The 112,244-nt window shown below is 64.2% G+C and carries 103 protein-coding genes, 3 tRNA genes, 1 pseudogene and 1 riboswitch; of the genes and pseudogenes, 34 read left to right on the top strand and 73 right to left on the bottom strand.

The window, feature by feature from the left end:
* The first annotated feature begins 43 nt into the window (after positions 1 to 43).
* Positions 44 to 1,198, top strand: a complete 1,155-nt coding sequence (locus EN786_RS19555; RefSeq protein ID WP_127285231.1) for a ceramide glucosyltransferase — start codon at positions 44 to 46, stop codon at positions 1,196 to 1,198.
* Between the two features lie 21 nt (positions 1,199 to 1,219).
* Here the strand turns inward: EN786_RS19555 and EN786_RS19550 are convergent, their stop codons facing one another.
* The gene (locus tag EN786_RS19550; protein ID WP_127285230.1) at positions 1,220 to 2,407 is read right to left on the bottom strand and encodes an O-succinylhomoserine sulfhydrylase; all 1,188 of its coding nucleotides are present in this window, start codon (positions 2,405 to 2,407) and stop codon (positions 1,220 to 1,222) included.
* A gap of 58 nt (positions 2,408 to 2,465) precedes the next feature.
* Positions 2,466 to 2,543, bottom strand: a riboswitch (SAM riboswitch).
* Between the two features lie 78 nt (positions 2,544 to 2,621).
* Between EN786_RS19550 and EN786_RS19545 the strand changes: the two genes are divergently transcribed.
* Together EN786_RS19545 and EN786_RS19540 are read left to right on the top strand one after the other, a co-directional pair.
* Entirely contained in the window at positions 2,622 to 3,716 is a 1,095-nt protein-coding gene (locus EN786_RS19545) for a 2'-deoxycytidine 5'-triphosphate deaminase (RefSeq protein ID WP_127285229.1), read from the top strand.
* 91 nt (positions 3,717 to 3,807) lie between these two features.
* Positions 3,808 to 4,581 (top strand): ABC transporter substrate-binding protein, encoded by a 774-nt coding sequence (locus EN786_RS19540; protein ID WP_127309986.1) that lies wholly within the window; start codon positions 3,808 to 3,810, stop codon positions 4,579 to 4,581.
* 198 nt (positions 4,582 to 4,779) lie between these two features.
* Here the strand turns inward: EN786_RS19540 and araD1 are convergent, their stop codons facing one another.
* The 4 genes from araD1 to chvE all read right to left on the bottom strand — a co-directional run bounded on the left by araD1 (position 4,780) and on the right by chvE (position 10,067).
* Positions 4,780 to 5,772 (bottom strand): AraD1 family protein, encoded by a 993-nt coding sequence (gene araD1 / locus EN786_RS19535; RefSeq protein WP_127287257.1) that lies wholly within the window; start codon positions 5,770 to 5,772, stop codon positions 4,780 to 4,782.
* Positions 5,773 to 6,072: 300 nt separating this feature from the next.
* Positions 6,073 to 7,365 (bottom strand): multiple monosaccharide ABC transporter permease, encoded by a 1,293-nt coding sequence (gene mmsB, locus EN786_RS19530; RefSeq protein ID WP_127309987.1) that lies wholly within the window; start codon positions 7,363 to 7,365, stop codon positions 6,073 to 6,075.
* Positions 7,362 to 8,897 (bottom strand): multiple monosaccharide ABC transporter ATP-binding protein, encoded by a 1,536-nt coding sequence (gene mmsA / locus EN786_RS19525; protein ID WP_127286059.1) that lies wholly within the window; start codon positions 8,895 to 8,897, stop codon positions 7,362 to 7,364. Before mmsA ends, mmsB begins: the two co-directional genes overlap by 4 nt.
* Positions 8,898 to 8,999: 102 nt before the next feature.
* A complete protein-coding gene (chvE, locus tag EN786_RS19520) occupies positions 9,000 to 10,067 on the bottom strand; it encodes a multiple monosaccharide ABC transporter substrate-binding protein (RefSeq protein ID WP_127286060.1) in 1,068 nt (355 codons plus the stop codon).
* A 293-nt stretch (positions 10,068 to 10,360) separates the two neighbouring features.
* Here chvE and EN786_RS19515 point away from each other — a divergent pair, with 293 nt between their 5' ends.
* From EN786_RS19515 to EN786_RS19505, 3 genes are all read left to right on the top strand, one after another.
* The gene (locus tag EN786_RS19515) at positions 10,361 to 11,350 is read left to right on the top strand and encodes a LysR family transcriptional regulator (protein ID WP_127286061.1); all 990 of its coding nucleotides are present in this window, start codon (positions 10,361 to 10,363) and stop codon (positions 11,348 to 11,350) included.
* Positions 11,351 to 11,503: 153 nt separating this feature from the next.
* Complete coding sequence (locus tag EN786_RS19510) at positions 11,504 to 12,091, top strand: CatB-related O-acetyltransferase (RefSeq protein WP_127286062.1); 588 nt, start codon at positions 11,504 to 11,506, stop codon at positions 12,089 to 12,091.
* Between the two features lie 133 nt (positions 12,092 to 12,224).
* A complete protein-coding gene (locus EN786_RS19505; RefSeq protein ID WP_127286063.1) occupies positions 12,225 to 12,725 on the top strand; it encodes a hypothetical protein in 501 nt (166 codons plus the stop codon).
* An 11-nt stretch (positions 12,726 to 12,736) separates the two neighbouring features.
* Here EN786_RS19505 and EN786_RS19500 read toward each other — a convergent pair.
* A tRNA-Gly gene (locus tag EN786_RS19500) sits at positions 12,737 to 12,810 on the bottom strand.
* A gap of 111 nt (positions 12,811 to 12,921) precedes the next feature.
* On the opposite strand from EN786_RS19500, the gene EN786_RS19495 reads away from it, so the two are divergent.
* From EN786_RS19495 to EN786_RS19485, 3 genes are all read left to right on the top strand, one after another.
* On the top strand, positions 12,922 to 13,935 hold the full coding sequence (locus EN786_RS19495) for a hypothetical protein (protein ID WP_127286064.1): 1,014 nt from the start codon (positions 12,922 to 12,924) through the stop codon (positions 13,933 to 13,935).
* 13 nt (positions 13,936 to 13,948) lie between these two features.
* A complete protein-coding gene (locus EN786_RS19490; protein WP_127286065.1) occupies positions 13,949 to 14,701 on the top strand; it encodes a glycosyltransferase in 753 nt (250 codons plus the stop codon).
* Between the two features lie 104 nt (positions 14,702 to 14,805).
* Positions 14,806 to 15,069, top strand: coding sequence for a DUF6460 domain-containing protein (locus tag EN786_RS19485; protein WP_127286066.1), 264 nt, complete (start codon positions 14,806 to 14,808; stop codon positions 15,067 to 15,069).
* A gap of 2 nt (positions 15,070 to 15,071) precedes the next feature.
* Here the strand turns inward: EN786_RS19485 and EN786_RS19480 are convergent, their stop codons facing one another.
* The gene (locus EN786_RS19480) at positions 15,072 to 15,974 is read right to left on the bottom strand and encodes a histone deacetylase (protein ID WP_135908739.1); all 903 of its coding nucleotides are present in this window, start codon (positions 15,972 to 15,974) and stop codon (positions 15,072 to 15,074) included.
* 103 nt (positions 15,975 to 16,077) lie between these two features.
* Between EN786_RS19480 and EN786_RS19475 the strand changes: the two genes are divergently transcribed.
* Positions 16,078 to 17,415, top strand: coding sequence for an MATE family efflux transporter (locus EN786_RS19475; RefSeq protein ID WP_189524296.1), 1,338 nt, complete (start codon positions 16,078 to 16,080; stop codon positions 17,413 to 17,415).
* A 19-nt stretch (positions 17,416 to 17,434) separates the two neighbouring features.
* Here the strand turns inward: EN786_RS19475 and EN786_RS19470 are convergent, their stop codons facing one another.
* Positions 17,435 to 17,869, bottom strand: a complete 435-nt coding sequence (locus EN786_RS19470) for a MarR family transcriptional regulator (RefSeq protein WP_348627131.1) — start codon at positions 17,867 to 17,869, stop codon at positions 17,435 to 17,437.
* A 189-nt stretch (positions 17,870 to 18,058) separates the two neighbouring features.
* On the opposite strand from EN786_RS19470, the gene EN786_RS19465 reads away from it, so the two are divergent.
* Positions 18,059 to 18,457, top strand: a complete 399-nt coding sequence (locus EN786_RS19465; protein WP_126056576.1) for a VOC family protein — start codon at positions 18,059 to 18,061, stop codon at positions 18,455 to 18,457.
* Positions 18,458 to 18,523: 66 nt separating this feature from the next.
* Here EN786_RS19465 and EN786_RS19460 read toward each other — a convergent pair whose 3' ends face one another.
* Positions 18,524 to 19,600, bottom strand: a complete 1,077-nt coding sequence (locus EN786_RS19460) for a quinone-dependent dihydroorotate dehydrogenase (RefSeq protein WP_135908737.1) — start codon at positions 19,598 to 19,600, stop codon at positions 18,524 to 18,526.
* Entirely contained in the window at positions 19,597 to 19,947 is a 351-nt protein-coding gene (locus tag EN786_RS19455; RefSeq protein WP_127311761.1) for a DUF952 domain-containing protein, read from the bottom strand. Before EN786_RS19455 ends, EN786_RS19460 begins: the two co-directional genes overlap by 4 nt.
* 168 nt (positions 19,948 to 20,115) lie before the next feature.
* On the opposite strand from EN786_RS19455, the gene EN786_RS19450 reads away from it, so the two are divergent.
* Positions 20,116 to 20,553 carry a hypothetical protein gene (locus EN786_RS19450; RefSeq protein WP_127282418.1) on the top strand — a complete coding sequence of 146 codons (438 nt, stop codon included), beginning with the start codon at positions 20,116 to 20,118 and terminating at the stop codon, positions 20,551 to 20,553.
* Between the two features lie 421 nt (positions 20,554 to 20,974).
* Here the strand turns inward: EN786_RS19450 and EN786_RS19445 are convergent, their stop codons facing one another.
* Both EN786_RS19445 and EN786_RS39310 read right to left on the bottom strand, forming a co-directional pair.
* Positions 20,975 to 21,205, bottom strand: a complete 231-nt coding sequence (locus EN786_RS19445; protein ID WP_135857499.1) for a hypothetical protein — start codon at positions 21,203 to 21,205, stop codon at positions 20,975 to 20,977.
* A 2-nt stretch (positions 21,206 to 21,207) separates the two neighbouring features.
* The gene (locus tag EN786_RS39310; RefSeq protein WP_281035916.1) at positions 21,208 to 21,330 is read right to left on the bottom strand and encodes a hypothetical protein; all 123 of its coding nucleotides are present in this window, start codon (positions 21,328 to 21,330) and stop codon (positions 21,208 to 21,210) included.
* 89 nt (positions 21,331 to 21,419) lie between these two features.
* Here EN786_RS39310 and EN786_RS19440 point away from each other — a divergent pair, with 89 nt between their 5' ends.
* Positions 21,420 to 23,093, top strand: coding sequence for a winged helix-turn-helix domain-containing protein (locus tag EN786_RS19440; RefSeq protein ID WP_135908735.1), 1,674 nt, complete (start codon positions 21,420 to 21,422; stop codon positions 23,091 to 23,093).
* Positions 23,094 to 23,309: 216 nt separating this feature from the next.
* Entirely contained in the window at positions 23,310 to 23,969 is a 660-nt protein-coding gene (locus EN786_RS19435) for a response regulator transcription factor (RefSeq protein WP_127393032.1), read from the top strand.
* A 52-nt stretch (positions 23,970 to 24,021) separates the two neighbouring features.
* On the opposite strand, the gene EN786_RS19430 is transcribed toward EN786_RS19435, so the two are convergent.
* Positions 24,022 to 24,678 (bottom strand): O-methyltransferase, encoded by a 657-nt coding sequence (locus EN786_RS19430; RefSeq protein WP_127282422.1) that lies wholly within the window; start codon positions 24,676 to 24,678, stop codon positions 24,022 to 24,024.
* A 93-nt stretch (positions 24,679 to 24,771) separates the two neighbouring features.
* Between EN786_RS19430 and EN786_RS19425 the strand changes: the two genes are divergently transcribed.
* A complete protein-coding gene (locus EN786_RS19425; protein ID WP_127310960.1) occupies positions 24,772 to 25,404 on the top strand; it encodes a TetR family transcriptional regulator in 633 nt (210 codons plus the stop codon).
* Between the two features lie 34 nt (positions 25,405 to 25,438).
* On the opposite strand, the gene EN786_RS19420 is transcribed toward EN786_RS19425, so the two are convergent.
* Positions 25,439 to 28,924 (bottom strand): PAS domain-containing hybrid sensor histidine kinase/response regulator, encoded by a 3,486-nt coding sequence (locus EN786_RS19420; RefSeq protein ID WP_127310958.1) that lies wholly within the window; start codon positions 28,922 to 28,924, stop codon positions 25,439 to 25,441.
* A 245-nt stretch (positions 28,925 to 29,169) separates the two neighbouring features.
* Here EN786_RS19420 and mscL point away from each other — a divergent pair, with 245 nt between their 5' ends.
* Together mscL and EN786_RS19410 are read left to right on the top strand one after the other, a co-directional pair.
* Positions 29,170 to 29,592, top strand: a complete 423-nt coding sequence (mscL, locus tag EN786_RS19415; RefSeq protein WP_127310957.1) for a large conductance mechanosensitive channel protein MscL — start codon at positions 29,170 to 29,172, stop codon at positions 29,590 to 29,592.
* A gap of 107 nt (positions 29,593 to 29,699) precedes the next feature.
* Positions 29,700 to 30,866, top strand: coding sequence for a pyridoxal phosphate-dependent aminotransferase (locus EN786_RS19410; RefSeq protein ID WP_127310956.1), 1,167 nt, complete (start codon positions 29,700 to 29,702; stop codon positions 30,864 to 30,866).
* A 45-nt stretch (positions 30,867 to 30,911) separates the two neighbouring features.
* On the opposite strand, the gene hemA is transcribed toward EN786_RS19410, so the two are convergent.
* A complete protein-coding gene (gene hemA, locus EN786_RS19405; RefSeq protein ID WP_127310959.1) occupies positions 30,912 to 32,189 on the bottom strand; it encodes a 5-aminolevulinate synthase in 1,278 nt (425 codons plus the stop codon).
* Positions 32,190 to 32,463: 274 nt separating this feature from the next.
* Between hemA and galE the strand changes: the two genes are divergently transcribed.
* The 3 genes from galE to EN786_RS19385 all read left to right on the top strand — a co-directional run bounded on the left by galE (position 32,464) and on the right by EN786_RS19385 (position 36,884).
* Entirely contained in the window at positions 32,464 to 33,459 is a 996-nt protein-coding gene (galE, locus tag EN786_RS19400) for a UDP-glucose 4-epimerase GalE (protein WP_127282426.1), read from the top strand.
* Between the two features lie 345 nt (positions 33,460 to 33,804).
* Positions 33,805 to 35,055, top strand: a complete 1,251-nt coding sequence (locus EN786_RS19390; protein WP_127312178.1) for a D-amino acid dehydrogenase — start codon at positions 33,805 to 33,807, stop codon at positions 35,053 to 35,055.
* A gap of 2 nt (positions 35,056 to 35,057) precedes the next feature.
* The gene (locus EN786_RS19385; RefSeq protein ID WP_135908733.1) at positions 35,058 to 36,884 is read left to right on the top strand and encodes an alanine racemase; all 1,827 of its coding nucleotides are present in this window, start codon (positions 35,058 to 35,060) and stop codon (positions 36,882 to 36,884) included.
* 454 nt (positions 36,885 to 37,338) lie between these two features.
* Here the strand turns inward: EN786_RS19385 and EN786_RS19380 are convergent, their stop codons facing one another.
* The 7 genes from EN786_RS19380 to EN786_RS19350 form a co-directional block, all read right to left on the bottom strand.
* Entirely contained in the window at positions 37,339 to 38,712 is a 1,374-nt protein-coding gene (locus tag EN786_RS19380) for an FGGY-family carbohydrate kinase (protein ID WP_127309840.1), read from the bottom strand.
* Between the two features lie 65 nt (positions 38,713 to 38,777).
* Positions 38,778 to 39,092, bottom strand: a complete 315-nt coding sequence (gene rhaM / locus EN786_RS19375; RefSeq protein WP_187331374.1) for an L-rhamnose mutarotase — start codon at positions 39,090 to 39,092, stop codon at positions 38,778 to 38,780.
* Positions 39,092 to 40,093 (bottom strand): ABC transporter permease, encoded by a 1,002-nt coding sequence (locus tag EN786_RS19370; protein WP_127309841.1) that lies wholly within the window; start codon positions 40,091 to 40,093, stop codon positions 39,092 to 39,094. The genes rhaM and EN786_RS19370 overlap by 1 nt, the downstream gene beginning before the upstream one ends.
* Positions 40,090 to 41,067 carry an ABC transporter permease gene (locus EN786_RS19365; RefSeq protein ID WP_127309842.1) on the bottom strand — a complete coding sequence of 326 codons (978 nt, stop codon included), beginning with the start codon at positions 41,065 to 41,067 and terminating at the stop codon, positions 40,090 to 40,092. Before EN786_RS19365 ends, EN786_RS19370 begins: the two co-directional genes overlap by 4 nt.
* Positions 41,064 to 42,620, bottom strand: a complete 1,557-nt coding sequence (locus EN786_RS19360; protein ID WP_127309843.1) for a sugar ABC transporter ATP-binding protein — start codon at positions 42,618 to 42,620, stop codon at positions 41,064 to 41,066. The genes EN786_RS19365 and EN786_RS19360 overlap by 4 nt, the downstream gene beginning before the upstream one ends.
* A gap of 84 nt (positions 42,621 to 42,704) precedes the next feature.
* Positions 42,705 to 43,700 (bottom strand): rhamnose ABC transporter substrate-binding protein, encoded by a 996-nt coding sequence (gene rhaS, locus EN786_RS19355; RefSeq protein WP_126056558.1) that lies wholly within the window; start codon positions 43,698 to 43,700, stop codon positions 42,705 to 42,707.
* Positions 43,701 to 43,748: 48 nt separating this feature from the next.
* Positions 43,749 to 44,552 carry a DeoR/GlpR family DNA-binding transcription regulator gene (locus EN786_RS19350; protein WP_127282435.1) on the bottom strand — a complete coding sequence of 268 codons (804 nt, stop codon included), beginning with the start codon at positions 44,550 to 44,552 and terminating at the stop codon, positions 43,749 to 43,751.
* Between the two features lie 186 nt (positions 44,553 to 44,738).
* Here EN786_RS19350 and EN786_RS19345 point away from each other — a divergent pair, with 186 nt between their 5' ends.
* The 3 genes from EN786_RS19345 to ggt all read left to right on the top strand — a co-directional run bounded on the left by EN786_RS19345 (position 44,739) and on the right by ggt (position 50,335).
* Entirely contained in the window at positions 44,739 to 46,841 is a 2,103-nt protein-coding gene (locus EN786_RS19345) for a bifunctional rhamnulose-1-phosphate aldolase/short-chain dehydrogenase (protein ID WP_135908730.1), read from the top strand.
* Positions 46,842 to 46,932: 91 nt separating this feature from the next.
* Positions 46,933 to 48,225 carry an L-rhamnose catabolism isomerase gene (gene rhaI, locus EN786_RS19340; protein ID WP_245518499.1) on the top strand — a complete coding sequence of 431 codons (1,293 nt, stop codon included), beginning with the start codon at positions 46,933 to 46,935 and terminating at the stop codon, positions 48,223 to 48,225.
* Positions 48,226 to 48,595: 370 nt separating this feature from the next.
* The gene (ggt, locus tag EN786_RS19335) at positions 48,596 to 50,335 is read left to right on the top strand and encodes a gamma-glutamyltransferase (protein ID WP_127310106.1); all 1,740 of its coding nucleotides are present in this window, start codon (positions 48,596 to 48,598) and stop codon (positions 50,333 to 50,335) included.
* Between the two features lie 136 nt (positions 50,336 to 50,471).
* On the opposite strand, the gene EN786_RS19330 is transcribed toward ggt, so the two are convergent.
* From EN786_RS19330 to EN786_RS19320, 3 genes are all read right to left on the bottom strand, one after another.
* Entirely contained in the window at positions 50,472 to 50,816 is a 345-nt protein-coding gene (locus EN786_RS19330) for a hypothetical protein (RefSeq protein ID WP_127310107.1), read from the bottom strand.
* A gap of 171 nt (positions 50,817 to 50,987) precedes the next feature.
* Positions 50,988 to 52,343: a sigma-54 dependent transcriptional regulator gene (locus EN786_RS19325; protein WP_127310108.1), complete on the bottom strand. Its 1,356-nt coding sequence runs from the start codon at positions 52,341 to 52,343 to the stop codon at positions 50,988 to 50,990.
* Position 52,344: 1 nt separating this feature from the next.
* Complete coding sequence (locus EN786_RS19320; protein ID WP_127310110.1) at positions 52,345 to 54,216, bottom strand: sensor histidine kinase; 1,872 nt, start codon at positions 54,214 to 54,216, stop codon at positions 52,345 to 52,347.
* A 234-nt stretch (positions 54,217 to 54,450) separates the two neighbouring features.
* Here EN786_RS19320 and EN786_RS19315 point away from each other — a divergent pair, with 234 nt between their 5' ends.
* Both EN786_RS19315 and EN786_RS19310 read left to right on the top strand, forming a co-directional pair.
* Complete coding sequence (locus tag EN786_RS19315; protein ID WP_135857467.1) at positions 54,451 to 55,785, top strand: dicarboxylate/amino acid:cation symporter; 1,335 nt, start codon at positions 54,451 to 54,453, stop codon at positions 55,783 to 55,785.
* A gap of 134 nt (positions 55,786 to 55,919) precedes the next feature.
* Positions 55,920 to 56,501 (top strand): histidine phosphatase family protein, encoded by a 582-nt coding sequence (locus tag EN786_RS19310; protein ID WP_127311538.1) that lies wholly within the window; start codon positions 55,920 to 55,922, stop codon positions 56,499 to 56,501.
* 258 nt (positions 56,502 to 56,759) lie between these two features.
* Here the strand turns inward: EN786_RS19310 and EN786_RS19305 are convergent, their stop codons facing one another.
* The 12 genes and pseudogenes from EN786_RS19305 to EN786_RS37755 all read right to left on the bottom strand — a co-directional run bounded on the left by EN786_RS19305 (position 56,760) and on the right by EN786_RS37755 (position 64,471).
* Positions 56,760 to 57,512 carry a pseudouridine synthase gene (locus tag EN786_RS19305; RefSeq protein ID WP_127311537.1) on the bottom strand — a complete coding sequence of 251 codons (753 nt, stop codon included), beginning with the start codon at positions 57,510 to 57,512 and terminating at the stop codon, positions 56,760 to 56,762.
* 135 nt (positions 57,513 to 57,647) lie between these two features.
* Positions 57,648 to 58,133 (bottom strand): hypothetical protein, encoded by a 486-nt coding sequence (locus EN786_RS19300; protein ID WP_135860504.1) that lies wholly within the window; start codon positions 58,131 to 58,133, stop codon positions 57,648 to 57,650.
* Between the two features lie 182 nt (positions 58,134 to 58,315).
* A tRNA-Phe gene (locus EN786_RS19295) sits at positions 58,316 to 58,391 on the bottom strand.
* A gap of 173 nt (positions 58,392 to 58,564) precedes the next feature.
* Positions 58,565 to 58,780 carry a DNA gyrase inhibitor YacG gene (gene yacG, locus EN786_RS38690; RefSeq protein ID WP_281405016.1) on the bottom strand — a complete coding sequence of 72 codons (216 nt, stop codon included), beginning with the start codon at positions 58,778 to 58,780 and terminating at the stop codon, positions 58,565 to 58,567.
* A 6-nt stretch (positions 58,781 to 58,786) separates the two neighbouring features.
* Positions 58,787 to 59,410: pseudogene (locus EN786_RS19290) on the bottom strand (Maf-like protein); the annotation flags it as partial.
* A 19-nt stretch (positions 59,411 to 59,429) separates the two neighbouring features.
* Entirely contained in the window at positions 59,430 to 59,648 is a 219-nt protein-coding gene (infA, locus tag EN786_RS19285) for a translation initiation factor IF-1 (protein ID WP_006200926.1), read from the bottom strand.
* A 196-nt stretch (positions 59,649 to 59,844) separates the two neighbouring features.
* Positions 59,845 to 60,255, bottom strand: coding sequence for a low molecular weight phosphatase family protein (locus EN786_RS19280; protein WP_245478267.1), 411 nt, complete (start codon positions 60,253 to 60,255; stop codon positions 59,845 to 59,847).
* Positions 60,256 to 60,297: 42 nt separating this feature from the next.
* A complete protein-coding gene (locus EN786_RS19275; protein ID WP_127282869.1) occupies positions 60,298 to 60,783 on the bottom strand; it encodes a UPF0262 family protein in 486 nt (161 codons plus the stop codon).
* A 2-nt stretch (positions 60,784 to 60,785) separates the two neighbouring features.
* Positions 60,786 to 62,078: a histidinol dehydrogenase gene (gene hisD, locus EN786_RS19270; RefSeq protein ID WP_127282870.1), complete on the bottom strand. Its 1,293-nt coding sequence runs from the start codon at positions 62,076 to 62,078 to the stop codon at positions 60,786 to 60,788.
* Positions 62,079 to 62,087: 9 nt separating this feature from the next.
* Positions 62,088 to 62,519 (bottom strand): DUF2948 family protein, encoded by a 432-nt coding sequence (locus EN786_RS19265; RefSeq protein ID WP_127282871.1) that lies wholly within the window; start codon positions 62,517 to 62,519, stop codon positions 62,088 to 62,090.
* Between the two features lie 341 nt (positions 62,520 to 62,860).
* Positions 62,861 to 64,153 (bottom strand): UDP-N-acetylglucosamine 1-carboxyvinyltransferase, encoded by a 1,293-nt coding sequence (gene murA / locus EN786_RS19255; RefSeq protein WP_127310339.1) that lies wholly within the window; start codon positions 64,151 to 64,153, stop codon positions 62,861 to 62,863.
* Between the two features lie 141 nt (positions 64,154 to 64,294).
* Positions 64,295 to 64,471 (bottom strand): hypothetical protein, encoded by a 177-nt coding sequence (locus EN786_RS37755; RefSeq protein ID WP_189340506.1) that lies wholly within the window; start codon positions 64,469 to 64,471, stop codon positions 64,295 to 64,297.
* A gap of 214 nt (positions 64,472 to 64,685) precedes the next feature.
* Between EN786_RS37755 and EN786_RS19250 the strand changes: the two genes are divergently transcribed.
* Positions 64,686 to 64,760, top strand: a tRNA-Thr gene (locus EN786_RS19250).
* A gap of 140 nt (positions 64,761 to 64,900) precedes the next feature.
* Here EN786_RS19250 and EN786_RS19245 read toward each other — a convergent pair.
* The 18 genes from EN786_RS19245 to EN786_RS19160 all read right to left on the bottom strand — a co-directional run bounded on the left by EN786_RS19245 (position 64,901) and on the right by EN786_RS19160 (position 84,619).
* Complete coding sequence (locus tag EN786_RS19245; RefSeq protein ID WP_127282873.1) at positions 64,901 to 65,713, bottom strand: NAD(P)-dependent oxidoreductase; 813 nt, start codon at positions 65,711 to 65,713, stop codon at positions 64,901 to 64,903.
* Between the two features lie 3 nt (positions 65,714 to 65,716).
* Positions 65,717 to 66,919, bottom strand: a complete 1,203-nt coding sequence (locus tag EN786_RS19240) for a pyridoxal phosphate-dependent aminotransferase (protein WP_127310338.1) — start codon at positions 66,917 to 66,919, stop codon at positions 65,717 to 65,719.
* Positions 66,919 to 68,535 (bottom strand): hydantoinase B/oxoprolinase family protein, encoded by a 1,617-nt coding sequence (locus EN786_RS19235; RefSeq protein WP_127282875.1) that lies wholly within the window; start codon positions 68,533 to 68,535, stop codon positions 66,919 to 66,921. Before EN786_RS19235 ends, EN786_RS19240 begins: the two co-directional genes overlap by 1 nt.
* Positions 68,532 to 70,628 (bottom strand): hydantoinase/oxoprolinase family protein, encoded by a 2,097-nt coding sequence (locus EN786_RS19230; RefSeq protein ID WP_127282876.1) that lies wholly within the window; start codon positions 70,626 to 70,628, stop codon positions 68,532 to 68,534. Before EN786_RS19230 ends, EN786_RS19235 begins: the two co-directional genes overlap by 4 nt.
* Complete coding sequence (locus EN786_RS19225) at positions 70,625 to 72,295, bottom strand: thiamine pyrophosphate-binding protein (protein WP_127310337.1); 1,671 nt, start codon at positions 72,293 to 72,295, stop codon at positions 70,625 to 70,627. The genes EN786_RS19230 and EN786_RS19225 overlap by 4 nt, the downstream gene beginning before the upstream one ends.
* Before the next feature lie 119 nt (positions 72,296 to 72,414).
* A complete protein-coding gene (locus tag EN786_RS19220; protein WP_127282878.1) occupies positions 72,415 to 73,821 on the bottom strand; it encodes an FAD-binding oxidoreductase in 1,407 nt (468 codons plus the stop codon).
* A gap of 65 nt (positions 73,822 to 73,886) precedes the next feature.
* Positions 73,887 to 74,651, bottom strand: a complete 765-nt coding sequence (locus EN786_RS19215) for an amino acid ABC transporter ATP-binding protein (protein ID WP_127282879.1) — start codon at positions 74,649 to 74,651, stop codon at positions 73,887 to 73,889.
* A gap of 10 nt (positions 74,652 to 74,661) precedes the next feature.
* A complete protein-coding gene (locus EN786_RS19210; protein WP_127282880.1) occupies positions 74,662 to 75,741 on the bottom strand; it encodes an amino acid ABC transporter permease in 1,080 nt (359 codons plus the stop codon).
* Between the two features lie 3 nt (positions 75,742 to 75,744).
* Positions 75,745 to 76,908 carry an ABC transporter permease subunit gene (locus EN786_RS19205; protein ID WP_128275766.1) on the bottom strand — a complete coding sequence of 388 codons (1,164 nt, stop codon included), beginning with the start codon at positions 76,906 to 76,908 and terminating at the stop codon, positions 75,745 to 75,747.
* A 97-nt stretch (positions 76,909 to 77,005) separates the two neighbouring features.
* Complete coding sequence (locus EN786_RS19200; RefSeq protein WP_127282882.1) at positions 77,006 to 78,040, bottom strand: amino acid ABC transporter substrate-binding protein; 1,035 nt, start codon at positions 78,038 to 78,040, stop codon at positions 77,006 to 77,008.
* A gap of 88 nt (positions 78,041 to 78,128) precedes the next feature.
* A complete protein-coding gene (locus tag EN786_RS19195) occupies positions 78,129 to 79,076 on the bottom strand; it encodes a LysR substrate-binding domain-containing protein (RefSeq protein WP_127282883.1) in 948 nt (315 codons plus the stop codon).
* 83 nt (positions 79,077 to 79,159) lie between these two features.
* Complete coding sequence (locus EN786_RS19190; protein WP_127282884.1) at positions 79,160 to 79,909, bottom strand: SDR family oxidoreductase; 750 nt, start codon at positions 79,907 to 79,909, stop codon at positions 79,160 to 79,162.
* A 1-nt stretch (position 79,910) separates the two neighbouring features.
* Complete coding sequence (locus EN786_RS19185) at positions 79,911 to 80,633, bottom strand: SDR family oxidoreductase (RefSeq protein ID WP_127282885.1); 723 nt, start codon at positions 80,631 to 80,633, stop codon at positions 79,911 to 79,913.
* A 279-nt stretch (positions 80,634 to 80,912) separates the two neighbouring features.
* Positions 80,913 to 81,701 carry a FadR/GntR family transcriptional regulator gene (locus EN786_RS19180; RefSeq protein WP_187331365.1) on the bottom strand — a complete coding sequence of 263 codons (789 nt, stop codon included), beginning with the start codon at positions 81,699 to 81,701 and terminating at the stop codon, positions 80,913 to 80,915.
* Positions 81,702 to 81,751: 50 nt separating this feature from the next.
* On the bottom strand, positions 81,752 to 82,099 hold the full coding sequence (locus tag EN786_RS19175) for a RidA family protein (protein ID WP_127282887.1): 348 nt from the start codon (positions 82,097 to 82,099) through the stop codon (positions 81,752 to 81,754).
* A 13-nt stretch (positions 82,100 to 82,112) separates the two neighbouring features.
* Positions 82,113 to 82,919, bottom strand: a complete 807-nt coding sequence (locus tag EN786_RS19170) for an SDR family oxidoreductase (RefSeq protein ID WP_127311662.1) — start codon at positions 82,917 to 82,919, stop codon at positions 82,113 to 82,115.
* Positions 82,912 to 83,724, bottom strand: coding sequence for a shikimate dehydrogenase (locus tag EN786_RS19165; RefSeq protein ID WP_127311661.1), 813 nt, complete (start codon positions 83,722 to 83,724; stop codon positions 82,912 to 82,914). Before EN786_RS19165 ends, EN786_RS19170 begins: the two co-directional genes overlap by 8 nt.
* Before the next feature lie 4 nt (positions 83,725 to 83,728).
* Positions 83,729 to 84,619: a 2-hydroxy-3-oxopropionate reductase gene (locus tag EN786_RS19160; protein WP_135908728.1), complete on the bottom strand. Its 891-nt coding sequence runs from the start codon at positions 84,617 to 84,619 to the stop codon at positions 83,729 to 83,731.
* A gap of 101 nt (positions 84,620 to 84,720) precedes the next feature.
* Here EN786_RS19160 and EN786_RS19155 point away from each other — a divergent pair, with 101 nt between their 5' ends.
* The gene (locus EN786_RS19155) at positions 84,721 to 85,485 is read left to right on the top strand and encodes an aldolase/citrate lyase family protein (RefSeq protein WP_127309407.1); all 765 of its coding nucleotides are present in this window, start codon (positions 84,721 to 84,723) and stop codon (positions 85,483 to 85,485) included.
* Positions 85,486 to 85,493: 8 nt separating this feature from the next.
* Complete coding sequence (locus EN786_RS19150) at positions 85,494 to 86,711, top strand: FAD-dependent oxidoreductase (RefSeq protein WP_127309408.1); 1,218 nt, start codon at positions 85,494 to 85,496, stop codon at positions 86,709 to 86,711.
* A gap of 73 nt (positions 86,712 to 86,784) precedes the next feature.
* Here the strand turns inward: EN786_RS19150 and EN786_RS19145 are convergent, their stop codons facing one another.
* From EN786_RS19145 to EN786_RS19135, 3 genes are all read right to left on the bottom strand, one after another.
* Positions 86,785 to 90,354: a CHASE domain-containing protein gene (locus EN786_RS19145; RefSeq protein ID WP_127309409.1), complete on the bottom strand. Its 3,570-nt coding sequence runs from the start codon at positions 90,352 to 90,354 to the stop codon at positions 86,785 to 86,787.
* A 184-nt stretch (positions 90,355 to 90,538) separates the two neighbouring features.
* Positions 90,539 to 91,285 carry a GGDEF domain-containing protein gene (locus EN786_RS19140; RefSeq protein WP_245478168.1) on the bottom strand — a complete coding sequence of 249 codons (747 nt, stop codon included), beginning with the start codon at positions 91,283 to 91,285 and terminating at the stop codon, positions 90,539 to 90,541.
* A 220-nt stretch (positions 91,286 to 91,505) separates the two neighbouring features.
* Positions 91,506 to 92,210: a thermonuclease family protein gene (locus EN786_RS19135; protein WP_127309410.1), complete on the bottom strand. Its 705-nt coding sequence runs from the start codon at positions 92,208 to 92,210 to the stop codon at positions 91,506 to 91,508.
* Positions 92,211 to 92,444: 234 nt separating this feature from the next.
* On the opposite strand from EN786_RS19135, the gene EN786_RS19130 reads away from it, so the two are divergent.
* Complete coding sequence (locus tag EN786_RS19130; protein WP_135908726.1) at positions 92,445 to 92,981, top strand: hypothetical protein; 537 nt, start codon at positions 92,445 to 92,447, stop codon at positions 92,979 to 92,981.
* 36 nt (positions 92,982 to 93,017) lie between these two features.
* Here EN786_RS19130 and EN786_RS19125 read toward each other — a convergent pair whose 3' ends face one another.
* From EN786_RS19125 to EN786_RS19080, 10 genes are all read right to left on the bottom strand, one after another.
* Positions 93,018 to 93,557, bottom strand: a complete 540-nt coding sequence (locus EN786_RS19125; RefSeq protein WP_245478169.1) for a hypothetical protein — start codon at positions 93,555 to 93,557, stop codon at positions 93,018 to 93,020.
* A gap of 20 nt (positions 93,558 to 93,577) precedes the next feature.
* Positions 93,578 to 94,105, bottom strand: coding sequence for a L,D-transpeptidase (locus EN786_RS19120; RefSeq protein WP_127309412.1), 528 nt, complete (start codon positions 94,103 to 94,105; stop codon positions 93,578 to 93,580).
* 145 nt (positions 94,106 to 94,250) lie between these two features.
* Positions 94,251 to 95,414 (bottom strand): AAA family ATPase, encoded by a 1,164-nt coding sequence (locus EN786_RS19115; RefSeq protein ID WP_127309413.1) that lies wholly within the window; start codon positions 95,412 to 95,414, stop codon positions 94,251 to 94,253.
* A complete protein-coding gene (locus EN786_RS19110) occupies positions 95,411 to 96,046 on the bottom strand; it encodes a TadE/TadG family type IV pilus assembly protein (RefSeq protein ID WP_245478173.1) in 636 nt (211 codons plus the stop codon). Before EN786_RS19110 ends, EN786_RS19115 begins: the two co-directional genes overlap by 4 nt.
* Positions 96,046 to 96,564, bottom strand: coding sequence for a TadE/TadG family type IV pilus assembly protein (locus EN786_RS19105; protein ID WP_127309427.1), 519 nt, complete (start codon positions 96,562 to 96,564; stop codon positions 96,046 to 96,048). Before EN786_RS19105 ends, EN786_RS19110 begins: the two co-directional genes overlap by 1 nt.
* Positions 96,564 to 98,093 carry a pilus assembly protein TadG-related protein gene (locus EN786_RS19100; RefSeq protein ID WP_127309414.1) on the bottom strand — a complete coding sequence of 510 codons (1,530 nt, stop codon included), beginning with the start codon at positions 98,091 to 98,093 and terminating at the stop codon, positions 96,564 to 96,566. The genes EN786_RS19105 and EN786_RS19100 overlap by 1 nt, the downstream gene beginning before the upstream one ends.
* A 63-nt stretch (positions 98,094 to 98,156) precedes the next feature.
* Complete coding sequence (locus tag EN786_RS19095; protein WP_245478170.1) at positions 98,157 to 98,438, bottom strand: hypothetical protein; 282 nt, start codon at positions 98,436 to 98,438, stop codon at positions 98,157 to 98,159.
* 4 nt (positions 98,439 to 98,442) lie between these two features.
* Positions 98,443 to 99,885 (bottom strand): type II and III secretion system protein family protein, encoded by a 1,443-nt coding sequence (locus tag EN786_RS19090; RefSeq protein ID WP_135908724.1) that lies wholly within the window; start codon positions 99,883 to 99,885, stop codon positions 98,443 to 98,445.
* Positions 99,886 to 99,938: 53 nt separating this feature from the next.
* Positions 99,939 to 100,979: a Flp pilus assembly protein CpaB gene (gene cpaB / locus EN786_RS19085; protein ID WP_127309428.1), complete on the bottom strand. Its 1,041-nt coding sequence runs from the start codon at positions 100,977 to 100,979 to the stop codon at positions 99,939 to 99,941.
* A gap of 83 nt (positions 100,980 to 101,062) precedes the next feature.
* Positions 101,063 to 101,275 (bottom strand): Flp family type IVb pilin, encoded by a 213-nt coding sequence (locus tag EN786_RS19080; RefSeq protein WP_127309417.1) that lies wholly within the window; start codon positions 101,273 to 101,275, stop codon positions 101,063 to 101,065.
* Positions 101,276 to 101,795: 520 nt separating this feature from the next.
* Between EN786_RS19080 and EN786_RS19075 the strand changes: the two genes are divergently transcribed.
* The 5 genes from EN786_RS19075 to EN786_RS19055 are packed head-to-tail and all read left to right on the top strand — an operon-like array spanning position 101,796 to position 106,262.
* Positions 101,796 to 103,181 carry a CpaF family protein gene (locus EN786_RS19075; protein ID WP_127309418.1) on the top strand — a complete coding sequence of 462 codons (1,386 nt, stop codon included), beginning with the start codon at positions 101,796 to 101,798 and terminating at the stop codon, positions 103,179 to 103,181.
* Entirely contained in the window at positions 103,181 to 104,152 is a 972-nt protein-coding gene (locus EN786_RS19070) for a type II secretion system F family protein (RefSeq protein WP_127309419.1), read from the top strand. Before EN786_RS19075 ends, EN786_RS19070 begins: the two co-directional genes overlap by 1 nt.
* Positions 104,153 to 104,170: 18 nt before the next feature.
* The gene (locus EN786_RS19065) at positions 104,171 to 105,121 is read left to right on the top strand and encodes a type II secretion system F family protein (protein WP_127309420.1); all 951 of its coding nucleotides are present in this window, start codon (positions 104,171 to 104,173) and stop codon (positions 105,119 to 105,121) included.
* A gap of 56 nt (positions 105,122 to 105,177) precedes the next feature.
* The gene (locus EN786_RS19060; RefSeq protein WP_127309421.1) at positions 105,178 to 105,720 is read left to right on the top strand and encodes a tetratricopeptide repeat protein; all 543 of its coding nucleotides are present in this window, start codon (positions 105,178 to 105,180) and stop codon (positions 105,718 to 105,720) included.
* 2 nt (positions 105,721 to 105,722) lie between these two features.
* The gene (locus tag EN786_RS19055; protein WP_127309422.1) at positions 105,723 to 106,262 is read left to right on the top strand and encodes a prepilin peptidase; all 540 of its coding nucleotides are present in this window, start codon (positions 105,723 to 105,725) and stop codon (positions 106,260 to 106,262) included.
* Positions 106,263 to 106,334: 72 nt separating this feature from the next.
* On the opposite strand, the gene EN786_RS19050 is transcribed toward EN786_RS19055, so the two are convergent.
* The 5 genes from EN786_RS19050 to EN786_RS19030 form a co-directional block, all read right to left on the bottom strand.
* Positions 106,335 to 107,330: a phosphatase PAP2 family protein gene (locus EN786_RS19050; protein ID WP_189340325.1), complete on the bottom strand. Its 996-nt coding sequence runs from the start codon at positions 107,328 to 107,330 to the stop codon at positions 106,335 to 106,337.
* Positions 107,315 to 107,545 carry a hypothetical protein gene (locus EN786_RS19045; RefSeq protein WP_135908722.1) on the bottom strand — a complete coding sequence of 77 codons (231 nt, stop codon included), beginning with the start codon at positions 107,543 to 107,545 and terminating at the stop codon, positions 107,315 to 107,317. Before EN786_RS19045 ends, EN786_RS19050 begins: the two co-directional genes overlap by 16 nt.
* Before the next feature lie 109 nt (positions 107,546 to 107,654).
* Positions 107,655 to 108,944 (bottom strand): ABC transporter substrate-binding protein, encoded by a 1,290-nt coding sequence (locus tag EN786_RS19040; protein WP_246688741.1) that lies wholly within the window; start codon positions 108,942 to 108,944, stop codon positions 107,655 to 107,657.
* A 31-nt stretch (positions 108,945 to 108,975) separates the two neighbouring features.
* Positions 108,976 to 109,344, bottom strand: coding sequence for a hypothetical protein (locus EN786_RS19035; RefSeq protein ID WP_127285480.1), 369 nt, complete (start codon positions 109,342 to 109,344; stop codon positions 108,976 to 108,978).
* A gap of 75 nt (positions 109,345 to 109,419) precedes the next feature.
* Positions 109,420 to 112,244 (bottom strand): Ig-like domain-containing protein (locus EN786_RS19030; protein ID WP_127311570.1); only part of this gene is annotated, 2,825 nt, incomplete at its 5' end.

Here is a 112,244-nt window from a genome sequence, read left to right as displayed (position 1 = left end):
ATGGCCATCTCCTGGCCGGCTTTTCCGGAGTGACCAGATCTCGATGGAACTGATCGCCATGGCCGCCGCCCTGCTTTCCATAGCCCTGCTTCTCTCAAATCTCGCCAGCATCCTGCTTGCTGCGCGCCGGCTGAAGCCGCCGCGCGGCATGGCCGCGCCCGCGGGCAGGACGCCGCCGGTGTCGATCGTCATCCCCTCGCGCGGCATCGAGCCGTTTGCCGAGGAGACGCTGCAGCGCGCCTTCTCGCTCGACGGGCCGCGCTACGAGCTGATCTTCTGCGTCGCCCATGCCGACGATCCGGTGGTCAAGCTGATAAACAGGGCAATTGCCCGGTTTCCCAAGGTGCCGGCCCGGCTGCTGGTCGGCGACGACCGCGTCAGCGCCAATCCGAAGCTGAACAATTGCGTCAAGGGCTGGGAGGCGGCGCGCCACCACTGGGTGATCCTCGCCGATTCCAACGTGCTGATGCCGCGCGACTATATCCATAAGCTGATGGCCGCGTGGAGGTCCGATACCGGCCTCGTCTGCTCGACGCCGGTCGGCTCGCGGCCGGACGGCTTCTGGGCCGAGGTCGAATGCGCCTTCCTCAACACGCTGCAGGCGCGCTGGCAATATGCCGGCGAGGCGCTTGGCCTCGGCTTCGCCCAGGGCAAGAGCATGCTGTGGAACAAGCCCATGCTCGACGCCAATGGCGGCATCCGCGCGCTTGCCGCAGAGATCGCCGAGGACGCCGCGGCGACCAAGCTGGTCAACGGCATCGGCCTTCGCGTCCATCTCGTCGCCTCGCCCTTCGAGCAGCCGCTCGGCGAGCGCAGGCTTGGCGAGATCTGGTCGCGCCAGGCGCGCTGGGCGCGGCTGCGCCGCGTCACCTTCCCGCTGTTCTTCGCGCCCGAAATCCTGACCGGTGCGGCGGTGCCGCTTGTCCTGGCACTGGTAGCGGCGGCCCAATTGGGCATCAGCCTGCCGGCCACAACGCTTTGCGTGCTGGCACTCGCCTACCTGCCGGAATGCGCCCTCGCATGGGCCAACGGCTGGCACCTGTCGCCGCGCACGGTCGCGGCGATGATCGTGCGCGACGCGATGCTGCCGGTGATATGGGCGCGCGGCTGGCTGGGCGGCGCCGTCGACTGGCGCGGCAACGCCATGACCATCGGCACCAAGGTGGCCGAACTGGAAGAGACGCCCTCGAGCGCCTGACCGGGCCTTCGCCCAGGTCCCCTATTTCGCCGCCTTCAGCGCCTGCTCGACATCGGCAAGCAGGTCGTCCGTGTCCTCCAGGCCGACGGAGAGCCTGAGCGTGCCCGGGCCGATGCCGAGCTCGGCGCGCGCCTCGTCGCTGAGGTTCTTGTGCGTGGTCGTCGCCGGATGGGTGATCAGGCTCTTGGCGTCGCCGAGATTGTTGGAGATCAGCACGATGTCGAGCGCGTTCTGGAAGGCGAAGGCCGCCTGCTTGCCGCCCTTGACGTCGAGGCAGATCAGCGTCGAGCCGCCCGACATCTGCTTCCTGACGATCTCGGCCTGCGGATGGTCGGCGCGGCCCGGATAGATGACGCGGGCGATCTCCGGCCGTTCGGCGAGGAAGTCGGCGATCTTGCCGGCGCTCTCCGTCTGCTGGCGCACGCGCAACGGCAGCGTCTCCAGGCCCTTGAGCAGCGTCCAGGCATTGAACGGCGACAGGCTCGGCCCGGTGTGGCGGAAGTAGTCGTGCAGGTTCTCGTCGATCCACTTCTTGTCCGACAGGATGATGCCGCCGAGGCAGCGCCCCTGTCCGTCTATGTGCTTGGTCGCCGAATAGACGACGATGTGGGCGCCGAGCTGCAACGGCTTCTGCTGCAGCGGCGTGGCGAAGACGTTGTCGACGATCAGTCTGGCGCCGATCGAATTGGCGAGCGCGGCGACAGCGGCGATGTCGACCACTTCCAGCGTCGGGTTGGTCGGGCTTTCCAGGAAGAACAGCTTGGTGTTCGGCCGCACCGCCTTTTCCCAGTTGGCGATATCGGTGCCGTCGACCAGCGTCGCCTCGATGCCGTATTTCGGCGCCAGCGTTTCGACCACCCAGCGACAGGAGCCGAACAGCGCGCGCGCCGCCACGATATGGTCGCCCGCCCTGGCGCTGCACAGCAGCGCGGCGCTCACCGCCGCCATGCCGGAGGCCGTGGCGCGAGCGTCCTCGGCGTCTTCCAGGGCGCACATGCGCTTTTCGAACATGTCGACCGTGGGATTGGCGTAGCGCGAGTAGATGAAGCCCGGCTCCTCGCCCTTGAAGCGGGCTTCGGCGGCCTGCGCCGTCTCGTAGACATAGCCCTGGGTGAGATACATCGCTTCTGATGTCTCGCCGAAGCCGGAACGCAGCGTTCCGCCATGCACGAGTGCCGTCTGAGGCTTCCAGTCACGCTTCTTGGTCATCGCTCTACTTCCAGATACAAAAAAACCGGCCGCGAAAAGTCGCAACCGGTCCATACGGCCTTGCGGCCCGACGGTCCTTTAGCGACTTGTTTAACGTGGCTGCAAGCCGACCGGCCAAATCACCACGGGATAACGACCCTTTAGACCCGCGCCGCGCTTGCGTCAATTGCCGGCTTCATTAAGAGGTTTGTACCAGCGGCCTTGGAGCGGAGCCTTGCGGCAGACAGGCATTCTTCCCGATCAGGACATTTCCGCGCTGTTCCAGTCCGGCGCGCTGAAGTCGCCGCGCGTGCTCGATGCCGACCAGATCCAGCCGGCCAGCCTCGACCTCAGGCTGGGCGACAAGGCGTTCCGCGTGCGCGCCTCCTTCCTGCCCGGCCCCGATCATCTGGTGGCCGACAAGCTCGACCGGCTGAAGCTGCACGAGATCAATCTCGTCGACGGTGCTGTGCTGGAGACGGGCTGCGTCTACATCGTGCCGCTGCTGGAAGGCCTGGCATTGCCCTCGAACGTGTCCGCTTCGGCCAATCCGAAGAGCTCGACCGGGCGGCTGGACATCTTCACCCGGGTGATGACCGATCGCGGCCACGAGTTCGACAAGATCGCCGCCGGCTATCATGGCCCGCTCTATCTCGAAGTCAGCCCGCGCACCTTTCCGATTGTCGTGCGCGCCGGCTCGCGCCTGTCGCAGATACGCTTCCGCACCGGCAATGCGCTGCTGTCGGAAAGCGAGTTGCGCGATCTCCACCATGCCGAGATGCTGGTTGCCACCGAGCCGCCCAACATTTCCGGCGGCGGCATCGCGCTGTCGATCGATCTCGATGGCGACAAGGACGGGCTGGTCGGCTATCGCGGCAAGCATCACACCGGCCTCGTCGATGTCGACAAGCGCGCCGCGCAGGACGTCGTCGACTACTGGGAGCCGCTTTACAAGAGCGGCGCCGGCGAGCTGGTGCTCGATCCCGATGAGTTCTACATCCTGGTCAGCCGCGAGGCGGTGCATGTGCCGCCGCTCTACGCCGCCGAGATGACGCCCTTCGATCCGCTGGTCGGCGAATTCCGCGTCCACTATGCCGGCTTCTTCGATCCGGGCTTCGGCCATTCGGCGGCCGGCGGCACCGGCAGCCGGGCGGTGCTCGAAGTGCGCAGCCACGAGGTGCCGTTCATCCTCGATCACGGCCAGATCGTCGGGCGGCTGGTCTACGAGCACATGCTGAAGCGGCCGCAGGCGCTTTACGGCACCGACCTTGGCTCCAACTACCAGGCGCAGGGCTTGAAGCTCTCCAAGCATTTCCGCGCCGCGCGCTGACCCGTCGCCCGCGTCAGACTCCGCTTGCCCGGTCCCGCGCGCCATGCTTGGCTGGCGCCACCGGTCCAGAACCTGACAGAGGGAGACGAAAATGCAGATATCCAGATGGATCCTATCGGCAGCCGCTGCCGCCATGCTGACGCTCGGCGCCGGCGCCTTGTCGGCGCAGGCCGCCGAAAAGATCAAGATCGGCACCGAGGGCGCCTATCCGCCGTTCAACACCATCACGCCCGACGGCAAGGTCGAGGGCTTCGACATCGACATCGCCAATGCGCTGTGCGCGCAGATGAAGGTCGAATGCGAGATCGTCACCCAGGACTGGGATGGCATCATTCCGGCCCTCCAGGCCAAGAAATTCGACGCCATCATCGCCTCGATGAGCATCACCGAGGAACGCAAGAAGCAGGTCGCCTTCACCCACAAATACTATACGACGCCGCTTGCGCTGGTCGCGCCGAAGGACAGCGAACTGACCTCGACCGACCCGGCGGCGCTCGCCGGCAAGACGGTGGGCGCCCAGGCATCGACCACCCAGGCCGACTTCGCCCAGGACGTCTACGGCAAGGCCGGCGCCGAAGCCAAGCTCTATCCGACCCAGGAAGAGGCGATCACCGATCTCCAGAACGGCCGGCTCGATGCCGTCATCTCCGACAAGTTCGTGCTGGTGGACTGGCTGAAGAAGTCGAGCGACGGCTGCTGCAAGCTGGTCGGCGACGTCAAGGGCACCGAGACGGAAGCCGGCATCGCCGTGCGCCTCGAGGACACTGCGCTGCGCGACAAGCTCAACGCGGCGATAGACGCCATCGTCGCCGACGGCACCTACAAGAAGATCCAGGCCAAGTATTTCGACTTCGATATCTATTGAGCGGCTGAAGCTGCCAATCTCCCCCCTTGTGGGGGAGATGCCCGGCAGGGCAGAGGGGGCGCGAAGGATCGCCAACCTCTGCTGTATCCAAGAAGACAGTCCGCAGGCAGAGCCGGTTGGATTGCGAACGCTGGCGGGACAGCGCCCCACTGGCCTGCCGGCCATCTCCCCCACGAGGGGGGAGATCACGCTTTCACCTCAAAGCGCCTTCACCGCCACCTTCACCGGCTTCTCGATTTCCAGCGGGTTGCGCAGCGGCAGGCCGAAATCGCTCGCCTCGATCTCGAAAGTATCGCCCGCCTCGGTCTTGACGCCGTCGGCGAAGGAGAGCGTCGCGGTGCCGAACATGTGCACATGCACGTCGCCCGGCTGGCGGAAGGCCGAGTATTTGAAGTGGTGATGCTCGAGATTGGCGATGGTGTGCGACATGTTCGCCTCGCCCGACAGGAACGGCTTTTCCCAGAGCAGCTTGCCGTCGCGCCAGATGCGCGATGAGCCCCTGATGTCCGCCGGCAGGTCGCCGATCAGGATCTCCGGTCCGAACGAGGCGTTGCGCAGCTTGGAGTGCGCGAGGAACAGGTAGTTCACGCGTTCGGTGACGTGGTCGGAAAATTCGTTCGACAAAGTGAAGCCGACGCGGAACGGCGCGCCGTCGTCGCCGATGACGTAGATGCCGGCGATCTCCGGCTCCTCGCCGGCGTCCTGCGCGAAGGCGGGCGACATCAGCGCGGCGCCCGGCGCCACCGCCATCGTGCCGTTGCCCTTGTAGAACCATTCCGGCTGCACGCCGACCTGGCCTTTCGCCGGCTTGCCGCCTTCCAGTCCCATGCGGAACATCTTCATGGAATCGGTGAGCTGCTCCGCGCCGTCGCTGCTCAGCTTCTTGTGCATGGAATCGCGGGTCGCGGCGGAGCCGAGATGCGTCAGGCCGGTGCCGGTGAGATGCAGATGCGCCGGATCCGGATGATTGATCGGCGACACCACCCGGCCTTTCTTGTAGGCGGCGTCGAGGTCGATGGTTTCGCCAAGACCCTTGCGCTCGATCAGCGCCACGAGGCCGGTGCCGGTGCGCGCCGCCTCCATCGCCAGCGAATAGACGCTGCGAGCGCCGTTGATGATCCGGGTCTTGCCGCCGTTGCGGGCGACGACGCGGATCGTCTCGGCGTCGTCGAGGATCTGGGAGATCAGCATGATGAACCCTCTCTCTTTTGCCTTGGCCCGGCCGCCGATCGGCAGACCTTGACCGTCGCGGCCCGGAACGGTTCCGCGCCACGGTTGAAACTGTTCGTCCGGATTGCGCTCGCGAGCCCCGGTCCTCAGGGACTTCTTGGCGCCGGCGGGTTGCCGGCAGCATCGCGATCTAGACCCGTATGCCTCCTGCCTTCCTCGCCTGGAGCGGTCCGGCCTTGAGCTGCCGACCCGCTCCCAATATTTTGTCTCTGCGCAATCCCGAGGGAAAACCGCTATGCGCTTTTCCCGGAATTGCTCCTGTCAGGCCTTGTTCTTGTTGTAGACGTCGAAGATCACGGCGCCGAGCAGCACCAGGCCCTTGACCACCTGCTGCCAGTCGACATTGACGCCCATGATCGACATGCCGTTGTTCATGACGCCCATGATGAAGCCGCCGACCACGGCGCCGATGACCTGTCCGACGCCACCCATCGCCGAGGCGCCGCCGATGAAGACGGCCGCGATGACGTCGAGCTCGCTGCCGAGGCCGGCGGCGGGCACCGCCTGGCCGAGGCGCGCCGCGATGATCAGGCCGCCGAGCGCCGACAGCACGCCCATGTTGATGAACACCAGCAGCGTCAGCCGCTCGGTGTTGATGCCCGAGAGCTGCGCCGCCTTGGCGTTGCCGCCCATCGCATAGATGCGGCGGCCGATGGTCATGCGCTTGGTGACGAAGACGAACAGCGAGATCAGCACGCCCATCACCAGCAGCACCACCGGCAGGCCCCTGTAGCTCGCGAACTGGACGACCAGGAACAGCGCCAGCGCGCTGCCGACCAGCGTCTTGATGACGAACAGCGGGAAGGGCTCGGCCTCATAGCCGTGGCGCTCACGCTTGCGGCGGGCCCGCAGCCCGAAATAGGCATAGGCGAGCACCGCGATCAGTCCGAGCACGATCGTCGTCATGTGCAGCGTAAGGCCGCTGCCGAGGATGGTCTTGCCGGCGGCATTCACCGTCGGCGGGATCAGCGTCAGCGGGCCGATCACGTCCGGAATGAAGCCCGAGCTCAACGCCTTGAAGCTGTCGGGAAGCGGGCCGACCGAGGAGCCGCCGCCCAGCAGCGCCTGGCAGATGCCGCGGAAGATCAGCATGCCCGCCAGCGTCACGATGAAGCTCGGTATCCGGTGATAGGCGATCCAGTAGCCTTGTGCTGCGCCTATGGCGCCGCCGACGATCAGGCAGACGATTGACACCACCAGCGGATTGCTGAGCGGGCCGAGCGGCCAGATGACCATCATCATCGCCGCCAGCGCCCCGATGAAGCCCGCCACCGAACCGACGCTGAGGTCGATGTGGCCGGACACGATGACCAAGAGCATGCCCAGCGCCATCACGATGATGAACGAGTTCTGCTGCACAAGGTTCGAGAGGTTGACCGGTTTGAACAACGTTCCCGACGTCGTGTACTGGAAGAACAGCATGATGACGATCAGCGCGATGATCAGGCCGTATTCGCGCAGGTTCGTCGTCAGCGCCGAGACGGCGATGCGCGGACCCTGCTTGACGTCTTCGGCTGCGCCGCTCTGCGGCGCCGGAGCGCTTTCTGTGCTCATGATGCTTTTTTTCCTTCTCCGCGAACGATGGCGCGCATGATCTTTTCCTGGCTGGCGTCGCTTGCCGCCATTTCGCCGACCATTCGCCCTTCGTTCATGACATAGATGCGGTCGGTGATGCCGAGCAGCTCCGGCATTTCCGACGAGATGACGATGATCGCCTTACCCTCGGCGGCGAGACGGGCGATGATCGTATAGATTTCGTACTTGGCGCCGACGTCGATGCCGCGCGTCGGCTCGTCGAGGATCAGCAGTTCCGGGTCCGCGAACAGCCATTTCGACAGCACCACCTTCTGCTGGTTGCCGCCCGAAAGATTGCCGGTCAGCTGATAGACGCTGGACGCGCGGATATTGGTCTTCTTGCGATAGTCGTTGGCGACGCTCATTTCGCGCATGTCGTCGATGACGCCGCGGCTCGAGACGCCGCCCAGATTGGCCAAAGTCACATTGTGCTTGATATGGTCGATCAGGTTGAGACCGTAGGTCTTGCGGTCCTCGGTGACATAGGCGATGCGGTTCTCCACCGCCTTGCTCACCGACGAAATGTCGATCGGCTTGCCTTCGAGCAAAACCTCGCCGGTGATGTGCCGGCCATAGGAGCGCCCGAACAGGCTCATCGCGAATTCGGTGCGGCCGGCGCCCATCAGCCCCGCGATGCCGACCACTTCGCCCTTGCGCACATTGAGGTTGACGTTCTTGATCACCTGCCGCTCGGCGTGGATCGGATGGTAGACCGACCAGTCCTTGACCTCGAAGACGACCTCGCCGATCTGCGGCTCGCGCGGCGGATAGCGGTCGTCGAGCGAGCGGCCGACCATCGAGGTGATGATGCGGTCTTCGCTGATGTCTTTCCTGGGCAAGGTCTCGATGGTGCGTCCGTCGCGGATCACCGTGACCTTGTCGGCGACCCGGTTCACCTCGTTCAGCTTGTGAGAGATCAGGATCGAGGTCATGCCCTGGCGCTTGAACTCGAGCAGAAGGTCGAGCAGCGCCTGGCTGTCCTTTTCGCTGAGCGAAGCCGTCGGTTCGTCGAGGATCAGCAACTTCACTTCTTTGCTCAGCGCCTTGGCGATCTCGACCAGCTGCTGCTTGCCGACGCCGATATTTGTGATGAGCGTCTTGGGGTCTTCCTTGAGGCCGACCTTGTCGAGCAGCGCCTTGGTGCGCTTCTCGTTGGCGTTCCAGTCGATGACGCCATAGGTCGCGTGCTCGTTGCCGAGGAAGATGTTCTCCGCGATCGAGAGCATCGGCACCAGGGCGAGCTCCTGGTGGATGATGACGATGCCGATGTGCTCGCTGTCATGGATGCCCTTGAAGTGGCATTCCTGGCCGCGAAAGACGATGTCGCCCTCATAGGTGCCGGACGGATAGACCCCCGACAGCACCTTCATCAAGGTCGATTTGCCGGCGCCGTTCTCGCCGACGATGGCGTGGATCTCTCCTTCCTCGACGCTGAGGTTGACGTTCGACAGCGCCTTCACGCCGGGGAACGTCTTGGTGATGTCGCGCATCTCCAAAATCGTCGAGGTCATCGGGAAATAAACTCCTACCAGGTCGGCAAAAACAATACCGGTCCCGCTGGTTAACGAAAAGGGGCCCTGCGTTGCGCAGGACCCCTGTCTTTGCAACCGAAATTACTTCAGTTCGTCGGCCTTGATGTAGCCGGAATCGACGACCTGCGCCTGGTAGTTCGACTTGTCGACGTCATGCGGCGTCAGCAGGATCGAGGGAACGACCTTGACGTCGTTGTTGTAGGTCTTTTCGTCGAGGCCGTCCGGCTTGCCGCCGGAGAGCACCTTGTCGACCAGCTGCACGGTGGCCTTGGCCAGTTCGCGGGTGTCCTTGAACACGGTCGAGTACTGCTCGCCCGAGATAATCAGCTTGACCGAGGCGGTCTCGGCGTCCTGGCCAGTCACGATCGGCCAGGGCTGAGCGTCGGTGCCGTAGCCGACGGCGCGCAGCGAGGCGGTGATGCCGCGCGACAGGCCGTCATAGGGCGACAGAACGCCATCGACGCGGCTGCCGTCCGAGTAGTTGGCCGAGAGCAGGTTGTCCATGCGCGCCTGGGCGGTGGCGGCGAGCCAGCGCAGCGTGCCGACCTTGTCCATGCCGGTCTGGCCGGACTTGATCTTGATCGAGCCGTCGTCGATCAGCGGCTGCAGGACGGAGATGGCGCCGTTGTAGAAGAAGAAGGCGTTGTTGTCGTCCGGCGAGCCGCCGAACAGCTCGACGTTCCACGGCTTGGTGTTCGGGAAGCGCTCCTTGAGACCCTTGACCAGGGAATTAGCCTGGATCACGCCGACGCCGAAATTGTCGAAGGTGGTGTAGTAGTCGACGTTGGCGGTCTTCTTGATCAGGCGGTCATAGGCGACGACGACGACGCCGGCGTCGTTGGCCTTCTGCAGCGCGTCGGCCATGGTGGTGCCGTCGATCGAGGCGATGATCAGCGCCTTCGGGCCCTTGGTGATTTCGTTTTCCAGCTGGCTGAGCTGGTTCGGAATGTCGTCCTGCGCGTACTGCAGGTCGACGGTGTAGCCGAGAGCCTCGAGCTGCGACTTGACGGCGTCGCCGTCATTGATCCAGCGCTGCGAGGTCTTGGTCGGCATCAGCACGCCGACAAGGCCTTCGCCGGCATGCGCCGGCAGCGTCATGGCCGCGATGCCAAGGGCCGCCACGGCGGCCAGTGTCTTGATGATTTTCACAGTAACTCTCCCTGGTTGATGGACGCGACACCTCGGGGCTTCGCGGGCCGCGCAGGCGAGCAGAAGCGCAAGCTGCGCTGCTGTCGTCTATCGATCTCCGGTATCCTCCCAATCGGCCCCGCGACGCTGATTTCGATCGACACGATCTCCCTCGTCATCGACCGTCATGCCACGGGACGCGCGAAGGGTGTGTCCCTTTGACATAACTGTCAAATGCGATCTTTGATGGTTGCTATACCGAAACTGGTATATAGCGAAAGTCGACGAAGGCGTCGCGGGAGCGGAGACAAAGCATGGCGGCACTGCGCAATCCTGATGGCGTATCAGGCACTTACGACGAACTTCCGGGCGACGGCGAAACGCTTCTGCGCAGCGGGCTCAGCCTGCGCCACATGCGCATGATCGCAGCGCTTGACGATCACGGCCGGGTAAGCGCCGCCGCCCAGGTGATGAACATCTCACAGCCGGCCGCCTCGCGCATGATTTCGGAGATGGAGGCGGTGCTCGACGTCAAGCTTTGCGAGCGGCTGCCGCGCGGCATCACGTTGACGCCTTACGGCAAGGCGCTGGCCAGGCGCGCGCGCTCGATCCTGCTCGAGATGCGCGAGGCCGACCGAGAGATCTCCGAGCTCAAGGCAGGCAAGGGCGGGTCGGTGTTCCTGGGCGCGGTGACGGCGCCGGCGATCGAGCTGGCGGTGCCGGCGATTCGCGAAATCCGCCGCCTCTATCCGCGCATCGAGATCACCATGCAGGTCGAGACCTCGAATGTGCTGGCACGCGAGTTGATCGCGTCGCGCCACGACTTCATCATCGCGCGCATTCCCGACGACCTCAATCCGCGCCTGTTCGAATCGCGCGTCATCGGCGTCGAGAAGGCCTGCCTGATCGTGCGTCGCGGCCACCCGCTGAGCAAGGGCAAGGCGGTGCGGCTCGAGGAGACCGCCGCTTACGACTGGGTCTTCCAGTCCGGCGGCTCGCCGCTGCGCCAGGCGATGGAAAGCAATTTCCTGAACCGCAACATCGCGCTCCCGGACCGCATCCTCAACACCAGCTCGCTGCTGCTCACTCTGGTCATGGTGGCGCAGTCCGACGCCATCGCGCCGGTGTCGATCCAGGTGGCGAAATTCATCCAGAATCCCGACGGGCTGGCCGGCGCCATCGACGTCGTCCAGACCGAGTTCGACATCGAGGTCCGGCCCTACAGCCTGATCACGGCGAAGAACCGCGTGCTGTCGCCGGCAGCCAAGATGCTGCACGATTTCATCCTGCGCGAAGTGGGATGACGGCCGCTGGCGCAGTCGCTACGGCGCTGGGCTGACCCGCCCCGGCCGCCGACGGCGCCATCCTCCCTCGCGCATGTTCAAAACCCAAAATCCACCCTTTACAAGTCGCGGGCCCGGATTCCAACGTTGCGTCGGGGTGGGGGCTCTCCAGCGATGGCTTTCAAGAAACTGCGAATCCTGCTCGGCCTGAAGGCCGACCCAAACGCAATTCCGGCGCATGCCAGGATCGGCCGCCACTCCAAGAGCCTGGACGGGCATTCGTTCTTCAACTGCACCGAACAGTCGCCGGTCGAAATCGGCTCGTTCTGCGCGATCGCTCCCGGCGTCCGCTTCTTCTGCCAGGCCAACCACCCAACGGACACGGCGGCGAACTACGCGCTACAGCACCAGCTGTTCAAGACCAGGTCGACCTTCGAATATCTGCGTACGAACGGCCCGATCAAGCTCGGCCATGATGTCTGGATCGGCACCGACGCCATCGTCCTGTCCGGCGTCACCATCGGCGACGGCGCCGTGATTGCCGCCCGCAGCGTGGTGGCCAGGGACGTTCCGCCCTACGCCATCGTCGGCGGCAATCCGGCAAGGATCATCAAATACCGGTTCCCGGACGAGACGATCGCCGCCATGCAGAAAATCCGCTGGTGGGACTGGCCGACCGAAAGGCTGATGCGGGAGAAGGCGGCCTTCGACCTGCCGGCCGAACAATTCGTCGCGCGCTTCCTGGCGCCTCCCTCGCCGTAGAGCGCCCCTCTCGGGGAACCGTGCTCGCGCGAGTGTAACACACCGATCGGAAGATTGATGAGCGATGCCTAATGTTAACCATCCTGATCTAGCGTAGACGCCCGCGAGACAAACGCGAGAACGAGAACACAGGATGAAAACCGATCTGCCGCCCGTAAAGCCTGGATGGACGTTGAAGACCATGGCGGTTGGGCTCTTCGCCGCCATCCTGGCGGCGTTGCCCGCGAAGGCCGAGACAGTCGGCGACAATCCCGGTGGCCAGATCATAAGCTTCGCGCTGCACGTCGCCGAATTGCGCGCCGCCGACGAGCAGGTGAGCTTTGAAGGGGCCTGCGACAGCGCCTGCACGCTCTATCTGTCGCTGCCCGTCGAGCAGCTTTGCGTAAGCCCGCGTGCCTCCTTCGGCTTCCATCTGCCTTACGGCGTCGGCGGCCGGCAAAATGCGGCCGCCGCCAACTATCTGATCTCGCAATATCCCGACTGGGTCCGGCAATGGATCGAGGAACACGGCGGCCTGTCGCACACCATAGTGCGGATGGAGGCCGACGAGGTGGCAAAGCACCTGCCCCTGTGCGGGGTGCTGGCAAACAGCCAGCGGCCCGCGGCGGGATATGGCAAGTTTCATGCAAGCTGATTGATTTTTGCTGGAGCGGGTAGCGGGAATCGAACCCGCGCGTTCAGCTTGGGAAGCTGACAGGCTACCATTACATCATACCCGCGCGGCGCCCTCGTTACCATGAGGGCCGGGCATCGGGCAATCGCCAAAGCCGCGCCCTGACGACAACAGCGCTTTTGACGCCGGCGCCGCGCGTGCTAGAAGCGCGTGCGCTTTGCGAATCGGCGGCTGTTCACCTGCCATCGCAAGCACGGCGCGAGGGTGGGGACCCGGCTTGGAATTCAGCATACGCAAGAGAAAACGGGCCTCCGGGACCAGGAAGATATTTGCGCCGGAAGATTTCAAATTCCTGCTGCAGCTTCCTGCCTTCGCGATTGTTTCCTGTCTTGTTCCTGAGCGGGGATGGCAAGCGGTTTGCCGGTCCATGGAGCGGCTCGGGAGCGCATCGTTCGCCGCACAGGACAGCGGGGTCCTGCAGACCCTTCGTTCGTTCGGACTGGCCGGCGATGACGATCTGCGCCGCGTCCGCGCGACGCGCCACGAGCATCACATACAGATCATGCGCGAGCGGCTCGGTGGGTGGAACCCGGCCATTGCGCTGCAAGGCATCGAGCATCTCGAAGCCGCGCAAAATGCAGGCCATGGCGCGGTGCTGTGGATCGCGCATTTCAGCTTCAATGCGCTGGCGGCGAAGATCGCCTTCGCCAGGGCCGGGTTCGAGGTGTTTCACGTCAGCCGGCCAGAGCATGGCTTCACCAAGTCGCGTTTCGGCATCCGCTTCCTGAACCCGATCAGGATTGGCGCGGAGCTGAGATACGCCGCCGGCCGCGTCGTCATCGACCGCGCCGACCCAGCTGCCAGCATGAACGAGGCCCGTCGGTTGCTTCGCGCCAACAAGTTCGTTTCAATAACCGCCGGAGCCTGGGAGGGCGAAGTGCTGGTCACGGCGCGAATAGGCGAATCGGGCATCGAAGTGGCCAGCGGTGCGCCCCGGCTGGCCAAGATCGCCGGCGCTCCGCTGTTGCCGGTCTTTGTCGGGCGCGACGACAGCGCCGGCCAACTGCACGTGGTCGTCGAGCGGCCGATCGATCTCGCCCGACATCGGGACAAGGCCGAGATGATCCAAGGCGCCGCGCAGGAGTTTGCAGATCGGCATCTGCCCTATTTGCAAAGCTGGCCGCACCAGTGGCGCGACTGGGAGAAACTGACGGCGTTCACCCCGCGCTGACGATCGAGAGCTCATGCCGCTATTCAGCATTCTCATAACCGACGATCGGAGCGCTGACCTTCCCGAACGGGTCAGCGAGAACATCCGCTCGTTCAAGGCCGCCCATCCGGGCGAGGAGCATGTCCTGTTCGGGGAAGCGGAATTGAGTGAGTTCATCGCGGCGCATTTCGACGCCGAGGTGCTGTCGGCTTTCCGCACCCTGCGTCCCTACACCTACAAGGCAGACCTCGCCAAATACTGCCTGCTCTACGAACGGGGCGGCGTCTACGCCGACCTTTCCTATGAATTCCTGCGCGGCGTTCCGCGCGACCAGGGCCGCCTGTCGGTGTTTCGCGACTTCCTGAGCTCGACGCCATGGGACACCAGCCTCGGCGTGGTCGCCGCCCCTATGCGCCACAGGGCCATGGCCAAGGCCATCGAGCTGGTCTGCGCCAATGTCAAACGCGAATATTACGGCCCGACCGCCTTGTGCCCGACCGGCCCGACGCTGTTCGGCAAGGCCATCGCCATGACCTGCGATCCGGAGGACCTCATCGTCGGAGAAGCGGTCAAGTTGACGCTGCCGCCAGGCCAAGCCGGGCAGAAGCCGAGCCATTGCCTTCGGCACGGCAAGGAACTGGTGGCGATCAAGCGCAAGCGGGGTGGCGGGCCGGTGTCGGAGCTCGGCATCGGCGGCGGCAACCGCTACAACCGGCTCTGGCGCTACCGGGAAGTCTATCGCGAACGGCCGCCATGGGCCCGCATCTTGCGCTGGCGGTTTTGGTGAGCGTGGCCGTTGCCGGCATCCGGCCGGCTTGATGCCGGGCGGGCAAGTGCGTATTTCTGGGATCGACCCCCCGAATCGGGGCGGCCGAAACGTGGAGACGGAACTTGTCCGCACTGACGCGCTTTCTCGGTGACTCACCGCTCCGGGTGCTGATCAAGCTGCTTGTGGTCTCGTTCCTCGTCGGCCTTGTGATGCACGCCTTCGGCTGGTCGCCGATGGACGTCTACTACGGCATCCGCCAGTTCTTCCTCGACCTGTGGAATCTCGGCTTCCATGCCATCGACCGTTTCCTCGGCTACATCCTCTTGGGCGCGGCGATCGTCGTGCCGGTCTTCATCCTGCTGAGGATAGCCAGCTACAGGAAGTGATCTCAGGCGAAGCCTGACGCCACCTCGAACAGGATGGCGTGGCGAGCGGCAAGCGCCGGCACGTCCGTCGAATAGCCGCCGCCGATGACACCGCAGATCGGCATGCCGAGCCGGCGAAAATGGCGGATCACCATCGTATCGCGGGCTCGCAGGCCGTCATCGCTGAGCGACAGCCGGCCCAGCCTGTCCTCGGCGTGGACGTCGACGCCGGCATTGTAGAAGACGATGTCCCAGCGCGCTCTCGCCGACAGTTCCGGCAGGATGCCGCCGAGCCTGTCGAGATAGGCCGCGTCGCCGGTGCAGTCGGGCAGCGCGACGTCGAGATCGGAAGCGATCTTGCGCACCGGATAGTTGCGCTCGCCATGCATGGAAAAGGTGAACGCGCGAGGTTCATCCTTAAGGATATCGGCCGTGCCGTCGCCCTGATGCACGTCGAGATCGACGATCAGGATGTTTCTCGCGGCACCTTCGGCGAGCAGCACCAGCGAGGCGACGGCGACGTCGTTGAAGGTGCAGAAGCCGGCGCCCTGCGCGCGCCGCGCATGGTGGCTGCCGCCGGCGGCGTTGCAGGCGATGCCATGCCTCAGCGCCAGCCGCGCCACCAGCACCGTGCCGCCGGCGGCAAGCTGCGCCCTGAGCGAAACCCGCGGACCGACCGGAAAGCCGATCTCGCGCTCGATCCTTTCCGGCACCTGGCAGGCCAGGACCTGGTCTACATAGTCGGCCGTGTGCGCCAGCTTCAGCCACGATGCCGGCGCCGGCTCGGGCATGGCGAGCGCGTCGCGGCTCGCCAGTCCGCGCGCCTCCAGCGCCTGCATCAGCAGCGGGTACTTGCTCATCGGGAAGCGGTGGTTGACGGCGAAACCGGCGTCATAGCCGGGGTGGTGGACGATCTGCAGCGGCATGCCAGCTCCGGGATTCGGTTGGCCGACGCCGGATCGTGATTGCGCGGCACCGGCAAACTGGGGCACATCGGTCGTCCGATCAAGCCGCCCTGAGGACCAGGTCCTGGATCAGCTATCGACATCGGCCGGCGGCCGGTCTTTCGCCGTAACCAACCGCTCGGTGCTTGCCATCGCCGTGCCGATGACGCTCGCCTATCTGACGACGCCGCTGCTCGGCATCGTCGATACGGCGGTGGTCGGCCAGTTCGGCGACGCCGCCCTGCTCGGCGGCCTGGCGGCGGGCGCGCTTGCCTTCGATGTCGTCTTCACCACCTTCAATTTCCTGCGCTCCGGCACCACCGGCCTCGTCGCCCAGGCGTTCGGGCGCGGCGACGCACTGGAAGAGCAGGCGGTGCTCTGGCGCGCCGTGCTGATCGCTATCGTCGCCGGCATCGTGCTCGCCGCGCTTGCGCCGGTGATCGCCATTGGCGGGCAAAAGTTCATGGGCGCCGAACCGCGCGTCAGCGAAGCGATGGCCGTTTATGTCCATATCAGGCTGCTCGCCGCGCCCTTCTCGCTGATCAACTACGCCATCCTCGGCTACGTGCTCGGGCGCGGCGAGGGCGGGCTGGGGCTGATGCTGCAGGCGGTGCTGAACGGCATCAACATCGCGCTTTGCTTCCTGCTCGGCCTGAAGCTCGGCTGGGGCGTGGCCGGTGTTGCCTGGGCGACCGTCACCGGCGAGTTCCTTGCCATGCTGCTCGGCCTCGCCATCGTCCTGCGTCGTTTCCGGAGGTTGGAGCGCCCCTCGCGCCAGCGCATCCTCGACCTGCCGGCCTACCGGCGCATGCTGTCGCTCAACCGCGACATCATGATCCGCTCCTTCTCGCTGCTCGCCGCCTTCGCGCTGTTCACCCGCCAGGGCGCGCAGTTCGGCACGGTGACGCTGGCTGCCAACGCGGTGCTGATGAACTTCTTCCTCATCGCCGGCTACTTCCTCGACGGCTTCGCCACCGCCGCCGAGCAGCTCGCCGGCCGCGCCATCGGCGCGGGCGCCGAAACGCCCTTCCGGCAAGCAGTGCGGCTGACCCTGTTTTGGGGTTTCGGCCTGTCGGGCGTCGCCACCATCGTGCTGCTGGTGGCCGGTGTCGATCTGGTTGGCCTGATCACGACATCGCCCGAGGTCCGCTCGGTTGCCGATACCTATCTGCCCTGGGCGGCGTTCACCGCGCTCAGCGGCGTGCTGGCGTTCCAGATGGATGGCGTCTTCATCGGCGCTACCTGGTCGCGCGACATGCGCAACATGATGCTCTTGTCGTTCCTCGCCTTCAGCGCCGCGCTGCTCACCCTGGCGCCGACCTTCGGCAACAATGGCCTGTGGGCGGCGCTGCATGTCTTCCTGCTGGTGCGCGGCGTGAGCCTGCTTATGGTTCTGCGGGTGCGGGCGCGGACTGCGTTTTAGGTAGTGCCGCCGCTCGGGATCAGGATCCGTTGACGCCGGGAGAGGTGACTGGTGGCGAGGACAACGTACCTAGAGGCCAGTGAGCAATTTCTTGAGCAGGGCGTTGAGAGTCTCCTGCTCCGACGGCGTCAGCACGGAGATCAATTGCTCTTCTAGCGGCCACCATTGGACCAATCAAATCGTCTATCGCACGCTTGCCACCAGTCGTTAGGGCAATTTGCTTGCCGCGCCGGTCCTTGGGATCGGGGCGTCGTTCAACCAGCCCGGCGCACTCCAGTCGATCCAGGCGGTTGGTCATGCCGCCCGACGAGATCATCGCCGATTCGTAAAGCTGCGTTGGCGAAAGCCTATAGGGTTCGCCGGAGCGCCTGAGCGGCGTCAGCACATCAAACTCACCTACATTCAGGCCTGATTCCGAAAGCAGCGGGTTCAGGTGATCGCGCGCGGCGGGCATCGAGCAGACGACCTACCATTTCAGGCAACACCGGAAGGTCGGGGCGCTCGCGAGCCCATTGCTTAGCCACGGCCTCGGCACGACCCATTCGAATATTCTCTCAACAAAATGTATCTTGACATCGAGATACATTGTATCTACTAACTTTACATCAAGACAATAGCGCAGGGCGCGGCGATGGAGAAAGCGATGTCCAGAATGATTTTCGTGAACCTGCCTGTGCGCGACCTGGCGGCGTCGACGGCGTTCTACGTGGCTCTAGGTGGGACCGTAAACCCGCAGTTTTCGGGCGAGAAATCTACCTCGCTCATGTTCTCGGACGCGATCGGGGTGATGCTGCTGAGCCATGACCACTATCGCGAATTCACCAAGCGCCCTATCGGCGACGCGCGGCGTGACAGTCAGGCAATGATCGCCCTCACGGTCGACGACCGCGCCGCCGTCGATGCAACGCTGACCAGCGCGGTTGCGGCGGGCGGTCGCGCCGATCCCAACCCGGCACAGGATCTTGGCTTCATGTATAACCGCCACATTGAAGACCCAGATGGCTATGTTTGGGAGATCGTATGGATGAATCCGGCAGCCTGAACGCGGAAGGGCAACGCGATGAGAGATGACATAAAGGTGTGGGCGCACGGGTAGCGCCATGGCCTTCTAATAAGCCTTGACGGCCCAATGATCCAGGCGGCTGTCGCGCAACTCGCGCAGCGAACTCAGTCCTTCGCGCTCCACAAACCGCGCCATGCCGGCAACGATGCGCCCCGGCAGTGAAGGCCCGGCATAGATCATGCCGGTATAGAGCTGCACCAGATCGGCGCCGGCGCGGATCTTTTCCAGCGCTGTCTCCGTGGAATCGACGCCCCCGACGCCGATGATCGCCATCTCGGGACCGACGAGCTTGCGCATGCGTGCAAGGACAGCGGTCGAGCGCTCGAACAGCGGCTTGCCGGACAGCCCGCCGGCCTCGCCGGCGACGGTCGCGCTCCGCAGTCCCGCCCGCGCCAGCGTGGTGTTCGAGACGATGACGCCGTCGATCCGCTTCTCGGTGACCTCGGCGGCGATGTCTTCCAGTTCCGCTTCGACCAGATCCGGCGCGATCTTGAGGAAGACCGGCGGCGTTGCCGCAGCCGACGCCCGCGCCGCCATCACGCGCGACAGAAGCTCGCCGAGCTGCTCGCGCGCCTGCATGTTGCGCAGGCCCGGCGTGTTCGGCGAGGAGATGTTGACCGTGAGATATGTGGCATGGGGCGCGAAGCGGGCGACGCCGCGCTCATAGTCACCGATGCGGTCGGCGCTGTCCTTGTTGGCGCCGATGTTGACGCCGACGATGCCAGGGCGACCCTTGCGGGCTGCAAGGCGCTTCTCGGCCGCCTCGTGGCCCTCATTGTTGAAGCCCAGCCGGTTGATCACCGCTTCGTCGGCCGTCAGCCGGAAGATGCGCGGCTTCGGATTGCCCGTCTGCGCCAGCGGCGTGACGGTGCCGACCTCGGCGAAGCCGAAGCCGAGGTTAAGCAGCGCGTCCGGCACTTCGGCATTCTTGTCGTAGCCCGCCGCCATGCCGAGCGGGTTCGGGAAATCGAGGCCTGCGACGCGCAGCTTCAGCCGCTCGTCGCGCGGCGGGCGCGAGGTGACCGGCAGGCCACATCTCAACGCGGCGATCGACAGGCCATGCGCCGTTTCCGGATCGAGCGTGAACAGAACCTTTTGGCCGATCCGGTCGAGCACGCTCATTCGGCCTCCAGCGCGGGAAACTCGTGCCGGCCGTCGGCACCGAGCGGCAAGGGGCGGACCCAAAGCACTGCCGAGAGATCGAGCGGCGCATAGAGATGCGGGAACAGCGCGCCGCCGCGCGACACCTCGTATTTCAGCGCTTGGCCGAGGCGCGCGCCGTCGATGGCGACAAGCAGCAGGCCGGTCTGGCCGGCAAAATGCTTCGCCGCCGTCTCCCGCACCTGATCGGCGGTCGAGAAATGGATGAAGCCGTCGGCGATGTCGATTGGCGCGCCGGTGAAGCGGCCGCTGCTCTCGGCCTCGCGCCAGAGCGCTTCGGGCGCGATCTTGTAGATAAACTGAGACATGGCTGCGCTATAGTCCGAACGAACCGCGCGGGAAAGGGTGCAGGCAAGGTCCGGAAAGATGTTGCACGGCTTTTCCGGCGGGAGCCTGCGTCGAGGCAAGGAACCACTCTTCCCCACTTCCGGCGCAAACCTATGGTAGAGTGCGCCTACTGGCTCATGGAGGACAACATGCGTCCGCAGCATATACTGATCCCCGCGGCACTTTTCTCGCTGGTCGCCGCGTCGGCCTTTTCCGAGGAAACCGACCGCTACCGGCTGGAAAAGTCGGCCAACGGCTATGTCCGCATGGACACCCAGACCGGCGCCATGTCGATCTGCGAGGAGCGCTCAGGCCAGCTCGTCTGCAAGACGGCCGCCGACGAACGCGCCGCCTACCAGGACGAGATCGACAAGTTGCAGGCCTCGGTCAAGGCGTTGGACGAGCGTGTCGCCAAGCTTGAGAACTCGCTTTCCGCCCGGCTCGAATCGCAACTGCCGAGCGAAGAGGATTTCAACAAGACGATGGGCTACATGGAGCAGTTCTTCCGGACGTTCAAGGACATCGTCAAGGACATGGACAAGGAGAGCGGCGACGACGGCGCCAGGCTCAACCAGCAAAAGACCTGAACTCCAAAGCGCTTCGCCTGAATCCGTTTCAGCGACGCGCCTTGTGTCCGCAAAAGGATGATTTGCAGACCTTCGACTGAATGGCCCCTACGCGTGGCGCCTCTCAAGGCTGGCGTCATCAGCCCGAGGGCGCACGGGTGAGAATGGAAGCATGCAGGTCGGTTCGACCTGAAATCTGGATCCGGCGCTAGGGTTGGGCATCTCAGGATGGTTCGCGTGTGTCGCGACGAACGACTGGGACGAAGAGCTACTTCACGATACGTTCCTGCATCAACAATAGCGCTTGGTCGTGTCCATACCGTGGAGCGGCCGGTCGGGTGCAGAGATAGAACTCGTCGCTCGTAGTCCGCATGACGCCGGGGTCGCCTTCATAGACATACTCCTTGCGGCTGGCGATGTATTAACCGCCGGGCTTGCGACGTCACTTAGCTTCGTACACAGAAGCGATTGCCATATATTTCCTCTCACAAATGTAAGCGGTTGAAAGATATTTAAGACCAACAGGAGGAGTGGAAAATTCATATTGGCGTTTCAGGTATTTGCACTCGTCCTCTGAAACTAACACCTTGGGCGGGAAACCATTTTCATGATTGCCGACTACTACAGTGCCGTCAAAATTTAACAGAAGGGTAATTAAAAGAAACCGTTCCATCGCTATCTCCTAATCTCCCTGACATGGTCAGGGCTGCAGAATTTCGCGATGCGGGAATCCGCTTTTGCAGCCGTTTGCGCTGCCAAAAGAAGAGCGAGCGCGATGATGAGCTTGGTGCGATCCATGTCGCTCTCCGTCCCATCCGGTGCTGCTGGGATCGCTTGGAAGCGACGGTCGAATGGGCTAGGGTTAGGAAGCGCGCCAGGTGGGTGAAATGTCCCGAAAGGCCCCTGAAATTGACCCGAAACTTGCCGAAACGATCACGTTTGGCGGTTTTGTTTTCCTGACCAGAAACAGCGAACTCCGAACGGTCGAAGGCAAAGCGGTCGATCTCCGCAGCCAGTCCGCCGAGGTGCTCTCCGTGCTCGCGGCGCGACCGGGCGAGATCGTGTCCAAGGATGCGCTGATGCAGGCGATTTGGCCCGATACCTTCGTGACCGACGACAGCCTTATCCAATGCATTGCCGATATCCGCCGCGCATTGGCGGACGACGCGCATGCGATCGTGGAAACCCTCCCCAGGAGAGGCTACCGGCTGAATGCCCATCCGTCGGATGCAACCGACCTAGACGCCGCGGCCGTCAAGGAGCGAGCCAAGACACGTCTTTCGCGACGCGGGGTCATCCATGCTGCGATCGTTCTCGTCGCGGCGGCGATCGGCGCATACTACGGCGCGGAAGCATGGCGAGCCGCTCCGGTTCGATCGAGCGACATGCCGAGAATTGCGATCCTTCCCTTCGACGACTTCAGTGCCGGAGCGGACAAGGGATATCTCAGCGATGCCGTCGCCGAGGGGATCATCACCGAACTTGCGCGGAGCAAGACCTATGCCGTCATCGCCCGGAACTCGAGTTTCAGGTACCGAGGGAAGCCCACCGACACCAGGCAGATTGGCGATGAACTCGGCGTCGACTACCTGCTGGAAGGGAGCCAGCAGAAGATCGGAGACCGGCTGAAAGTGGCCGCCCAGTTGTTGGATGCGCATGACGGATCGCTTGTCTGGGCCAACACCTACAACGGGGAGATTGGCGATCTTTTCGTCGTCCAGGAGAAGATCATCCGCACGCTTGCGGATCGGGTCGGACGGAGGATCGAGCGCCCCCTGCCACAGAGCGGTGCCGCCAAGGTCAGCGCGCTGCACTATCACCTGATGGGGATTGCCAAGATCCGAGAGGATTTCTCGGCCGCGAGGAACGAACTGTATCGGCAACTGAACCTCAAGGCGATCGAAGAGGATCCGAACTCGCAGTTCGGCTATATCGGGCTGGCCTGGTCCTATCGCAACGATGCGATGTTCGGCTGGAACGAACAGGACCGTGACGAGGCGTTGAAGCGCGCGGCCGAATACGCCGACAAGGCCATCCTGCTCGCCCCTGATGACGCTGAAGCGCATAATATCCGAGCCAGCATCCATACCGAAGCCGGCGAGGTCGAGCAGGCCCTTGCCCGGTACGATCAGGCAATCGCCCTGAACCCCAGCAATTCGGATATCCTGGTCCGCAGCACGGATCTGCTGCTCTATGTTGGCCATACAGACGAAGCGATCGATCGGATCAAGCAGGCCATGGGCATCGATCCCTTCTACCCGGACGATTTCAACTGGCAGATGGGCTGGGCGCTCTGGGAAAAGAACGATTGCGGGGCCGCGCTGGCGGCGATGCGGAAAATGTCCAGAATCCCGAGCGGCGCACACCGAATGCTTGCGGGCATCCACGCTTGTCTGGGAAACAAGCGAGAGGCAAAGGAAGCGCTTGCGGTTTTCCTCCAGAACACTCCCGACGAATCCATCAGTAAGGAGCGCAGGGAGTGGGAGAAGATATGGACCGCCCCCGGAAGCCTCGACCGCTGGATCGGACAGATGCGACTCGCGGGCTTGCCGGAGGAGTGATGGCTGACCGTACGCGGCCTGGCCGGGCGGCCGAGCAATGTCCAGGAAAACTCGGATCGCGACCTTGGCTGCGCCAACGCAAATGTGTTTCCGTCAAAACTGAACCGCCGTGGGAAAAACCCGCGCGCGGCCTTTGCCGCTTGAAAACGGCCAATATCGCCGCATAATCGGCCAGATCCCGTAAAAACAGACAAGCATGGGATTGGGGAGGACTATTTGCCGTCGGGTTACACCTTCGTCATCGCCGACGATCATCCGCTTTTTCGCGGCGCGCTGAAAGCGGCGCTTGTCGGCGTCGGTGACGTCGCCGCTATCCACGAGGCTGGGGATTTCGAAAGCGCCAAGGCGCTGGTCGTGGCCAATGAAGACATCGATCTGGTGCTGCTCGACCTGTCGATGCCGGGCGCCAGCGGCCTGTCCGGCCTGATCTCGCTGCGCGGCGTTCATCCGGCCGTGCCGCTGATCGTGGTCTCGGCGCATGACGATCCGGTGACGATCCGCCGCGCACTCGACCTCGGCGCCTCCGGCTTCATCTCCAAATCGGCCAGCATGGAGGAAATCCGCCGTGCCGTGCAGGCGGTGCTGGCCGGCGATATCGCCGCGCCCGTCGGCATCGATCTCGGCGTCGAGCGCGATCCCGAGATTTCTGACCTGATCAAGCGCCTGCAGGCGTTGACGCCGCAGCAGACGCGTGTGCTCGGCATGCTGGCCGAAGGCCTGCTCAACAAGCAGATCGCCTATGAGCTCGGCGTCTCCGAGGCGACGATCAAGGCGCATGTCTCGGCCATCCTGCAGAAGCTCGGCGTCGACAGCCGCACCCAGGCGGTGATCCAGCTTTCCCGGATCGGCGGCGACCCGCTGCAGCCCGCGAGCTGATTGGCGGGCGCCTGCCGTCGAAGCAGCATCAGCTGCTTGTAGCGAGGCTTGTTCAACTGAGCCGCACGGACAGCTCGACATCGTCGCCGAAGGGGGTGGAGATGTAGCCCGATGCCGGCGAGCGCACGCGCTCCAGATATTCGGGAGAGAGGTCGGCATTGTCGGCGATGACCAGCGCGCCCGGTTTCAACCGACTCTCGACCAGGCTCAAGATTTCCGGATAGAGCGCCTTGGCGCCATCCAGCAATAGAAGGTCTATCGCGTCGGGCAGGTCGGCGCTCAGCGTCTGCAACGCATCGCCCTCGCGGATTTCCACCAGGTCGATGAGGCCGCCTTCCGTCAGATTGGCCTTGGCGCGGACCACCTTGGACGGCTCGAACTCGGTGGTGATCAGGCGGCCGCCGCCATTGTCCCTGAGCGCCGCGGCAAGATAGAGCGTCGAGATGCCGAACGAGGTGCCGAACTCGATGATGACGCGCGCGCCGCTGCTGCGTGCCAGCATATAAAGCAGCGTGCCGGTTTCCGGCGAAACAGCGAGCCACAAATCCCTCAGCCGCCCGTAGAGATCGACATACTCGGTCTTGCTGCGCAGCAGGCGTTCCCGCTCGTCGTGCGAGATGCCGGCCATTGCCGGGCTGGTTGCGGTCTCGGCTTCCTTGAACAGGCGGGCGAGCAGGGGTGCAAGCGGGGCGTTTGTGAGCGTGATCATCGAAGTCTCCAATCGAAAATGGCTGTGTTCTTGTGTTGTGCTGAAAATACGAATAATCCTTCAGGTTTCCAATTCGCATTACCCGGCCGCGCCATGACCGAACGCTCAAGCCATTCTATTTCCTCGCGAAAGCAGCCCAAGCAGGCTCGCGCGACGGAACTTGTTTCGGCGATCCTGGAGGCTGCTGTTCAGGTTCTGGCGAGTGAGGGCGCCCAGCGCTTCACCACCACGCGCGTGGCAGAAAGGGCCGGCGTGAGCGTCGGCTCGCTTTACCAATATTTCCCCAACAAGGCCGCGCTGCTGTTCAGGCTGCAGAGCGATGAATGGCGGCAGACGGGCGGTTTGCTGCGCACCATATTGGAGGACGACAAGCGGCCGCCGCTGGAGCGGATGCGCAAGCTGGTCCATGCCTTTATCCGCTCGGAGTGCGAGGAAGCTGCCGTGCGCGTGGCACTCAATGACGCCGCCCCACTCTACCGCGACGCGCCCGAGGCGCACGAGGCAAGGGCCTCGGGTGAGCGCACCGTCCAGGCCTTCCTGCGCGAAGTTCTGCCCGGGACCCCGCAAGCAACCCAGGACCTGGCCGGCGATCTGATCACAATGACGTTGAGCGCGGCGGGAAAGGATTTTTCGGCAAGCCCGCGCACCGACGCGGAGATCGAAGCCTACGCCGATGCCATGGCCGACATGTTCTGCGCCTACATCGCAAGCCTTGGACACCGCTGAAACAGGGCTCGGCCTGTGTTGTAAGCAGGCGCGGCTATTCCGCCGCCGAAGCCAGCGGCCTGATCCGCGCCATCATCGAGCGCAGCACGGCCGGCTTCAGCGGCTTGTTGATCACCGGCACGTCGAGCCGGCCTGCCGACGCGCGCACTTCGCTCGATCGGTCGGCCGTGACCAGCACGGCCGGCAAGTCCTGGCCGTGAAGCGCCCGCAGCGTCGCGATCGCGTCGAGCCCGGTGCCGCTGTCGAGATGATAGTCCGCCAGCACGATGTCTGGCCGGCTCTCCGCCGATCGCGCCAACTGCCCGGCGCCGGTGAGCGTTTCGACATGGCAGCCCCAGCCTTCGAGCAACAGCCGCATGCCGTCGAGAATGCGGGCATCGTTGTCGATGCACAGCACCTTGAGGCCGGCAAGCGAGGAGGCCGCGCGCGCCGGCGCCTTCTCGATCTCGCGCCGGGGCGCCGCGACCGCGGCCACCGGCAGGATGACCGAAAAGCGCGTGCCCTTGCCGGGATTGGAGAAGATGCGGATCTCCAGCCTCAGCACCCTGGCGATACGGTCGACGATCGAAAGGCCAAGGCCAAGCCCCTCGGCCTCGCGCGCGCCTTCGTCCAGCCGGGTGAATTCGTGGAACACCGTGTTCAGCTTGTCGCCGGCAATGCCGATGCCGGTATCGATCACCTGGATCTCGGCCAGCGACCCCCGCCGCCTGACGCCGACCAGGATGCGGCCATGGCGGGTGTATTTGATCGCGTTCGACACCAGGTTCTGGATCAGGCGGCGCAACAGGTTGCGGTCCGTCACCACGGTGAGCGACGACGGCATGATGGTGAGTTCGAGCTTCTTTTCGGCGGCCATCGGCCGGAAGTCGGTGCCGATCTGGCGCAGCAGCCCGTCGAGGCTGAAGGCGGTGTCGTCGGGCTTCATGGCGCCGGCGTCGAGGCGGGAAATGTCGAGCACGGCGCCCAAAATGGTCTCGACCGACTCCAGCGAGGATTCGATGTTGACCGCGGCCTTGCCGGCGGGACCCTTGCCGGCCTTCTCGATCAGCGACGAACAGTAGAGCCGGGCGGCGTTGAGCGGCTGCAGGATGTCATGGCCGGCGGCGGCGAGGAAGCGCGTCTTGCCGAGATTGGCCTCCTCGGCCAGCATCTGCGCCTGCGCCAGCTCTTCGTTGACGCGGGTCAGTTCGATGGTGCGGGTCTTCACCCGCTGCTCCAGCGATTCATTGGCGCGCTTCAGCGCCAGGTCCTGTTCGACGCGGCCGGAAATGTCGGCATAGGTGGCGACGATGCCGCCGTCCGGCATCGGGTTGGAGCGCAGTTCCAGGATGCGGCCGCTGGTCTTCAGCTCCATCTGCCAGGGGCCGGCAAAACTGGTCAGGCGGTTGAGCATCGCCACGCGCTGGTCGGCCGCGATATCGCCGCGCTCGGCGAGGTGGCGCAGGATCCGGTCGAGCGAGACGCCGACCTGGCCCATTTCGTCGGGCAGGCCGAACAGCGCCCGGTACTGGCGGTTCCAGCAGATGAGGCGGAAATCCCGGTCGAAGACGGTGATACCTTGCTCCATCTGGTCGAGCGCGATCTGCAGCAGGTCGCGATTGTGCTGCAGCGCCTCGGTGGCGTCGTCGAGCAGGCGGAAGGCGTCCTTGGAATCGCGGTCGTTGCGGCGAAACAGCAGCGACAGGATCAGCCGCGCCGAGGACGAGCCGACTGCGCTCGCCAGGAGCTGTTCCGAGAAACGGATGACATCCATGCTGGCCTGCTCGTTGCCATGCAGCGTCACACTGTTGCTCTTCTCGAACGACTGGAAGGAGCGCTCGGTGCGCTCGACGCCGAGATAGCGGGAGATCGTGTCCTTGAGGTCGTTGACGGTCACGGCGGTGCGGAAGCGGCGCAGGCTCGGCATCGGGACGGCCTCACGCGGGACGAAGATCGCCGCCTGGATGCGCTCCAGCGGCACCGACGCGCGGGAGAGCGAGCCGAGCACGAAGAACAGCGCATTGATCGACAGGCTCCACAGCACGCCATGGTTCAGCGGCTCGGCGACGGTACCGAACAGCGCCTGCGGCCGAAGCGCTTCGAAACCGAACAGGCCGTGGACGATGATGTCGGCGTCGGAACCCACCAGCGAAGGCAGGAGCAGCGTATAAGCCCACACCAGAATGCCGGCGACCATGCCGAGCGCGGCCCCTCTGCCGTTGGCGCCGCGCCAGATCAGTCCGCCGATCAGGGCCGGCGCGAACTGCGCGATGGCCGCGAACGACATCAGGCCGATCGAGGACAGCCGCGCGCTGTTGGTGCTTTCGCGATAATAGAGGAAGGCGATGAACAGCATGATGAAGATCGCGCCGCGCCGCACATTGAGGATGAGCGTGGACCAGTCCTCGTTTTGCGAGGTCGAGGTCCTGAGCAGGCGGCGCACGAACAGCGGAATGACGAGGTCGTTGGAGATCATGATCGACAGCGCCACGCTCTCGACGATGACCATCGCGGTCGCCGCCGACAGGCCGCCGATGAAGGCGGCCATGGCCAGCAGATCATGGCCGCTGAACAGGGGCAGCGACAAGACGTAGAGGTCGCTGCTGGTCCTGTCGCCGACCAGCGCCAGGCCGGCGAAGGCGATCGGCAGCACGAACAGGTTGATCGCCACCAGGTAAAGCGGGAACACCCAGGTCGCGGTGCGCAGTTCCGCCTCGCTGCGGTTCTCGACGATGGTGACGTAGAACTGGCGCGGCAGCATCAGGATGGCAAAACCGCTGAGGCAGGTCAGCACCAGCCAGGTGGCGAGCGAAGTGCCATAGCCCATCGCCTGACGCGCCTGTGCATTGTCGGCAAGCTTGTCGAACATGTCGCCGGGACCGCCGAAGATCAGGAACGTCACCATCAGGCCTATGGCGAGGAAGGCGGCGAGCTTGACCACGGTTTCCACCGCAACCGCCAGCACCAGCCCGTCCTGGTGCTCGGTGGCGTCGGCATGGCGGGTGCCGAACAGCACCGCGAACAGCGCCAGCAGCATCGCCACCACCAGCGAGATGTCGCTCACAAAAGGATCGAAAGAGGGCGGCGAGCCGGTGTAATGCTCGACCATCAGGCTGACCGAGCCGGAGATCGCCTTCAATTGCAACGCGATGTAGGGCACGGCGCCGATGGTCGCGATCAGCGTGGCGATCGCCGCGACGGTAAAACTCTTGCCGTAGCGGGCGCCGAGAAAGTCGGCGACGGAGGTGATCTTCTCGGTCTTTGCCAACCTGACTAGGCGGTTGAGCAGCGGAAAGCCGAACACGAACACCAGCACCGGGCCGGTGTAGATGCCGAGGAATTCCAGGCCGCGCTCGGAGGACAGGCCGACCGAGCCGAAGAAGGTCCAGGAGGTGCAGTAGATGGCAAGGCTGAGCGCATAGATGAAGGGTCGCGCCCGGCCGAGCCCGGCCGCCGCAGCGCGCCGGTCGCCGATGCTCGCTATGGCAAAGAGCAGCGTCACATAGGCGATCGCGATGATGACGATGAACCAGCCCTGCACGGTTCGAACCTCCTCCCTGGCCGGTCTCGCGTCGGCCCATGCCAGACGCAATCACAGCTTCGAGGTCGAGTCCATCGCGGCTTTCGGCGCATAGCGGCGGAGGGCAATGGCCGCGGGCGGCCAGCAGAAAGCGGTGCCCTGGCCCTTTTTCCCGTTTTGCAACCGGGGGTTTTTGTTATGCTAAGCGCGGGCCGGCGCCGAGTGGGAGCTGGGGACGGCAGCGTGGCCACGGCAAGGAGGGTCGAATGCTGAAAGAATTCCAGGAATTCATTTCCAAGGGCAATGTCATGGACTTGGCCGTCGGTGTCATCATCGGCGCCGCCTTCGGCAAGATCGTCACTTCGCTGGTCGACGACGTCATCATGCCGATCGTCGGTGCGATCTTCGGCGGGCTGGACTTCAACAACTACTTCTTCGGACTGTCCTCGAACGTCCATTCGCCCGCGCTGGCCGACGCCAAGAAGGAGGGCGCCGTTTTTGCGTATGGCAGCTTCATCACCGCGGTACTGAACTTCCTCATCCTTGCCTTCATCATCTTCCTGATGGTCAAGGCCGTGAACGGCATGCGCAAGCGGCTCGAGCGCGAGAAGCCTGCAGCACCTGCGGCGCCGCCGCCCGCCGATGTCGCGCTGCTTACCGAAATTCGCGATCTTCTCGCCAGGAAATAGCGCGGAGCGGATTTCTGGACCAAAACCCCGGCCGTTCGCGGCCGGGGTTTTCTGTTTGCGGCCGTCGTAAAACACGCTAGCTGTCGGCAAACCAAGCGGATTTTTGCATGACCCTGATCCAGACCTTGCGCGCCGAAGCGCGCGCCGCGCCCGAAAGCGGCATCGTCGCCGTGATCAACCATGGCCGGCTGCGCGACGGCATGATCCCGCTTTGGGCCGGCGAGGGCGACCTGCCGACGCCTTCCTTCATCAGCGATGCCGCCGCCCGTGGGCTCGCCGCCGGCGAGACCTTCTACACCTGGCAGAAGGGCATTCCGGAGCTCAGGCAGGCGCTTGCCCGCTACTATGGCCGGCATTTCGCCAAGAGCTTCGCCGATGAGGAATTCATCGTAACCGCGTCGGGCATGCACGCCATCCAGCTGGCGATCGACGCGCTCGCCGGCCAGGGCGACGAGGTGATCTATCTGTCGCCGGCCTGGCCGAATTTCGCCGCCGCGGCCGGTGTGGCGGGCGCCGTTCCGGTCGCGGTCACGCTCGATCCGTCCGGCAATGGCTGGTCCTGCGACGTCGACAAGATCGCCGCGGCGATCACGCCGCGCACCAAGGCGCTGTTCGTCAACACGCCGTCCAACCCGACCGGCTGGACCGCCGACAGGGAAACGCTGCAGGCGATCCTCGACCTTGCCCGCCAAAGCGGCGTCTGGATCATCGCCGACGAGATCTACTCGCATTTCCACTATGGAAGCGGCCGCGCCCCGTCCTTCCTCGACATCGCGACGGCAGAAGACCGCATCCTGTTCGTCAACAGCTTCTCCAAGAACTGGGCGATGACAGGCTGGCGCGTCGGCTGGATCAAGACCCATCCCGCCTTGCAGCAGGTGTTCGAGAACCTGATCCAGTATTCGACCTCGGGTGTCGCCCAGTTCATGCAGCGCGGCGCCGTCGCCGCCCTCGACGAGGGGGATGCCTTCATCGTCGAACAGGTCGAGCGTGCGCACGCGGCGCGCGACCTGGTCTGCGGCATTCTGGGCGCGACCGGCAAGGCGCGCTTCACCGTGCCGCAGGGCGCCTTCTACCTGTTCTTCACCGTCGACGGCATCACCGATTCCCGAACTGCCGCCTTCGACATCGTCGACCATGCCAATGTCGGCCTGGCGCCCGGCACCGCCTTCGGCCCAGGCGGCGAAGCTTTCCTCAGGCTATGCTTCCACCGCCGCCTCGACCAACTCGAGGAAGCGGCGCACCGCCTGGCGAAATGGATGAAGACTGTCTGAACGCCCTGAAGCCGGATGACCGCCGGAGTAGAGTTTCAAACGGCTTCAGCCGCCCGACTTCGGCACCAGCAGGGGAATGATCCGGTCTGTCTTGGCGACGGCCGGCCGTCCTGTCGAGGCGTAGGGGATGCCGAGCGCGTCCCAGGTCTCGACCAATGCGTCCTGCAGTTCGGCGATCAGCGCGTCCGAATGGAACGGCGTCGGCGTGATGCGCAGCCGCTCGGTGCCGCGCGGCACCGTCGGGTAGTTGATCGGCTGGATATAGATGCCGTGCACGCCGAGCAGGCGGTCGCTGGCCATCTTGCAGAGCTCGGGATCGCCGACCAGCACCGGCACGATGTGGGTGGGCGATTCCATCACCGGCAGGCCGGCGGCGGCAAGCACTTCCTTGGTCCGCGACGCCTGGCGCTGCTGTGCCTCGCGCTCGGCCTGCGAGCGCTTGAGATGCCTGATCGAGGTGGCGGCGGCTGCGGCGACAGCCGGCGGCAGCGCCGTGGTGAAGATGAAGCCCGGCGCGTAGGAGCGCACGGCGTCGATCACCGCGCTGGTGCCGGTGATATAGCCGCCGAGCGTGCCGAAGGCCTTGGCCAGCGTGCCCTCGATGATGTCGATGCGGTCGGCCAGCCCCTCGCGCTCGGTGATGCCGCCGCCGCGCGCACCGTACATGCCGACGGCATGGACCTCGTCGATATAGGTCATGGCGTTGTAGCGCTCTGCGAGGTCGACGATCTGTTTGATCGGGGCGATGTCGCCATCCATCGAATAGACGCTCTCGAACACGATCAGCTTGGCGCGCTCGCGCCCTGCCGCCTGCAGCAGGCTTTCGAGATGCGCGATGTCATTGTGGCGGAAGATCTTCTTTTCGGCGCCCGAACGGCGCACGCCCTCGATCATCGAGGCGTGGTTGAGCTCATCCGAGATGATCAGGCAGTTCGGCAGCAGCCGCGCGATGGTCGAGATCGAGGCCTCGTTGGAGACGAAGCCGGAGGTGAAGACCAGCGCTGCTTCCTTGTCGTGCAGGTCCGCCAGCTCAAGTTCGAGCTCGACCAGCGGGTTGCTGGTGCCGGAGATGTTGCGGGTGCCGCCGGCGCCCGAGCCCATCTTGCCGGCCGCCTTCTGGAAGGCGGCGATGACGTCCGGATGCTGGCCCATGCCGAGATAGTCGTTGGAGCACCAGACGGTGATTTCCTGGGCGCGGCCGTTGGAACGCCAGATGGCGCGCGGAAACTTGCCGACGATGCGTTCGAGGTCGGCGAAGACGCGGTAGCGCCGCTCCGCGTGGAGCTGGTCGATCGCTTCCTCGAAGAACCGCTGGTAGTTCATGTCGCCTTCCCAATTTTGCGCCGGATCATAGTCACTGCCCAATTCGGCGTCCACCGGCCGCGTCCGGTCAAAATGCCACGCCCCGAGCCTGTTTCTAACGACCACGGATCGTGGCCTATTCCCTTGATGTGGATCAACTTTGTTTCAGTACGATGCCTTGGGCTCCGGCGACTGTTACGCATTTGACACTGGAGTTTTATTCGCCTTGCGGCGCGCTTTCCAGTAAGGCGGCCCTGAGACAGTTTCCAATAAATCTTGATCAGCGAGGATACGGATGGCGGTTTTGGTGACGGGCGGTGCCGGTTATATCGGCAGCCATATGGTCTGGGAGCTCCTGGACGCGGGCGAGAGCGTCGTCGTTCTCGACCGGCTTTCGACCGGTTTCGAATGGGCGGTGGCGCCGGAGGCCAAGCTCCTCGTTGGCGATGTCGGCGATCGTGAACTGGTCGGCCAGATCATCAGGGACTACAAGGTCGACGCCATTATCCATTTCGCCGGCTCGATCGTGGTGCCCCAATCGGTCGCCGACCCCCTCGGCTACTATGAGAACAACACTTCCAAGACGCGCACGCTGATCGAGACCGCGGTGCGCGAGGGCGTGCCGCATTTCATCTTCTCCTCCACCGCCGCCGTCTATGGCGGCGCCGGGCTGGAGCCGGTGCGCGAGGATGCGCGGCTGGCGCCGGTTTCGCCCTATGGCCTGTCCAAGCTGATGAGCGAATGGATGTTGCGCGACGCGGCGAACGCGCATGATATCCGCTACACGGCGCTGCGCTATTTCAACGTCGCCGGCGCCGACCCCAAGGGCCGTACCGGACAGTCGACGCCCGGCGCCACGCATCTGATCAAGGTCGCCTGCGAGACCGCGCTCGGCAAGCGCCCCCTCATGCAGGTGTTCGGCACCGATTATCCGACGCCGGACGGCACCTGCATCCGCGATTACATCCATGTCAGCGACCTGGCGGCGGCGCACCGGCTGGCGCTGCAGCGGCTGCGCGCCGGCGGCGAGAGCCTTGTCGCCAATTGCGGCTACAGCCACGGTTACTCGGTGCTGCAAGTCATCGACAGCGTGCGCCGCGCCTTCGGCCGTGATTTCGAGGTCAAGATGGGCGATCGCCGCCCGGGCGACGCCGCCGCCATTGTCGCCAATTCCGAGCTTGCCCGCGCTGAGCTTGGTTGGACGCCGCAGCGCGACGATCTCGATCGGATCGTTGCCGACGCGCTGGCCTGGGAACGGATTTTGACGGGGAAGAATTCGGCGAGGGGATAGGGGTGCTTTTGCCAGGGCCGAATTACATTTCGGTCCGCCAGCGCTGCCCCTCACCTGCCTGCCGGCATCCTCTCCCCGTATAGTGACGGGGAGAGGGGCGCTGTCACCAATGATTTCGCCAATCGCCAACGCTGCAGGGAAGGCGCCGGCGCCGCGGCAAGCCACCTTCCCCCCGTCACTATCAAGCCACCTTCCCCCCGTCACTATACGGGGAGAAGGTGCCGGCAGGCGGATGAGGGGCGGCGCGGCCCTCTGCAATCACAAGGGCTCGTCCCGCACCCCGAGACGCGCTATTGAAGGCATCGGAGGCGTGGAGGCGCTCCGCATATTTGTCTGGGGGGCGGCATGAAGGTTTTGGTGCTCGGGGCCGGCGTCGTTGGCACGGCGGCCGCCTATTACCTGGCGAGCGACGGCCATGAGGTGACGGTGATCGAGCGCCACCAGACGGCGGCGCGCGGCACCAGCCAGTCGAATGCCGGCCTTGTCTCGCCCGGCGACGCCACCGCCTGGGCCTCGCCGGCCGCGCTGAAGACCTTCCTGCGTGCGCTCTGGAACCACGATCTCGGCATCAAGGTCCGGCTGCGCTTCGATCCCTATTTCCTCGCCTGGAGCCTGCGCTTCCTGCGCCAGTGCACGGTGGCGCGCTTGCGCGCCAACAGCCAGGTCAAGTTGCGCCTGGCGCTCTATTCGCGCGACTGCATCAATTCGCTCTCCGAAGCGACTGGCATCCACTATGATGAGCGCAAGAAGGGCATCCTCTATTTCTTCCGCTCGCAGCACAGTCTCGACACCGGCACCGACAATTACCGCTACCTGGCCGAACATGGCCTGCCGATCGAGATCGTCGGCCGTGACCGGCTGATCGAGCTGGAACCCGGCCTCGCCGGCGCGAGGGACAAGATCGCCGGCGGCGTCTATTCGCCGATCGACCAGACCGGCGATTCCAGGCAGTTCGTGGAAAAGCTCGCCGCTTATTCGGCTGAAAAGCTCGGCGTCAAATTCCTTTTCGGCACGACCGTCGAGGGCCTCGACATCGAGGGCGACCGCGTGCGCGCGGTGATGACTTCTGCCGGCCCGGTCGCCGGCGACGCGGTGGTCATCGCCATGGGGCCGGAAAGCGGCCTGCTCGGCCGCCGCTACGGCATCGACCTGCCGGTCTATCCGGTGAAGGGCTACACCGCGACCATCCCGCTCGATGACGAGAGCAAGGGGCCGACCATGGGCGGCGCCGACGAGGACCAGCTGATCGGCTACTCGCGGCTCGGCAACCGGCTGCGGCTTGCCTCGACCGCCGAGTTCACCGGCTTCGACCGCAGCTTCCGCCCGCGCGACTTCGCCGCCATGTTCAGGACCGGCAAGGATCTGTTTCCGGGCGCCTTCGACGAGAAGAAGGCGGAGCTTTGGGCGGGCCTCAGGCCAATGATGCCGAACTCCGTGCCGGTCATCGGCCTGGCGCGCTACACAAATCTTTATCTCGACACCGGCCACGGCCATGTCGGCTGGACGATGGCCTGCGGTTCGGGAAAATTCCTCGCCGACATCGTCGCCGGCCGCAAGCCGGAGATCGATCCGCAGGGGCTGGTCTACAGGAACTAGAGATGTCGGGACCGCAAGTCGCCATCGATCTCGGCCGCATCGAGCGCAATGCGCGCACCGTCGTCGAGCGCTGCTCGCAATCCGGCATCAAGGTCTTCGGCGTCACCAAGGGCATGTGCGGCATGCCGCAGGTGGCGCGCGCCATGCTGCGCGGCGGCGTTGCCGGCATCGCGGAGTCACGCTTCGAGAACATTCGCCGGTTGCGCGACAGCGGCATCAATGCGCCGATCATGCTCTTGCGCAGCCCGCCCATCGCCCGCGTCGAGGAGGTGGTGCGGACCGTCGACATCAGCCTGCAGTCGGAACTTTCGATCATTCGCGAGATCGCCCGCATCGCCGAACGCATGGGCCGCGTCCACGACATCATGCTGATGGTCGACCTCGGCGACCTGCGGGAAGGCATCTGGCCGAACGACCTTGTGCCGACCGTCGAGCAGATCCTGGAGATGAAGGGCGTGCGCATTGCCGGCATCGGCACCAATCTCGGCTGCTTCGGCGCCATCTTGCCGACCGAGGAGAATCTCGGCCAGCTCGTCGCCCATGCCTACAAGATCGAGCGTCTGTCGGGCAAAAGCCTCGATTGGATCTCGGGCGGTGCCTCGTCCTCGCTGCCGCTGCTGCTCGAAGGCCGGCTCCCCGCCGGCATCAACAATCTGAGGGTCGGCGAGGCGATCCTGCAGGGCGGGCTGGAAACTTTTCGCGATCCGCCTTGGGAAGCGCTGGAGCTCGATGCCTGCCGGCTTACCGCCGACATCATCGAGGTCAAGAAGAAGCCATCGCGGCCGATCGGCCAGTCCGGCTACGACGCGTTCGGCAACCAGCCGGTCTTTCCCGACGAGGGCGACAGGCTGCGCGCCATCGCCAATATCGGCCGCGAGGACGTGCTGGTCGAAGGCCTGATGCCGATCGCCAAGGGCGTGCGCGTGCTCGGCGCCTCCAGCGATCATCTTTTGCTTGACGTCCAGGACGCCGATCCACCTCCCGTCGTCGGCGGCCGCGTCGCCTTCCGCATGAGCTATGGCGCCATGCTTCTCGCCATGACCTCCGAATATGTCGAGAAGGCCCCGATGCACGACGTCGAGGATTATTCCGGCCGCAAGATGGTGTCGATCTCGGCCGAGCCGTCGGCGGCGGGGATCCTCGCCCGAGAGGCGACCGGGGCGCGGCTTGAGGCGATGAACTTCGATGTCGTCGAATTGGCCGACGCGGAACGGCCGCCTTCGGGCCTGATCCGGCTGACCGCCGGCGCCGACCGCCGCATTGCCCACACGGCACTTGCCGCGACCGCGCGGGCGACACACTCATTTGGCCTGATCTGGATCGATTCCATCGCCGCGCTGATGCCGGAGGAGATCGAAGGCATCGACCTGCCCGAGGCTTCGGTGCTCGCCCGCATGTTGGGCTTGGATCACAAACCGGGCGCGTTGCAGCCGCAGCTTTCGCCGGAAAACATCGTCATCGTCGGCTTGCGCCACGCCGATCCGGCCGAGGCGCGCGTGCTGGCGGATTCGCGTGTCTCCGCCTTCACCATGACCGACATCGACGCCACGGGCATGGGGGAAGTGATGCGCGAGGCGATCCACATGGCCTCCTCAGGCACGCAAGGGTTCCACGTCGCCTATGCGCCCGAGGTCACCGAATTCGCCGGCTGGGCGGCAGGCTCGGGCGGGCTCACGGTGCGCGAAACGCATCAGGCGATGGAGGCGGTGGCACTCTCGGGCGGGCTCTTGTCGATGAGCGTCTCTGGCTTCACCGCCGATCTCGAACCCAGGATCGCCACCGATGCCGTCAGCTTCGTCATGTCGGCCTTCGGCAAGCGGATTCTATAGCTAAATTGACTTGCGATCGGCGCGGAACTTAACCTCAACCCAGAAATTTTGAATCCAGTTGGATGCGTGGATGAGATTAATTGGGGACGTCGGCAGGGTTAATTCCATCTTGTTCGCTGGAATGGCATTTTTATCAGGATCGTCTGCTTGCATTTTTGAAAAAGCCAACAATTGTGGAAATTATGTTGGAATGGGTATTAGCTATGGGGATGGAGGTTCGGAATGTGAATCGTATTTGTCCATTAAGTATGGCATAGATCTATTTTCGCAATCCAGTGGCTTTCAGTTGGATTTCTTATTAACTCCGCTAATTATATACTTCTGTTTGGTTTCAATCATATTTTTAACATTTTCGTCAGTAAGTAAAGTGTATTTTCCGATCCGGCATGCTTTTTACGCCATTAATATGGCGATATTGTATTCTTCGTACTTCTTCTTATCATTCGTGACCTGATCAGATCCGCGCTTCGACCGCCCCGCGCCATGCGCTGAAATAGGCCGCCCAGATGGGATCAGTTTGCGGTTCTATTGTCTCGACCTTGCTGTGCGCGGGCGTCTCTTTGGATGCCAGAAGTGCTGCGCCGATGCTGGTGCCGGTGGCGGCCTCGGAGGCGATGACCGTGCGCCCCGTCGCCGCCGCCAGCATGCCGGTAAAGAGGCGGTTGCGGGCAAAGGGTCCTTCCACGGTTGTCGGCCCGTCGCCGCCGATCAGCCCAAGACAGGTCGCGGTCATCAGCGCCAGATAGAAGGAGATGGTGACGAAGCGCTCGCCGCCGCTCGTTCCGTGGGCATTGAGCCATTGCGGCTGGCGGTGCGGGAACGGCCCCGATCCCTGCTGGGTCGAGGGCAGAAGCAGCGTCCTGCGCGCCAGCACGGCGGCGACGTTGTCCTCGTTCCAGTCCTGCGGCTGACCGTCGGTCAGCAGCGAGAACTCGCGCCCGCCCATGAAGCGAGCCGAAGGCACGGGATCGCCGAGCGCGTTGACGTTGACCAGCGTGTCTCGGGCCGGATCGAGCTCGACCCTGCCGCCGCCGACCGCCATCGAAACCACCCAGGTGCCGGTCGAGACGACGGAGAAGGGTGGCCGGTCGGACAAGAGATGCGGCAGCAGCGAGGCGTTGGAATCGTGCAGCCCGCAGTACACCGGTGTCTGCGGGTCGAGCCCGGTTCGCCGGGCGAGGGCCGGCAGGATCGGTCCTAGCCGCTCCTTCGCCGGTCGCACCGGCGCCATCAGCCGACGCCAGCCCATCTTGTCGACCAGCGACGAGTAGTCGGACGTCCACGGGTTCCACAGATCGGTGTGGCAGCCGAGCGATGTCACCTCGTTGACCGCGACGCCGGTTAGCCGAAGCGCCCAATACTGCGGGTACATCACAATTGCGGCCGCCTTGGCAAATTCCGCTGGAAAGCGCCTCTGCTGCCAGAAGAGCTGCGCGCCGATGTTCAGGCCGGCCGGCAGGCGCGGCGTGCCTGTCTCGACAAAGGGCGGACGGATGAGGTCATAGTCCTCGGCGAATTCGTCTGGTCCCGAAAATTCATAGTCGAGCACCGGCAGCGCCAGGCCTCCGCCGGCGTCGACCAGCACCGCCGTCGCGCCATGGGTGGTGATCGAGATGGCGTCGATGCGCTGCTCGCGGTGCAGTTCGGCGAGGCTATCGAGGATGAACGTCCACAGGCACTCGATGTCGTGCTGCGGGTAGGGGCCGTCAGTGAGGGGCGCGTTGGCGCTGCGGCGCAGTGCCGTCTCGCGCAGGGTCGCGAGATCGACAAGCGCCACCTTGGCGTTGGTCTTGCCGATATCGATGACGGCGACGTGGCTTACCCGCATTTCTCACACTCGATCGAGGGTCGGTTGGAGAACCCGGCAGGCAGCGTGTGAGAAATGCGGGCCAATCATGCCATATGGAACACGGTTTCCAGCGGCACCGCCACCGGCTCGTTATCGGCCCTGGTTTCCATCACATCGGCCATGTGCGCCCACCAGCGCTGCATCACCGGATGGCTGGGTAGCTCGGCCATGCCGTGGCTATCGCTGCGCCAGAGCACGCCGAACAAAATGTTGGTTTCCTCGTCGAGATGGATCGAGTAGTCGGAGACACCGGCTTGCTTCAAAAGCGCCACCAGCTCAGGCCAGATCTCGTCGTGGCGGCGCTTGTACTCGGCCTTCATGCCGGGATTGAGCTTCATCTTGAAGGCGTATTTTTCCATCACGCGAAGCGTCCCTCGCGCAGGCGCCGCCAGACGATGGGCAGCGCAATGACGATGATCAGCAAGAGGCCGATGAAGATCGACATGACGATGCCCGGCACGTTGAGCAGGCCGAGCCCAAAAGTCACCAGCCCCATGATGAAGGCGGCGAGCACGACGCCCAGGATGCTGCCGGCGCCGCCAAGGATCGAGACGCCGCCCAGCACCACCATGGTGATCGCTTCCAGCTCATAGCCCTGCGCGATCGACGGCCTTGTCGAACCAAGCCGCGAGGTGATCAGCACCGAGGCGATGCCGGACATCAGCCCGGTCAGGCAGAACAGGATGAACTTGATGCGGTCGACACGCACGCCTGAGAACTGGCATGCGACCGGATTGTTGCCGATGGCAAAGACGCGGCGGCCGAAGCTCGTGCGATGCAGCACGAACCAGTAGATGAGCGCGGCGACGAGGAACAGCGCCAGTTCGAACGAGAAAACCCACCAGACATAGCCCTGGCCGAAGAAGGCGAAGCTCTCCGGATAGCCCTTGTACGCCTGGTCGCCGAGGATGATGAAGGCGATGCCGCGGAAAAGGCTCATCGTGCCGATGGTGACGACGATGGAAGGCAGGCCGAGCCGCGTGACCAGCAGCCCGTTGAAGGCGCCGCAGCCGAGCCCGACAACGATGCCGATGGCAACCAGCACTGGCGTTCCGGCGCCGGCCTGCACCGCCATGCCCATCATCGTCGAGGCGAGCGCTACGATCGCCGCGACCGACAGGTCGATCTCGCCGGAAATGATCAGTAGCGCCATGGCAAGCGCGATCAGCGCCTTTTCGGTGAAGTTGAAAGTCAGGTCCGACAGCGACCACGGGTCGAGGAAATAGGGCGAGGCGAAGCTGTTGACCGCGAAGATGAGAACCGCGATGACGACGAGCAGCGCCTCCCAGGAAAAGATCGCGGACGAGAGCGGCTTGTCGAGCCGGTCGGGGATGTGGCGCGGGTGAGGGGCGTCGGTCATGCCGCTTCCGCCTTTCTGAGGATGATCCGGCCCTGCCGGCGCTCTCCGCGCGCATTCAGCACCACGGCCAGGATGATGGCGCTGCCCGATATCGCCATCTGCCAGAAGGGCGAGATGTTGATGACCGGCAGCGCGTTGGAGATGATGCCGAGGAACAGCGCGCCGAGCACCGCGCCACCGACCGAGCCGATGCCGCCGGCGATCGAGATGCCGCCGATGACGCAGGCGGCGATGATGTTGAGCTCATAGCCGTTGGCGACCTCGACCGATGCGATCACATAGCGCGAGATCCACAGATAGCCGGCGAGCCCGCCGATCATGCCGGAAATGCAAAAGACGATGAATTTTGTGCGGCCGACGTCGATGCCGGCATAGACCGAGGCGGTCGGGTTGACGCCGATGGCATAGATCGAGCGGCCGATCTGCGTGCGCGTCATCACCACGAAGAACAGCGCGATCACCAAAAGCGCGGTCCACGAAAGCACCGGCAGGCCGAGGAAGGCGGCGCGCTGGAAGTTGATGAAGTCCGGGCTCATCTGGTCGGCATTGACCCAGGCGCCGCCGGAAACCACGAAGGTCGCGCCGCGATAGATGGTGAGCGTGCCTAGTGTCACCACGATCGAGGGGATGTTCAACCGCCACACCAGCAAGCCGTTGATGGCGCCGAGCACCAGCCCGACGAGAAGCGCGATGACGATCAGTGCCGGGATCGGGATCGCCGGATGCGCGGCGTTGAGCATCGCCACCACCATACCGGTGAAGCAGAGGTTCGACGCCATCGACAGGTCGATCGAGCGCGTCAGGATCACCACCATCTGGCCGAGCGCCAGGATCATCAGGATCGAGGTGTCGTTGAACACCTGGCGCAGATTGGCCGGGTCGGCAAAACCCGGGAAGCGGGTCGAGATCAGGCCGATCAGCACGGCGATTGCCGCAAGCAGCCAGATCTCGCGGTATTTGCGCAAATTCTTCATGCCGCGATCCCTGCTGCGGTTCTTACCAGCGTCTCGGCATCGAGCCCCTTGTTGTCGTGGACGGCCGCGATGCGGCCTTCGCGCATAACGACGACACGGTCCGACATGCCGAGGATCTCCGGCAGTTCGGAGGACACCATGATCACCGACAGGCCTTGCGCGACGAGCTCGGCCATGAAGCCGTGCACGGCGGCCTTGGAGCCGATGTCGATGCCCTTGGTCGGCTCGTCGAGGATGATCACCTTGGGCGCCGTCGCCAGCCATTTGGCGATGACCACCTTCTGCTGGTTGCCACCGGAGAGCGTGCCGACATCCTGGCTGAGCGATGAGGCTCTGAGATCCAGCCGTTCGGTGTAGGAGCGGGCGAGCGCGAACTCTTCCGCCAGCCTGAGCACGCCCGATTTCGAGGTGCGCATGAGCGAGGGCAGCGAAACGTTCTGGAAGATCGGCATCCCGATCACCACGCCCTGCTTGCCGCGCTCCTCCGGCACGTAGACGATGCCAGCCTCGATGGAGTCGGCGGCGGATTTCGGCGCGATCGGCTTGCCGTCCAGCGTGATCGTGCCGCGGCTGGTGCGGGTGATGCCCGATATCGCCTGCATCACCTCGCTGCGCCCGGCGCCGACCAAGCCGTAGAAGCCGAGGATCTCGCCCTTGCGCAGCTCGAAGCCGATATCGTCGAACTCGGTCGGATGCGACAGGCCGGATACGGAAAGCACCGGCGCGCCGATCTTCGGCTCGCGCTGCGGGAAGATGTGGTCGACGTTGCGGCCGACCATCATGCGCACGATCTCGTTCTGGCCGGCATCCTTGAGCAGGCCCTCGCTGACCATCTCGCCGTCGCGGAAGACCGTGTAGCGGTCGGCGATGCGATAGATCTCATCGAACTTGTGGCTGATGAACAGCACCGCCTTGCCTTCGCTCTTCAGGAATTCGATCAACAGGAAAAGCTCCTCGATCTCCTTCATCGAGAGCGCGGCGGTCGGCTCGTCCATGATGACGATGCGCGCATCGATCGACATCGCCCGCGCCACCGCGACCAGATGCTTGTTGGCGATGCCGAGGTCCTTCAGCCTTGCGTCGGCATCGATATGGCCGGCGCGCATCGTCTCCAGCACCTCGCGCGCATTTTTCCGCATGGTGCGCCAGTCGATGGTGCCGAAACGGGTGCGCGGCGCGTGGCCGAGGAAGATGTTCTCGGCGACCGAAAGATCGTCGAACAGCACCGTTTCCTGATGGATGGCGGTGATGCCGTGGCCGAAGGCGGCATGGGCGCTATGCAGCGTCGTCGCCTCGCCATCGATGCTGATTTCGCCGGCGTCGGGCTGGTAGATGCCGGTCATGATCTTGACCAGCGTCGACTTGCCGGCGCCGTTCTCGCCGATCAGCGCCGTCACCTGGCCCGGATAGAGCGACAGGCTGACATTGTGCAGCGCGCGGACACCGGGGAAACTTTTCGAAATGCCGGAGAGCGTCAGGCGCGGGGCGGCCGGCTGGGCCGGGCCCGAAAGCGGCCGTTCCGTCTCCACTTTGTGCTGGGCTGTCGTGTCCATATCCGTATCAGGCCCTGAGAGAAGGTCCGTTTGAAGATGCGGCGGGACAATTGTCCCGCCGCACGAGCTTGAAGTCGACCAGGATCAATAGATCTTGGAGAACTTCTCGATGTTGGTCTTGTCGAACTGGAAGGGCGGAGCCATCGCAGCCGAGTTGGTGTCGTCGAGCGTCACCTTGCCGACGCGGCCGATCGACAGCGTGGCGCCGGGCTTGGCCTCTTCCTTCTTCACTGCCAGGTCATGGGCGAGGTAGATCGCCGAGTAGCCGAGGTCGATCGGGTTCCACAGCGCGACCGCCTGGCTGGCGCCGTTGTCGATGAACTTCTTGAACTCCGACGGCAGCGCCAGGCCAGTGACGTTGACCTTGCCGATCAGGTTCGCGTCGGTGACGACCTGGGCGGCGGCGACGACGCCGACGGTGGTCGGCGCGATGATCGCCTTGAGGTTCGGATAGGACTTCAGCAGGCCCTTGGCTTCGTCGGTGCTCTTGGCCGAGTCGTCATCGCCATAGACGGTGGCGACCAGCTTGATCTTCGGGAACTTCTCCGGCAGCACCTTCTTCGCCGCCTCGATCCAGGCGTTCTGGTTGGTCGCGGTCGAGGAGGCCGACAGGATGGCGACGTCGCCGCCTTCCGGCAGGTAGTCGGCGGCGAGCTTGATGATGGTCTCGCCGATCAGCCCGGTGTCCGACGGGTTGAGGTGCAACTGCCGGCCTTCCTTGGCAACGCCGGAGTCCCACGAGATCACGGTGATGCCGCGATCCATCGCCTTCTTCAGCACCGGCACCAGCGCGTCAGCGTCATTGGCCGAAACCGCGATCGCATTGACCTTCTGCGCGATCAGCGAGTTGATCACCTCGATCTGCGCCTCGGCGGTCGCCTTGGTCGGGCCCGTGTAGATCACCTCGACATCACCCAGTTCCTTGGCCGCTTCCTCGGCGCCCTTGTTGGCGGCGTCGAAGAAGCCGTTGCCGAGTGATTTCACCACCAGCGCGATCTTGACGTTCTCGGCATAGGCGGCATTCACGAACATGGCGGCGGAAAAGGCCGCCGTAACCAGCAGTTTCTTCAAAAAGCTCATCGAATATCCTCCCTTGAGCGTTGCATTTCCATCGCCGCTGCGGGCCGCTCAGGCCTGCAGTGAAGATTCTTCCTGTGCCGCCTTGCGTGCGACGATCAGCGTTACCCCGGCGGTTTCGAGCATCTTGGCCTCGCGGTCCTCGATGCCGTCGTCGGTGATCACGGTGGCGATGCGCGTCAGTCCGCACAGGATCAGGCTGGAGCGCATGCGGAACTTCGAGGAATCGACCAGCACCACCAGCTCGTCGGCCTGGTCGATCAGCTTCTGCTCGGCCTGGATCAGCAGCGGGTCGCCTTCCATCAGCCCGAGCGGCCCCAGCCCTTGGGCGCCCATGAACATGCGGCGCGCGTAGAAGTTGCGCGTCACGTCATTGTCGAACGGCGACAGGATGATGTTCTGCTCGCGGTAGATGGTGCCGCCGGACAACATCACCGTGTTCTTGGAATGCTTGAGCAGGTGCTCGGCGATGGGGAAGGAATTGGTGAAGATCGGCATGCGGCGGCCGGTCAGGAAATGCACCATCTGGAAAGTGGTGGTGCCGCCGTTGATAATGATCGGTTCGCCGTCCTTGCACAGGTTCACCGCTTCCCGGGCGATCGCGCGCTTCTGCGCGGCGTTCAGCGTTTCGTTGACCGAGAAGGGGCGGCCGGCGAGGCCGATGAACTGTGGCGGCGAGATCGCCTCGGCGCCGCCGCGCACCCGGCGCAGGCGCTTCTGCACATGCAGCGCCGCGATGTCGCGCCGGATCGTCGCCTCGGAGGAGTCCGTCAGGTCGACCATCTCCTGCACCGTCACCACAGGCTTTTCCTGGACGGCGGACAGAATGATCCTGTGGCGCTCTTTTTCGTGCATGGTTCCCTCCCTGCCTGAGCATCTAGGCACTCAAAACGAGCAGTGTCAATCATTTCCGATCATATAATTTCATTGTGCAGTGCAATATGATCGATATTGATCGTTTGTGATTGACAAGTGGGCGCCTTGCGTAGACATTCCCCGCGAAAAGGACCGCACCGTTTTGCGTCCCAAGGGAGGATACCTATGCTCGACAAGCGCTCCGGCTCGCGCCTCGCCAATCTGTGGGATGATGCGAAGGCCAAGGGATTGAGCGACCCGGAGCTGCTGGTCTATCGCTCCAACACGCTCGGCTCCGACAGGCGCGTCACCAACTATGGCGGCGGCAACACCTCGTCCAAGGTCTGGCAGAAGGACCCGCTGACCGGCGAGGAGGTCGAGGTGCTGTGGGTCAAAGGCTCGGGCGGCGACAGCGCCTCGATCAAGCTCGACGGTTTCGCCACGCTCTACATGGACAAGCTGCGCGCGCTGAAAGGTCTCTATCGCGGCCTCGCGCATGAGGACGAGATGGTCGGCTACCTGCCGCACTGCACCTTCAACCTCAATCCGCGCGCGGCCTCGATCGACACGCCGCTGCATGCCTTCGTGCCGAAGCCTTGCGTCGACCATATGCATCCCGACGCTATCATCGCCATTGCCGCGGCGAAGGATTCCAAGGCGCTGACGAAGGAGATCTTTGGCGATGCCATCGGCTGGCTGCCCTGGAAGCGGCCGGGCTTCGAGCTCGGCCTGTGGCTGGAGAAATTCTGCCTGGAAAACCCCGAGGCGAAAGGCGTCATCCTCGAAAGCCACGGCCTGTTCAGCTGGGGCGACACGCCGAAGGAGTGCTACGAAACGACGATCTCGGTGATCAACCAGGCGATCGAGTGGTTCGAGCGTCGGTCGGAAGGCGTGGCCATCTTCGGCGGCGAGGTGGTGAAGTCGCTCGATGCGCCTGCGCGCCGCGCGATTGCCGCGAAGCTGATGCCGAGGATCCGCGGCCTGATCTCGGAGAACAGCCACAAGCTCGGCCATTTCGACGACCAGCCCGCCGTGCTCGAATTCGTCAATTCGAGGGATCTGCGGCCGCTGGCAGCACTGGGCACTTCATGCCCCGACCATTTCCTGCGCACCAAGATCCGCCCGCTGGTCATTGAATTCGACCCGGCGAAACCTGACGTCGACGCCGTCATTGCGCGTCTCGCCGACGACATCGCCGAATATCGCGTCGGCTACCAGGCCTACTACGACAGCTGCAAGCATGCGGACTCGCCCGCCATCCGCGATCCCAATGCCGTTGTCTATCTGATGCCTGGCGTCGGCATGTTCACCTTCGCCGGCGACAAGGCGACGGCGCGTATCTCCGGCGAATTCTATGTCAACGCCATCAACGTCATGCGCGGCGCCTCGACCGTTTCGTCCTATGTCGGCCTGCCGGCGCAGGAGGCCTTCGACATCGAATACTGGCAGCTCGAGGAAGCCAAGCTGCAGCGTCTGCCGAAGCCGAAGGCGCTGGCCGGCCAGATCGCGCTTGTCACCGGCGGCGCCGGCGGCATCGGCCGCGCCACCGCCAGCCGGCTGCTGCGCGAAGGCGCCTGCGTGGTGCTGGCCGACATCGACGAGGCGGCGCTCACCAGCGCCAATGACGAACTGTCGAAAGCCTACGGCAAGGATTTCGTCCGGCCGGTGGTGATCAACGTCACCTCGGAGGACCAGGTCGTCGCGGGCTTCGCCGAAACTTCGGTCGAGTTCGGCGGTGTCGACATTCTTGTCTCGAATGCCGGTCTCGCTTCCTCGGCGCCGATCGAGGAGACGACACTGGCGCTGTGGAACAAGAATATGGACATATTGTCCACCGGCTATTTCCTCGTTTCTCGCGAGGCCTTCCGGCTGTTCCGCGCGCAGAAGATCGGCGGCAACGTCGTCTTCGTCGCCTCCAAGAACGGGCTTGCCGCTTCACCCAACGCCGCCGCCTATTGCACCGCCAAAGCGGCCGAGATCCATCTCGCGCGCTGCCTGGCGCTTGAGGGCGCTGAGGCGCAGATCAGGGTCAACGTCGTCAATCCCGACGCCGTGCTGCGCGGCTCCAAGATCTGGTCCGGCGAGTGGAAGGAACAGCGCGCCGCCGCCTACAAGATGTCGACCGACGACCTCGAGGAGCACTACCGCTCGCGCTCGATGCTGAAGCGCTCGGTCTTCCCCGAAGACATCGCTGAGGCGATCTACTTCTTCGCCTCCGACATGTCGGCCAAGTCGACCGGCAACATCATCAACGTCGACGCCGGCAACGCGCAGAGCTTTACGCGCTAGTCGCGCATCCCTTCTCCCCGTTCACGGGGAGAAGGTGCCCGAAGGGCGGATGAGGGGCAGCGCCAGCGAACGAGTACTGGGAGGAATTGTAGTGTCCGAATTGATCATCGCTGCCGATGTCGTCGAAAAGAGCAACGCCGCGCGCAAACCCGACCTCGAGCGCGACTACGCCTCGCTCGGAGAGCGTCTCGACAGGCGCGGCATCGCCATCGACACCATCCGCGACAAGGTCGAAAAATTCGCCGTGGCGATCCCGTCCTGGGGCGTCGGCACCGGCGGCACGCGCTTCGCCCGCTTTCCCGGCGCCGGCGAACCGCGCGACATCTTCGACAAGATCGAGGACTGCGCCGTCATCAGGCAACTGACGCAGGCGACACCCACCGTCTCGCTGCACATCCCGTGGGACAAGGCCGATCCGAACCGGCTGAAGCAGGCCGCGTCGCGCTTTGGCCTTGGCTTCGATGCCATGAACTCCAACACCTTCTCCGACGCCAAGGACCAGGAGCTTTCCTACAAGTTCGGGTCGCTGTCGCATGCCGATGCCGGCACGCGCCGGCAGGCGGTCGAGCACAATCTCGAATGCATCGAGATCGGCAAGACGCTTGGCTCGAAGGCGCTGACGGTGTGGATCGGCGACGGCTCGAACTTTCCCGGCCAGGTCAATTTCGCCAGGGCCTTCGAGCGCTACCTAGACGCCATGCGAGACATCTATGCCGGGCTGCCGGACGACTGGCGGCTGTTCACCGAGCACAAGATGTACGAGCCGGCCTTCTATTCGACGGTCGTGCAGGACTGGGGCACCAACTACCTCATCGCGAAAGAACTCGGCGACAAGGCTTACTGCCTGGTCGACCTCGGCCATCACGCACCGAACGTCAACATCGAGATGATCGTATCGCGGCTGATCCAGTTCAGGAAGCTCGGCGGCTTCCACTTCAACGATTCCAAATATGGCGACGACGATCTCGATGCTGGCTCGATCGACCCCTACCGGCTGTTCCTGGTCTTCAACGAGCTGGTCGACGCCGAGCTATCCGGAGCCGAGGGCTTCAATCCCGCGCACATGCTGGACCAGAGCCACAACGTCACCGACCCGATCGAAAGCCTGATGCTGTCGGCGGTCGAGGTGCAGCGCGCCTATGCGCAGGCGCTGCTGGTCGATCGCAAGGCGCTGGAGGGCTTTCAGGAAATCAACGACGCGCTGATGGCGACACAGACGCTGAAATCGGCCTACCGCACCGACGTCGAGCCGATCCTTGCCATGGCGCGGCTGCGGACTGGCGGCGCCATCGATCCGGTCGCCGCCTATCGCGCCGCCGGCTACCGGGCGAAGGTCGCGGCCGAACGGCCGGCTGTCGCCGGCGGCGGTGGTGGGATTGTTTGAGGCCAAGTCGGCGATTGCTCCAGGCAGTTTTTCGATAATCGTCACTGTCGGCGCTGCCCCTCATCCGCCTGCCGGCACCTTCACTCCGTGAACGGGGAGAAGAGCGCTGGCTGCGACCTCGGCGTCTGCTCTGCCAGCTTGGCGATTGGCGAAGCCACCGACGAGAGCGCCCCTTCTCCCCGTCACTATACGAGGAGAAGTGCCCGGCAGGGCGATGAGGGGCAGCGCTGACCTCGGCCATTTCCTATCCTTAGGACAAAGACCGAAGCGGAGGCCGGCCCAGCGGGCCGTTTCGATTATTCAATTGTTATTGGACTATCGCGCTCCAAGGGTCTTTCCTAGGCGTCCCCCACGCCCCGGAGTCCCCGCCATGCAACTCACCCGTCGGACGCTGATCGCCGTCAGCCTTTCGCTTACCCTCACCCTCACGCCATCGGCCGCCGTCTTCGCCGCCTCGCCGGCCCCAGCCAAGGGCGAGCACGGCATGGTGGTGACGGCCCAGCATCTCGCTTCGGAAGTCGGTGTCGATGTGCTGAAGAAGGGCGGCAACGCTGTCGATGCCGCGGTCGCCGTCGGCTACGCGTTGGCCGTCGTCTATCCCAACGCCGGCAACATCGGCGGCGGCGGCTTCATGACCATTCGCCTCAAGGACGGCCGTTCGACCTTCCTCGATTTCCGCGAGCGCGCGCCGCTCGCCGCGACCAAGACCATGTATCTCGACAAGGACGGCAAGCCGGTGAAGGGCGCCAGCCTCGACGGCTATCTCGCCGTCGGCGTGCCGGGCTCCGTTGCCGGTTTCGAGATGGCACGCCAGAAGTATGGCACGCTCACCAGGCAGGACCTGATGGCGCCGGCGATTGCCTACGCCAGGGACGGCTTCGTCCTCAACCAGGGCGACGCCGCCTCCTTCGCCGGCGGCGCCGAACGGCTGGCCAAGGACCCGGCGGCGGCCGCCATCTTCCTGAAAAAGGACGGCAAGCCCTATGGCATCGGCGAGAAGCTCGCCCAGCCGGACCTCGCCGCCTCTCTGTCAGCCATTTCCGAGAAGGGGCCGGACGCCTTCTACAAGGGCGCCATCGCCGATGCGATCGTCAAGGCAAGCGAGGCCAAGGGCGGCATCCTCGCCAAGGGCGATTTCGAGCAATATGCCGTGCGCGAGCTGAAGCCGGTGACCTGCTCCTATCGCGGCTATGAGATCATCTCTTCGCCGCCGCCGAGTTCCGGCGGCGTCATCATCTGCGAAATCCTCAACGTGCTCGAGCTCTATCCGCTGTCCTATCTCGGCGCGGGGTCGGCCGGAACGGTGCATGTCATGGTCGAAGCCATGCGCTACGCCTATGTCGACCGCAATTCGGCGCTCGGCGACCCGGATTTCGTCGACAATCCGGTCGAGAAGCTGCTCGACAAGGGTTACGCCAAGGACATTCGTGACAAGATCGATCCGTTCCGCGCGGGCGTGTCGAAAGACCTGATGCCGAAAGGCTTCGGCGAGTCGAAGGAGACCACCCACTATTCGATCATCGACAAGGACGGCAATGCCGTCGCGGTGACCTATACGCTGAACGGCTCCTTCGGCGCCGGCGTCGTTGCCGACGGCACCGGCATCCTGCTCAACAACGAGATGGACGATTTCACCCAGAAGCCGGGCGTGCCCAATCTCTACGGGCTGGTCCAGGGCGAGGCCAACGCGATCGAGCCGAAGAAGACGCCGCTATCCTCGATGAGCCCGACCGTGGTCACCAAGGACGGCAAGCCGTTCATGGTCATCGGCAGCCCCGGCGGCTCGCGCATCATCACCATCACGCTGGAGGCGATCGTCAACGTCATCGACCATGGCATGAACATCCAGGAGGCGATCGACGCCCCGCGCATCCATCATCAATGGCTGCCGGATACCGTCTATGTCGAGCCGTTCGGCCTGTCGCCGGATACCGAGAGGCTGCTTGCCGGCATGGGCTACCATCTCGAACTCGCTGACAAGACCTGGGGCCAGGCAGCCGGCATCCTGGTCGGCGGCAAGAGCCTGGACGAAATCGAGAAGGGCGGCGGCGCCCGTTACAACGGCGCCATCGACAGCCGCGCCGCGGCGGGCGAGGCGCTTGGGTACTAGAGCAATTTCAGGAAAAGTGTGAACGGTCAGGCTCGGCGACTTCGCCGTAGCCTTCCGTCCGGAATTGCGTCAAACCAAAAAGATAAAGCGGTTCCGCCGTTTCCATGAAACGCTCTAGGACTGGTCTAGGCCTGGGTCAGATGACCAGCGTCAGCGTGGAAGCCAAGAGCATAAGGGCGGCGATGCCGACGAACAGGGCATAGAGGCGGGGACGGTCGAGCAGCAGCGCGTTGCCCGATATCCAGGCGGATGTCGCGCCGCCAAGCGCGAACAGGAAGCCGTTGCGGTGGCCGAACGTCATCGAGGCGGCCATCAGCCCGCCAATGATCAGCGCGCCGAACACGATGATGACCGCGACGGCGTATTTCTCGAAATCGTTGCCGCTCCCCATGGCCGGGCCGATCGCGTTCAAGTTCGACAGCTCGTCCGGATCGAAGGGGCTGGTCGACCCATATTCGTCATGACCGACGGGTTCTCGCATCACTCAATCTCCGCTGCCCGGCAACAAACCATCAACATCCGCCGAGCGCAACCCGAACGCGCCTTGCCGGGGGCATCCGCCGCGATCTTCAACATCTTCTGGTGCCGACGTGCCACGGTTTGCGGGCGCCATTCAACGGTTGCGGCATGGCTTCCGTTCCACGCGCTTGAATTATCTGGAAAAATCGCTGCGCACGATGCCGTGCCGCTGCAGCTTGTCGTAGAAGGTCTTGCGCGGAATCCCCAGCGCCTCGATCGTGCGCCGGACATCGCCGTCATTGCGGCCAAGTGTCTCGCGGATGATCTCGGCCTCGTAGCGCTCGAGCCGTTCGGGCAGCGCCATGGCCGCATCCGATTCGGCCGGGGCAGGGCCTTCGGCGTGGCCGGCATCTTCAAGCCCCAGCACGAAGCGTTCGGCGAAATGGGCGAGCTCTCGCACATTGCCGGGCCAATCATGCTCCCTCAAATGCCGGTGCACGGCCGCCGGCACGGCCGGCATCGCGCGCCGGAAACGGGCGGCTGCGCGCTCGGCGAAATAGCCGAACAAAAGGGCCACGTCGTCGCGGCGCTCGCGCAGCGGCGGGATCGACAGCGTCACCACGTTCAGCCGGTAGTAGAGGTCCTCGCGGAAGGCGCCGCGCTGGGCTGGATCACCGAGATCGACCTTGGCGGCGGCGACGACGCGCAAGTCTACAGGCCGAATTTCGTTGGTGCCGAGCGGCGTCACCTCGCGCATTTCCAGCACCCTCAGCATCTGCACCTGGGTCGAGGGCGGCATGCTCTCGATCTCGTCGAGGAACAGCGTGCCGCCGCTCGAATGCTCGATGCGGCCAATGCGCTTCTTCTGCGCGCCGGTAAAGGCGCCGGCCTCATGGCCGAACAATTCGCTCTCGATCACGGTCTCCGGCAGCGTGCCGCAGTTCAGCGCCACGAAATTGCCCTGCGCGCGGCGGCTCCAGCGGTGCAGGAGGCTCGCCACCACCTCCTTGCCGGAGCCGGTCTCGCCGGTCACCAGCACGTCGACGTCGGTGTCGGCGATCTGCCTCAGCGTCCGGCGCAGCCGCTCCATCGCCGGTGTCTGGCCGATCAGCGGCAGGCTGTCCTGCGCCTGCTCGGCCGCCTCGCGCAAGGCGCGGTTTTCCATCACCAGTCGGCGCTTTTCCGCTGCCCGCCACACACTCTGGGCCAGCCGGTCGGCGGCGAAGGGTTTGGTGATGAAGTCGTAGGCGCCGTCCTTGATCGCCTTCACGGCCATGGCGATGTCGCCATGTCCGGTGACGAGGATGACTGGAATGTCCGGATCTACCTCCACGATGCGGTCGAAAAGCTGCAATCCGTCGATCTCGGGCATGCGGATGTCGGACACCACCACGCCGGCGAACCCGGCGTCGAGCCCGGCCAGAGCCTCCCTCGCCACCGAAAACGCCGATACCGCGAAACCGGCGAGCTCCAGCGTCTGCCGCGTCGCCTTCAGGAGATCGGCGTCGTCGTCGATCAGGATGACCGGGGCGGGCTGGTTGGTCGCCATGCTAGGCTGCTTTCGCAAGATGGATGGTGAAACGGGTGCCTTCCGCGCCGCTGGCGACCTCGATGCGCCCGCCATAATCGGCGACGATGTCCTTCGAGATGACGAGGCCTAGCCCAAGCCCTTTTTCCTTCGAGGTGTTGAAGGGCGTGAACAGCGATTTCAGGATCGCCGGCGGAATGCCCGGGCCGTTGTCCGAGACGCTGAGCACGACGCCGTCGTCTCTTTCCTCGACCGAAACCTCGACCCTGGCGCCGTCGCGGCCGTCCAGCGCCTCCAGCGCGTTCTGGAACAGGTTGATCAACACCTGTTCCAACCGCACCCGATTTCCCATCACCTTGAGCGCGGGCGGCGGCAGCTTTATCTCGAGCGCGTCGAGCCGGCCGGCGAAACGGCTCCTGAGCAGCACCACCGCGCCCTCGATGACGCCGCGCAACTCGACCGGCTCGGCTGCGGTGCGGCCCTTGCGGGCGAAGGTTTTCAACTCTTCTGTGATGGTGCCGATGCGCTCGGTCAGCGCCGCGATTGCGCCGAGGTTTTCTTCGGCCGGGGCAGTCTGCTTGCGGTCGAGGAAGACGCGCGCATTGTCGGCATAGGCGCGGATGGTCGCCACCGGCTGGTTGATCTCATGCGCGACACCGGCGGCGACCTGGCCGAGGATGGCCAGCCGATTGGCCTGCACCAGCTCCTGCTGCACCACCTGCAGCTTGGCCTCGGTGCTGCGATGGTCGGTGATCTCCGCCTGCAGACGGTCGCGGGCGCGGCTCAGATCCTCGGTGCGCTCGACGACTCGACGTTCGAGCTCGGCGCGCGTCGCCTGTTCGGCGGCGATCCGCATCTGCGCGGATTGCCGGCGCCATAAGAGATAGGCGGCAAGGCCGATGAGCGGCCCGATGACGCCAAGCGCCAGGAGCCGCATCTCACGCTGGGCGGCGGCGATCGGCGCCTCGGCCGGAACGAGATAGTCGAGCCGCCACGGCGTCGAGGCGACCGGCGTCGACAGCCTGAGATACTCGCCGTCGCTGCCGCCCGGCGTGATCGCATGCACTATGGACACGTCGGCGCTCAAGGTTTCCGGCCGCGCGATCGGCAGCGGCACCAGCGGCGCGTCGCCGAACTGCTGGCTGTCGCGGATTTCGGCAAGGGTGGCGCCGGCAAGCGGCGCCGTCGTCATGAAACGCCAGGACGGCACGCTGGTGATCAGCACGACGCCATGCTCGTCGCTGACATAGGCCGGGCGGTTCGCCTCGTGCCAGTCAGCCTCGAGCTGGTCGAACTCCATCTTGACGACGACGACGCCGAGCGGCGCCGAGGCGCTGCCGACGCGGCGCGAGATGTAGAGGCCCGGGCGCTTGCTGACATTGCCGAGCGCGAAATACTCGGCCGTTCCCGTCTGCATGGCGCGGGAGAAATAGGCGCGGAAGCCGTAGTCGTTCCCGACGAAGCTGGTCGGCTCGCGCCAGTTGCTCGACGCGACCGCCAGGCCGTTGGTGCCGGTGACGTAGAGCACCGACGCCTTGGTGCCGGACACCAGCCCTTCGAGCTTGCGGTTGAGCACGTCGATCGCGGCAGCGCTGCGCGCGGCCAGCGCGTCATGCACCTGCTGGTCCTCGGACAGGAGCAGCGGCAGCGCGCGCGGGTTTTCCAGCACAGCGCGCAGCAGCGCCACCTTCAGATTAGCGTCGGTGCGCCCCTGTGCGGCAAGCGCGTCGACCTCGACCGCGCGGCCATAGAGGCCGGCGCCGTAGAGTGCCGCGGCGATGATGGCGAGCGCCACGCCGGCAAACAGCAGCCAGGCCCGGCGCGCCCTTCTGCCGAGCTGCTCGGGCGTTGGAGAAAGGCCGGCGATAGCGCCGGCGGCGGGGCGCTGCAGCATCACCCATCTGTGCATGATTTCGCACAAAACACAATTCGACCCATGCGGATGGCCGCACGCCGCCACCAGACCGGGCGGCCAGCGGATCGAAAAAAGCTAACAAAATCAAAGCAAGTCCGCGCCGGCGAAAACTGGCACGCGGGTTGCAAAGATGGAGTCGGCAGTCGCGAGGCTGTTGGAGGTCAAATGCCCCGGGAGGTCGAGCCTTTCGATCGGGGCGCAACGGAGGACGTCATGCAGACAACATTCGCTGCCGCCGAGCCGCGCGGCAAAATGCCCTTTTATCGGCATCTCTATGTGCAGGTCCTGGCGGCCATCGCCGCCGGCATCCTGCTTGGCCACTTCTATCCCGAACTCGGCGCGTCGCTGAAGCCGCTCGGCGATGCCTTCATCAAGCTGGTCAAGATGGTGATCGCGCCGGTGATCTTCCTGACCGTGGCGACCGGCATCGCCGGCGTCTCCGACCTGCAAAAGGTCGGCCGCGTCGCCGGCAAGGCGATGATCTACTTCCTGTTCTTCTCGACGCTGGCGCTGATCGTCGGCCTCGTCGTCTCCAACGTCGTCCAGCCCGGCGCCGGGATGCACATCAATCCGGCGACGCTCGATGCCAGCAAGGTGTCGACCTTCACCGAGAAGGCGCATGACACCACCATCGTCGGCTTCCTGATGAACATCATTCCCGACACCATCACCGGCGCCTTCGCCCAGGGCGATATCCTGCAGGTGCTGTTCTTCTCGGTGCTGTTTGGTGTCGCCCTCGCGCTGGTTGGCGATCGCGGCCGTCCGGTGGTCGACTTCCTGCAGGCGCTCACCGCGCCGATCTTCCGCCTCGTCGCCATCCTGATGAAGGCCGCCCCCATCGGCGCCTTCGGCGCCATGGCCTTCACCGTCGGCAAGTACGGCATCGGCGCGATCGCCAACCTCGCCTTCCTGATCGGCACCTTCTACCTGACGTCGCTGCTCTTCGTGCTGGTCGTGCTCGGCGCGGTAGCATGGTACAACGGCTTCTCGATCCTGGCGCTGATCCGCTACATCAAGGAAGAGCTGCTGCTGGTGCTCGGCACCTCGTCCTCGGAAGCCGCCCTGCCTGGCTTGATGGCCAAGATGGAACGCGCCGGCTGCAACCGCTCGGTGGTCGGCCTGGTCATCCCGACCGGCTATTCCTTCAACCTCGATGGCACCAACATCTACATGACGCTGGCCGCGCTGTTCATCGCCCAGGCGACCGACACGCCGCTCACCTTCGGCGACCAGATCCTGCTCCTGCTCGTCGCCATGCTGAGCTCCAAGGGTGCCGCCGGCATCACCGGCGCCGGTTTCATTACGCTCGCCGCCACGCTCTCGGTCGTGCCTTCGGTGCCGGTCGCCGGCATGGCGCTGATCCTCGGCGTCGACCGCTTCATGTCGGAATGCCGGGCGCTGACCAACTTCGTCGGCAATGCGGTCGCGACCATCGTCGTGGCGCGCTGGGAAGGCGAACTCGACCAGACGCAATTCGCCGCCGCCATGGCTGGCCAGTTGCCGGAAGAGGCCGACCTGGCGCTGTCCGGGGGTCTCCAGCCCGCCTGATCCAGTCAGGCGCCTCCCAAGCCTGGAGAGGCCGCGGCCGGTAAAACCGGTCGCGGCCTGTTCTTTTTGCCGGTCGCCGCATAGGGTGGCGCGGGCCGTTCGTCCGGCCCAGTCGCAAGCGGCGAGGGGCCGGCATGAGCAGCACGTTTCCCGAGATCTACCTGATCCGCCATGGCGAAACCGAATGGAGCGCCTCGGGCAAGCACACCGGCCGCACCGACATTCCGCTGACGGCGAAGGGCGAGGAAGCCGCCCGCGGCCTCGCCGATCGGCTCAAGGGCCTCACCTTCCAGGCCGTATGGTCGAGCCCTTCGCAACGCGCCTTCAATACCTGCACCTTGGCCGGCTTCGGCGCGGCCGCGATCAGGAAGCTCGACCTGCAGGAATGGGACTACGGCGCCTATGAAGGCGTGACGACGAAGGAGATCGTCGCCGGTCGCCCTGGCTGGAACGTGTTTCGCGACGGCTGTCCGGGGGGCGAACAGGCTAGCGATGTCGGCGCCAGGGCCGACGCCATCATCGCCGCGCTTCGCGCTGTCGCCGGCAATGTGCTCATATTTTCGAGCGCGCATTTCCTGCGCGTGCTAGCGGCGCGATGGATCGGACTGCCGCCTGACGGCGGCGAGCATTTCGTGCTGGACACGGCAAGCCTCAGCATCTTCGGCTACGAGCATGACCTGACCGAGCCGGTGATCCGCCGGTGGAATCAAAAATAGCTTGGCTTGGCAAGATCGATACCTTGGCGTTGGCCGAAACACCCGTCGTTTCGTCATTCTAGGGCGGAGCAAGGAGCGAAGCGACGCAGCGCAGACCCTAGAATCCATGCCGTTACTTCAACGCGTTGCAACGGTGCAGAACGATCTCAGTTCTGCACCGCCTCTACCTTTCGAGTGAGGTCACGGCATGGATCCTCGGGTCTGCGCGTTCGCTTCGCTCCGCTCCGCCCGTGGATGACGAAGTTCGGGGCGCAGCCACTAGCCAACTAGCATCGCTACTTCCTCCGCCGTCAAATGACGCGCCTTGCCCTTGGCGAGATCGCCGAGCTGCAGGCGCCCGATCGCCACCCTGATCAGCCTCAACACCTCGACGTCGAAGGCGCCGAGCAGCCGGCGGATCTGGCGGTTGCGGCCTTCGTCGAGCACGACCTCCAGCCAGGCCGTGCGGCCGCCGCTGCGCAGCAGCTCGATCGAGCGCGCCGTCAGCAGTTCGCCGTCGACCGTCGCGCCGTCGCGAAACCGTGCCAACATGGCGTCGTCGGGCGCGGTGCCGATCTGCACGTGATAGGTCTTGTCGATATGCGAGGCCGGATCGAGCAGTCCGTTCGCCCAGCGCGTGTCATTGGTCATCAAAAGCAGGCCTTCGCTGGCCTTGTCCAGCCGCCCGACGGGCGACACGAAGGGCAGGTCGAGCCCCTCGAGGCAATCGTAGACCGTGCCGCGTCCTTCGGGATCGTCGCGGGTTGTGACCAGCCCGCGCGGCTTGTTGATCATCAGATAGACCTTGCGCTCGGCAACGACCTGCTCGCCGTCAACCGCGATACGGTCGCGGTCGAGGTCGACGCGCAGCGATGGATCGCGCGCGACCTTGCCCGCCACCCGCACGCGGCCCTCCGCGATCAGTACCTCGGCCTGCTTGCGCGAGCACAGCCCAAGCTTCGACAGCGCGCGGCTGAGGCTGACACCCGCGCCCGGAGGTCGTCTGATGCTGTGCGGCGGCGGTCGTGCCATGATCCGGCGTTCTTTCCCGATGGACGGCGACAGATGCCACGGGCGGCGGCGGGATCGCAAGCCGCAGCGTTTGCGGTGAGGTGGGCCGGTTTTTGCCGAATGCCTGTCGGGCTGGATGATCGACGCGCTAAGACGTCATTCCGCCGGCGGCGCGCTCAGTCGCCGGAAGGAGACGCCGTCGAACACTGCTGTCACGAAGTCGGTGACGGACATCTTGCGCTTGCGCCCGTCGCTGCAGGCATAGACCGGCCAGCCGTCGTCGCTGCATTCGCTGGCCAGGCAGATCTGGGCGAGGCAGTTCCCCGCGGTCAGCCGGAAACCGCCCTTGCCGGCGAAGCCCTGCAAGAGACTGCCGTCCGCCGAGCGCCACGTCCGTTGGCTGAATTCCGTCCGCAACAGGCGTGGTTCCAGTGGCACTGCAAGGTCGGCATCGCCGGAGCGCCCGGCAAGCTGAAACCGGAACCGCGCCATGGCGGTCGTGTAGGCCGTGACGGTATCCGATTCATGCGCATAGGCAGTCGCCAGACTGGCTTGGTCGAGCAGATGAGACGCGCGCTCGCCTGCCTCCACCGGCATCATCAAGGCAACGATGGCAACAAGGGCGAAGCAAGCTCGCGACATCGATCTTCCAGCAGCCATACCGATCCGGCGTGCCGGTCTGCCCCCCGGTTCGCCTGCGGCAGCATCGTGCCAATCGGCGCGCGGCGCAAGCCGCCCAAAAGCGGTTGGTTGCGCCTGGCGCAACATAAGACAATACGAGAGGCGGTTGTTGCCTGGGGCTCTTGATACTCGTGGGAGAAAAATGGTGCCCAGAGGCGGATTCGAACCACCGACACGCGGATTTTCAGTCCGCTGCTCTACCAACTGAGCTATCTGGGCCTCGCCGGCAAGCGAGATTTCGCAGGCCGGATTTCTCGAAGGCGCCGCCGGCGCCCCTTGAAAGCGCGTGGGTTATAGCACGGGAATTCAGCCTGTCCAGCGCCTAAGCGCGGATTTCAGCCGGGAAAAGAAAACCACTGAAAGACGGCGGCAAAACAGCTGATATCGTGCGCTTACGGCTCGTCCTTGGGCGACTGGCCCTGCTCCGGCGCTTCGCCTTCTTCTTCCTCTGCGTCGCGGCCAGGGATGACATAGGCGCCCTTCAGCCAGCGATTGAGGTCGATGTCCTTGCAGCGCGCCGAGCAGAACGGATAGTGCTCGCGCACCGATGCCTTGCCGCATTCGGGGCAGGGGCGCCGGGGGCGCAGCGGCGTGACCTTGTCGTCCAGGCTGAATGGGCGCGCGGTGAGCCAGCTCGCATGCACCTTGAAGCCCTCGCCGGCAAGCAGGGCCGTCGTCTCGTAGAGCGGCAGGCCGACGACGTTGGTGTAGGAGCCGACCAGCTTGACGACGAAGGACCCGGCGAGGCCTTGCACGGCATAGCCTCCGGCCTTGCCGCGCCATTCGCCGGAGGCGACATAGGCGTCGATCTCCTCGCGCGGCAGCCGCTTGAAGCGTACGCGGGTCTCGACCAGCTTCTGGCGCAACTTGCCGCCCGGCGTGATCAGGCAGATGCCGGAATAGACCCGGTGCGAACGGCCGGAGAGCAGGCCGAGGCAGTTCGCGGCGTCGTCGATCGTCTCGGCCTTGGGCAGGATGCGGCGGCCGACCGCCACCACCGTGTCGGCGGCGAGCACGAAGCCGGGCGCATAGTCGTCCTCGCTCTTCAGCGAGGCGAACGCCTTCTCGGCCTTGTCCTTGGAAAGCCGCTTGGCCAGCGAGCGCGGATGCTCGGCGCGCAGCGGCGTCTCGTCGACATCGGCCGGCAGCACGCGGTCCGGCTCGATGCCGGCCTGCTGCAGCAGCTCGATGCGGCGCGGCGAACCCGAGGCAAGCACGAGCTTCTGCAGGATGCTCATCTGGGGTCGCGCCGGGCTGTTACTTGAAACGATAGGTGATACGGCCCTTGGTCAGGTCATAGGGGGTCATCTCGACCAGGACCTTATCTCCGGTCAGCACGCGGATGCGGTTCTTGCGCATGCGGCCGGCCGTGTGGGCGATGATCTCGTGTTCGTTTTCGAGCTTCACCCGGAACATCGCGTTGGGCAGCAGTTCCGTGACCACACCCGGAAACTCGAGGACTTCTTCCTTCGGCATTCGATACCTTTGCTTGGATTTCGGTTCCGGCGCTAGAGCATGATGCCGAAAAGTGTCAAGCGGTTTTCGGACGACATCATGCTCTACTGTTTTGATCCGGAGTCGGATGATTTCCGGCCAAACCGACCGGAAATCATCCGACTCCGGCCGGAATTTCGGCGGAACCTATATGATAATCGTCCGCTTGTGAACACGCTTAATCCAAGGCGCCTTTTGCCTCGGATGCGGGAAAACGTCTGGCGATGCGCGCTTTCAGCCGCTCGCGCACATCGCGATAGGCGGCCATGATATGTTCGCGCGTGCCGCCGGCATCCGTCGGGTCCGGCATCGGCCAGTATTCGACCTCGACGGCGAGCGAGCGGGTGAGCTCGAGCGCCGCGTGGTGCGCTTCCGGCGCCAGCGTGACGATCAGGTCGAAATAGTCGTCCTCCAGCTCGTCCATGGTCCTTGGCTGGCGCTCGCCCAGCGAAAGTTCGTCCTCGGCCAGAACGGCGTCGACGAACGGGTCGCGCTCGCCGCTGCGCACACCGGCCGATGCGACGAAAATGGCCGAAGGCAGCATGCGCCGCGCCAGCGCCTCGGCCATCGGCGAGCGCACGGCGTTCATTCCGCACATGAACAGGATCGAATGCGGCAGCGAGGCCAGGGCCTAGCCTCGCCAGTGCAGCACGCAGACCAGCGTGAACAGCCGGCGCGCCGTGTCGAAATCGATGTCGATCTTGCCGGCCAGCCGGTCCATCAGCGTCTGCGAGCCTTCATTGTGCAGGCCGCGACGGCCCATGTCGATCGCCTCGATATGGCTGGGCGTCGAGGAGCGGATGGCGTCGTAGTAGCTTTCGCAGATCAGGTAGTAATCCTTGACGATGCGCCTGAGCGGCGTCAGCGACAGGATGTGCGTGACGACGGCGGCGCCATCCTCGCGCGCAACAGCGAACACCAGGCGGGAATCGGCCAGCGACAGCTTGAGGCGGTAGGGACCGGCGCCGTCGTCATTGACCGGCTGGAAACTGTTCTCCTCGATCAGGTCGAAGATCGCGACCGCCCGCTCGTGCTCGACATCGGGCGTCGAACGGCCGATCGATTCGTCGAGCTCGACATCGATCAGCCTGGCGCGGGTTCGGTCGTAGTCGGACATCGCTACATGTTCAACCTGATCGCGACGGAACGGCCATGCGCGTCGAGCCCTTCCGCTCTGGCGAGCGCGATCGCCGCCGGCGCCAGCGCGCGCAGCTGCTCCGGCCCAAGCTTGAGGATCGAGGTGCGCTTGACGAAATCGAGCACCGAAAGCCCCGACGAGAAGCGCGCCGAGCGCGCCGTCGGCAGCACGTGGTTGGAGCCGCCGACATAGTCGCCGATGACCTCGGGCGTGTGGCGGCCGAGGAAGACCGCACCGGCATTGCGCAGCCTGGCAAGGAAGGCCTCGGCGTCGTCGATGGCGAGCTCGACATGCTCGGCGGCGATGCGGTCGACCAGCGGCAGCGAGGCCTCGATGGTTGGCACCAGGATGACGGCGCCGAAATCGCGCCAGCTTGCGGCGGCGGTCTCGGCGCGCGGCAGGCTCTGCAACTGGCGCTCGACCGCGTCCTCCACCGCCTTGCCGAAGGCCGGGTCGTCGGTGATCAGGATCGACTGCGCCGACACGTCATGCTCGGCCTGGGCCAACAGGTCGGCGGCGATCCAGTCGGGGTTGTTGCTGCCGTCGGCCACGACCAGCACTTCGGAAGGTCCGGCGATCATGTCGATTCCGACGGTGCCGAACACCTGACGCTTGGCCGCCGCGACATAGGCATTGCCGGGCCCGACGATCTTGGCGACCGCCTTGATCGTCTCCGTGCCATAGGCGAGGGCGGCGATCGCCTGCGCGCCGCCGACGCGGTAGATCTCGGAGACGCCGGCGATATCGGCCGCCACCAGCACCAGCGGGTTGATGACGCCGCCTGGCGCCGGCACCACGATGACGATGCGCTCGACGCCGGCCACCTTGGCAGGCACCGCGTTCATCAGCACCGAGCTCGGATAGCTCGCCGTGCCGCCCGGCACGTAGAGCCCGACCGCCTCGATCGCCGTCCAGCGCGAGCCGAGCTCGACGCCGGCGGCGTCCGTATAGCGGTCGTCCTTCGGCTTCTGCCGCTCGTGATGCGAGCGGATGCGGTCGCGGGCGAATATGAGCGCCTCGACCGTTTGCGGATCGGCCTCGGCATAGGCCTTGGCGATGTCATCCTTGGAAACGGCGATGCCAAGCTTGGTGAGGTCGGCCTTGTCGAACTTCAGCGTATAGTCGATGAGCGCCTTGTCGCCCTCGGCGCGCACGCGCTGGACGATCTCGCGCACCGCCGCGTCGACATCGGCCGACACCTCCCGCTTGGTCGTCAGGAAGGCGGCGAAACGCTGCTCGAAATCGGCGTCGGACTGGCTGAGGGTGATGGCCATCTGCTGCGCTCAAGCCCTATGTACGGGACGCGAGGAGGCTTCCCAGGCGCCGCCTATGTCGGCAAGCCGCGCCTCGATGCACTCGACGTCCAGCATGATCGTGCCGCCGCCCGAAAACACCAGCTCGACGATGCCGGCCGGCTTGCTGATGCCGACGAAGCTGATCGCCAGCAGCGACAGCACCTCGGCCGGCTTGTCGCGGGCAATGCCGCTGGTCTTGGCGCCGAGCACGCGGTCGAAATGCAGCACCGCCTGCCGCCGCTCATTGTGCTGGCGGAACAGGCCGGATTTCGCCTCCCAGACGAAACGGTTCATGGTCAGCACGAAGCGCTTGGCCGCCGGCAGGAATTCGAGATCCGACACCTTCATCACGGCGTCCTGGACGTGGGCCGAGACGATGCTCAGGTCCTGGTCGTCGAGCGCGATGAGCTTGAGAGCCATGCGGAATTTGTACCTAAGGTTGGTTTCAGCTTCCTGTTAGGCGGTCTTTCCAGTCCGTGCAACCTCGACACGGAACTGCCCAAGGCAATTACCTGAGGTTTGCGCTGCCCCTCATCGCCCTGCCGGGCACTTCTCCCAGTATGGTGACGGGGAGAAGGACGCTTTCGCCAAAAGTCTCGCCAATCACCAGCGTTGCGGGGAGAGCGCCAAGGCCGCCCAGCCCTCTTCTCCCCGTCACTATACGGAGAGAAGGTGCCGGCAGGCGGATGAGGGGCGGCGCCGATGTCGACAATTGGTCCGTCCAACACGCGTCGGTTGGAGACTGCGCTTGCCTGGCGGTGTCAGCCTGAAATCCGCTCGATCACCGCGCCGCAGCCGGAAAGCTTCTCCTCCAGCCGCTCGAAGCCGCGGTCGAGGTGATAGACGCGGTTGACGGTGGTCTCGCCTTCGGCGGCAAGGCCGGCGATGACCAGCGAGACGGAAGCGCGCAGGTCGGTCGCCATGACCGGCGCGCCCTTCAGCTTGGCGACGCCGTCGACGATCGCCGTCTGGCCGGAGAGCGTGATGTGCGCGCCGAGCCGGGCGAGCTCCTGCACGTGCATGAAGCGGTTCTCGAAGATCGTCTCGGTGATGCGCGACTTGCCCTTGGCCATCGTCATCAGGCCCATGAACTGCGCCTGCAGGTCGGTCGGGAAGGCCGGGAAGGGCGCCGTCGTCACGTCGACCGGCGAAATGCCGGCGCCGTTGCGCCTGACGCGGATGCCGGAATTGGTCGGCGTGATCTCGGCGCCGGTCTGCGAAATCACGTCGAGCGCGGTCTGCAGCAGCTCGGGGCGGGCGCCTTCCAGCACCACGTCGCCGCCGGTCATCGCCACCGCCATGGCATAGGTGCCGGTCTCGATGCGGTCGGGGATGACGCGCACGCGGGCGCCGGACAGCGCCTCGACGCCGTCGATGGTGATGGTCGGCGTGCCGGCGCCGGAAATCCTGGCGCCCATGGCGTTGAGGCATTCGGCCAGGTTGACGATCTCGGGCTCGCAAGCGGCGTTTTCCAGCACGGTTTCGCCCTTCGCCAGCGAAGCCGCCATCATCAGCACATGGGTGGCGCCGACCGACACTTTCGGGAACACATAGCGGTTGCCGACGAGACGGCCGTTCTTGGTCCTGGCGATGACATAGCCGGTGTCGACGTCGAGATCGGCGCCAAGCGCCTGCAGGCCTTCGAGGAACAGGTCGACCGGGCGCGTGCCGATGGCGCAGCCGCCGGGCAGCGACACCTTGGCCTCGCCCATGCGGGCCAAGAGCGGCCCGATCACCCAGAACGAGGCGCGCATCTTCGACACCAGTTCGTAGGGAGCGGTGGTGTCGACGATGTTGCGGGCGGAGAAATTGATGGTGCGCGAATAGCCTTCCTGCTGCTTCTCGCGCCGGCCGTTGACGGAATAGTCGACACCGTGATTGCCGAGGATGCGGATCAGTTGCTCGACATCGGCCAGATGCGGCACGTTCTCCAGCGTCAGCGTGTCGTCGGTCAAGAGCGAGGCGATCATCAGCGGCAATGCCGCGTTTTTCGCGCCGGAGATCGGAATGCTTCCGGCGAGCTTGTTGCCGCCGACAATTCTGATGCGATCCATGTGAGAATGTCCCCTCGGCCGAAACGGCCGGTTTCAATCGTTTGAGTATCGGCCCGTCTAGACCATTGGCCGGCTTGGTTCAAGAAATAGGATTTTTGGTCCCTTGGTCCAAGTATGGCGGGGCAGTGTGGCCGGTTTGGGTTAGTCCTTGTGCATTTTTCCAGCAGCCGGCAATCCCTCCGGCCGCTTGTCGGCGTCGCCGGTGCGGCGCGAGCGCGACTGCGCCTTGCGCTTCCCGAGATTGGCGCGCAAAGCTTCGGCGAGCCGGTCCTTGCGGTCGCTGCCGCCCTTTTTCGGTGGATTTGTCTTGTCGCTCATCGTCCCATTCCGGCTGGCCGACCAGCCAACCCCTGTTGAGGGATAGCCAACATTGTGGCGCGGCCATGTCCGGGAAAGCAGCTTCCACAGCCTCGGCATTGCCATCCGTACCGGCCTGAAACCGCGCGGCGGTTTTGCGACAATGAAACGCGACACTTTAGGTTTTTCTTGGCCTTGCGCTCGCCGGTTCGTTATGGCAGAAGCCCCGCCATCGGCTGCGGTAGCTCAGTGGTAGAGCACTCCCTTGGTAAGGGAGAGGTCGAGAGTTCAATCCTCTCTCGCAGCACCAGCCCATCCCGTTGAAATCGCTTAAACCACTGGCAGGTAACGGTTCTGTCCGCTCTTTGCGCTGTGAACGGACAGCCACGAGCGCCCCGGCGCGTCCGAAATCGCCAGGTGCAGACGAGGGCGTTTTGATCTGGTCGAAGATTATTCGGCCTTGTCGTCCGGATGGCCGAGTTCGCAGAACCAGCCGCCGAGATATTTCACCGACGGCCTTTTCGGATCGGGAACGGGTGTTTTCGCCTCGACGGCGGCGCGGAACGGTTCGGCGCTGTCCTGCGGGATGAAGCCCAGGTGGTTGGCGCCGCTGTTATCGACCGTCTTCACCTTGTTGTCCGAAATACCGAACGAGATCGTGTGGCCGACGCGCGGCGCCGTCAGCGAGGCCTCGACCAGCCGCACGCAGTCGGCGAAGGAGAGATAGGACCACAGCATGCGCCGGTCCGCCGGCTCCGGGAAGGACGAGAAGATGCGCAGGCACACCGTCTCGATGCCGAACTTGTCCCAGTAGAGCCGGCTCAGGCTCTCGACGAAATTCTTCGACACGCCATAGAGGCTGTCCGGGCGCACCGGCGCGTCGACGCCGATATGCGCCTCGACCTCGTGATAGCCGATGGCATGTACCGAGGAGGCGTAGATGACGCGCTTCACCCCGTGTTTCCGGGCGCCTTCATAGATGTGGTAGGAGCCGCGGATGCTGGAATCGAGGATCGTCTGCCACTCGCATTCGAGCGGCGCGCCGCCAAAGTGGACGATCGCGTCGCAATCCTTGGTCGCCGCGATCGTCGCCTCCATGTCGGCGAGGTCGAAGACCGCTTCTTCCTCGTGCGGGGCAAGGTCGCCGAACGGCACGCGCCCGGCCAGGCGGATGGTTTTCGCCAGCGGCACCAGCCCCTTGCGCAGCTCCGAGCCGAGGCGGCCGGCGGCGCCGGTGATCAGGATTCGTTCGTAATGCGGCATCATTTACTCCACTTGCGCGACGGCGGCGTTGATCCGCGAGATCGCCTCGGTCAGCACCTCTTCGCTGGTCGCGGTCGAGATGCGGAAATAGGGTGACAGTCCATAGGCGACGCCGGGCACCGACGCCACCCGGCCTTCGTTGAGAAGATAGTTTGCCACGGCCGCATCGTCCTCGAGCACGACGCCCTTGGGTGTCTTGCGGCCGATCAGGCTGGCGCAGCCGATATAGGCGTAGAAGGCGCCGTCCGGCGGCGACAACGTCAGCCCGTTGATCTTGCGGATGCCGTCCACGACCAGGTCGCGCCGCGCCTCGAAGGCTTGCCTGAAACGACCCACCTCGTCCTGCGGGCCGTTGAGCGCGGCGACGGTCGCGGCCTGCGCGATCGAGCAGACGGAGGTGCAGGACTGACTCTGGATGGTCGACATCGCCTTGACCAGCGGCGCCGGGCCAGCCGCATAGCCGACGCGCCAGCCGGTCATCGCATAGGACTTAGACACGCCGTTGACGATCAGCGTGCGGTCCTTGAGTTCGGGGCAGGCCTTGCCGAAGGACACGAATTCGCGCCCGTCGAAAAGGATATGCTCGTAGATCTCGTCGGAAAGCACGAGCACCTGCGGATGCTTCGCCAGCACCGCCCCCAGCGCCTTGAGCTCGGCTTCCGAATAGACGGCGCCGGACGGGTTGCCCGGCATGTTGAGGAACAGCCACTTCGTCCTTGGCGTGATCGCCTCTTCCAGCAGCGCCGGCGTCAGCCGGAAACCTGTGGTCTCCGGGCATTCGACGACGACAGGCGTGCCGCCGAGCAGCTTCACCATCTCGGGATAGGAGACGAAATAGGGCGCCGGCAGGATCGCCTCGTCGCCGCTCTCCAGCGTCCCCAGCAGTGCATTGAAGATGATCTGCTTGGCGCCGTTGGCGACGACGATGTCGTCGGCCGTGTAGCCGAGACCGTTCTCGCGCCGGAACTTGCCGGCAATGGCTTCGCGCACCTCGGGCGTGCCGGCGGCACCCGTATAAAGCGTCTGGCCTGCCTTCGCCGCGAAATGCGCGGCATCGATGATGTGCATCGGTGTCGGGAAATCCGGTTCGCCGAGCCCGAGGTCGATCACGTCGACGCCGTTGGCGCGCAGCGCCTTGGCCGCTTGCGAGGCCGCCATCGAAGCCGAAGGCTTCACCACCGACAGGCGCGAGGAAACATAGCTCATCAGTCGTTCTCCGAAATGTAACCCTTGGACCGGTCGTTTGCCCGCGCAGCGGCGCTGCGCTTGGCGGGATCGCCATAGCCGCCGCCGCCCGGCAATTCCAGGATCAGCCGGCGGCCGGCCGGAACGTGCTGCCAGCCCTTCGGCCGCATCTTCGTGCCGTCGTCCAGCTTGACCACGCCGGCGACTCCCGGCTTGCCGCCATTGCGCCCTTGGGCAGGGTGGTTGACGCGGTCGAACATGGCTGAGAAGTCAAACTCGTGGCCTTCGGTCGCCTCGATCTCGATGACCTGACCCAGGCCGCCGCGGAATTCGCCGTCGCCGCCGGAATCCGGGCGCAGCTCCTTGCGCCAGATGACGATCGGTCCGGTATGCTCGGTCGCCTCGATCGGCATCGTGTGCACACCCGACGGAAAGGCCGTCGCCGACAATCCGTCGAGCTCGGGGCGGGCGCCCATGCCGCCGGAGTTGAACATCAGCACCTCCGCCCGACGGCCCGAGCCGCCTGCGACCGGCCGGGCCGAGATGTGGATGTTCCACAGCGCGCCGGCGCCTTCCGAGAGGATATTGCCGGGCAGCGCCTGCGAGATCGCGCCGAGCACGAGATCGGGAACCATGTGGCCGAAGATGTGCCTGAGCGCCACCGGCGCCGGCCGCACGGCATTCAGGATGTTGACCGGCGACGACACGGTGAAGAAGGCGAGTGAGGCGGCATTGTTCGGGATGTCCGGCGCCACTACGCATTTCAGCGCGTAGCAGGCATAGGCCTTGCTGTAGATGATCGGGCAGTTGATGCCCCAGCGGCTCATCGGGTCGGTGCCGGTGAAATCGACCTCGACATGGTCGTCGCGGATCGAAACCGTGGCCGCGAGCTTCACCGGCTCGTCATAGCCGTCGGTCACCAACTCGTTCGACCAGCTTCCCTTGGGCAGCGCCTTGATGCGTTCGAGCATGGCGTCGCGGGTGCGCGAGAAGATGAAGTCGCCGAGCCCGTCCAGCGAGGCCAGGCCAATCTCCTTCATCATGTCGACGAGGCGCCGGTGGCCGACCTCGTTGCAGGCGGCGAGCGAATAGAAGTCGCCGACCACCTGGTTGGGCTCGCGGACATTGGCGCGCAGCAGCCGGACGAGGTCGAGATTGACCTTGCCCTTTTCCGCGAACTTCATGATCGGGATCTGGATGCCTTCCTCGTAGACCGACTTGGCGTCGGCGCCGAAGCCGCGCCCGCCGACATCAACGACATGCGCCGTGCAGGCAAAGAACGCCACCAGCTCGCCATTGAGGAACGACGGCGACACCATGGTGATGTCGTGCAGATGGCCCGTGCCCTGCCAGGGATCGTTGGTGACATAGGTGTCGCCCTCGAACATCTCCTCGCGCGGGATCTCGTTCATGAAGTGCAGCACGGCCTCGGCCATGGTGTTGACATGGCCTGGCGTGCCGGTGACCGCCTGCGCCAGCATCTCGCCGCGCGGGTCGAACACGCCGGCCGACAGGTCGCCGGATTCACGCACCGAGGTCGAAAACGCAGTGCGCAGCAGCGTCAGCGCCTGTTCCTCGACGACCGAGATCAACCGGTTCCACATGACCTGCATGCGGATTTCGCCAATGTCGCTCATGCCTGGCTGCCTTTGCGGATGAGAAGGATCGCGCCGTCGCTCTGGATGACGGCGTCAAAGCTGGTGGTGATGACGGTGGAGGTCTCGCGCTCGACGATGACGGCCGGCCCTGCCACGCGGTCCCCGGCGCAGAGCGTCTCGCGTTCGATGATGCCGTAGGTTTGTGGCGCGCCGCTGGCCGGATCGAAGACCGAGCGGGTCGTGACCGCCTCATTGTTGCGCTTACCGGTCGTGAGCTCGTGCCTGGCGACTTCTGGCCGAACATCCGTCGCCTTGACCGACCAGGTGACGATCTCGATCTCCAGCCCGTCGAGGCCTTCGATGGCGCGGCCGAAGAAGCGCTGGTAGTTCGCCTCGAACAGGTCCTTGAGCTTCGTCACGGCATCGTCGCCGAACGGCTCGTCCGCCACGGGCACGGGGATTTCCCAGCCCTGGCCGGCATAGCGCATGAAGGCGGTGATCTCGCAGACGATCCTGCCGGCAGCACCCGTCCGCACGAAACCTTCGGCGGAGGCCTTGAGGTCGGCGAGCAGCGTGTTGACCTCGGCCGGCTTGAACCGCGACAGCCGCGTCAGCTTCGAGGCCAGCGCCTCGTAGCCGAACGGAGCCTTGAGGAAGCCGATCGCCGATCCGACGCCCGCGCCCTTGGGCACGATGCACTGGTCGATGCCGAGCTTCTCGCACAGCCTTGCGGCGTGGAGGGGGGCGGCGCCGCCGAAAGCGATCATCAGATTGTCGGAAATGTTCTTGCCGTTTTCGACGGCGTGGACGCGGGCGGCATTGGCCATGTTCTCGTCCACCACCTCGCAGATGCCGAAGGCGGTCGACATCGCGTTGAGCGACAGCCGCTCGCCGACATCGCGCAGGATAGCCTGCTCGGAGGCGGACGCGTCGAGCTTGATCGCGCCGCCGGCGAAGTTGTCGGGGTCGAGCTTGCCGAGCACAAGGTCGGCGTCGGTGATCGCCGGACGCTTGCCGCCGCGGCCGTAGCAGGCCGGCCCCGGCTCCGAGCCGGCGCTTTCGGGCCCGGTCTGGATGCGGCCCATGGCGTCGACCCAGGCGATCGAGCCGCCGCCGGCGCCGATCTCGATCATCTCGATCACCGGAATGGAGATCGGCATGCCCGATCCCTTGCAGAAGCGGTAGGTGCGCGCCACCTCGAAGGTTCTCGCCGTGCGCGGCGCATAGTCCTCGATCAGGCAGATCTTGGCGGTGGTGCCGCCCATGTCATAGGAGACGACCTTCTCCAGGCCGAAGCGCCTGGCGATGTCGGCGGCGAAGATCGCACCACCGGCCGGGCCGGATTCGACCAGCCGCACCGGGAATTCCGAAGCGGTCTCCACCGAGATCAGGCCGCCGCCCGAGTGGATCATGAACACCGGGCACTCGGCGCCCATCTCCTTCAGGCGGATCTGCAGGCGGGCGAGGTAGTCGGCCATCTGCGGCCGCACATAAGCGTTGGCGCAGACCGTGTTGAAGCGCTCGAACTCGCGCATCTGCGGCGACACTTCGGCGCTGATCGAAATCGGGATGCTGAGCTTGCGGGCGAGGATCTCGCGGGCACGACGCTCGTGGTCGGCGTTGGCGTAGGCATGGATGAAGCCGATCGCCACCGAGCCGAAGCCGCCGGCCGCGATCCGGTCGGCGATCTCTGCGAGAGCGGCTTCGTCGAGCGGCTGCAGTTCCTGGCCCTCGGCGCCGATACGGCCCTTGACCGTGAAGCGGTCCTCGCGCGGGATCAGCGGCGTCGGCAGTTGCAGGTTGAGATCATACTGCTCGAAGCGGTTTTCGGTGCGCATCTCGATCACGTCGCGGAAGCCCTCGGTCGTGACCAGCGCGGTCCGCGCGCCACGGCGCTCGATCAGCGCATTGGTCGCCAGCGTCGTGCCGTGGATGATGATGCCGATCTCGGAAGGCGAGATGCCGGCATCGCGGGTGACGACGGCAATGCCGTCGAGGATCGCCTGCTCGGGCGCCGCATAATTGGTCAGCACCTTGGTCGAGAACAGCGTCCCCCTGATGTCGAGGGCGATGTCGGTGAAGGTGCCGCCAATGTCCGCGCCGAGACGGATGTCGTCAGTTCTGGAGGTCATGCCTTGGCCTTCTGGGAAGAGAGTGCTGCGTCGCGCATCTGGGAAAGGGTCTGCCGGGGCGTGAGCGCCTCGGGCGAGATGGCGATATCGAGGACGGCGCCCGTCGCGGAGCCGAGCGCCCGGCCGAACGCGGCGCCGAAATCCGCAGTGGATTCGACGCGCTCGGCGTGGAAGCCATAGGCCTTTGCCAGCGTCACGAAGTCGGGGTTCTCGAGCGACGTCCCGGAAACGCGAGCCGGATAGTGGCGCTCCTGATGCGCGCGGATGGTGCCGTAGATGCCGTTGTTGAGGATCAGCACGATCGGCTGCGCGCCGGCCTGCATGGCGGTGCCGAGTTCCTGGCAGTTCATCTGGAAGTCGCCGTCACCGGCAAAGCAGACGACCGTTCGTTGCGGAAACGCGACCTTTGCCGCGACCGCTGCCGGCAGCCCGTAACCCATGGCGCCCGACTGCGGGGCGAGCAGCCGCGCCTCCGGCCCGAACTTGAAAAATTTGTTCGGCCACACCGTGAAATTGCCGGCGCCGTTGGTGAGGATGACGTCGGCGGGCAAGGTCTCGCGCAGCCATGCGCTGACGGCGACCATATCCACGGGTCCGGGCTGGACGGGCGCCGCGAATGTCCCTTCATAGGCCTTGCGCGCCGCCGCCCGCCATTCGGCCCAGGTGCCTTTCACCGGGGTCAGCGCTTTGGCGAAGGCGTTCGGACCGGCATGGATGCCGATCGTCGGCACATAGATCTTGCCGATCTCGCGGTCGGAGCCATGCACATGGATCAGCTTCTGCCGCGGCACCGGTACCGACAGCAGTGTGTAACCGTCCGTCGTCATCTCGCCGAAGCGGACATTGACGGCCAGGATCACATCGGCCTCGCGGATCAGGTTCCTGACATGCGCCACCATGCCGACGCCGGCCTCGCCGACGAAGACCGGCGCGTGGTTGTCGAACTGGTCCTGATAGCGGAAGGCCGCCACGACCGGGATGTCGGAGGCCTCGGCGAAAGACTGCAGCGCCGCGCGTCCCTCCGTCGTCCAGTTGGCACCGCCCATCAGCAGCAGCGGCCGCTCGGCTCCGGCCAGCAGTCCCAGCGCCGAAGCGAGCGCGTCCGCTGACGGTGCCGGCTCGAAGATCGCCGCCGGCCCCCCGAGCGGCGGGGCCTCGGTCAGGGTGGTGAGCATGTCCTCAGGCAGCGCGATCACGACCGGGCCGGGCCGCCCGGTCAGGGCGGTGGTCCAGGCCCGCGCGACGATCTCCGGCAGGCGCGAGACATCATCGATCTCGACTGCCCATTTGGCGACAGTCCCGAACACCGCCCGGTAGTCGATCTCCTGAAAAGCCTCGCGCCCCTTCATGTCGGTTCCGACCTGGCCGACGAAAAGGATCATCGGCGAACTGTCCTGCATGGCGGTATGGACGCCGATGCTGGCATTGGTCACGCCCGGGCCGCGCGTCACGAAGCAGATGCCCGGCGTGCCCGTCAGCTTGCCGTAGGCCGAGGCCATGAAGGCCGCGCCGCCCTCGTTGCGGCAAAGCACGTAGTCGAGCTTGCCATGGGTGTCGTGCAGCGCGTCGAGGACGGCGAGATAGCTTTCGCCGGGAACGCCGAAGCTCTTGGTCGCACCAAGCGCGATCAGGCACTCGACAAGAAGGCGACCGCCATTGCGGACCATGCTTCGACATCCTCTTGAGCCGGCGGCAAGCGGAACCGAGCCTGCCTTTTCGTATTTATACCTGCACGCTGGCGGGTCGCGGCGAAATCAAGAAATGCGGTCCATTCGAAAGTTTTTCTTTACAGTGTCGAACGCACCAGAACACCGGGGTTCATCGTGCCCTGCGGATCGAGCGCGCCCTTCAGCCGCGCCATCAGCTCCCGCTCCACCGCGCCGCGATTGCGATCGGCGATGGCGATCTTGGCGCGGCCAAGCCCGTGCTCGGCCGCGAAGCTGCCGCCTGTTTGCGTGGCGAGCGCCGACAGCGCCTCGGCGAACCGCCCGGCCTTGCCGTCGAAATCGACGCGGCCTTCCGGTGGGGACAGATTGTAATGGATGTTGCCGTCGCCGAGATGCCCGAACGGATTGATCCGCACGCCGGGCAGGATGTCCTGGCAGATCCTGGCGCCGGCCTCGATGAAACGGGCGATCGCGCCTGGAGGGACGGAAATGTCGTGCTTGAGCTGCTCGCCCTCCAGCCGCTGCCCCTCCGGCTGCTCCTCGCGCAGTCGCCAGAACTGGGCCCGATGCGCGCCCGATGTCGCCAGCGCGCCGTCCAGCACAAGGCCCTGCTCCATGCCCCATTCCAGTGCTGAAGCCAGAATGTCGTCGAGGGGAACGCGCGCCGAGCCCGAAGCCAGCTCGACGAGCAGATAGACATCGCCTCTTGTTTCCAACTGGTAGGCGAGATCGGGCACATGCCTGAGAGCGAGTTCAAGGCCGACGTCGCAGAAGAACTCGAGGCCGGTCAGGAATTCCCCTGCCTCGCCGCGCAGGAATGCGCCGAAGGAGACGGCGGCGGCAAAGTCGGGCATGACCAGCAGCGCGCCCGCCTGCTGTCGTGGCGTCGGATAGAGCCGAAGCACCGCGCGCGTCACGATGCCGAGCGTGCCTTCCGCGCCGCAGTAGAGCTTGCGCAATTGATAGCCGGCATTGTCCTTCTGCACCGCGCGCAGCCCGTCCCAAACCGCTCCGTCCGGGGTCACGACTTCGAGGCCGAGCACGAGGTCCTGCATCATGCCGTATCGGAAGGCGTGGCTGCCGCCGGCATTGGTGCCGATCAAGCCGCCGATCCTGGCGCTGCCTTCTGCGCCGAGATGCATCGGGAACATCAGCCCGTGCGGCTCCAGCGCCTCGTGCAGCGCCGCGAGAACGACGCCCGCCTCGACGACGATCGAGCCGCTGTCGAGATCCGGTTTGCCGATCGCCGCCATGCGCGACAGCGAGACGATCACCGCGTTCGGCTGCTCCGCGACGGCGCCGCCGCAAAGCCCGGTGTTGCCGCCTTGCGGCACCACCGCCAGACCGGCCTCCCGGCACAGCTTGACAACCGCGGCCACTTCCGCGGTGTTGGCCGGCCTGGCGACGCCCAGGGGGGCGACGCCATACCGGTTGAGCCAATCGCGCTGGTAAGGCTCGGCGTCGATGCCTGAAAGCCAGCCTTTCGGTCCGAGAATCGCGCGCAATTCGAGAACGGGATCAGTCATTGAAATATCCGGAAGATAGCTGTGCGGCGTGCTGCTCGGGAACGTGGCATCTTCCAGAATGTCGTTCAATGACCCAGCACCTGCGACAGGAACTGCCGCGTGCGCTCGTTGCGGGAGGCGGTGAAGAACTCCTCCGGCGGCGCCTCTTCGACGATCTCGCCGCCGTCCATGAAGATCACCCGGTTGGCGACGCGACGCGCGAAGCCCATCTCGTGGGTGACGCAGATCATCGTCATGCCTTCCGAGGCGAGCGTGACCATGACGTCCAGCACCTCGGAAATCATTTCCGGATCGAGGGCCGAGGTCGGCTCGTCGAACAGCATGATCTGCGGCTGCATGCAAAGGGCGCGCGCGATCGCGACCCGCTGCTGCTGGCCGCCGGAGAGCTGGCCGGGAAACTTCATCGCCTGCTCGGGGATGCGAACCTTCTCCAGATAGCGCCTGGCGGTTGCCTCTACTTCCGCGCGCGGCTGCTTGCGCACGATCATCGGCGCAAGCATGCAGTTCTCCAGCACCGTCATGTGCGGAAACAGGTTGAAGTGCTGGAACACCATGCCGACCTCGCGCCTGATCTCGTCGATGTTGGCGACATCGTCGTTGAGTTCGGTGCCGAGCACGGTGATGCGGCCGCCATTGTGCTGCTCGAGCCGGTTGATACAACGGATCATGGTGGATTTGCCGGAACCGGAGGGACCACAGACGACGATCCTCTCGCCTCGTTCGACGGACAGGTTGACGTTCCGCAGCGCGTGAAAGGCGCCATAGTATTTGTCGAGGCTTTCGATGCGGACCGCGGGTCCGCCGGCCTCGCCCGAACTGCCTATCGTCATGCGGATCTCCTTAGCGTTCGCCGACCGACATGCGGCGCTCGAGAAAGGCGCCGTAGCGGGACAGGCTGAAAACGAAGACGAAGTAGATGAAGGCGATGAAGGCGTAGACTTCGACATAGGCGAAGCGCCATTCGCCGGTTCCGTAGGCGGCATTGCCCGAGGCCAGGATCTCGAAGAAGCCGACGATGACCACCAGCGATGTCTCCTTGAACGCGACCACGAACTGGTTGATCGTTGCCGGCAGCGCGTTGCGCATGGCCTGCGGCAAGAGGATGCGGCCGATGCGCTGCCAATAGCTCATGCCGAGCGCCATGGCGGCTTCCTCCTGCCCTTTTGGAACGCCCTGCATGCCGCCTCTGACGATCTCCGCCTGGTAGGCGGAGAAGAACAGGGCGGAGCCGATGATCACCCGGTACAGCTTGTCGCCTGCCAGCCACTGCGGCAGCGCGAACGGCAGGACGATGGCGAAGGTGAACAGGATCGAGATCAGCGGCAGCGAGCGGACCGAGTCGATGATGAGGCCAGTGGTCCGCGATATCCACGGCAGCTCAGACCGCCGCAGCAGGGCCAGGCAGATCGCCAGCGGAAAGCCGATCAGGCAGGTGGTCACGAAGATGAACAGGGTGAGCGCCAGGCCGCCCCAGGCTTCCTCGCCGACATAGGGCAGGCCGAGCACGCCGCCTTTCATAAGCACGTAATAGAGCGCCGTCCCGGCTCCCCAGACCAGCGCGATCCGGCGTCCGGTCCAGAAGGCCGGAATGCAGCTCAGCACCGTCATCACCACCACGGTGACGCAGGCCAGCGCCGAACGCCATTGCTCCTCAAAGGGATAGAGGCCGAACAGGATGATGCGCCACCTGGCCGCGATCACCGACCAGCAGGCTCCTGCCGCTGCCTGGCAGGCCTCAGGCCCGCCGCTCGTCGTGAAGACGGCCGAGAAGATCGCCCAATTGAGCAACTTCCAGGCAAGGAAGACCATGACTGTCAGGGAGATCAGCGACAACAGGGCCTGAAGCGGCGTCGCGAAAAAGCGCCGCCTCAGATCCTCGAGCGTCCCTGGAGCAGGCGGAGCGAGAACGACCATTTCCATCTCTCATCCCCTCAGTTGATTGCCCTTGAGGGCAATAGCCTTGTTGATGCGGTTGAACACGGCGGCGAGGCTAAGGTTGATGGTCAGGAAGCCTGCCATCAGGATGCCGATCGATTCCAGGGTCTGGCCGGAGTGGTTGATGGTCAGCGACACGATCATGAAGAAATCGGTGAAGCCGATTGCGATGCCCATCGTCGTCGCCTTGATCAGCCAGACATACTGGTTGGCGAGGATCGGCAGCATGGCGCGCAGCGCCAGCGGCAGCTTGACCAGCGTGAACACCCGCCAGGGACTGAGGCCCAGCGAAAGGGCTGCCTCCACCTGGCCCTTGCCGACGGCCTTGAAGCCGCCGCGCACGATCTCGGCGATGTAGGAGCCGCCATAGATGGCAATGGCGACCGCGAGTGCGGAAAACTCCGGCGGAATGCGCAGGCCGCCCTTCAGGTTGAGGCCTTGCAGGGCGGGGAAATCGAGCAGCGGCGCATCGGGCAGACGGCCGATCATCAGGATGAGAACGACGCAGGACAGCGCCGCCGCGGCGCCGCCAAGCTGGACGGCGGAGCGCTCGCCGACCGGCTGGCTCAGCCGTGACGTCCGGCCCAGCCAGACAGGCAGCGCGATTGCGCCGATCACGGCCAGTGTGGCCAGCGCCATTGCCAGACCGCCGACATTCGGGATCGGCATATAGAGGCCGCGGCTGGTGAGCAGAAAGCCCCACGCCTCATGCGCGGCGCGCGGTGTCGGCAGATGGGTGATCAGCGCGTACCAGAAGAAGACCTGGAGGATCAGCGGGATGTTGCGGAAAATGTCGACATAGGTGCGTCCGAGCAGCCGCGCCAGTTCGTTCGAGGAGGTTCGCGCCAGACCGACGATCGTTCCGACAATCGTCGCCAGGACCAGCCCGACGCTGCCCAGGAACAGGGTGTTGACGATGCCGATAAGGAAGAACCACCAATAGGGATCGTTGGCGGTGGCGGGCAGGAGCGAGAAGTTCACGTCCCAGCCCGTCGACTTGTACAGGAAGTCGAAGCCGGAGGTGATGCCTTGCTCCGCCAGGTTGCGCCTGGCGATCATCGCGCAGGAAAGCACAAGTGCTGCAAGCGACCCGACATAGAGAACCTGCAGCAATGCGTTGCGGACCTTCTGATTCCTCAGCAGGCTGACCATATGCCAATCTCCCGGATTGCCGCCGGCCCCGCCCGGCAAGGCCGGGCGGAACTCACAGCGGGACGCGTTAGGAAAGGTCAGTCGATCACCAAGGGGATCAATCGATCACCAGCGGGAACAGGACGCCGCCATTGTTCCACAGGTTGGTCAGGTCACGATCCATCTTGTAGGGCGAATCCTTGCCGAGATCGCGATCGAAGATCTCCGCGTAGTTTCCGACTTTCTTGATCACGTTGTAGGCCCAGTCGTCGGCAAGCCCGAGACCCTTGCCCATGCCTGGCGCCGCGCCGAGGAACTTGGCGACCGCCGGTGACGTGGGCTTGGCCTTGATCTCATCGACATTCTTCGAGGTGATGCCCTCCTGCTCGGCGAAGAGCAGTGCGGTGAGCGTCCAGTTGGCGACGTCGACCCAGTTGTCGTCGCCCTGCCGCACGATCATGACCTCCGGCTCGACCGCGATCACGTCGGGCAGGATCACATGCTCGTCGACCTTGCCCTTGGCGACACGCGCGATTGCAAGCACCGGCCCCCATTGGGCGTACATGTCGCAGCGGCCCGAGAAGTATGCCTGCTCGAGCTCTTCCGTCTTTTCGATGACGACCGGCTCGAGCTTGATGCCGATCTTCTGGCTGTAGGCAGCAACCTGTTGTTCGATGGTCGTGCCGGCGGGGATGCAGATCGTGCCGCCCTGTGCATCCTTGAGCGACTTCAGGTTGAGCTCCTTGTGCGCCATCACCTTGGTCGTGCCGAGATAGTATGACATCGAGAACTGAAGCCCCAGTTCGGTATCGCGGCTCAGCGTGCCGCCCGAAGCCTTGACGACGATATCGACGTCGCCCGACTGAAGGGAGGGCCAGCGCTGGGCCCAACTGATCGGCACGATCTTCAGCTTCGCTGGGTCACCGAACACGGCCGTGGCCACCGCCCTGCAGAGGTCGATGTCCATGCCCTTCCAGTTGCCCTTGTCGTCCACCTCGGCAAAGCCGAGATAGGAGCCGTCATGGCCGGTGCAGTTCAGCACGCCGCGCGCCTTGACGGTTTCGAGCGTCTTGCCGCCCGCAGCCTCGGCCGGCGCAGCGAAATGAACGAGGCCAACGGCCAGGGCCGCAGCCCCCCATTGCATCATTTTCATGTTGTTGTCTCCACTGTTGAGGTTGTTCCGTTTCTTGTTTTTGTTGGAGCCCGAAACAGCGTTCGGAACTCGGTCGCGAAGCCGCCTCCTAGTCGGAAAGCGGGGTCGGTTTCGGCAAGGAAATCTTGAGGTCGCTCCGCCAATCCTGCTGGGCCAGCCACCGGTGCAGCGCGGCTACCGCCTTCACACGCAGATGCCCGCGCGGAACGACCAGGTAGAAGCCGGGCACCTCCTCCGGCTTCATATCGGCAATGGCGTCGCGGCCGATCGGCGCGACCAGCGCGCCAGACCGGAAATCCTCCTCGGCGTCGATGACGGAAACCAGGCCAACGCCGATGCCTTGCAGGGTCGCCCGGCGCATGGTTGCCGCGTCGTCGAAGCTGATGCTGCGGTCGCCATCCGTCAGCTCCACTCCGAGGTGGCGCAATATATCCGGCCACAGGCGCTTTGACTTGACCGTGTCAAGCAGCGTGAACTTCGTCAGGTCGTGCGCCGACTTGATCTTCTCGCCGATCGCCGGCGTGCAGCAGACGATCTTCGGATCCGGCACCAGCAGCGTCGTGTCGTAGTCGGGCCAGCTGCCGTAACCCCACTGCACCGTCATATCGATGTCGTCGCGGCCGAAATCCGGCAGGTCGACCATCGTCGTCAGGCGCAGGTCGGCGCCGGGCACGATCTCGCGGAACAGCGAAAGCCTGGGCAGCAGATAGTGCGTGGCGAAATACGGGCTCGCATTGAGGTTGATGCGGTCGCGGTAGGTCGACTTGGTGACGCGGCGGACGCCTTCCGAGAACTCGTCGAAGCCGGCCTTGACGTAGTGCGAGAGAAGGATCGCCGACTCGGTCAATTCGATCGACCGGCCCTTGCGCTCGAACAGCGTCACCTGGAGCGTGTCTTCAAGCAGCTTGATCTGCTGGCCGACCGCCTGCGGCGTCACCAGCAGTTCGTCGGCCGCTTGCCTGAAGCTCTTGTGCTGCGCGACGGCATGGAAGACCCTGAGCGCATTGAGCGAGGGAAGGCGAAGCTTGCCGGTCATCGTAGTTCCGCCTCCTCTTGCTTGAGACTCCGTCGATCATGCACTGCCCGTATTTCCGCTGCCGCCGGCTGCGGAATGTCACCTCATGCGTAGATATAACCGCCTGAAACGATTACGTTTTCGCCGGTCATGTAGGTATTCTTGGGGCCGCCCGTCATCAGCACCCACTCGGCGATCTCGGTGGGCTCGGCGCCGCGGCCGAGCGGGCTTGCCTTGGCCAGTTCCTCGAGGAAGCCGAGGGCTTTCGCCTTCTCCGTCGCCATGCCGGCCGGCGCCACCGAATTCACCAGGATCCCGTCCTTGGCGGCGTGATGGGCGAAGGACCGCGTCAGGCTGACGACGGCAGCCTTCGTCGCCGCGTAATGGGCGTTCTGCGGATGCGCCTTGAAGGCGTCGACCGAGGTCAGGTTCACGATCCGCCCGCGTACCTGGGCTTTCGGTTCCTGCGACTGCATGTGGCGCACGGCCGCCACCATCATGTGGTAGGTGCCCTTGATGTTGATGCCGTTGGAGGCATCCCACTCTGCGTCGGTGATCTCGAGGAGCGGGCGGCGCGGATAGATCGCGGCGCAGTTGATCAGCGTGTCGACGCGCCCGAGCTTCGAGACGATGGCATCGAACGCCGCGTGGGACTGAGGCCCGACCTGGATGTCGCCGGTCGCCGCCGCGGTCGGCAGGCCCTTGGCCTTTGCCGGCTCCAGCGCGGCCTCAGCCGCCTCCTGGTTGATGTCGATGATGCCGATCTTTGCCGCCCCAGCTTCCACGGCCATCCGTGCCAAAAGCGCGCCGAGGCCGGCGCCGCCACCAACGATGAGAACGGAAAGGTCTTTCATTCTATTTTCCTTGCTTGCTGCCGCTTGGGCTGGTCGGCCGGGTCGGCATGATGTCGAAGCGGGTTACGTCGGCCCAAGCGGGCAGGCCGAGCAGGGTGACGACCATACTCGCCACGTCGTCCGGCTGAACGGCGACGTTCCCGGCGTACATGGCCGCCCGGGCCTCGGCGTCGAGTATGTCCTTATAGAGCTGCGTCTCGACGCGACCGGGCACGATCTCGGTCACGCGGATGCCGTACTGGGAGAGGTCGGCGCGCAACGCGGCGGCGAAGCCGGCGATCGCTGCCTTGGTGGCCGAATAGACGGCGACTTTGGGAAAAGCCGCATGGCCGGCGGAAGACCCGGTGAACAGAATGTGCCCCGATTGCCGCTCGCGCATCTGCGGCACGACGAGGCGGGTGAGCAGGATTGCCGCGCTGACATTCACCTCGAGCGCGGTGTCGATGTCGGCGATCTTCATGTCGGCGAAATTGCCGAGCGGCGGCATGATCCCGGCATTGTTGATCAGCACGTCGATGGTGAGGTCGGCCACGACCGATTCCAGCGCTTCGCGGTCGGTGACGTCGACGGCGATCGGCACGATGCCGGGCCGTTCGGCCTGCAGCTCCTTGAGCGCGGCCTGGCTGCGCCCGACGGCATAGACGTCGTAACCCGCGTCGCTCAACGCGACCGCGATGGCCCGCCCTATGCCGCTCGTCGCACCTGTGATGAAGGCTGTCGTCACGTGGGCTTTCCCCGATTGCCTGGCTTTCAGTGTGCGGCTTCGACCGCTGCCGCGAAACCAAGAAAACCAGCAAAAAGGAAAGATAAACTTTCGAAGGCCTTTTTGGCGGCTGGAATATTCCAATGCGCTTGCGCGGCCGCGAAACCCGCAAACCCAAGCAAAGTAAAGCTTTCACCGCGTGAAGCTGGGCTTTCGATCGCCGATCGAGCAAAAACATGGCTTTCGCGAACGCCCGCCCGGCCGTGCTCGGCGAATGCGCGGCGCGTTGACGGCGGGGCCCTATCCGGCCGTCGGCATGGGCTTGTTCATTTCGGTGAAAAGCGAGGCCGCGGCCGCCTTCTGCTCGGCGTCCGTCGCCTCGACGCCCGAGGCCCGGGCGAGCGCGCGCACCCGGCCGAGACTGTTGTGCAGGTGCTTGCGCATGGCCTGGCGGGCTGCGCGGCCGTCCTGTCGTTCGATGGCATCGACGATAGCCTTGTGCTCATTGTGGATGCGCGCGTAGTAGCTGTCCTTGAGTTCGGGCTCGACCACGTAGCCGAGCTGGAAGCGCGGCACGATCATCGGCCGGAGATAGGCCAGGAAGCCGTGGATGAATTCATTGCGCGCGGCCTTGGCGATCGCCAGGTGGAAATCATAGTCGTAGTGGATCTGGACGACGGCCGGATCCGCCTGCTGGGCGTCGACCTGTTCCATCACGGCCCGGATCGCGCCCGCCTCGGCGTCGCTCCGCCGTTCGGCGCAGAGCCCGGCGGACTCCACCTCGACGCTCAGCCTGAGTTCCAGCAGGGCGATGGTTTCCGGCAAGGTCCTCAACGCCTCGTCCGGGATCGAGAAATTGCGCGGCGCCGGCGTTTCGCTGACGAACATGCCGCGTCCCTGCTGCGGCACCACCATGCCTTCGGAGCGCAGCCGCGCCACCGCCTCCCGCACCACGGTGCGGCTGACGTCGTATTCGGCGCACAGCTCCGCCTCGGTCGGCAGTTGCGCGCCAGGCAGCAGCCGTCCGGAACGGATCTTTTCAGACAGGCTCTCCGCCACCACGGTGGAAAGCGGCTTGCGCTTCGTCATCAATATCCCTCCCGCCAGATTCGGGATGATGCCCGAACCGGCAAGACCATTCAAACCGCCGCGGTCACGATCAGCTCGACCAGCATGCCGGGCCTGGCCATCCGTCCCTCGCCGGAAGAGCGCGCCGGCGCATGCTCCTTCGGCACCCAGGCGTCCCAGACCGTGTTGACCTCGTCGAAGTCGCGCACATCGTCCAGCCACATCTGGACGTGCAGGATGCGGCTCTTGTCGGTGCCGGCCTTGGCAAGCAGCGCATCGATCTTGCCGAGCACCTCGCGCATCTGATCGGCCGCGGACTGGCCGGGTTGAGCGACCTGGCCGGTGAGATAGAGCGTGCCGTTGTGGATGACACCGTGGTGGATGCGGGTGTCGAAGTCGAAGCGCTGGATATCGCCCACTGGATTGTCCTTGTCAGATTGCCGGCGTCTGCCGAATCGGGTTGCCTTGCAGATATTGCGCGTAGGGCGCCTGAACGAGCCAGCCGGCGTCGACGGGCAGGGTGACGCCGGTGATCGACGCGGCGCGCTCGGAGCAGAGGAACAGCGCGGCCTCGGCGACATCGCGCGGCTCGACGAAGCGGCGCAGCGCGGTGGTGGCCTGGATTGCCTCAGGGTTGCGCTCGCCCTTGGCGATTTTCGCCTTCAGCCCGTCCGACAGCGTGTAGCCCGGGGCCACGGCGTTCACCCGAACCCCGTGCGGCCCAAGCTCGGCCGCCAGGATCTGCGTCAGCGCCAGAACGGCATACTTTCCCGGCGTGTAGGCCGGCAGCGACAGCGGCGCGAACGAGGCGAGCGAGCCGACGTTGAGGATGGCGCCGCGCCCGGCGGTCGACATCGACCGGCCGAAGACCTGGCAGCCAAGCAGCGTGCCGCGATAGTTGATCCGCCACATCTTCTCGTCCTCGTCCAGGTCCTGGTCGAGGACGTGCTTGCCGCTCTGCAGGATGCCGGCGCAGTTGACGACGACATGGGGCGTGCCGAATCTATCGTCGACGGTTCGCCCCAGCGCCTCGACCGAGGCGGGATCGCCGACATCGGTCTGGACGAACAGGGCGCGCGGCGCACCCCCGCTCTCGCAGGCGAGAGCCGTCTCCTTGCCTCGTTCGGAGTCCCTGCCGGCGACGACCACCTGATAACCATCCTCGGCGAAGCGCAGGGCGATCGCGCGCCCAATGCCGGAAGTGCCGCCGATGATGACGGCTGTCAAAGCCTCAGCCATGGTGGCGATCCTTGCGCTCGATGTCGAAGAATTCGGCCATGGCTTCGACTTGGAAATCCATCATCGGGCGTCCGGGCTGGATGCGGCATCCGATCTCTTTCGCCGCCTTGAGCAGCGCCGTCTCGGCCGGTTCCATGATGATGTCGACCACCGTCATCTCCGGTGTCAGCCTGCTCACGTCGAGCGGCAGCGGATCGCTGGCCTTCAGCCCTGAAGGCGTCGCGTTGATGGCCATGTCCATGCCGGACGGATCGGGCTGGCCGACTTCGATGCGGCAGTTGGGGAAGCTCTTGCCGACCAGCGCTGCAAGCTTCGCGGCGCGATCCCTGTCGATGTCGGCCAGCCGGATCTCGGCCGCGCCTTCCTCCGCCAGACAGTAAGTCAGCGACGCCCCGGCGCCGCCGGCGCCGACCTGCAGGATGCGCCGGCCGGCGATCTGGTGCTCGCCGGCCTTCAGCCCGTCGATGAAGCCGACGCCGTCGAAATTGTCGGCGTACCAGGTGCCGTCCGCCTGCCTGCGCACCGAGTTGGCGCTCTGCACCCGCGCGGCGCGGTCGTGGGCGGCCGCACATTTGTGGTAGACCGGGACCTTGTACGGCACCGAGATGATCACGCCGCGGATGTTCTCGGCCGCCGTGATGCCGGCCCAGAACGTGTCGAAATCCTCCGGGCGGCAGCTCAGCGGCACCATCAGGCTGTCGAGCCCCTTCTGCTCGAAGATCTCGTTGAACATGCCGGGGCTCTTCGCATGCCCCACAGGATGGGCCAGCATCACGAAGACATCGGCCTTGCCGGTACCGCGCATCGGTTCATTCCTTTCCGGTTGACAGTTCATGGGCGCTGAGGATCTCGAGCGCCTGGACGAGGGACGAGTGGTCGGCCTCCGCGCCGCCTGCTCGGGCCGAACAGGCGTTCATCAGTTGCTGCGCCGCCGCCGTGTTCGGCAGCGCCACGCCAAGCGCGCGGGCGCTTTCCAGCGCCAGATTGAGGTCCTTCTGGTGCAGCCGGATGCGGAAGCCCGGCGCAAACGTCCGCGCGACCATGCGCTCGCCATGCACTTCGAGCACGCGCGACGAGGCGAATCCGCCCATCAGCGCGCTGCGCACCCTGGCGGGATCGCACCCGGCCTTGCTGGCAAAGACCAGCGCTTCGGCGACCGCCTCGATGTTGAGCGCGACGATGATCTGGTTGGCGATCTTGCAGGTCTGGCCGGCGCCGTTCTTTTCGCCGATCAGGGTGATGTTCTTGCCAAGTTTCTCAAGGATCGGCAGCGCCCGCTCGAACTCGGCGGCCGGCCCGCCGACCATGATGGTGAGGCTCGCCGCCTTGGCGCCGACCTCGCCGCCCGAGACCGGCGCATCAAGATAGCCGGCACCTGCCTGCCGGATCTGTGCCGCGAAGTCCGCCGTGGCGATCGGGCTGATCGAGCTCATGTCGATCACAAGCTTGCCGGCCGCGAGTCCGTCCAGCACGCCGTCTCGCCCAAGCAGCACGCGTTCCACGTTGGGCGTGTCGGGGAGCATAGTCACGACGATCTCGGACATCCGCGCCACTTCGGCCGCGGAGGCCACGACCGATGCTTTGAGGTCCTTCGGCAGAGGCGAGCGATTGAGCACGGTGGCGATCTCATGTCCGGCGTCGGCGAGATGGCGCGCCATTGGCGCTCCCATGACGCCAAGTCCAATGAAACCGATCTTCATTTTCAACTCCCTTGCGGACCAGCGCGAACTGCTCTTGCAGTCAAAGTTAGCCGTATGATATAGGACATCATACAAATTTCAATCCTGGAGACGATCGCAAAATGCAAGAGCGCGTCAATTCGCTGAAGGCGGCCGTAACGGCCGCCAGGGCTCACATCGGCATCTGGTGCTCGCTGGCTTCGGCCCTCACCACCGAGATCGTGGCCGGCTCCGGAACCGGCTGGGTCCTGATCGATGGCGAGCACAGCCCAAACGATCTGCGTAGCATCATGGCGCAGCTTCAGGTGATGGGCGGCTTCGACAGCGAGGCGGTGGTGCGGCTGCCCTCCGACGACGCCAACCTGATCAAGCAGGCAATGGATATTGGCGCGCGCAGCCTGATGATCCCCAATGTGCGGACGGCCGCGCAGGCCCGCGCCATCGTTGCCGCGATGACCTACGCGCCAGGCGGCATCCGCGGCTTTTCCGTCGGCCACCGCGCCAATGCCTTCGGCCGCATCGCCGGCTATCATGCCAATGCGCGCGCCCAGCAGCTTCTTGCCGTGCAGATCGAGGATGAATCCGGCGTCGCCAATGCCGACGCGATCGCCGCGGTCGACGGCGTCGACGTCCTCTTCGTCGGCCCCGGCGACCTCTCGACCAATATGGGCGCGATGGGCAATCCCAACGCCCCCCATGTGCAGGAAGCGATCGCCTCGGTGCGCAAGGCGGCAGCGGCGGCGGGCAAGGCCAGCGGCATCCTGGCGCCGGCCAAGGCCGATGCCGACCGCTATCTCGCCGACGGTTTCACCATGGTGGCCGTCGGGTCGGACCTTGGCTTGCTTGCGCGGGGTTCCGATGCCCTGATCGCTTCCTTCAGGCAGTAGGAAGAATCATGGCGATCCCTCCCTACAAGGCCCCCTCGCGCACGGCCTACGACATCGTCATCGTCGGCGGCGCGGTTATCGGTTCGTCGACGGCCTACTGGCTGACCCAGGCGCTGGGCAGCGGCGCCTCGATCCTGGTGGTCGAGCGCGACTCGAGTTACGAGTTCTCCTCGACCGCGCTTTCCACCAGCGCCATCCGCCAGCAATATTCCAATCCGATCAACATCAAGATCAGCCAGTTCGGCATCGAGATCATCCGCGGCTTCCAGGAGCGCATGGCGCCCTTCTACAAGGACGAGCCGGCGCCCGACCTCGGCTTTCGCGAGCACGGCTATCTCTACTGCTGCTCGCCCGAGGGCGTGGACGCGGCGCGCGAGCGCGTCGAGCTGCAGCGCAGCCTTGGCGCCCACACCGTCTTCCTCGAGCCGGGTCCGCTGAAGGAGCGTTTCCCCTGGCTCAATGTAGAGGATCTCGGCGGCGGATCCTGGGGCTCGCGGGAAGAGGGCTGGTTCGATTCGATGGGCATGATGAACGGCTTCCGCCGCGCCGCTCGCGCCGGCGGCGTCGAGTACATCGACAATGCCGTGACCGGACTGGACCTCGCCGATGGGCGGGTTGTTTCAGGCCGCCTCGCGACCGGCCAGACGGTCGCCTGTGGAACCCTGGTCAACGCCGCCGGCCCGCGCGCGCAGCAGGTCGCGGCGATGGCTGGCCTGTCGATCCCGGTGGCGCCCTACAAGCGCTACAGCTTCGTCTTCGCCAGCGCCAATCCGATCCCCGGCCGCATGCCCAACGTCATCGACCTCTCCGGCACCTTCGTGCGCCCGGAAGGCGAACTCTTCCTCACCGGCAACACGCCGCAGGGCGACGGACCGGCCGACTACGACGACTTCGAAATGCACTTCGAGGAGTTCGACGACCATATCTGGCCGGCGCTGTGGCACCGCATTCCGGCTTTCGACGCGCTGAAGGTCCAGACCAACTGGACCGGTCACTACGAATACAACATGCTCGACCACAACGGCATCGTCGGCTTCCACCCGGAGGTGAGGAACTTCATGTTCGCCAACGGCTTCTCTGGACACGGCCTGCAGCAGTCGCCGGCCGTCGGCCGGGCGGTGTCGGAGCTCATCGTCCACGGCGCCTTCCAGACGCTCGACCTGTCGCCCTTCTGCTACGAGCGCATTCCGCGCAACGAACCTTTCCTGGAAGAAGCGGTGATCTGAGCACGGCTGCGCCGAATGGGCCCGATGAAGGTCGCCACGACGATGGCCGACGGGAGGTCCGAGGACCAGCCTGTCAAGCAGCGGATTTGAGCGCCTCGATCTTGCTCAGGACAGCGTCACGCGCGCGCTCGTAGCGTTGCAGGGCTGGCATCAGGTCGGCGCCATCGATGCAGCACGTCTCAATGTCGCGGCACAGATCGGACAGTGTTTCGAAGCCGAGCATGCCCGATGACGAGACCAGCGAATGGGCATCTCTCTGGACGACGTCCCGTTCGATGGCGTCAGGCGAGATCGACACGAGCCGGGTTCTGAGCACGTCGGCCAGCTTGTCGAGCAGCTGGTTCACCCTGTTCTTGCCGAGCACTTTTGCCAGGTTTCCGAAGACGTCGGCATTGAAAACGCCGTCCCGATCTGCGGTCGCACTCGGTTCGTCGGCGCCTCGGTTAGATCTGCCGCCGGTGTTGCGGACGATCGCCGCCAGCAATTCGGGCTGCTTGAAAGGCTTTCCGACGTGATCGGTCATGCCGGCGGCCCACAACTCGGAGAGCTGGAACGGCAGCACATTGGCGGTCAACGCGACAATCGGAATGTCCCGGACCGGGGAATTCAGCTCCCGGATATGCCGGGTTGCGGTCAGCCCATCCATGACTGGCATCTGAACATCCATCAGCACGACATCGTAGCTCCGGTTCTGGACGGCCGCGACTGCTTCCGTGCCGTCAACCGCGACATCGACCTCATGGCCGTGAGCCCGAAGCACCGCACAAGCTATGTCGCGGTTGATCTCCATGTCCTCGACCAGCAGTATCCGGGCCGGTGCCGTCGTCTCGTTCATCGCCTGGACAAACCGCGAAGGTTCGGCGTCCGCGGCGGCCTCGGGAAGTGCGACTTCGAACCAGAACAGTGAACCCTCCCCGGTGGTGCTCTCAACGCCTATCCGTCCCCCCATCAGTTCGACAAGGCGCTTCGAGATCGCCAGTCCGAGACCGCTGCCGCCAAATTCGCGACGGACCGATCCGTCAACCTGCGAGAAGCGCTGGAACAGACGGTCCTGCTGTTCGGGAGGGATGCCGATGCCGGTATCGCGGACGGCAAAGCGCAGCCCGACAGAGCCGGCGCCGGCATCGCCGATGCGGTCGACGGCCAGGGTCACGCTTCCCGTGGCGGTGAATTTCACGGCATTGTTCAGCAGGTTGAGCAGCACCTGCCTCAGCCGGTCCTGATCACCGACCAGGTGCGGCGGCAAGGTCGGGTCGATCCGCCGCACCATTGCCAGACCCTTGCGTGCCGCGATGCCGTTGACGATCGAGAGCGTATTGTCGATCAAGGCGCCGAGCGTGAACGGATGAGCGTCGATTTCGATCTGACCGGCTTCGATTCTGGAGAAGTCGAGAATATCGTTGACGACGGTAAGCAGCGCCGCGGCCGACGTCCCGATGCGCTCGGCGTAGCGTCTGTTCTGCTCGGACAGTTCCTTCGAGGAAAGCAGAAGATCGCCATAGCCGATCACGCCGTTGAGCGGGGTGCGGATTTCATGGCTCATTGTGGCGAGGAAGGCCGTCTTGGCTTCGCTCGCCTGCTCGGCATTTGTCTTGGCGATCTCTGCTTCCGCCTTGGCAAGCTTGAGCTCTTCGGCTCTTTCCTGCTGAAGCGTGACATCGCGCTCTGTAACGACCAGCTCGGTGGGAGTTCCCGCTTTGTCGCGCACCAGCTGCAGGGTGATCTCCGCCTGCACCCAGTCATCGTCCTTGCGGTGCAGCGTGAACACGCCTTTCGATTCGCCTATTTCGCCGCGCGCCAGCTTTGCGTACTCGGCCTGGAGGCGGGACCGCTGCTTCGGGTGAACGTCGGAAAATGCGTTCGAGTTCTGAAGCTCCTCCGGCGTGTAGCCGAGAAGCCGCATGCAGGCAGGCGAGGTGTAGAGCCGTGTCCCGTCGAAGGCGACGCGGCTGATCATGTCCGAGCTGTTTTCCGCCAGGAGCCGGTAGAGCGCCTCACGCTCGGCCAGTTCGCTTGTCTTGCGATCGACCAGTACTTTGACGGTTTCGGCACGGCGTGCGAACAGGAACAGCAACGCGCCGAACAGCGCAGTGAAGACGATGCCGCTGCAAAGCACGAGCAGCGGCTCCTGGCTGGCGACGCTGTGCTCGAACGCGGGCGTGCTGTGCCAAGACAGCGTCCAGCGCTGCTGCATCACGTCGACCTGCTTTCGTATCGAAAACGCAGGCGCGGACGCAGTCTCGTCGGGCTCGCTGCTGTGGTAGATCAATGCTTCGGCGTCCTCGCTGTCGCCGTCATAGACGTGCAACGCCAGCGAGCGGTCTTCGCTTGTGGTCAGCCCGCTCATGAATTTCTGCGCGACGAACGGGGCATAGATCCAACCGATGAGGGCGGCGCGACGCTCGTCGACCGAATTGAGCGGCACGTTCTTGCGATACATGGGATGGAGCAGGATGAAGCCGTTGCTCTTCGTCTGGTCCTGCACCAGCACGATGCGCTTGGTGATGGCCGGCTGGCCGGTGTCCCGCGACAGCGTCGCCCCTTCCAGGCGATTGCTCTCGAACGCGATGTTCAGTCCGAGGGCCGGGCGGTTCGGTGCCCGCGGCTCGATATAGGTGATGACAAAGCGAGGTCCGCCGGGAACATCGGGATGGATGGTGAACTGCGGCTGCGTCATTTGAGCCCGCAGAAGGAAGTCCGCTACCTTTTCCACCGGAACGTTTTCGATGTAGCCGATGCCGTTGACGCCGGGCATGCTGCGCTTGAGGTCGAGGACCTCGACATAGGAGCGCCATTCCTCGGCGCTGACGTAGCTCGATCCTTCGAAGAAGCCGACCCCGCCAACCAGGGCCTGGTCGTAGGACGCCAGGCGGTGCATCAGCGCCTGCTCGTTCTCGATCGCCATCGAGGCGAAGATCGCGCTGTTGCGGTCGTAGATGAACTGGTTGCTTGCCTTCCAGCCGTAGAACGTCAGCCCGAGGGGCAAAAGCAGCAGCAGTATCGCGGCAACCGGCAGTGCGCCGAGCGGCGCGCCACGCCACGTAAGCCGGCGCTTGGCGCCGGGGGCAACGAGCACGATCGGCAAGAAGATGACGATGCCGAGGACGTCGCCGCTCCACCATGTCAGCCAGTTGTGTGCCACGCCGGCGTACGGGACGACTCCGGCGACATAGAGCGAGGTCACACCGACGGTGGGGGCGACGATACAGCTGACCGGAGCAGCTGCGAGGAACAGCGCCATGATATCGCGGATGCCTCTGAGATCGATCGGTAGCCCGACCGCCCGGCTGACCAGCCAGCGGGCGACCAGGGCCTGCACGGTCGAGCCGCCGGCAATCGCGGCCGCTACAGCCAGTTTGTCGAGCGCCCACCCGGTTTCAGCCGAATAGCCGCCGCCGATCACGGCGTTGAGCACCAGCGATCCGATGAAGATCCCCGGCCAAAGTGAGCGCCCATAGGCAAGCAATGCCCCGACCGCGATGCCGGATGCCGGCCAGATGATCGTCGCGTAGCCGGGCGGCACGGCCAGAAGCAGCCCCAGTTGTCCAGTCAGGTAATACAGGGCCGCAACGGCGACGATCCTGGCAAGCGCATGCGACAGCAGCCGTTGCATGCGGTGAAGAACCATCACCAGGCGCGACATGGTTCGCTCACGAACAAGAAGATCGCCCCGACATCCGGCGGTGCGTTACGAAATGATCCGCTCATTCCTGCGACAGCACGCACATTCGTAAGCCAACCCGACGGGATCAGAATTCGGCAGATCGCTGCATCGATCCCGCAGAGATTGCGCCGAACCCGTCAACGTCCGATTAATGCTGCGCTCTTCAGCTGCTCAGATGCGACAGTTCCAGCCCGGTCTGTGAGGCCGACAGGCGTTCTTCCGCCGACCGGAACATATCCTCGAAGGCCAGCTCGTGCTCGAACACGACGCCGCCGACCTGCACGGCGAGCACGTCCTCGGTTCCCTTGGGCGCGAAATAGACGTCGCGCACCCGAGCCTTGATGCGTTCGCCGATCTCCTTGGCGTCCTTTTCGGTCGCGCCAGGCAGAAAGACGCCGAACATCGAGGTGCCGATGCGGCCGACGAGATCCTCCTTGCGAACCGACGACTGGATCGTCGAGGCGATGAGCCGCAGCGCCTCGTCGCCCCATTCCAGGCCGAAGCGCAGGTTGAGGGACTTGAGATGCTCGGGATGGATGACCAGGAAAGCGCCGGAGCGCGGCCCGGCCTCCGAGGTCTTCGCGGCCCGTCTGTCCACCATCGAGGTGAAAACCGGTCCGTTCAGGCAGCCGGTCAGCCTGTCATAGGTCGCCGACCGGTTGAGCTCCTGCCGATAGCGGCGGATCTCGGCCTGCTTCGATCCGAGCATCAGGAACAGCGGCAGGCCGATGGCCAGCGGCAGCAGCGTTGCCGTGATCACGCTGCGCGCGAACGGCGTCAGCGCCTCGCTGAACAAAAGCAGATAGTTGAGGCCGAGCGAAAGGATGAGGCAGCCGGCCGTCCCCAGCACCGTCAGCCACGCAACATCTTTCCAGCTTTGGGCAGAGGGGGTCGCTGTCGGTTTGGTCACTGGCCAATCTCCTGTCCGATGCGCTGGCATAAGGCCGGTGTGTTGCAATTTCGGTTTCGACGATCGCTACAATTTGATGCATGCGGGCGGAATGGCCATCAAATCGGCCCGTGCCGGCAAAGGCTGCACCGCAAGGGTTAACAAAACAGATATCGAAGGTGGCAGTCGGCGCGGGCCTGACGGCCAGCCTGGAACGAGCCGATCGGCAGCGGTCCCGCGCCTATCGAGGCGGCCCGAACATGCCCATCTCGGCGCTCCTGGCCGTTGCCTCGGCCTTGCCGTAGATGCCGCCGGGCAGCGCCGTGGCCCAGCCGTTGGAGACCAGCCAGGCGCCGACGTCCTGTTTGCCGAGCTTGCAGGGCGCGGCGATGGCGAAGCGGTCGACATCCGGCGGCACGAAGCATTTCAGCGCCCGCCCGCGCAGCCAGGCGTTGAAGGCCGCCCGCGCGCGCTGGCCGCACGGCCAGGCGACCTCGCGAAAGGAACAGCTCCTGTCGGGGTCGATGGCGAGCGTGCCGCTGATCGCCACCGTCCGGCCCATCGCCTCGAAGATCGCCGACGAGGTGGCGATCGGCCTATAGAGCAGCATCTCGCGCCAGTCGCCCGGCATCGGCGTCTTGGGCCAGTATGCAAGACCGAGTTCGCCAAGCGGCGGGCGGGCCTCGATCCGTTCGATCCGGGTCGCATCGAGTTCGGGCGGCGCGATGAGATCCTGCGCGATCTTGCGCGCCAGCTGCCGCGGTCCGGCATCGAACATGGGTGGCGCCGTCGTCGCTGGCTGGCTTCCGGAGTCCAATGCCGGCGTCTGCCGGTCGACCCCAATCAAGGCGCCGGCTTGCAGGATCAGCAAGACCCCGGCCAGGAGTTCGACACCTCCCAACGCGATAGCCAGGCGAGACCTTGCCGCGGACACGATGCCGCTCATCGGCGGCGTCCCGGCCATCGCCGTCGAACAAAAGGCCGACCTGGCAACCAGCTTGAGCGCACCCCTTCAACCCCCGATGAAACGGCTCCGGCCATCCGACCCGCCGCATTGGCGTCCCGGCAGAGCAGCATAGCACGCGCGCGAAGGATGCCGAAGCAGGCGCCCCGTTAAGCTTCGTTAATCCTTGCGAAATCTCTGTTGCCTATTGTGGCCCCGGAATTTGTCGAGGACGACATGAAGCGCAAACCGATACTGCTCTTTGTTTTCCCGGCTCTCATGCTGCTCATCCTGGCGGGCGAGCGGGCGGCGACGTTCCTGCTCGGCACCTATCCCGCCAGCCCGACGATGTGGCGGATCTGGCTGGAGCTGCGGCCCCTGGCGACCATGTTCTGGCAGCAGGTCGACCTCTATGCGGGCGCTTCGATCGCGCTGGACGCAGCCATGCTGGCCACCGCCGCGGTCGCCTGCTGGATGGCATGCCGGGCGAGGGGGTCGGCGGCCTTCTTCCTGGCCAACCATGCCACTCTTCTGTTTGCCGGGCTGATGATCGCCGCCGGCAGCCATTCGGAAACGGCGAGCACGATTGCCGCCTTCACCGCGCCCAGCGGCATTCCGTTCTCGCTGGCGATCGACTTCACCCTGAAGAACAGTCTGGTGCTGTGCCTGGGCTTGGCGGCATGCGCCTATTGCCACGTCGCCTTCCTCAACGAAGCCAGGCAGCGCGGCGAAGCCCGGGCTATCCGTATTCTCGCGCTGCGGCGGGATTTCTAGGCCTTCGGCCTCAATCGCCCGGAACGCTCGGCAATATCAGTTGATCTTGCGGTAGTAGACCTTGCCGTCCGCCTGCTGGATGCGCTGGTAGGCAGGGTTCGGGGCAGGCGGCGGTGCCCGCTTCCTCAGCGGGGGCATTTCGACGGATCCTGGGTCCGCCGTGTTTTCAGCAAAGGCCGACGGCTCCGTCTCCGTGCTGGCCGGGGCGAACGCGGGCTCGGGCGCGCTCGCCATCGGTTCGTCGCCGACTGGCCGGCTCTGGCCCAGCCGGGCGATGCCGCCATTGACCTCGTTGAACTTCGCCTGCAGCTGGTCGTCGAGCTTTTCGAACCGGCTCTGGAACCCGTTGTTGACGGTATCGAGGCGGGCGCTGATGCGCTGCTCGAACTGGCCGAGTTGCTCCAGCCGCGCTTCCACGGTGCGCAGGTCGTTGATGCCGCGATAGAGGTAGACGGCGGCCGTCAGGTTCACCACCGTGACCAGCGCGGCGCCAGCCACGACAAGGCCAATGGTGCCTTTGCGGCTTGGCTTGCCGACGGCCACTTCTTCCCGCGGGCCGAGTTCGATCGCCGGCATCTCCGGGTCGCTGATCATAGTCATTCCACCACCACCTTTGCGCCCACCGCGACGCGCTTGAAGAGGTCGATCACATCGGTATTGGTCAGGCGAAAGCAGCCTGACGTGCCGTCGAAGCCGACACCCTTGGGATCGTTGGTGCCGTGTATGCGGTACAGCGTATCGCGCCCGTCGCGCAAGAGGTAGAGCGCGCGCGCGCCGAGCGGATTGTAGGGGCCGGCCGGCACCATGTCCGGCAATCCCGGCTGACGGGCGCGCATTTCCTTGGGCGGCCGCCATTCGGGCCATTCGGTCTTCGCCCCGACCTTGACCGTTCCGGTCCAGCCGAACCCGTCCCGGCCGACGCTGATCTGGTAGCGCAGCGCCTGGCCTTGCCGCGTCACCAGGTAGAGCGCCTTCTCGTCCTTGCGGATGATGATCGTGCCGGGCTGCTCGGGGGTCTGGAAGGCGACCGTCTTCTTCAGGCTGGGTCCCATGGCCGGCAGCGGCGGCCGGTCTGCGAGGGCGGAGCGCGCCTCGGCGAGCGGCAGGCAGGACACAAGCGCCATCGCGGCGATGGAAGCGCCGACGAAGGCACGGATGATGTGCGGCCTGGAGCGGTTCAGCGTTTCATGGAATCGCTGACCCGCCCCAGCTATTTGTTTTGACGCAATTCCGGACGGAAAACCGCTGCGCACTTTTCCTGGAATTGCTCTAGCGGCCGGCGTCACTGAGCCGTTCCTTGAACATCAGCTTCAAATCCTTGTTGAAGCGCGCCCGCCCGTCGACTTCGGAAGGCAGGATGGCGCGATTCAGCGCGTCGGTCAAAAGCGCATTGTCGAGCGCGACCGATTTGATGTGCGGCGCCTTGAAGATCTTCTCCAGCTCGCTGCGCGAGAAGTGGTTTCCGAACCATTTGCGCTTGTGCTTGTTGGCGACCAGCGTGATGCTGACCTGGTTGCCGCGCAGCTCGCGGATCTTCTTGTAGAGGCGCTTGCCTTGCCTGAGCGAGGCGACGTTGAGCTCGAAGACGATGAAGATCTCGTCGCTCGTCGAAAGCACCGAGCTATGCCAGGGCGTCTCGATGTTCGGCAGGTCGATGACGATGTCGTCGAAGCGGTAGGCGACGAGGTCGAGCAGCCGCAGCACGAAATCGGCGCCGTGCGGCTCGAACGGCAGCTCCGGCCGCTCGAAGGAGTAGAGCGTGAGACCCGACGGGCGCGAAAGCTTGATGACGTCCATCAATTCGACATCGAGCCTCTCCGGCTGGCCGATGATGCCCGAGAGGTCGAACTGGTTGAACTGGTTGAGATAGGCGCCGCAATTGGCGCTCTGGAAATCGAGATCGACCAGGCAGGTCGAGGCGGCGCGCTCGGACGACTTCGAGGCCAGGTATTCCGCCGCCGACAGCGCAAGCGTGGTGGCGCCGGCGCCGCCGCTGGCGGCGATGAAGGTGATGATCCGGCTCTTGGTGCCCTGGTTGCCGGTGTCGTGGAAGGTGACGGCGTTGAGCAGCTCCTTGGCATCGAGCGGCTTGTGCAGCCAGTCCGAAGCGTTCATGCGCACCAGCACGCGCGTCTGCTCCGACGTCAACTCGTCGGAAATCGCGATCAGCGGCACCGAGGCCCATTTGGAGCGCGCCTCGACGATGCCCGGCTGGCCGAGCAGCTCGCCATTGGCAAGGTCGAGAATGACGATGCCGGGACGCGTATCGGCGGGCGGGCCCTTGAGGAACTCGGATGTCTCCGAGACCCTGACATCATAGATCGCCAGCGCATCGAGCCTGGTCGATACGTCGCGCTTGAATTGCGGATCCGACGAGAACAGGGCGACCTGCTTTCGCCTGGTCGGGAGGACCTTGGTGTCGATGGCATTCATGACGCGGTACTCTTCAAATCTTCGCCCGTGACCGTGCTCAGCATCGAGGGCATTGTGAGGTTTCCGTAACCGAATCCGCTCAGGAAGAAGAACTGGAAGGTAAGGTTCCGAAGACTGACTGTGATAGTCGGCACTGGGCCGCCCAGCCGGGTCTGATAGCCGAGGCCGGTAGCGGTGTAGGTCACGAGGACGTTGCTGCGCAGCAAGCCAGGGAAAAAGTGACACATGCCGGGTCGTTGGTTTGCCGTCGGCGTGGGGCAGGCGTCGTCGTTGGTGACGGCTGTGTCTCCGCGAAAGATGCGACTGAAATTAGTGGCGTCGAATGTGCCGTTGTTGGTGCAGGAGCCAGCGGAACCGACATAGCCGCAGGCGAACGGTCCATAGGCGCCGGCAACCACTGGGGCGCCCGGGGTGGTGGTCGGTGCGGCTGTCGCAAGCGCGGTTGCGACCGGATTGGAAATGGATGCAAGCCGGGCGCCGATCTGCACGGCCTTCGTCGCGGCATTCCATTGATAAAGGGCATAGCCGAAATCGACGAAGCCGAGAGTCAAGGTAAGCAGCAGCGTCATCGCGATGGCCATTTCGACCATCGTCGCCCCGTCTTCCGATCTCACGAACCGCTTCATCATCATCAAAATCGGATGAACCGCTCCTGATGGCTGGCGTTGAGCGTGATCGGGCCGATGTTGAGCAGCGACAGCATGCCGATGCCGTTGTAAAGAAGGGAGCCCGATGCCGTCACAACGCAGACTTGAGATGTCGTCGAAAGGTAGAGAACAACCCCGTTGGCGTCGACCGTGCTGTAGCAAGTAGAAGTGTTGATGGTGGCGTTAAAGCCAGTGACGCGTGCAGTACCCGTGCCAGCTACATTGCCGTACTCGGCAATGTGTCTTGCAACGGTGGCGCAGTCTATTGTCAGATTGGCATCTGTGTAGATTTGGCTGTTGCAACGCGCGGCGAAACGCGCTCCATCGTCGAGGCCGGCGTCCATCAACAGCTTGTTATGGATGAGATTGCCGAACTCGAACACGCCAGCCGACAAGAGCAGGATCATCGGTGCCACTATTGCCATTTCAATAAGCACCGTGCCGCGCTGATCGCGCCTGAATCTCCGGAGATGGCGAGTTATCAGCCGAACCATCGTCGTCATCACCGGTAAAGCTGCGCTTCGTCGCGCAGGAAATTGTCGAGCGTTCCCTGCCCACCGCGACCTGTAATATCGACGAGCTCGACAAAAACCGAGCCACCCTCCGATGCACCCGGAACAGGCTCCGTCATGAAGAAACTGGCGAAGGCTTCGACGGGAAGGTTGGTGCTGTTGCCGTTCAAATCGTTGCCGGCGGCCTGAAGCGCGTTGCAATTCAGGATCGCGCCGTAGAGCAGTCTTCGGTCGACCGAGGTGACCGGCGGCTGGCACGAACTCGGCGGGGTTCCCACCTCGCCGCCCGCCGAGGCTGTTCCGACCAGGCTATTCGCCGTCTCGTATTTGTAGACCTGGTACCGGGTCGGCTTGGTCGTATTCCACGAAGAGGGATAGCTGGCGGAAGCGAAATTGGTGCTCCAATAGCCAGACAGGTTCCAGTCTCCGTCACCCATGCGTCCGCCCATATAGGGCGTGGTGGCATCCCTGGGCAGGCCCATGTTGCCTGTTCCGTTGAACGTCAACTGGTTGTAGTTGGGGCACTGATTGCCGTTGCCGTTGCCGTTCGTCGACGCTCCCTTCCGGACATTCGAGGCCGGACCGTATTGCGGGCTGTTGAAAGCATTGCCGTTGGCATTGATCCCGAAGCGCACGTTGAATGCGTCCTGCACCGGGCCGGTGTTCTGGCCAGTCTTGGTGCTTACGCCCTGAGCCGAATAGCAGCCCAGGGGCCTCGAAGTGGCGATTGTCTCTGCGAGCGCCTGAGCGCCATTGCCGACGCCATCCGGCGGCGCCAGGAAACCGAAATTACCCGGCCCATAAGCGGCGTTGTTTCCCACCATTCGCAATTCGATCAGCCGGCGATGAACCGCTGGATCCGTCACGGCCTGCTCAAGCGTCACACCGCCCGCCGTATTGGTGCCATTCACCATCTCATACGGGTTGCACATGAAGACGGGTGTGTAGTTGCAGACGCCGGAGGTGAAACCGGCCACCGAGGCGGTGCTTAGATTGTAGCTGGTGTTGGCGGCACTTCCCGAGGATACAATGGAAATGGGGAAAAACGCCGTGAAGGTCTCCGGCTGTGCTTGAACTTGGATGAACCGGGTCACGGTGGCCGATGCGGCGTAGTTGGCTGACGTTACCGGGTCGGAGTCATTTGCTGGAATGGTGGCGAGGAAACACCACGAAATCCGCCCCTTCGACCGGCATGCCGGATAAGTTGAGTCGACCGAGGCGGTTCCGGCGCCTGCGATCAGCGGCACAGTACCTCCATCCGAGAACCTGGTGCTGTTGGAGACGAGATTGGTCAGAGCGTTCTCGGCGCGTGTCCAGGCGTCGGACCGGCCGTTCAATTCGGCCGCGGCGGCAAGTGCCAGCGCGTCGGTGCCTTTCTGCAAGTCGTTGTGCAGGTTGTTGACCCGGCTCGCGTCGATCGCCAGCAGCGAGAAGCCGATGATCGCCGGCAGCATGACGCTGACGAGGATCAGCGCTATTCCCCTCTGATCGTGCCAGAACGCGCGAATGGTTCGCAGCATGGCCCTACCCCTTACCCCTTCACGCCAGGCCCCTCGAATGCCCGGCGCACCGCATCCTTCTGCTCAGTTCGCTCCGTTGGTCACACCCGAAGTCCCGACATTGACCGTCATGTTCGTGGTTGGTGGCGGGGGCGGTGGAACTCTGTACCTTTGGATGACACCGACGGCGCGAGCGCCATCGCCTTCAATTTTCGTGTTGTTCGAAACCGGATTGACCGGATCGACCGTCTGCAGCAGCGAATTGAATTTCTGCGTATCGCCTGCTGCCAGCGTCACCGTATCGTAGTTGTTGAGATAGTCTGCGGCGCAGCCTGTCAGCAGGCCGGTGCACAGAACGACGAGCAAGAGCTTATTTCTTGACATAGAGCATCTTGTCCTTCGATTTCACGTCCAGCATGTGGCCATAGGGGCCGGTGACGCCTTCGCCGTTTTCATATTGGCGGATCATGTCCTTGTTCACCTCGAGCTGGCCGAGGATGAAGAACTCCGGATCATTGGCCGGCCGCGTCTTGTCGAACGGCGTCGCCAACTGCTCGCTGGGCTTTGTCGGCCGCACGATATGCGGCGTGACGATGACGACCAGTTCGGTTTCTTCCTTCTGATTGCTCGAATTGCGGAACAGCGCGCCGACGATCGGCACCTGACCGAGCCACGGCACCTGGTTCTGCAGCTTGGTGGTCTTGCTCGACAGAAGTCCGCCGAGGGCGAAACTCTGGCCGTCGCGCAATTCGACCACGGTCTGCAGTTTGCGATTGGTGAAGATCGGGTCGCCGGCAGTGGTGAAGCTGGTGAGGTCGCTCACCTCAGGCGCCAGTTTCATATGGATCTTGCCGTCGTCCATCACGACAGGCGTGAACAGCAGATTGACGCCGAACTGCTTGAATTCGATCGTCACCTCATCGTTGACAACGCGGCGGATGGGCACCTCGCCCCCGGCGTTGAAGCTGGCCGTCTCACCTGAAAGCGTGGTCAGATTGGGTTCGGCCAGCGTGCGCACCACACCCTTGGCCTCGAGCGCCTCGATATAGAGGTCGACCTTGACATTGCTGTCGATGACGCGAGTGAGCAGTGCCCCGAAGGGACTAGACTTGGATAGGAGGTTACTGATCAGATCGCCCGACCCGAGCACGACGTTATCCTTGTCGACGGCGGCAATACCGGTTCCGGTTTTGGTCGTGCCGCTGCCATTCGTGCTTTTGATCGATACGCCGAGATCACGGCCAACGTTGCGCTTCGCTTCCAGCACGCGCACTTCCAGGTTGACCTGCTGGCTGTCGTCGATGGTCACGGAGTTGATAATGGCGTCGGGGCCATACTGCTGGGCGACTTCCACGATGGAGGCCAGCGTCGCGGCATCCTTGACATGACCGGCCAGCCTGATCTTGCCGTTGATCGAGCCGATTTCGATGCGCGCCCGAGGCGCCACCTGGCGGATTGCCGCGGCCATGTCGCTGACATCTTGACCGACCTCGACCTGGAGCGTGCCCAGCGAGCGCTTGTCTTCGGAAAACAGGTTGACGGTCGTTGTGCCGACACCTTTGCCGATGACATAGAGCGTCTTGTCGGTCATAGGCTGGGCATCGGCGATCTTCTCGTCGCCCACGACAATGTCGCCCAGGGTGGAGTTCACCTGGATCGTCACAGACTGCGATACCGGTACGAAGATGCGATGGATAGTCGGGTTCGACACGTCGATGCTGCGGTCGGCGGCATTGGCCACGGGGCTCAGCGGCAGCAATGCGCAGGACAAGGCGAAAGCGGCTGCCGCCAGTGGTCTCCGGAACACACGCATCTACGCTAACCCCCTGCCGGCTGATTCGGAGTGTCGATCCTAATGCGCCAGCGTCATCTTTGTCGCGGCACATCGTATGTTTCGAGCTTTATACCTCGAAATACACCGATTGTCGCACGTGCCGGCGGTTCCGGCTGCACGTATTTGACCGTTTCCTTGACGATTTCCTTCACTTGCGGCTCAGATGCCACAGCCGGAGCCGGCTTGACCTTGCTCAGATCGTCAAGCTTGCTGCCTACCCGTTCAACGGCCTGAGCCAGCCCGGCCAGTTTGTCGTCGGCCCGTTTGCGCTCGGCGGCCGCCTCCGCTTCTACGGCGGCCTGCTTTTCAAGCTCCGCCTGCCGTTTCGCAACATCCTCGGGCGTATCGCCGGTAAGGTCGGAAAGTGTGACGCGCTCTGTGGTCTCGCCCTGGCTTGCCGCGGCCTGGCGGAGCGCAAGCGACAACTGGCCTGCGCCGGCTGCCAATGTCAGCTTCTGCGCATCCTTGGTGCTGACTTCGACGGTTACCGCTTTCACTACGGTCGGGCTGTCCTTGCTTTCATCCGCGACCTGGTCGACGGCAAGCACCTTGACGCTCTGCAGCAGCACGTCAACAAAACTCCTGTCCGCGCCGCCATCGGCGCGCACCGTGCGGGTCAACAATATGTCGACGCGGTCGCCGGGGAAAACAAAGCCAGCAACGCCAAGCACGTCGTTGACCCTGATCGAAACGGCTTTCATGCCTTCGCTCAGCACCGCCGATAGCGTGGCGCGCTGGCCAGGGCCGGTGATCTTGGTGGCCAGAACAGGTTCGTTGGCGCCGATAGCCTGCAATGCCTGCTTCGAGCCTTCGCCGGAAAGAAGATCCTTGGTTGTTTTGAACGCGCCGGCCGGAACCGCGCCGGCGGGCCAGGCAATCTCGCGTAGCTTGTCCGCGGTCAGCGTGTCGCCGAACTTCAGCGCCACTGCCGCCACCACCACAGTATCGCGCTTGACCCCGTCCGACTGCGCCAATGCGCTGCGCTGGTTAGCCAGCCAGATATTGGCAAGTACAACCGCCAGTACGCCGAACACGCCGGCGAGGACGATCATGATGATAGTGTTAGCGCGCATCGACCCCAAGCCCCAAATCTAGTTAATCGCCCCTGGCGAGCAGGGTCCGGGCATTTCTGCCCGGACCCCGGATACTTCCGTGGTCAGCTGCCGGTGCCGCCTACGCCGCAAGAGCCAGGTCCTGCATTCAGACCAGTACAGAGAGCGGTGAAACGTCCCGTCACCCACAAACCGATGCCGACGATGATCAGGATCGAGGCTGCGGCGATGATGCCGATCAGGATGGAATATTCGACCATAGCAGCGCCGTTGTCGTCGTCGCGGAACTGCCGGGCCATCGTCATGAGCTTCTTCATGCCAATTTCTCCCTTTGGAGGTTGAACCCGACGAGACGAGCTAAGGATGAACCCCATACCCAAGCATCCCCCGTCGACTTGATCTAAGTCCTGGCAAAAAGCAGAGTCAAACGGGATTAACAGTTCCTTAACCTTCGAATACCTGAAAGGAAGCCAGTCTAATTTTAGCAAGCGCTTGATTCGATTAATTTTTCGAGCGGCCTTAACCATTCATTCACAATCTCGCGCCCCCCATATCGGTAACCTCATCATATTAGAGTATGTGCATAGTCCTTTATATGTAACGGCTTACCGAGGGTCGGTAGCGAGGGAATCATACGTTGCAGGGCGAAACGTTTCGTGAGGCTGGAGTAGAGGTGTGCTCCTGGATCCACACTCCGAAAATAAAACGATTTTTTTGGCGTCTCGTCTTAACTATGTTGTAAGTATTCGATCCTTTCGCCCGCGCTCGGCGCTTGTGCCCCTGGTGGTTAACGCTTAGTTTCCAACCTGAGGGAAGTTTGCTGGGGGCTTGGGTCATATGCTGGGGCGCTTCATCAAGGGACCGAGTGAGCCGCGGGCGTCGCAGCCTGTGGCCGTGGTGGCGACATCGAATGGAGTGGCGGTCGCTCCGGCGCCGGATGCCGAAATGCAGGGCGACGATTTTCTCACGCTCAAGGTCGAACTGCATCGCCATCTCATCGACCGGTTCAATCTGACCGCTCTCGAAAACGCATCCAAGGACGAAATCCTGGACGAGATCCGGCCTATCGTGCGCGAGTTCGTTCGCCATCGAAACGTTCCGCTCAACGCCCGTGAGCTCGATCAACTGACCAGCGATACGGCCGACGAGATGCTTGGCCTGGGACCGATCGAACCGCTGCTCAAGGACGATTCCATCGCGGATATCCTGATCAACACCCACAACCGTGTGTTCATCGAGCGCCGCGGCGTAATCGAGGAAACCGCGATCCGTTTCCGGGACGAGGCGCACCTTCTGCGCATCGTAAACAAGATCGTCTCGGCCATCGGCCGCCGCGTCGATGAATCCGCGCCGATGGTCGATGCGCGCCTGGCAGATGGATCACGCGTCAACATTGCGGTGCGGCCGATCTCGGTGGATGGCCCGCTGGTGTCGATTCGCAAATTCTCCAAGCATCCTTATTCACTCGAGCGCCTGATCGCGTTCAACTCCATACGCCCGCCAATGGTCGAGTTGCTGCGGATCGCCGTGCAGTCGCGCAAGTCGATCCTGGTTTCCGGAGGCACTGGCAGCGGCAAGACGACCTTGCTCAACGCGCTGTCGAGCTACATTCCGGCCAAGGAGCGCCTGATCACCATCGAGGATGCGGCAGAACTGCAGCTGCAGCAGCCGCATGTCGGCCGGCTGGAGACGCGCCCGCCCAATGTCGAGGGCAAGGGCGAGGTCCGCCAGCGCGAACTGGTCAAGAATGCGCTGCGCATGCGGCCCGACCGCATCATCGTCGGCGAGGTTCGCGGCGAGGAAGCCTTTGACATGTTGCAGGCCATGAACACCGGCCACGAAGGCTCGATGACCACCATCCATGCCAACACGCCGCGCGACGCGATCTCACGTCTCGAGCAGATGGTCGGCATGGCGGGCATGCCGATGACCAATGATTCCATCCGGTCGCAGATCGCTTCGGCCATCGATATCATCGTGCAGACGCAGCGCCTTTCCGATGGCGGCCGGCGGGTCATCTCCATTTCGGAGTTGACCGGCATGGAAGGCAACGTTGTCCAACTCCAGGAAATCTATCATTTCGTTCGGCGCGACGTCGCCGCTGATGGTACGATCATCGGCGACTTTCGGGCAACCGGTGTTCGCCCGCGCTTTGCCCAGGAGGCGGCGACGCTGGGGCATCATTTCGCGAAGGATGCCTTCAATCCGCAGGTTACGCTGTAATGCTGACCGGGCAGACGTTGCTATATTTCATCTACGTGCTGGCCGCCGCCTCGGTGATCCTCGCAGTCGAGTCCCTCTACGTGTCGTACTCGGCGAGGCGTGTAAGGCTCGGCATTATCAATCGCCGGCTCAAGCGGCTCGGAGAGGAGGGTCCGGCGGAACAGACCCTACAAGGTCTTTTGCGTGAGCGGGGCCTGAGCTCCACAGGCGACTACCTTTTCGGAGCAATAGGTCTAAACAGGCTTTATACGCAGTCAGGCACCACCGGGAATCCAATCCTCTTTGCGGTGATCTTCGTGCTTGCGGGACTGGTTGTGGGGCTTGTCGCTACACTGGTCTTCAACCTGCCGATGGTTGTCGGGTTCATAGCCTTTTTCGTCGTGGGCTTCGTGCTGCCGTTGCTGGTTCTGCGGCGAGCGCGCAACAAACGAATCCTCAAATTCGCCCGGCAACTTCCCGACGCTCTCGACATGATCGTGCGGTCGCTCAAGGCCGGCCACCCGACATCGGTGGCAATCAGCTTGGTCTCACGCGAGATGCCTGACCCGATAGGAACCGAATTCGGCATCGTGTCCGACGAGATCACTTTCGGTCTGAGCCTGGAACAGGCGGTGCGAAAGCTGTCGGAGCGGGTCGGGTTCGATGGGTTGCATTTGCTGTCGGTGTCACTCTCTATCCAATCCAAGACCGGTGGCAACCTCACGGAAATCCTGGCCAATCTTTCGGGGGTCCTACGTGAACGGCAAAAGCTTCGCATGAAAATCAAGGCGCTTACGGCTGAAGGCCGAGTGTCGGCCTGGATCATATCCTTGTTTCCTGTGGTGATGTTCCTGATCCTTCTGATCACCGCGCCCTCCTACTATGGAACAGTTTGGAACAATCCGCTGATATTGCCTGCGTTCACGATTTTCGGGGGTTGGGCGCTGTTGGGCGACTTCATCATGTATCGCATGGTCAACTTCGACATCTAACTGGGGCGAAGCACAGATTTGTTCGCGAGCTTGCAGGACCTGAGTTTCCTTATTTCCATTGCGGTCTTTCTGACCGCGGTAGCGCTTTTCCTTTTCGGTGCGCTTATCATGCTGCCGGCGCTACAAACGCGAAAACTGGTAACGCAGAGCCTGATTGCCGAAGGCATTGCCGATCGCCGGTCTCTGCTGGGACAGGAGCAGCTTGCGAAGATCGCTGCCCAACGCCCGATCCAAGCCTATTTCCGGACTGTCGAAAAGGAGCGCGGCGAACCAAATGCGCTGGAAGCCAAGCTTTTCCGAGCCGGCTTCTATCAACCCAGCGCGCCGGTGATCTACACCCTGTCGCGGCTCGGTGTGGTGTGTCTGGGCTTCCTGGGTTGCTATGCGATTCTGTCGCGGATACTGCCGCCATATTTGCCGACTTTCCTACCCTACGTCGTCTCCGCTCTGTTCGGTCTCGCCTGCCTGGTGATTCCAAGCGTTATGCTCGACCGCTTTGAAAATGGACAAAAACAGGTTTACCGGCGCGGCTTTCCTGACTTCATGGATATGATGATCACCTGCGCCGATGCCGGCATGAGTCTGGAGGCTGCGGTCGAGCGCGTCAGCCAGGAACTGGCCGGCACCCACAAATGGCTGGGCATTCAACTTGCGATCATGAATCTGCAAATGCGCGCCGGCAAGCCATTGCGGGAGGCGTTGCGGGAACTCGCTGACCGCTTGGGACTTGAAGAGGCACGGGCTCTGGCCGTGTTGTTCAGGCAATCGGAGGAACTTGGCACCAGCCTGACCGACGCTTTGCGGGTTTATAGCGACGAGATGCGAAGCCAGCGGATCCTGCACGCCGAGGAGCGCGCCAATTCCTTGCCGGTCAGAATGATGATCCCGTTGGGACTTTGCGTCTTTCCAGTCGTGCTTATGGTCATCCTGCTACCGGTAATCATCCGAATGAGGGGCATTTTCTTCTAGTTATGCGTAAGCTTTGATTCTAATGTGAGTCGGGGGCGACCCTTGGGGACAAATATATGAGATTGCGAAATGCGGCCGCAGCCGGCCTATTGATCATGGCGATTGCCGGCTGCCAGACGGACCCGACTGACGGTGTTGTTCGCACCAACGAACCCTCCAAGGGCGACGTCACTTCCTTTGGCGATACGTTCGAAGGGCTGAAGACAGTCAGCGATGTCGACTACTATGCTTCGGACCAGGCGGTCGCCGAGGCCAAGAATCAATTCCGCTCGGAAAATTATGGCAATGCCGGTGCGCTGTTCTACAAGGCCACGCGCCTGGCGCCCAATGACGGCGTCGCCTGGCTCGGCCTTGCCGCCTCCTGCGACCGCATCCGCCGCTTCGACCTCGCCGATCTGGCCTATGGCCGCGCCTTCAAGCTGCTCGGCGGCACGCCCGAATACTACAACAATCTCGGCTATTCCTATCTGCTGCGCGGCAAGCTGCAGAATGCCCGCACCAACTTCCTCAAGGCCTATGAGCTGGCGCCCAACGATCCAACCGTGGCCAACAATCTGAAGCTTCTGTCCTCCAGCGTGCAGAACGTCGAGCGGCAGTAGCTATGCTGCTCGGCGCATCGCTGCTGCTCAAGGCCCTTGCCATCCCTCTGCTCGCCAGAATCGCCTGGGTCGACTTCACCACCCAGAAGATAACCAATCGCGACGTGCTGCTGCTGCTTTGCCTGGGCCTGGGGTCCCTGCAACTTCTGTCGGTTCAGTCCGGATCGTGGTGGGACATGGGCTTGAGCGCACTTGCCGGCTTGCTCCTGTTTGTCGTGTTCTTCCCCTTCTGGATATTGCGCAAGATCGGCGCCGGCGATGTCAAGCTGATGGCGGTCATACCGTTCCTGGTCGGCGGCAGCGGCCTTGTCGTGTTTTCTCTGCTGCTAATGGTCTTCGCCGTAGCCATGGCGGTGGTCGTGAAAAACCCGTTTCTGCTGCCGGCAGGCGCATTTCGCCTCTATGTCCAGCATATGGACCGGAAGGGCGTCGTGCCGTTTGGGGTGCCGATTTCGGCAGCTGCTGTTGGCGCTATTGCCTTCCAGATATATGGGGGTTTTGTGATGGCCAGCAGTTCGGGAGTTCTGCAGCAGCTTAGCTAGCTCGCGGCTGCTCGTTGGAAGTCCCGATAAGGGACTTGGCGACTAAGTCCACGGCGCGAGTGCCATGCTCCGCTACTCAACGGCCAACCTCTGTCCTACCCATCGCCCGCAATACCGCCAGATCATCACAGTCGCCACTATCGCCAGATAGCCATCAATTGCGTAGTGCCATCCGAAGTAAACCGAGCCAAACATGATGAGGCCAACATAGATCCAGGCGATCACACCGGCCCATCGCTTGAGGCCCGAGAGGAAAAGGGCGTTCAAAACAGCGATAGCAACGTGGAAACTCGGCATTGCCGAGATACCAGTGCCGATCGACGCCTTATGGCTCGTGTAGGATGCATAAAGATAGTCGGCGATCAGGAGGATGTCGGGGCCGGCAGCGCTCGCCTTTAGCGATGCGATGAGGTCTTGAAACATGTCAGGGTCAAACATCCGGTCATAGAAGATCGGCCCAGCCGAGGACGCGGCCAACCTCACAATCACGCCCAGAACAATCACCACTACGGTGAGCGACAGGAAGTAGCGCTCACGCTTTGAGGCATCGTCAAGCCAGGCTGCGATGACGACGATGCCGGCAAGCAGAACGAACCACATATGCGCATAAAGGACATAGAGCACCCAATCGGCGAAGGCCGGAATTGGCAGCGCGCGCGCCCATTTCCAAGGATCGCCGAAATGCAATACAGCATCGACCCTAGCCAGGATCCGATCGGCGAAGAACGGCACCATCTGCGAGAATTCGTGCTTGAAAGTGGTGAAAGCAGCCAGACAAAGAATGAAGATTCCGAGCGTGCATGTCGCGCCGAAGCCTCGCGACTTCAGCTTGTCCCGCAACCAGCTGAACGGGGAGCCCGGCCGGCAGATCATCGCTGCAATAGCGAGCCCGAGCAATATCAGGAAGGGCAACATGAGGTAGAGAACCCTCAGCCTGTAGGTCCCAAGCGCTGTAAAATAGGTGTCGGGAAAGAGGTAGGCTGCGAGCCCGGCGTAGCAAAGGCAGAAGACTGCGAGCTTTGCGGAAGCAGAGAATCGCCGTCGTTCGACGGCTAGGTCAGGCGCCATTTCCATTGCCGCACCGGCTTCTTCTTGACAATGGGGAGAGGCGGTGGTTCGCCGGAGACCGTCGGTCTTGGGGGCTCAAGGATCAGGTGTTCAATGAGCGCAACAGCACCTGCGCTGACCGCGCCAGCAAGCGCCACAATGAAAAGCCTCTTCAGGAAGTCCACATGAAACCCCGCTCCCGACCGGAGAATGCGACGGGCGACACCAAAACGCAATCAACCTCCATCGCCAGAATTCTGAATTGATAGGCCGGACATTCGCCCCTTGCCAAAGCCATTTCAGAGGCGTCCATTCATCCCCAAATAGACCCCGGCGCTCATCCCCTCAAAACCCCGCAGTCGACTTCGCCACCAGCTTCAGCGCGCCCTTCTCGACCCGGTAGAACGGCATCGTGCGCTGGCTGGAGCCGTCGGCACGGAAGCGGAACAGGCCGGTCGAGCCGCGGAAGCCGCTGGCGTTTTCCAGCACCTGCTTGCTGAAGCCGTTCGGCCCGACGGCGCTCACCACGCCCGCGGTCAGCGCCACCATGTCGTAGGCATAGGCGACATTGACGTCGGCCGGGTAGTGGAAGGCCGCGTTGAAACGGTCGGCGATCGACCCGGTCTCGTTCTGGTCGAGCGTCGCGATATAGGCGCCTTCGAACGACGGCTCGATCGGATGCTCCAGCCAGCGATCGGTTCCGATCAGCGAGACCGTCTTGCCGGGAATGCCTTTTGCCTTCAGCGCCGCAAGCACCGGCGACGGGCTGGCGTCTCCGCTGGCGACGATCACCGCATCGGGCGCGTCCACCAGCGAGCCCATGTCGGCGACCGCCTTGGCGCCGCCGTCCGCGGGCGAGTAGGGCAGGGTGACGGCAAGCGCCGCGCCATAGATGCTGAGGCCGTTGGCGACCCGCTTCTCGACAGCGCCGGCATCGCTGCCCGCGGCCACCAGCAAAACGAATTTCTTGGCGCCCTTGGCGGCGATCGCCGCCGCGCCCGCCGCCGCGCTGTCGGCCTCGCTCAGCCGCACGGCATAGACGCCGGGGCCGCCGGAAAAATTGTCGGCCAGCGCCAGCACCGGCGGCCGCGTCGAGCCCGACAGCTTGGCGATGTGCTGCGCGGCCGGCAGTTCGGTCGGGCCGATAACGACCTTCGATCCCGTCGTTATCGCCTTGACCGCCAGGTCCTTGGCATTGGCCGGATCGCCGCGCGTGTCCTCGACGGTCAGCGTCAGCAGGTTGTTGCCAAGATCGGCCATGGCGAGCTTGGCGCCGTCAAGCATCTTCCTGCCGTCTTCGCCCGCGCCTCCCGCAGCCGACAGCGGCAGCAGCATGGTGATCTTGGCCGGCCCTGTGCCCAGCGACTGCGTCGCCTGCATCGCCTTTGGCGCCGCGGCGACGCTGCCGCCGGCGGGGGCGCCGGGCGCCGCAATCGCGGCCGGATCGAGCGCCTCACTCACGCTGCCTTTCGACTGGCAGCCGGACAAGGCGGCCGCCAGCGCAAACGCGATTGCCCACGCTTGTGGCGAGGGCGGGTGCCGTCTGTTGGAAATGCCGCGAAGCGCCGCGCCGGCATGCGCGGCAACCGGCGCCAGGCTCGCGGCGGCGAGCGGCAAGGCTTTCGGGGCTGTCATCACCAGTCTGTTGGCGCGCTCGCCCTTCAGGTCAGTTCATGTACTCGACCATGCGATCGTGGAAGCACTCGCATTTGTTGAGCGTGTCTTCGTCCTTGTAGTTCGTCTTCAGGTAGCCATAGGCCATGCCGCAGTAAGCCTTGGCTTCCGAAGCCCAGACGAAGGCGGGGCGCGACGAGTGGATCCACTCCGGGCTTTTGGCCACGGCGACCGACTCGTCCATCAGCTTCACCACCTGGGTCTTCAGGTCGGCGATGTTGTCGGTCAGCACCAGGTTGGACGTCCCGACGGTGCGGCAGTAGTCGGCCGTCGGGCCTTCGATGATGTCGGCGGCACGCCCTGCCGATCCGACCAGCAACAGGGCCGCGGCCGACACCAGCAATCTTGCGGAACGCTTCATGATAAAGTCCCCTCCATAATCCCAATATACGAGTTGCTAATACATAGCATGGCGATGTCCCGTTGCGCCATGCCGCTAGACTAGATTTGCCGTGGTCGTGTGCGTGGTCGTGCCGTCGTCGTAGAGCAGCGTGATGGTGTTGGCCGCCGGCAGGTTCTGCAGCGTCGCGACGTCGACGAAATTGGCGCCGTTGGCCGTGCCGTCGGCATCGACGCTGAGCGTGCCGGTCGCTGCATTGTAGTTGACGAAGTCGCCGACATTGGCGCCGCCAGGAGCAGTGTCGAACAAGGACGAAAGGTCGATTTTGTCGCCGTGCCCGCCGACACCGCTGTAGTCGACGATCAGATCCTTGATGTCGAGCCCGTCAAGCTTGAACGTATCGGCGCCCGTGCCGCCGGTAAGCGTGTCCTGCCCGGCGCCGCCGATCAGCAGGTCGTTGCCGTCGCCGCCATTCAGCGTGTCGGCTCCAATGCCGCCGATCAGCGTGTCGTTGCCGGAAGTGCCAAGCAGGTTGTCGTTTCCGGAAGTTCCGGCAATGGCCTCAACCGTCAGATGATCGCCCGTCGTGCCATCGATATGGACGTTGAAGGTTTGCGTCGCAACATCGCCGTCGCCATCCGTAATGGATACTTTGATGCCGTTGAAGTCGAGATCTGCCGGCGGCGTTTCTGATTGCGAGCCGACCTCGACGCCATTCAGGCGGAACCCGCCGCCATTTGAGGCATCGCTGAGGACTTTGACCGCGTAGATGTCATCGCCGGCTACATAGTTGGCGGTACCCGCGACAGCCGACCAGTCAAGCTGGCTGACCTGGATGACCTGGCCCGAAGTCACGTTGAGCGTCACCTGATCATAATGCGTGGCATCGGTGTAAACGAGGACGGTGATTTTGGCCGTTGACATGCCGCCCGTGTAGCCCTCGGTCGTGAACTTGAAATCGTCGACGCTGTGAGGGGTCGTATTGTTACTATCGTTGACGAATGCGAATTTTATGGATTCACCGGGGTCATTTGTCTGGCCGGAGCTACCCTTGACCGCCCAACCTTGATTACTGGTGTTCACCAAATCCCCGCTTTGGCCGGTGGGGGCCACGCCGTCATCGCCGGTAACAAGAATGTTGAAGTCCGTGGCAGCACCCAAATCCACGATCAGTGAACCTGTCGGCCCTCCGGCTGTCGCTGAAGTCGCGGCGATTGGAGTAAAGACGACATCACCTGCCCGGTGCAGAACTTCCAGCGAGTCGGTGCCGTTGGCATTCAGAGTTAGGACGGCAACGATATCAGCTCCTTCGTACAGGTTGAGCACGATCTGGGATGCCGAGCTGGAGGCAACTTGTACATTCTGCCCTGTGGCCGTGATGCCGCCGAACCCATCCGCCCCGTACTGCCACTCGGCGAACTGGCCGTCGTAGGTGGTAGCTGTTGCCGGATTGAGTGCCGACAAGCTGACGATGCCATCGGCGTTCCCATCATTGACGAGGGTGAAGGATGACACGTCGTCGACGATGTCGACCAGGATGGTGCCGGTGGTTGTGTTGCCGTGTGCGTCGGTCACCGTATAGGTGAAGCTGTCCTTGTCCTGTTCGGTGGTGATGCCGTTGTTGAGGGTCGCGCCGTCATAGGTATGGGTCAGCGTGTAGGTGTAGGTGCCGTCTGCATTGAGCACCAGGTTGCCGTAGCTGCCGGTGGCCGATGAGTTGAGCGTATAGGTATAGGGCCCCGTGCCGCCGGCCGGCGTGATGGCGCCGTTGAATATCTCGCTATTGCCGGCCGCGTCGCTGCCCGCCGGCAGGCCCTTCTCATAGACCAGCGCGTCGGTGTCGGAGGCGGTCACCGTGACGTTGTTGACGGTGATGTCCAGCGTCACCGTCGAGGTGTCGCCGTCGCCATCGGTGATGGTGTAGACGAAGTGGTCGACCGCGTTGGTGGTCACCGCGTTGGGATTGGCCGTGTAGGTGTAGGTGCCGTTGGCGTTGAGCACCAGCGTGCCGTACTGGCCCGCGATCCCGGCGCCGCCGAGATTGCCGCTCACCGGGTTGGAGACGTTCGAGCCGGTGGCCACGCCGGTCACCGCGCCGCCGGGCGCCGCGCCGTCGGCGCCGAGCACGTCAGGCGTTCCGTCGCTCAGCACATTGCCCGAGACCTGCGCGCCTTCCGAGACGCTGTTGGTGTTGGCATAGGCCGATGGCACGTCGTCGACGATGTCGACCAGGATGGTGCCGGTGGTTGTGTTGCCGTGTGCGTCGGTCACCGTATAGGTGAAGCTGTCCTTGTCCTGTTCGGTGGTGATGCCGTTGTTGAGGGTCGCGCCGTCATAGGTATGGGTCAGCGTGTAGGTGTAGGTGCCGTCTGCATTGAGCACCAGGTTGCCGTAGCTGCCGGTGGCCGATGAGTTGAGCGTATAGGTATAGGGCCCCGTGCCGCCGGCCGGCGTGATGGCGCCGTTGAATATCTCGCTATTGCCGGCCGCGTCGCTGCCCGCCGGCAGGCCCTTCTCATAGACCAGCGCGTCGGTGTCGGAGGCGGTCACCGTGACGTTGTTGACGGTGATGTCCAGCGTCACCGTCGAGGTGTCGCCGTCGCCATCGGTGATGGTGTAGACGAAGTGGTCGACCGCGTTGGTGGTCACCGCGTTGGGATTGGCCGTGTAGGTGTAGGTGCCGTTGGCGTTGAGTACCAGCGTGCCGTACTGGCCCGCGATCCCGGCGCCGCCGAGATTGCCGCTCACCGGGTTGGAGACGTTCGAGCCGGTGGCCACGCCGGTCACCGCGCCGCCGGGCGCCGCGCCGTCGGCGCCGAGCACGTCAGGCGTTCCGTCGCTCAGCACATTGCCCGAGACCTGCGCGCCTTCCGAGACGCTGTTGGTGTTGGCATAGGCCGATGGCACGTCGTCGACGATGT

It is taken from the genome of Mesorhizobium sp. M4B.F.Ca.ET.143.01.1.1, assembly GCF_004792275.1.
Taxonomy (GTDB): domain Bacteria; phylum Pseudomonadota; class Alphaproteobacteria; order Rhizobiales; family Rhizobiaceae; genus Mesorhizobium; species Mesorhizobium abyssinicae.
Note: the sequence above shows the minus strand (reverse complement) of the source record. Positions and strands in the feature narration are given on the sequence as shown.

What these genes read in the sequence shown, in the direction of transcription:
- araD1 (WP_127287257.1), bottom strand. Translation starts at nt 5,772, where the DNA reads ATGCTGATCTCCCAGATCCTCGACGACGCCGAGACGATCCGCGTCGTC.
- mmsB (WP_127309987.1), bottom strand. Translation starts at nt 7,365, where the DNA reads ATGAGCACAGAAAGCGCTCCGGCGCCGCAGAGCGGCGCAGCCGAAGAC.
- EN786_RS19275 (WP_127282869.1), bottom strand. Translation starts at nt 60,783, where the DNA reads ATGTCCGACTACGACCGAACCCGCGCCAGGCTGATCGATGTCGAGCTC.
- EN786_RS19215 (WP_127282879.1), bottom strand. Translation starts at nt 74,651, where the DNA reads ATGACGATAGGCAGTTCGGGCGAGGCCGGCGGACCCGCGGTCCGCATC.
- EN786_RS19305 (WP_127311537.1), bottom strand. Translation starts at nt 57,512, where the DNA reads ATGGCACGACCGCCGCCGCACAGCATCAGACGACCTCCGGGCGCGGGT.
- EN786_RS19145 (WP_127309409.1), bottom strand. Translation starts at nt 90,354, where the DNA reads ATGTCGCGCCTGGTGATGGTTCTTCACCGCATGCAACGGCTGCTGTCG.
- EN786_RS19430 (WP_127282422.1), bottom strand. Translation starts at nt 24,678, where the DNA reads ATGATCACGCTCACAAACGCCCCGCTTGCACCCCTGCTCGCCCGCCTG.
- galE (WP_127282426.1), top strand. Translation starts at nt 32,464, where the DNA reads ATGGCGGTTTTGGTGACGGGCGGTGCCGGTTATATCGGCAGCCATATG.
- EN786_RS19380 (WP_127309840.1), bottom strand. Translation starts at nt 38,712, where the DNA reads ATGCGGGTAAGCCACGTCGCCGTCATCGATATCGGCAAGACCAACGCC.
- EN786_RS19170 (WP_127311662.1), bottom strand. Translation starts at nt 82,919, where the DNA reads ATGGCTGAGGCTTTGACAGCCGTCATCATCGGCGGCACTTCCGGCATT.
- EN786_RS19235 (WP_127282875.1), bottom strand. Translation starts at nt 68,535, where the DNA reads ATGAGCGACATTGGCGAAATCCGCATGCAGGTCATGTGGAACCGGTTG.
- EN786_RS19180 (WP_187331365.1), bottom strand. Translation starts at nt 81,701, where the DNA reads ATGACGAAGCGCAAGCCGCTTTCCACCGTGGTGGCGGAGAGCCTGTCT.
- EN786_RS19515 (WP_127286061.1), top strand. Translation starts at nt 10,361, where the DNA reads ATGGCGGCACTGCGCAATCCTGATGGCGTATCAGGCACTTACGACGAA.
- EN786_RS19245 (WP_127282873.1), bottom strand. Translation starts at nt 65,713, where the DNA reads ATGCCGCATTACGAACGAATCCTGATCACCGGCGCCGCCGGCCGCCTC.
- EN786_RS19455 (WP_127311761.1), bottom strand. Translation starts at nt 19,947, where the DNA reads ATGTCTCAGTTTATCTACAAGATCGCGCCCGAAGCGCTCTGGCGCGAG.
- EN786_RS19445 (WP_135857499.1), bottom strand. Translation starts at nt 21,205, where the DNA reads ATGGAACGGTTTCTTTTAATTACCCTTCTGTTAAATTTTGACGGCACT.
- mscL (WP_127310957.1), top strand. Translation starts at nt 29,170, where the DNA reads ATGCTGAAAGAATTCCAGGAATTCATTTCCAAGGGCAATGTCATGGAC.
- EN786_RS19390 (WP_127312178.1), top strand. Translation starts at nt 33,805, where the DNA reads ATGAAGGTTTTGGTGCTCGGGGCCGGCGTCGTTGGCACGGCGGCCGCC.
- EN786_RS19450 (WP_127282418.1), top strand. Translation starts at nt 20,116, where the DNA reads ATGCGTCCGCAGCATATACTGATCCCCGCGGCACTTTTCTCGCTGGTC.
- EN786_RS19050 (WP_189340325.1), bottom strand. Translation starts at nt 107,330, where the DNA reads ATGGCGCCTGACCTAGCCGTCGAACGACGGCGATTCTCTGCTTCCGCA.
- EN786_RS39310 (WP_281035916.1), bottom strand. Translation starts at nt 21,330, where the DNA reads ATGGATCGCACCAAGCTCATCATCGCGCTCGCTCTTCTTTTGGCAGCG.
- EN786_RS19105 (WP_127309427.1), bottom strand. Translation starts at nt 96,564, where the DNA reads ATGACGACGATGGTTCGGCTGATAACTCGCCATCTCCGGAGATTCAGG.
- EN786_RS19035 (WP_127285480.1), bottom strand. Translation starts at nt 109,344, where the DNA reads ATGAAGCGTTCCGCAAGATTGCTGGTGTCGGCCGCGGCCCTGTTGCTG.
- EN786_RS19210 (WP_127282880.1), bottom strand. Translation starts at nt 75,741, where the DNA reads ATGGAAATGGTCGTTCTCGCTCCGCCTGCTCCAGGGACGCTCGAGGAT.
- EN786_RS19385 (WP_135908733.1), top strand. Translation starts at nt 35,058, where the DNA reads ATGTCGGGACCGCAAGTCGCCATCGATCTCGGCCGCATCGAGCGCAAT.
- EN786_RS19505 (WP_127286063.1), top strand. Translation starts at nt 12,225, where the DNA reads ATGAAAACCGATCTGCCGCCCGTAAAGCCTGGATGGACGTTGAAGACC.
- EN786_RS19315 (WP_135857467.1), top strand. Translation starts at nt 54,451, where the DNA reads ATGCAGACAACATTCGCTGCCGCCGAGCCGCGCGGCAAAATGCCCTTT.
- EN786_RS19440 (WP_135908735.1), top strand. Translation starts at nt 21,420, where the DNA reads ATGTCCCGAAAGGCCCCTGAAATTGACCCGAAACTTGCCGAAACGATC.
- infA (WP_006200926.1), bottom strand. Translation starts at nt 59,648, where the DNA reads ATGCCGAAGGAAGAAGTCCTCGAGTTTCCGGGTGTGGTCACGGAACTG.
- EN786_RS19165 (WP_127311661.1), bottom strand. Translation starts at nt 83,724, where the DNA reads ATGCGCGGTACCGGCAAGGCCGATGTCTTCGTGATGCTGGCCCATCCT.
- EN786_RS19280 (WP_245478267.1), bottom strand. Translation starts at nt 60,255, where the DNA reads ATGAACGCCGTGCGCTCGCCGATGGCCGAGGCGCTGGCGCGGCGCATG.
- EN786_RS37755 (WP_189340506.1), bottom strand. Translation starts at nt 64,471, where the DNA reads ATGAGCGACAAGACAAATCCACCGAAAAAGGGCGGCAGCGACCGCAAG.
- ggt (WP_127310106.1), top strand. Translation starts at nt 48,596, where the DNA reads ATGCAACTCACCCGTCGGACGCTGATCGCCGTCAGCCTTTCGCTTACC.
- EN786_RS19060 (WP_127309421.1), top strand. Translation starts at nt 105,178, where the DNA reads ATGAGATTGCGAAATGCGGCCGCAGCCGGCCTATTGATCATGGCGATT.
- EN786_RS19550 (WP_127285230.1), bottom strand. Translation starts at nt 2,407, where the DNA reads ATGACCAAGAAGCGTGACTGGAAGCCTCAGACGGCACTCGTGCATGGC.
- EN786_RS19310 (WP_127311538.1), top strand. Translation starts at nt 55,920, where the DNA reads ATGAGCAGCACGTTTCCCGAGATCTACCTGATCCGCCATGGCGAAACC.
- EN786_RS19200 (WP_127282882.1), bottom strand. Translation starts at nt 78,040, where the DNA reads ATGAAAATGATGCAATGGGGGGCTGCGGCCCTGGCCGTTGGCCTCGTT.
- EN786_RS19125 (WP_245478169.1), bottom strand. Translation starts at nt 93,557, where the DNA reads ATGCCGGCGATCGAACTCGGCCCGCGGGAAGAAGTGGCCGTCGGCAAG.
- EN786_RS19360 (WP_127309843.1), bottom strand. Translation starts at nt 42,620, where the DNA reads ATGGACACGACAGCCCAGCACAAAGTGGAGACGGAACGGCCGCTTTCG.
- EN786_RS19490 (WP_127286065.1), top strand. Translation starts at nt 13,949, where the DNA reads ATGCCGCTATTCAGCATTCTCATAACCGACGATCGGAGCGCTGACCTT.
- EN786_RS19080 (WP_127309417.1), bottom strand. Translation starts at nt 101,275, where the DNA reads ATGAAGAAGCTCATGACGATGGCCCGGCAGTTCCGCGACGACGACAAC.
- EN786_RS19325 (WP_127310108.1), bottom strand. Translation starts at nt 52,343, where the DNA reads ATGGCGACCAACCAGCCCGCCCCGGTCATCCTGATCGACGACGACGCC.
- EN786_RS19240 (WP_127310338.1), bottom strand. Translation starts at nt 66,919, where the DNA reads ATGAGCTATGTTTCCTCGCGCCTGTCGGTGGTGAAGCCTTCGGCTTCG.
- EN786_RS19220 (WP_127282878.1), bottom strand. Translation starts at nt 73,821, where the DNA reads ATGACTGATCCCGTTCTCGAATTGCGCGCGATTCTCGGACCGAAAGGC.
- hemA (WP_127310959.1), bottom strand. Translation starts at nt 32,189, where the DNA reads ATGAACTACCAGCGGTTCTTCGAGGAAGCGATCGACCAGCTCCACGCG.
- rhaS (WP_126056558.1), bottom strand. Translation starts at nt 43,700, where the DNA reads ATGAGCTTTTTGAAGAAACTGCTGGTTACGGCGGCCTTTTCCGCCGCC.
- EN786_RS19330 (WP_127310107.1), bottom strand. Translation starts at nt 50,816, where the DNA reads ATGCGAGAACCCGTCGGTCATGACGAATATGGGTCGACCAGCCCCTTC.
- EN786_RS19190 (WP_127282884.1), bottom strand. Translation starts at nt 79,909, where the DNA reads ATGAAAGACCTTTCCGTTCTCATCGTTGGTGGCGGCGCCGGCCTCGGC.
- EN786_RS19510 (WP_127286062.1), top strand. Translation starts at nt 11,504, where the DNA reads ATGGCTTTCAAGAAACTGCGAATCCTGCTCGGCCTGAAGGCCGACCCA.
- EN786_RS19425 (WP_127310960.1), top strand. Translation starts at nt 24,772, where the DNA reads ATGACCGAACGCTCAAGCCATTCTATTTCCTCGCGAAAGCAGCCCAAG.
- EN786_RS19205 (WP_128275766.1), bottom strand. Translation starts at nt 76,908, where the DNA reads ATGGTCAGCCTGCTGAGGAATCAGAAGGTCCGCAACGCATTGCTGCAG.
- EN786_RS19300 (WP_135860504.1), bottom strand. Translation starts at nt 58,133, where the DNA reads ATGTCGCGAGCTTGCTTCGCCCTTGTTGCCATCGTTGCCTTGATGATG.
- EN786_RS19465 (WP_126056576.1), top strand. Translation starts at nt 18,059, where the DNA reads ATGTCCAGAATGATTTTCGTGAACCTGCCTGTGCGCGACCTGGCGGCG.
- EN786_RS19225 (WP_127310337.1), bottom strand. Translation starts at nt 72,295, where the DNA reads ATGGTCCGCAATGGCGGTCGCCTTCTTGTCGAGTGCCTGATCGCGCTT.
- EN786_RS19110 (WP_245478173.1), bottom strand. Translation starts at nt 96,046, where the DNA reads ATGATGATGAAGCGGTTCGTGAGATCGGAAGACGGGGCGACGATGGTC.
- EN786_RS19075 (WP_127309418.1), top strand. Translation starts at nt 101,796, where the DNA reads ATGCTGGGGCGCTTCATCAAGGGACCGAGTGAGCCGCGGGCGTCGCAG.
- EN786_RS19230 (WP_127282876.1), bottom strand. Translation starts at nt 70,628, where the DNA reads ATGACCTCCAGAACTGACGACATCCGTCTCGGCGCGGACATTGGCGGC.
- EN786_RS19115 (WP_127309413.1), bottom strand. Translation starts at nt 95,414, where the DNA reads ATGAATGCCATCGACACCAAGGTCCTCCCGACCAGGCGAAAGCAGGTC.
- EN786_RS19040 (WP_246688741.1), bottom strand. Translation starts at nt 108,944, where the DNA reads ATGACAGCCCCGAAAGCCTTGCCGCTCGCCGCCGCGAGCCTGGCGCCG.
- EN786_RS19130 (WP_135908726.1), top strand. Translation starts at nt 92,445, where the DNA reads ATGAAGCGCAAACCGATACTGCTCTTTGTTTTCCCGGCTCTCATGCTG.
- EN786_RS19410 (WP_127310956.1), top strand. Translation starts at nt 29,700, where the DNA reads ATGACCCTGATCCAGACCTTGCGCGCCGAAGCGCGCGCCGCGCCCGAA.
- EN786_RS19135 (WP_127309410.1), bottom strand. Translation starts at nt 92,210, where the DNA reads ATGAGCGGCATCGTGTCCGCGGCAAGGTCTCGCCTGGCTATCGCGTTG.
- EN786_RS19370 (WP_127309841.1), bottom strand. Translation starts at nt 40,093, where the DNA reads ATGACCGACGCCCCTCACCCGCGCCACATCCCCGACCGGCTCGACAAG.
- mmsA (WP_127286059.1), bottom strand. Translation starts at nt 8,897, where the DNA reads ATGACCTCGACGATTTTGGAGATGCGCGACATCACCAAGACGTTCCCC.
- EN786_RS19460 (WP_135908737.1), bottom strand. Translation starts at nt 19,600, where the DNA reads ATGAGCGTGCTCGACCGGATCGGCCAAAAGGTTCTGTTCACGCTCGAT.
- EN786_RS19265 (WP_127282871.1), bottom strand. Translation starts at nt 62,519, where the DNA reads ATGGCTCTCAAGCTCATCGCGCTCGACGACCAGGACCTGAGCATCGTC.
- EN786_RS19350 (WP_127282435.1), bottom strand. Translation starts at nt 44,552, where the DNA reads ATGCACGAAAAAGAGCGCCACAGGATCATTCTGTCCGCCGTCCAGGAA.
- hisD (WP_127282870.1), bottom strand. Translation starts at nt 62,078, where the DNA reads ATGGCCATCACCCTCAGCCAGTCCGACGCCGATTTCGAGCAGCGTTTC.
- EN786_RS19195 (WP_127282883.1), bottom strand. Translation starts at nt 79,076, where the DNA reads ATGACCGGCAAGCTTCGCCTTCCCTCGCTCAATGCGCTCAGGGTCTTC.
- EN786_RS19480 (WP_135908739.1), bottom strand. Translation starts at nt 15,974, where the DNA reads ATGCCGCTGCAGATCGTCCACCACCCCGGCTATGACGCCGGTTTCGCC.
- EN786_RS19120 (WP_127309412.1), bottom strand. Translation starts at nt 94,105, where the DNA reads ATGGCGCTTGTGTCCTGCCTGCCGCTCGCCGAGGCGCGCTCCGCCCTC.
- EN786_RS19090 (WP_135908724.1), bottom strand. Translation starts at nt 99,885, where the DNA reads ATGCGTGTGTTCCGGAGACCACTGGCGGCAGCCGCTTTCGCCTTGTCC.
- murA (WP_127310339.1), bottom strand. Translation starts at nt 64,153, where the DNA reads ATGGATCGCATCAGAATTGTCGGCGGCAACAAGCTCGCCGGAAGCATT.
- EN786_RS19540 (WP_127309986.1), top strand. Translation starts at nt 3,808, where the DNA reads ATGCAGATATCCAGATGGATCCTATCGGCAGCCGCTGCCGCCATGCTG.
- EN786_RS19160 (WP_135908728.1), bottom strand. Translation starts at nt 84,619, where the DNA reads ATGAAGATCGGTTTCATTGGACTTGGCGTCATGGGAGCGCCAATGGCG.
- EN786_RS19320 (WP_127310110.1), bottom strand. Translation starts at nt 54,216, where the DNA reads ATGCTGCAGCGCCCCGCCGCCGGCGCTATCGCCGGCCTTTCTCCAACG.
- EN786_RS19150 (WP_127309408.1), top strand. Translation starts at nt 85,494, where the DNA reads ATGGCGATCCCTCCCTACAAGGCCCCCTCGCGCACGGCCTACGACATC.
- EN786_RS19470 (WP_348627131.1), bottom strand. Translation starts at nt 17,869, where the DNA reads ATGCCCGCCGCGCGCGATCACCTGAACCCGCTGCTTTCGGAATCAGGC.
- EN786_RS19365 (WP_127309842.1), bottom strand. Translation starts at nt 41,067, where the DNA reads ATGAAGAATTTGCGCAAATACCGCGAGATCTGGCTGCTTGCGGCAATC.
- cpaB (WP_127309428.1), bottom strand. Translation starts at nt 100,979, where the DNA reads ATGCGCGCTAACACTATCATCATGATCGTCCTCGCCGGCGTGTTCGGC.
- rhaM (WP_187331374.1), bottom strand. Translation starts at nt 39,092, where the DNA reads ATGGAAAAATACGCCTTCAAGATGAAGCTCAATCCCGGCATGAAGGCC.
- EN786_RS19100 (WP_127309414.1), bottom strand. Translation starts at nt 98,093, where the DNA reads ATGCTGCGAACCATTCGCGCGTTCTGGCACGATCAGAGGGGAATAGCG.
- EN786_RS19555 (WP_127285231.1), top strand. Translation starts at nt 44, where the DNA reads ATGGAACTGATCGCCATGGCCGCCGCCCTGCTTTCCATAGCCCTGCTT.
- EN786_RS19155 (WP_127309407.1), top strand. Translation starts at nt 84,721, where the DNA reads ATGCAAGAGCGCGTCAATTCGCTGAAGGCGGCCGTAACGGCCGCCAGG.
- EN786_RS19345 (WP_135908730.1), top strand. Translation starts at nt 44,739, where the DNA reads ATGCTCGACAAGCGCTCCGGCTCGCGCCTCGCCAATCTGTGGGATGAT.
- EN786_RS19070 (WP_127309419.1), top strand. Translation starts at nt 103,181, where the DNA reads ATGCTGACCGGGCAGACGTTGCTATATTTCATCTACGTGCTGGCCGCC.
- EN786_RS19055 (WP_127309422.1), top strand. Translation starts at nt 105,723, where the DNA reads ATGCTGCTCGGCGCATCGCTGCTGCTCAAGGCCCTTGCCATCCCTCTG.